We start from the raw sequence: 115,343 nt of genomic DNA on the forward strand, positions 1-115,343 counted from the left end.
ATCTACTTCCTCCTGGCGTTCGCCGCGCTGTGGCCGATCCTGCTCAACACCGCCGCAGGCGTGCGTCAGCTCGACCCGCGCTGGTTGCAGTTGTCGCGCAGCTTGAGTGCCACGCGCTGGGAAACCCTGTGCAAGGTGATCATCCCTGGGGTGATCGGCCATGTGCTGACTGGCGTGCGCCTGGCGATCGGCATCCTGTGGATCGTCCTGGTGCCGTGCGAGATGCTCGGGGTCAGCGCGGGCCTTGGGTACTTCATCCTCGACACCCGTGACCGCCTGGCCTATTCCGAGCTGATGGCGATGGTGCTGCTGATCGGTGTGCTGGGCTTCATGCTCGATGCCCTGGCGCGCGGGCTGCATCGGCGCTGGGTGCATGCCTGAGGTTGTTGCTGGCGCCCGCGGGTTGGGCGCCGCACACCGGGCAGCGCCCCACCTGTGGGGGCGCTGACGGTCAGCGTGTGACGCGGGCCTTGCGCCGCCGCACTTCTTCTCGCACCGCCGGAATCACCCAGCGTCCATAGTCCACGGTGTCGTACAGCGGGTCGTAGCCACGGTTGAGGAAGGTGGTCACGCCCAGGTCGACATAGTCGAGCAGGGCCTGCGCCACCGTTTCCGGTGTGCCGACCAGCGCGGTGGTGTCGCCATAGGCACCGACCGCGGTCGCGGTCGGCATCCACAGAGCACGATCATGCCGGTCTGCACGTGCTGCAGCAGCGAGCAGGCGCTCGGAGCCGGTGCCCTTGATGCGCTTGCTCCAGGGGCTGTCGGCGGCGAACTGTGGGTTGGCCTTGATCTGCGCCAGGATCTGCTCCGCTCTCTGCCAGGCCAGCTCCTCGGTGGCGCCGAGGATCAGGCGTACCGACAGGCTTACCCGCGGCGCCGCCACCCCGGCGCTGCTGGCGGCCGCCTTGAGCTTGGCGATCTGCTCTGCCACGCCACTCAACGGCTCGCCCCACAAGGCGTAGAGGTCGGCGTGCTTGACCGCGATCTGGTAGGCGATGTCCGACGAGCCGCCGAACGAGATCGGGATGTGCGGCTGTTGCAGCGGCTTGACCGGCGAGAACGCGCCCTTGATGTTGAAGTAGCGCCCCTCGAAATCGAACGGCGCTTCGGCGGTCCAGGTGCGGCGGACGATTTCCAGGTATTCGTCGGTGCGCTGGTAGCGTTCGGTCTTGTCCAGCAGAGTGTCGCCTTCCTGGGGTTCGGCGGTGATCCCGGTAATCGCGTGCAGACGGATACGCCCGCCGCCGGTGGTGTGGTCGAGGGTGGCGAAGGCGCGCGCCGCCACGGTCGGGGCGGTGAGGGCCGGGCGGTGTGCGATCATGAAGCCCAGGCGCTCGGTGTGAGCGGCGGCGTAGGCGGCGATCTGCAAGCTGTCGGCGCTGCCGGGGCCGCTGGCGATCAGCACCCGGTCGAACCCGGCGTGCTCGTGGGCGCGGGCATGATGACGAATGAACGGCAGGTCGAAGTCGGGCGTGCGTACGCCGCGGGTCTCGGACCACTGGCGGGGAAAGATCATACCGACGAATTCGATGGACATGGCAAAGCCTCCCGGGTGTGGGGTTGAGGGTCAGAACTGGTAATCGACCTGTGCCAGCAGGGTTCGGCCCGGCATGGGTTGCAGGAAGGTGTTGGTGGAGCCGGCCAGGCCGCTGACGAAATTCAGCTCATCGGTGACGTTGAGCATGCGCAGCGTCACCCCCCACTGCGGCTGGCGGTAGTACACGGCCAGGTCGAGGTTGTATTCGTCGGGCACCTTCACCGTCTTGCTCAGGTTCAGGTACCAACTGCTGGTCCACCAGCCGGACAGCTCCACGCCAAAGCCTGAGTCGAAGCGATAGTCCACATAGGCCCCGGCGTTGTACTCGGGGATCTGCACGGCATCGAACTTGCCCGAGGGGCGCTGGTTGAGGCTGTTGTTGTCGCCGAACACGGTGCCGTTGTCGGGAATGAATCCGGCAGAGGCGAAGCCGGCCTGGCTGGTGAACTCGTTGTAGGCGCTGATGCGGCTGAGATTGAGGCCACCGCGCAAGTGTTCGTCCTGGTAGCGCAGCGTCGCTTCCAGGCCTTTGACGATCAGCCGGGCGATGTTGTTGTTGCTGTCCGGCGCCTGGTCGCGGGCCTGGCGATAGGCCGCCAGGGTCAGGAACAACTGGTCGGGCACGGCTTCGACCTTCAGCCCAAGCTCGTGCAATACGCTCAGGCTCTGGAACGCCAGGGGGTTGAGCTGGTTGGCGCCGGTGCCGCTGCCCCAGCCCAGGCCGTTGGTGAAGAAACCGGTGTTGACCGCCAGCGAGCGGTCGAAGGTGTAGTACAGGGTGCTGTTGTCGGTGGGCTTGACGTAGGGGCTGACCTGGACCGAGAACAACCGGTAGTTGTTTGCGTCCTTGCGCTGGCTGGCGCCATTGACCACGAAGGGGTTCTCGATGCGTGCGTCGATCCAGCTGCGGCTGGCGCCGATGTTCAGGCCTGCACGTTCGCCCAGGCGCAAGTTGTGCTGGCTGAACAGGGTCTTGGTGGTCCAGGTGCTGTCGGCGGTGTAGGGTGCGATGGATTCGGCGTACAGGCCATGCCCGGCTGGATACATGGCCGGCAGGTTGAGCCAGCCGTAGAGGTCGGAGAACTGCGCCACACCGGGCTGGCCGATCCAGGCCGCGTTGCCCCCGACGGGGTTGCGACCGGCGAGGCCGAGCAGGTCGCCGGGGTTTTTCAGGCGCGGGTCCTGGGTCAGGTCGTAGGCGTTGATGGTCGAGCCGAAGCTGTTGTTGGCGGCGATCGACTCGTTCGACTCGCGGCGATAGATCAGGCCGCTATTGCTGTCGTCGACCAGGGTCAGGCCGCCGAGCTGCCATTGCCCGCGGGCACGGAAATCGAAGCGGTTGTCGAAGATGTCGTCCTTGCCCTGGACCTGGAAGGCGCCTACCGCATCGGTGGTGTCGGTGGAGTGCTGGTAGAAGGTGCTGTTGGCCAGGGTGATCGACGGTGTCAGCTCCCCTTCGATGCGCAGTTGCGTGGTGAAGCGTCTTGAGCGGTTCTCATCCTGGGCGCGCTGGCCGGTCTGCGACGACAGCGAAGTCAGGCCGTTGCCTGCCAGCGACGGGTCGTAGACCCAGCCGCGCAGGCTGCCGGGGTTGGCCTGGGTGTTGGGCGAGGCGCCCTGGAAGCTGCCGTTGACCACCGAATACTGCCCTTGGGCATTGCGCTGGCGTTGTACCCAGCCCAGCACCTGGGCGTCGCTGGCACCGGAGGACAGCACCGGCGACCACAGCGTATTGCCGTTCTGGATGATCGGTGTGGCGCGGCCGGCGTAGTACTTGCCGTGGTCGACCAGGTCCTGGGTGGCGCGGTTCCAGCCGTGGGTGATGTTGTAGTCGTAGTAATCGTCGTAGGCGGCGTTCCAGTCCACACGCACATGGTCGTTGCGAAAGGCCAGGGCGCCGTAGAAGGCGTCGAAGTTGTTCTCGACGTTGTCGTAGAAGTCTTCCTGGCGCTGGCGGGTGATGCTGACCCGGTAGGCGAGGTTGTCGCTGATCGGGCCGGTGTTGTCGATGCTGAATTTGGTCGCATCGCGCGATTCGCCGTCGGGGATCCAACTGCCGATTTCACCGGAGAGCTTGGTGCGAAAACGTTCGAAGTCGGGCTTCTTGCTCAGGTAGTTGACGTAGCCGCCGCTGCCGCTGACCGAGCCGTAGGTGACCGACGTGGGGCCGGCCACGATGTCGGCGCCCTCATAGGCGTTGAAGTTGGCAGGGTGGCGTACGCCATAGGCGCGCTGGCCGTCCTGGAACACTTCACTGTTCTGGCCGCGCATCTGCGGGGCGATACCGGCGTTCTGGCCGCCGCCGCGGGTGATGCCGGGGGCGTACTTGACCAGGTCGTCGGCACTGCGGATCGGGTCGCGAGCCAGTTGCTCGGCGTTGACCTGGGTGACCGAACGTGGGGTGTCGAGCACCTTGGCTTCGAGGCCGCCGTAGATCGATGAGGGTGGGCGAGTGGGCAGGGCGTCGTCGTCGGGTTGTTCGGCCTGGACGGTAACGGTTTGCAGGACCGTGTCGTCGGCCAGCAACGGGGTGCTGGCCAGGGCCAGCAGGGCGAATGCAGGGTGCAGGGCTGCGCGGGGCATGGAGTGGGCCTCGTTCGGGTAAGGTGGAATGGAGGTGGGGCGCAGCCGCGCCTGCGGTTGTTTTTGGGGTTATGTGGGGGGTGTGCCGGCCCTATCGCGGGACAAGTCGGCGCGCCAAACCGCCGCTCTCACAGGTACCCCGTGGTCTGGGAGATCGGTGGGGTATCGGTGGGAGCGGCGGTTCGGCGCCCCGACTTGTCCCGCGATAGGGCCGGCCCAGACAGCGCGTGATCATGACTTGAGCCACAAACTTTCGAACCGCCAGGTACTGAACAGCGAGCGCTCCGGCTGCGCCCCGCCGACGCGGTTGCTGACGCTGTCGAGCAGGTCGGCGTAACCCCAGATCAGCATCCCGCCGCGCTGGTACTGGATCTCTTGCGCGCGGTGCACCAGCACTTTGCGCTTCTCCAGGTCCGGCTGGGCCATGGCGGCGAGAAACGCCTCGCTGAATTGCGCGTCGTGGAAGTGGGTCTTGTTGGCCACCGCGAACGGCGCATCGGTATGGATGGCGCTGGCCAGGAACGGCGCACCGATGCTGCCCCCGGTGCTCAAGGTCCAGTCGTCGCGCTGCGGCCCCTGGAACGTTGCCAGGTCAACCTGGCGCACCTTGAGGGTGACGCCGATGCGTTTGGCCTGCTCGGCCAATACCAGCGCCGAGGCGAGCCCCGGCCCGGGTGTCGTCACCAGCTCCACCTCGAGCTGTTCGTGGCCTGCCTCGCGCAGCAACTGCGCGGCCCGCTGCGGGTCGTGCGGCCGCGGGCCGAGGGCGTTGTTGAAGGTTGGGTCGAAGGGGGCGTACAGGTCATTCGCCACGCGACCCTGACCGTTCAGCGCACGGCGTACCAGTTCCTCACGGTCAGCCAGCAGGCGGAAGGCCTCGCGTACCCGTGGGTCGTCGAACGGCGCCTTGGCGGTGTTCATGTCGAACGACAGCCAGTTGCCACTCACCGACTTGAGCAGGGTCAGCCGCGGGTCGGCCTGCAGCACCTGCAGGTGCTCGGTGGACATGACGTTGGCCATGTCGATCTGCCCGGCGCGCAGGGCCGCCAGGCGCCCGGTCTGATCCTTGAAGTCGATGATCTCCAACTCGTCCGCGTAAGGCTTGTTCGGCTTGAAGTAGTTGTCGAAACGGGTGAACAGCGAGCGTTGCCCAGGGGTAAAACTCTTGAGCTTGAACGGCCCGGCGCCGACTGGATTGCTGACCGGATGGTAGTCCACCGGCACGATGCCGCCGAAATTGACCCAGGTCTCGGGCAGCGGCAGGTAGCTACGGCCTTCGCGAAAACGCAGGCGCACGGTGCGCTCGTCGAGCTTCTCCAGATGGTCACGATCGACCCAGTGCAGCAGCGCCGCATAGGGCGAGGCCAGTTGCGGATCGGTGAGGCGGCGGATGGAGAAGATCAGGTCGTCGGCATCGATGGTCTTGCCATGGTGGAACTCCAGGCCCTGCTTCAGGCGCAGGGTCCAGCCGCTGGCATCGGCGTTGGGCTCGGCGAACTCGGCCAGGGCCAGGCGCGGCTGCATCTGCTCGTCCCATTCCCACAGTTTGCTGTACAGCGCAAAGCCTCGCACGATGCCGCTGCCGATGGGCTTGTGGGCGTCGAGGTTGCCGCTCTGGTTGCCGTCGATGATACCCAGGCGCAGGCGCCCGCCGTGGCGTGGCGGGTCGGCGACTGCGGTGGCCGGGCTGTCGCTGGGGCCGCAACCGACCAACAGCCCGCCCGCCAGCACGCCGGTATGGCCGAGGAAGCTGCGCCGGCTCAGGGGGTAACCGTCCCTGGTCATGGGCTCAGGCTCCGTTGGCCGCGTGCAGTTGCACGGGCGTTTCAGGCAGGCGGGCGAGGGCGGCGCGCTCGCCACGGAAGTGCGGCAGGATGTGCTCGCCGATCCGATAGGCCTCTTCCAGGTGCGGGTAGCCGGCGAGGACGAACAGGTCGACGCCGATGGCGTTGTACTCGCGGATCCGCGCCACCACCTTCTCGTAGCTGCCGACCAGGGCGCAGCCGGGTGGGATGCCGATGTAGCCGAAGCCGGTCCAGACATTGGGATGGATGAAGAAGTCGTCGATGCCGGGGGTATCGCCCTTGTCGGTAAAGCCTTGCTCGTAGCTGAGCTTGCGTGCCGTGCGCAGGCCAGCGTGGGCGGCCCTGGCCTTGACCGCGCCCTTGGCGATGCCTTCGTCGAAGAAGCGCTGCGCCTCGGCGCGGGCCAGGGTCTCGGTCTCGCGGGCGATCACATCGATCGACAGGCCGAAGCGGATGTCGTTGCGTCCGTACTTCAATGCGCGGGCGCGGATGTCGGCGATCAGCGCGGCGATTTCGTCCGGGTGCTCGGCGCGCATCAGGTAGAAGTCGGCATGCTTGGCGGCGAACTCACGCGCCGCGACCGACGAGCCGGCGGTGCAGATCAGCGGCAACTCGGCCTTCTTCAGCGGCCCGCGCAGGCCACCGCCGTCGGCGTGGTAGTACTTCCCGTCATAGTGGAATTGCTCGTTGTGCCAGTAACCCCTGACGACATCCATGAACTCGGTGGCGCGCGCATAACGGTCATCGTGGCTTTCGTAGTCGCCGACCTGGCGCTGGATCGCGTCCGAGCCGCCGTTGATGATGTTCCAGACCAGGCGGTTGCCGGTGGCTCGCTGGTAGGTCGCCGCCTGCTGCACCGCGACCCAGGGCGTGTAGTGATAGGGCTGGAAGGCTGTGACGAACTTCAGTGTCCGGGTCTCGCGGGCCAGCAGCGAGCACACCGTCCAGGGCTCCTCGCCGCTGGGGGCGTTGACCATCAGCGCGCCGCCGAAGCCGTTGATCTCGGCGGCGCGGGCCACCTGGCCGAGGTAGTCGATATAGGTGAAGTGATCACCCACGGCGAACCCCGATACCGCGCCGGTGCTCGGCCCGCCCGGGTGCCAGTCGCCGCGGTTGCGGCTGTCGCCGGGAAGAAACTGCGTTTCGCCATGCAGTGGCAGGCGGGTAAAGAACTCGATGCTCATGCCGGGCCTCCTTTACTGGACTGTGGGTTTGCAGATCGGGGTGATGGCTTCGCCGTTGATGACTTTGTGGGCGAAGGGGATCGAATCCTTGAGCGAGGCGTTGACGGTCTCGCTGTGGCCCAGGCCTTTGTACAGGTGGCCTTCGACGATGGAGCCGGCATCGCAGGCGTCCTGCATCAGCTTGGCCTGGCTGGCGGCGGTGGGAGTCTGGTCCTCGGCGCCGGTGCCGATGAAGATCGGCTGCGCCAGCTTCAGCGTCGGGTAGGAGACCTGCGCCAGCCATGGCTTGAGCTTGTCGCCCTGGTAGTCCTTCTTGGAGTTGGCGGTGGTAAGGCCGGTACCGACCACGTCGCTGACCAACGATGACAGGCAGCTGCTGCGGGCCTGCTCGAACAGTGGCAGCGCCTTGTCGGTGTAGTGATCGCGAGGGTCGATGCTCGGGTCGTACTGCTGCGCGGCGAGCAGGGTGTAGAAGCCATAGGCCAGGGATGGGTCGACCTTGTTGTTGTCCTGTTCACCGACGTTCTTCGAGCCGACGGTGTAGATCACTCCGGTGCCGATGCTGCCCCTGACGCCCAGCTCCGGCGCGTAGGTGGCGGCATAGGCGCCTGCGGCGAAGGCCCCGGCGCCGCCCTGGGACTGGCCGACGATCAGCACCTTGTCGGCCAGGCCCGGCACGCCGTGCACCACGGCACGCGCGGCGTCGAGGATGCCGAAGGCGGCGGTGCGGTTGTTCAGCAGTGGGTGGCCACCGGGCACGCCCAACCCTTGGTAGTCGGTGGCGACGATGGCGAAGCCCTCCTTGAGCCAGCGGTCGAGGTATTGCACGTCACGGTAGGAGCGCCCGGCCCAGGACGGCGCGCAGATGTCGGCAACGCCGACCGTGCCGTGGCCCCAGCTCAGCACCGGCCAACCGCCGGCGGGTGCCTTGCCTTTGGGGATGAACAGCGCCCCGGAAACCACGACCGGGGTCTTGCCGTCGCGTCCGTCCAGCGAGCTGTAGAGAATCCGCTGGGCGCTGGCGGCGCTGGGCAGGCTGAGCGTCTGCTCCAGCGGCTCGCTGCGCAGCAGCTTGCCGGGGGCGGCGGGGATCGCTTCGCTCCAGCTGTAGAACGCCGAGACACGGCCGTCGCCTTGCTGCGGGTCGGGCTTGGGGGCGTAGGTCGGGGCGGCCAGGGCGCTGATCGAAAAGGCCAGGGCGCTAAGGCTGAAAACGAGGGTGGCAGGCAGTTTCATGGACGGGTCTCTTTTCGGAAATTCAGGGTTGTTTGCTCAATTGCGTGGCGACCGCAGGCCAGTAGCCGGTGAGCTGCAGGTCTTGCAGGGCCTGGCGGGTGAAGTGGGTGGCGAGGTCGTGGCGAATGTCGTAGGGCGTGCGGATCAGCCGGTTCTCCAGGGCGTAGCGGGCCAGGGCCTGGTAATGGGCTTCGAGCTGGGCGTCGGTCTTCGGTGCCCAGCGGTCTTTCCAGGCCACCGGGTCGTCCTGGTCATCGCGGCGCAGCACGCTTTCGGCAATGCCGGCGCGAGAGGAGAGCTTGTAGTAGGCGTCGCGGTTCTCTGCCTGGGAGATCCACCAGGCGGCCTTGACCCAGGCAGTGGCGACCAGTTGGGTGAGGTCGGGGTGCTGCTCGACGAACAGGTCGGTGCCGAACAGGTCGGAGACCAGGCGCCAGTCGTTGGCGCCTTGCTTGGTCGACCAGAGAATGCGCGCCACGCCTTTGTCTTCCAGGGCATAGGCTTCGTTGAGCAGCACGGCGGCATCGACCTTGCCGGCGGACACCGCGGCGGCGCCAACCTGCGGGTTGAGGTTGGCGATCTTGAAGTCGGCCAGGCTCAGGCCCTGGCTGTGCAGGAAATTGCTGAAGGCGAACTCCCACGGACGGCCACGGTGCAGGGCCAGGCGCTTGCCCTTGAGGTCCTGGATGCTGCGCACTGGCGAGTCGGTGGGCACGACGAGGTAGATGTTGTTGCCGCTGCCACCAGGCACGACCAGCTTGCCCGGCACGCCACCGGCACCGGCGATCACGGTCGGCAGGTCACCGCGCACGGCGAAGTCCAGGCTGTTGTTGCTGAAGCCCTCGTTGATCTGCGGGCCGGCGCCGGCGTGGGGCAGGGCGACCCATTCGAGCTTGACGCCGCGCTCGGCCAGTTGTTGTGCCAGCCAGCCCTCTTCGATGACCCGGCCAGGGATGCCGCCGAATACCGGCGCGCCGCCCTGGGTGAAGGCGACGATGGCGATGCGCACGGCGGGCGGGGCTTCGGCGGCGATGGTGGAGAAGCTCAGTAGCAGGCCGGTGAGCAGGGCCAGGGCGTGACGCCAGGGGTTGTTCATATGCGGCTCCAGGAGGTGGTGGTGCGGTCGGGGCTGCGGTGCAGCCCATCGCGGGGCAAGCCCGCTCCCACAGGTACCGCGCGGTTCTCAGGACCTGCGCTGAACCTGTGGGAGCGGGCTTGCCCCGCGATGGCCGCACAGCGGCCCCAACCACCAACAGGGTGTTACCTCCCCTTGAGCGAAATGCATGCCAGCACCGGCCCGGATCCGCTCCAGCCCCGGTGGCACTAAGCCTTCAGCCCTGCGACCCAGAGCCCTCGCGATGGCCTGGCTGCTGATCCCTGCGCAGGCTATTGCTGGCCCGTTGCTGCTCCAGCAGCAATCGAGGTGTTGATTTTTTCAATATGTCAATTTCGAATATATAAATATTTATTAATAATTTTTGGGTCTAAATTTATTCGTGCACTATGAGGGCGCGCTTCAACTGCCAGGAATGCATCATGTCGCTGATCACTCACCCCAATGCCCGAGAGCTGACCAAGTCGGTACGTGCCACCGTGCTCGTCTTCAAGGACCCACGCTCGCAGGAGCTGCTCAGCCGCATCGAGCGCCTGGCCCCGAGCGAGGCCAACACCCTGATCATCGGCGAGACCGGCACCGGCAAGGAGCTGGTTGCCCGCCACATCCATCACCTGAGCCGCCGTGGCCGCGAGCCGTTCGTAGCGGTCAACTGCGGCGCTTTTGCAGAAACCCTGGTGGAGAGCGAACTGTTCGGCCACGAAAAGGGTGCCTTCACCGGCGCAACCTCGAACAAGGCCGGCTGGTTCGAGGCCGCCAATGGCGGCACGCTGTTTCTCGATGAAATCGGTGACCTGCCGTTGAACATGCAGGTCAAGCTGCTGCGCGTACTGCAGGAGCGCGAGGTTGTGCGCCTGGGCTCACGCACGCCGATCCCGATCAACGTGCGGCTGGTGGCGGCGACCAACGTCAACCTGGCCGACGCGGTGGTGGCCGGGCATTTTCGCGAGGACCTGTTCTACCGTCTGCACGTGGCGACCATCCGCCTGCCGCCACTGCGCGAGCGTCCTGGGGATATCCTGCCGCTGGCCGAATTCTTCATCGAAGAGCACTGCCGACGCCTGGGCTATGACCGCGCGTCACTGAGTCTCGAGGCTGAGCGCAAGCTGCTGGCGCATAGCTGGCCTGGCAACATCCGCGAGCTGGAAAACGCCATCCATCATGCGTTGCTGGTGTGCAGGCAGCAGGTGGTGGCACCGCAGGACCTGCACCTGGTGGACATGCGCCCGCAGGCGGTGTTGCCGGGAGAAGTGGCCGTGACGGCGGGATTGCCAGCAGCGGCAGCGGCGCCGGTGAGCCTGGAAAGCGCACTGCTTGCACTGTTCGAGCAGAACGTGCCGAACCTGTACGAGCATATCGAGGAGACGGTGTTTCGCGCGGCCTACCGCTACTGCCATGGCAACCAGTTGCAGACTGGGCGTTTGCTCAATATCAGCCGCAACATCGTGCGGGCGCGGTTGGAGAAAATCGGTGAGCTGGGGAAAGCCGGGTAGCCGAGGCTTGCTCGGCATGGGCCGCGGGGTGCCTGAGCACCCCACGCAGCCCGCTTAGCCTTCGTAGCCCAGATTCGGCGCCAGCCAGCGCTCGCTCACGCTGACATCCTGGCCTTTGCGGGCGCTGTAGCTGTCGATCTGGTCCTTCTCCACCTTGCCGACGGCAAAGTACTGCGCTTGCGGATGGGCGAAGTACCAGCCGCTGACCGCCGCCGCCGGGAACATCGCGAAGTGCTCGGTGAGGAACACGCCGCTGGGGCCGGTTTCGCCGATGGCCGTGCCATCGAGCAGGCGGAACAGGGTCTCTTTCTCGGTGTGATCCGGGCACGCCGGATAGCCCGGGGCAGGGCGGATGCCGCTGTACTGCTCCTTGATCAGCGCATCGTTGTCCAGTTGCTCGTCCTTGGCATAACCCCAGTAGTCCTTGCGCACGCGCTCGTGCAGCCATTCGGCGCAGGCCTCGGCCAGGCGGTCGGCCAGCGCCTTGACCATGATCGAGCTGTAGTCGTCGCCCTTGTCCTGGTAGGCCTTGGCCACTTCCTCGGCACCGATGCCTGCGGTGGTGATGAACCCGCCCACATAGTCGCTGATGCCACTGTCCTTCGGTGCGACGAAGTCGGCCAGTGACCAGTTCGGCTTGCCGTCGGGCTTGATGGTCTGCTGGCGCAGGTGGTGCAGGGTGGCCAGCGGCTTGCCGTCGTCGCCATAGACTTCGATGTCGTCATGCGCGACCTGGTTGGCCGGCCAGAAACCGAACACCGCGCGGGCGCTGATGAGTTTTTCACTGATCAGCTTCTCGAGCATGTCGCAGGCATCCTGGTACAGCGCGGTAGCCGCTTCGCCGACCACCTCGTCGGTGAGGATGCGCGGGAACTTGCCCGCCAGGTCCCAGGAGATGAAGAACGGCGTCCAGTCGATGTACTTGGCCAGTTCGCGCAGGTCGATGTCCTCCAGCACCTTGACGCCGGTGAAGGAGGGCACTGCTGCCTGGTAGTTGGCCCAGTCGTACTGCGGCTTGGCGGCGATCGCCTGCGCGTAGCTCAGGCGCTCGGTGCGGGCGCTGCGGTTGGCGGTGCGCTCGCGCACTTCCACGTACTCCTGGCGGGTCTTCTCGACGAAGCCAGGCTTGAGCTCCTTGGACAGCAATTGCGTGGCCACGCCCACGGCGCGCGAGGCGTCGGTGACGTAGATCACCGCGTCGTTGGCGTACTTGGGTTCGATCTTCACCGCCGTGTGCGCCTTGGAGGTGGTGGCGCCGCCGATCATCAAGGGCAGGTGGAAATCCTGGCGCTGCATCTCGCGGGCGACGTGGACCATCTCGTCCAGCGACGGGGTGATCAGGCCGGACAGGCCGATGATGTCGCAATTCTGCTCGCGGGCGGTCTGCAGGATCTTTTCGGCGGGGACCATCACGCCCATGTCGACGATGTCGTAGCCGTTGCAGCCCAGCACCACGCCGACGATGTTCTTGCCGATGTCGTGCACGTCGCCCTTGACCGTGGCCATGAGGATCTTGCCCTTGGCTTCGGGCTTGTCGCCTTTTTCGGCCTCGATGAACGGGATCAGGTGGGCCACCGCCTGCTTCATCACCCGCGCGGACTTGACCACCTGGGGCAGGAACATCTTGCCCGCGCCGAACAGGTCGCCGACCACGTTCATGCCGCTCATCAGCGGGCCTTCGATGACTTCGATGGGGCGCGCCGCTTGCTGGCGGCACTCCTCGGTGTCTTCGACGATGTAGGCGGTGATGCCCTTGACCAGCGCGTGTTCCAGGCGCTTGTCCACGGGCATCGAGCGCCACTCTTCGTTTTCCACTTCCTTGGCCGCGCCGCCACCCTTGTAGTCGTCGGCGATGGCCAGCAGGGCGTCGGTGCCTTCGGGGGTGCGGTTGAGCACCACGTCCTCGACCTTCTCGCGCAGTGCCGGCGGGATCTCGTCGTAGATCTCCAGCTGGCCGGCGTTGACGATACCCATGGTCAGGCCGTTCTGGATGGCGTGGTAGAGGAACACCGAGTGGATCGCCTCGCGCACCGGGTTGTTGCCACGGAACGAGAACGACACGTTGGACACGCCGCCGCTGGACAGCGCGTAGGGCAGGTGGTCACGGATGTAGGCGCACGCCTCGATGAAGTCGACGGCGTAGTTGTTGTGCTCCTCGATGCCGGTGGCGACGGCGAAGATGTTCGGGTCGAAGATGATGTCTTCGGGCGGGAAGCCCACTTCGTTGACCAGGATGTCGTAGCTGCGCTGGCAGATCTCGCGCTTGCGCGCGGCGGTGTCGGCCTGGCCGACCTCGTCGAAGGCCATCACCACCACGGCGGCGCCGTAGCGCTTGCACAGCCGGGCGTGATGCTTGAACTGCTCGACGCCTTCCTTCATGGAGATCGAGTTGACGATGCCCTTGCCCTGGATGCACTTCAGGCCCGCTTCGATTACCTCCCACTTGGAGGAGTCGATCATGATCGGTACGCGCGAGATGTCCGGCTCGCCGGCGATGAGGTTGAGGAAGCGGACCATGGCGGCCTGGGAGTCGAGCATCCCTTCGTCCATGTTGATGTCGATCACCTGGGCGCCGGCCTCGACCTGCTGCAGGGCGACCTCCAGGGCTTCGGTGTAGTTTTCCTCGCGGATCAGCCGGGCGAACTTGGCGGAACCTGTGATGTTGGTGCGCTCGCCGACGTTGACGAACAGCGACTGGCGATCGATGGTGAACGGTTCCAGGCCCGACAGACGGCAAGCCTTGGGGATGTCCGGAATGGCCCGTGGCTTGTACTTGGCCACGGCCTCGGCGATGGCCTTGATATGCGGCGGGGTAGTACCGCAGCAACCGCCGATGATGTTGAGGAAACCGCTGGCAGCGAACTCCTCGACCACGGCGGCCATTTCCGCCGGGGTTTCGTCGTATTCGCCGAAGGCGTTGGGCAGGCCGGCGTTGGGGTGCGCGGACACGTGGGTGCCGGCCTTGGTCGACAGTTCTTCCAGGTACGGACGCAGGTCCTTGGCGCCCAGGGCGCAGTTCAGGCCGACCGAGATCGGGTTGGCATGGCGCACCGAGTTCCAGAAGGCTTCGGTGGTCTGGCCCGACAGGGTGCGGCCGGAGGCGTCGGTGATGGTGCCGGAGATCATGATCGGCAGTTCGATGCCGTCATCCTCGAACACCTGCTGCACGGCGAAGATCGCCGCCTTGGCGTTGAGGGTGTCGAAGATGGTCTCGATCAGGATCAGGTCGGCGCCGCCTTCGATCAGGCCGCGGGTGGCCTCGATGTAGTTTTCCACCAGCTCGTCGAAGGTGACGTTGCGGTAGCCGGGGTCGTTGACGTCCGGGGAAATGGAGCAGGTGCGGCTGGTCGGGCCGAGCACGCCGGCGACGAAGCGCGGGCGGTCGGGGGTTTCGAGCGTCTTGGCGTCGGCCACCTGGCGGGCGATGCGCGCGCCCTCGACGTTGAGCTCGTACACCAGCGCTTCCATGCCGTAGTCGGCCTGGGAAATCTGCGTGGCGTTGAAGGTGTTGGTCTCGAGAATATCGGCGCCGGCGTCCAGGTAGGCCTTCTCGATGGCGGCGATGACATCGGGCTGGGTGAGCAGCAGCAGGTCGTTGTTGCCTTTAACATCGCTTGGCCAATCGGCGAAGCGCGTGCCACGATAGTCGTCTTCCTCGAGGCGGTAGCTCTGGATCATAGTACCCATGCCGCCGTCGAGAATCAGGATGCGCTCCTTGAGGGCATGCTGGAGTGCTTGGAGACGAGCGCTGCGGTCGGACATGAGAACTACCTGGTCGGACAAATAACGGAAGTGCGGAATAATAACAAAGCTGCACGGATTTTAGGCGCATCGCCCGGTCTCATGAATTTGATTCATGTTGGTGGTGCCAAGGCTCAGTCCCAGGGACAGAAAGGCAAATCGTGACAGCTATCAAGAACCAGGACATTCGGCACATGGTGCATCGTTTTATCGTTGCCATCTTCGCCCTGCTCGTCAGCGGCGCAGCTTTGGCGCAGGCCCCTCAATCGAGCTCGGCCATCTCTTATACCCGTGACATCCAGCCGATCTTCACCCAGAAGTGCGTGGCCTGCCACGCCTGCAACGACGCCGCCTGCCAGCTCAACCTGGGCAGCGCAGAAGGTGCCGAGCGCGGCGCCTCCAAGGTGCCGGTGTACCAGGGCGAGCGCAGCCAGGCGGTCGCCACCACGCGATTGTTCTATGACGCGCAGAATGAAGAGGGCTGGCGCAAGAAAGGCTTCTACTCGGTGCTCGACAACCAGGGCAGCCAGGCCGCGCTGATGGCGCGCATGCTCGAACTGGGCCACAAGACGCCGCTCACGCCTAACGCCAAGCTGCCCGAGGAGATCGTCCTGGGCCTGAACCGCAACAACATGTGCCCGCTGCCGCACGAGTTCGACGCCTATGCCGGTGCGCACCCGAAAGAGGGCATGCCGCTGGCGGTTACCGGGCTGACCGACCAGGAATATTCGACCCTGCAGCGTTGGCTGGCGGCCGGTGCACCGGTCGAGTACCAACCGATCCAGCCAAGCCCCAGCGAAGCGAAGCAGATCGCCGATTGGGAGGCGTTGCTCAACCGTCCGGGCTCCACCGAGGCGCTGGTCGGGCGCTGGCTGTACGAGCATTTGTTCCTGGCGCACATCTATTTCGTCGGCGGCGAGCAGGGGCACTTCTTCCAGTGGGTCCGTTCGCGCACGCCCAGTGGCCAGCCGGTCGACGTGATCGCCACGCGCCGCCCCAACGACCCGCCGGGCAATGATTTCTACTACCGGTTGATCCCGGTGCAGGGCGTGATCGTGCACAAGACGCACATCACCTACCCGATGGGGCCGCAGAAGCTCAAGCGGGTCAAGCAGCTGTTCTACAGCGGCGACTGGCGCGCCACCTCGCTGCCGGGCTATGGCCCGCAGCGCCGGGCCAACCCGTTCGAGACCTTCGAGGCGATCCCGGCGGTGGCGCGCTACCAGTTCATGCTCGACAACGCCGAGTACTTCGTGCGCACCTTCATCCGTGGCCCGGTGTGCCGCGGGCAGATCGCCACTGACGTGATCCGCGACAACTTCTGGGCGCTGTTCCAGGAGCCGGCCCATGACCGCTACGTCACCGATGCCGCCTACCGCGGCCAGGCCACGCCGTTGCTGGCCATGCCGGGGCAGATCGACGATGTCGGCAGCGTACTGAGCCTGTGGCGTGCCTACCGCGACAAGCGCAACGACTACGAGACCCTGCGCCGCGAGGCCTACGCCGAAATGCCAGCGCCGAGCTGGTCGACGCTGTGGGCAGGCAACGACAACGCCTTGCTCAGCATCTTCCGTCACTTCGACAGCGCCTCGGTGAGCAAGGGGCTGATCGGTGACGTGCCGTTGACCATCTGGCTGTTCGACTACCCACTGCTGGAGCGCACCTACTACCAACTGGCGGTCAACTTCGACGTGTACGGCAACGTCTCGCACCAGTTGCAGACGCGCCTGTACTTCGACCTGATCCGCAACGGCGCCGAGGTCAACTTCCTGCGCCTGATGCCGGCCAATAAACGCGGCGCGATCCTCAGCGACTGGTACCAGAACAGCGGCAAGGTGAAGATGTGGCTCGACTACACCGACATCGACACCGATACCCCAAGCGCCCTGCAACTGAACGAGCACAATGCCACGCGCGACTTCGGCCTCAAGCTGCTGCAACGCACCGGCAGCCTGAACGCAGCGCCCGATCCGATCAACCGTTGCACCGGTGCCTACTGCTCGCGACCACAGATGAACGAAGCGTTTCGTGATGTGGAGCAGAGCCTGAGCCGCCTGGTGTCGCGCCCGGCGGCAGGGCTCAAGGTGATCGGCCAACTGCCCGAGGCGACCATGCTGCGCATCGAAGGGCAGGGCGGTCAGCGTCAGGTCTACAGCCTGTTGCGCAACCGCGCGCACAGCAACGTCGCCTTCCTGCTGGGCGAGGCCTATCGCTACCAGCCGGGGCTGGACACCCTGACCCTGTATCCGGGCGTGCTCAGCAGCTACCCGAACTTCATCTTCAACATTCCGGCCAGTGACGTACCGGAGTTCGTCGAGGACATGGAGGCTGCGCGTGACGACCAGGGCAAGTTCGAGCGTATCGTCGAGCGTTGGGGCGTGCGCCGCAGCCACCCGCAGTTCTGGCGGTACTTCCACGACCTGAACACCTACATCAAGGAGACCGAGCCGGTGGAGGCGGGTGTGCTGGACATGAACCGCTACGAGAACCTCTGATCGATTGCCGGGAAAGGCGTCCGACCTTTCCTGGCTTTCTGCGGTCGGACCTGTGGGTGGCCCCGGCGATGCGTTGCAGCCCATCGCGGGACAAGCCTGCTCCCACAGGCGGGAGCAGGCGGGTTCCGTGATTCGCGCGAGCAGTGCTCGCCTGTGGGCCTGAATGCACCAAGAACCGCAGGACAACCCATGCTGTATTCGCTTCAAGCGCTTCGGGCGTTCGCCGCCTGGGTGGTGGTCTGCCACCACTTCATGCAGATCTTCTTCGATTTCAATGCCAAAGGCCCCGTCGGCCGCCTGCTCGCCGAGCGCGGTGCAGTGGGGGTCGACATCTTCTTCGTCATCAGCGGCCTGGTGATCTACCTCTCGACCCGCGACAAGGAGATCGCCCCGCGCGAATTCCTGCTCAACCGCGCCTTGCGTATCGTCCCGGCGTACTGGTTCTACACCTTGCTCATGGCGTTGCTGTTGCTGGTGGCCAGCCGCTGGATGCCGCATCAGGTGTTCGAGTGGCAGCACCTGGTGCTGTCGCTGTTGTTCGTGCCAGCGGAAAACCCGGGTGGCTATGGGCTGTACCCCACCCTCAACGTGGGTTGGACGCTGAACTTCGAGATGTTCTTCTACCTGCTGTTCGGCCTGGCGTTCCTGGTACGCCAGCGTCATCACCTGGTACTGGTTACTGCGGCCCTGCTGCTGGTCAGTGAGGTGCTGGGGCGCCTGGGTGTGCTCAGCCGCTTCTACAACAACGACATCATCTATGAGTTCCTGCTGGGCATCGGCCTGGGTGTGCTGTACCGGCGCGGGCTGATCCGCGAGGGGCTGTGGCTGCCGCTGGCGGTGCTGGCGGCGGCGGGGTTTGCGCTGTACCAGCTCGACGCCTCGCAGCGCCTGCTGCACTGGGGCCTGCCGAGTGCGATGGTGGTGCTGGCCTTCATCGCGCTGGAGCCGTACTTTCGCGGCAATCGGGTGCTCAAGGCGCTGGGGGACTGTTCGTACTCGGTGTATCTCACCCACGTGCTGGTGCTGTGGGGCGGCTGGTTCATCAGCCAGCGGTTGCGGCTCAATCCGTACCTGGTGTTCGCCTTCTGCGTACCGTCAATCGGACTAATGTCTTGGTTCAGCTACCAGTGGCTGGAGCGTGGCCTGTATCGGCGCCTCAAGGCCTGGTTCGGGGCGCGGGGGATACGCCAGGCGCAGCCGGCACTATCCCGAGTCAATTACTAGGACTTTGTTCGAGGCCTGGCTTGGCGTACACTGGGCGGCAAGTCTGTGAGGAACTTCCATGAGCGCTATAACCATTACCGACGCCGCCCATGATTATCTGGCCGATCTGCTCTCGAAGCAGAACACGCCCGGGATCGGCATCCGCGTTTTCATCACCCAGCCGGGCACCCAGTACGCCGAGACCTGTATCGCCTACTGCAAGCCGGGCGAAGAAAAGCCTGACGACACCGCCGTGGGTCTGAAGAGCTTTACTGCCTACATCGACGCCGTCAGCGAGCCGTTTCTCGAAGACGCACTGGTCGACTACGCCACCGACCGCATGGGCGGGCAACTGACCATCAAAGCGCCGAACGCCAAGGTGCCGATGGTCAACGAAGACAGCCCGATCAACGAGCGCATCAACTACTACCTGCAGACCGAGATCAACCCGGGTCTTGCCAGCCACGGCGGCCAGGTGAGCCTGGTCGATGTGGTCGACGATGGCATCGCCGTGCTGCAGTTCGGTGGCGGTTGCCAGGGTTGCGGTCAGGCGGACGTCACCCTCAAGGACGGCATCGAGCGTACGCTGCTCGAGCGCATCCCGGAGCTCAAGGGTGTGCGTGACGTGACCGACCACACGCAAAAAGAGAACGCCTACTACTGATAGGCCCTATCGCGGGGCAAGCCCGCGCCTGCAGGTGCGGCGTCGTACCTGCAGGAGCGGGCTTGCCCCGCGATTGCATTCGTCGCCCGCCAAAAATGCCTTGGCCTAGCAACAAAGTGTTACTGTTTCAAGCCCTGCGACAACAGGCCGCAGCCCGTAAATCAAGGGCTGCGGGCCGATCTTCCGGGTGTCGGGTAGCTGGTCTCGGGGTGTCATGCCAGAATGCCCCGGTTTTTCGACCGGCCCTGCTCGAGGGCCGGCACCTTCCCTGTAAAGGATGGTTCCATGACTGATCTACTGACCCGGCGCGCGGTCGTCGCCGGGATGGGCGTACTGGGGCTTGGCCTGCTGGCGGGTTGCAACCCGGCCCGGGGCCTGGACTTCAAGTACGGCAAGAACATGAGCAACGAGATCCTTGGACGCAAGTTCAAGCTCAAGGATCCGCAGGGTAACGAGCGTACCCTGTCGAGCTTCTACGGCTCGATGCCGATGATCTTCTTCGGTTTCACCCAGTGCCCGGCGGTCTGCCCGACCACGCTGGCACGCGCCGCGCAGATCCGCAAACTGCTCAAGGGCCGTGACCGCGACCTGTTCCAGGTGGTGTTCATCACCCTGGACCCGGAGCGTGATACCCCTGAAGTGCTCGACGCCTACGTCAAGGCCTTCGATCCATCGTTCGTCGCCCTGACCGGCACCCCGGAAGAAATCGACGAGGTGGCCAGGGAGTTCAAGGTGTTCTACGAAAAGGTCCCTGCCGGCGACACCTATACCATTTCCCACTCGTCCACCAGCTACGTCTACGACACGCGTGGCACCCTGCGCCTGAGTCTGGGCCATTCCCTGAATGCCCAGGAATGCGCCGAAGACCTGCGCACCTTGATGGAGATCTGCTGAATGTCGATGCAACCGATCAAGCGCGGCCTGGCCGCTCTCGCCCTGCTGGGCCTGGCCCTGCCGGCCCTGGCCGACACCACCGTAAGCGACGCCTGGGTGCGCGCCAGCGTGCCGCACCAGCAGTCCACCGGCGCCTTCATGACCCTGACCGCCAGCACCGACAGCAAGCTGGTGAACGTGGCTTCGCCGGTGGCCAAGACCGTGCAGGTGCACGAGATGACCATGAATGGCGATGTGATGGGCATGCGTGAAGTGAAGAGCGTGGAGCTGCCGGCCGGCAAGCCGGTGACCCTCGATCCCAACGGTTTGCACGTGATGTTGATGGGCCTGAACGAGCAGGTGAAGGAAGGGCAGCAGGTGCCACTGACCTTGACCATCGAAGATGCCAAGGGCCAGAAGCAGACACTCGAGGTGCAGGCGCCGGTCAAGCCGCTGACTGCCGAGATGGATGCCGGGCACGACCATATGCACATGAAGCACTGAGTACCGACAAGGGCCGCGCAAGCGGCCCTTGTTCTTTCTGCTTGCTGTCGTTCAGCTACGGAATCGCGGCAGCGGCCGGTCGATGGTCAGCGAAGTCAGGGTTTTGCGAACCTGGGCTTCGTCGGCCTCCAGGGCCTTGAGGCTCGCGCGAATCTTGCCGGCCGAGGGCACATCGCCCTGCCGGTCGATCCAGTCGGCGATTTCCTTGCAGGCGCTGCTCAGGCAGGCCTGGCGCTGGTTCATCAGCGTGATGAGGGTGGTGAGCTCTCGTTCTGACATGGCAGGATCCTCCGTTCAGCCTTCTCAGTGTAGCAGCGGCTGGCGGTCTTGCCGGGCGACGGGTCAGTGGTTCAGGCAGGCGAGGCGGTAGACGCCTGGCGTCACGCCGAAGGCCTGCTTGAACTGCCGGCTGAGGTGGCTCTGGTCGGCGAAGCCCAGTGCAAAGGCCACTTCCGAAGCCGGGAGGCCACGGCGCAGGAACTCCCGGGCGCGGGCCAGGCGACGCTGCTTGAGCCAGGCATGGGGCGGCAGCCCGGTGGCCTGGCGAAACACCCGAGCAAAGTGGAAGGGTGACAGGTTGACCGCCGCGGCCAGTGCCTCCAGCGAAGGTGGGTCGGCCAGTTGGCTCTCCAGCAGTTCGCGGGCCCGTGCCACGGCCAGCGGTTCGTGGCCGGGGGCAGCAGGTTCGCTGCAGTGGCCATGACGTTGTACCAGCGCCAGGACCGCCTCGCGCCAGGCGGTTTGCTGCTCCAGCGCGCTCGCGCCGGCTTCCGACAGGCGATGCACACGGCTGAAGGCCGCCGCCAGGATCGGGTCCTGCACCACGCTCTGCCTGAAGTGCGGCAGGCCGTGGCGGCCCAGTTCCAACTCGTCCAGCACCCCGGTGACGCGTTCGTGTTCCGGATAGAACGCACGGTAGCGCCAGCCCGCCTCGTGGGCCTTGGCGCCGGTGTGCAATTCGTCGGGGTTGATCAATACCACGCTGCCGACCGGCGCCAGGTGATCACTGCCACGGTGCCAGAAACACTGGGCGCCGGACTCGATCACGGTGAACACATAGCCTTCGTGCACATGCGGCGCAAAGCGCTGCTGTACGTAGCGGGCGTGCAGCATCTCGACATCGCCGAGGGCGGGTGCCTGCCACAGGTGGATCTGTTCGCGCAGGGGCGTGCTCATGTCAGCCAGCTGCGCAGGACAAAGAAGATCAGCATGCTCGCCAGCATGCTCAGCAATACGCTGCGGGTCAACAGCACCAGGGCGATGGCCACCAGCGAGCCGAGCAGGTACGGATTGAGCGGATCGAGGTTCAGCTGATGCTCGGGCAGGAAGATGATCGGCCCGCAGATTGCCGTGAGCAGTCCCGGCACGGCGAAACCGAGGAACTGGCGCACGTTGGAGCCCAGGCGCAGGGGCAGGCGCGGCTCGAGAAAGACGTAGCGATTGAGGAACACCACCACACCCATGGCGACGATCAGCAGCCAGATCATGCGCGGCTCCCGGCGAATTTCTGACAGACAAAACCCGCGGCCATGCCCAGCAGCCCGGCGGCCACCAGCGCCGTTTCCCAGTGCCAATGGCTGAACAGCACCGAGCAGAACAGCGACACCGCCACGCACACCAGGGTCGGCACGCTGCGTACCAGCGGGGTGATCAACGCGACGAAGGTGGCGACGATCGAGAAGTCCAGGCCGAGCTGGTCCAGGTGCGGGATGTTCTGGCCGAGGATGATGCCGGCCAGTGTGAACAGGTTCCAGGCCACATAGAAGGTCAGGCCCACGCCCAATGCGTACCAACGGTTGAACTGTTGCTGGTCGTGGTGGCTGGTCAGGGCGAAAAGCTCGTCGGTGAGCAGAAAGCCCAGCCCCAGTCGCCAGCGGGTCGGCAGGCCGGACACCACAGGGCGCATCGACAGCCCATAGAGTAGGTGCTGCGACGTCAGCAGCAGGGTGGTCAGCAGGATCGACAGCAGCCCGGCGCCGCTCTTGAGCATGCCGATCGCCACCAGTTGCGCAGCTCCAGCAAAAACGATCGCAGACAGCCCCTGACCTTGCCAGGCGCTGAGGTTGGCTTCGATGGCCATGGAGCCGGCCAGCAGCCCCCAGGGCGCAACGGCGAGCGATAACGGCAGGATGGCGACGGTGCCTTGGGTGAAAGCATGGCGGGCGAGGGGCGGACTGCTGGACATGGCGGCTACGGACAGGGGCAGGGATGTCCAGCATGCCAGAGGAAAAAGCTGCCTGGCTTGAACGATCTTGCTGGTTTGCGGGTGCGATGCGCTTCACGACATTTTTTTCACATCCCCTTGCTAGGATCGCCGCCACAAGAAGGAGCGATCGATGATTCAAGTGTTGCGCAAGCGTGGTGTCAGGCTGACCTTGACGGCGACGGCAGGCGTGGTGGCCTGCGCCCTGGGCTTCTTCGCCTGGCAGACGTTCTATCCGGTGCAGGCCTCCGATGGCTGGCACGTGCAGGTGCTGCACCGTGACGTGGCCAAGGCCGCCTCGCTGCTGCCGCTGGCCGATGGCAGCCTGTTGGTCAGCCGCGAGCTGGACGATGGGCTGGGCAGTATTCTCAAGATCACCCCACAGGGCGAGCGTGTGGTGGTGGTCGATGGCCTGTCCAAGCCTGACGGCATGGTCGCGGTCGAGGGCGGCTGGGTGTTCAGCCAGGAGGGCGGACTGGCCCCGGTCAGCGTGTCTCGCGATGGCCAGATCACCGCCTTGTTCAACGGAGAAAGCGTGCAGGGCCTATGGAACGACGGCGATCACCTCTACGCCATCGAGGATCGCAAGGGCGATGGCCGCCTGATGCGCTACGACTGGCAGAGCGGCCAGGTGGAAGTGCTGCGCTCGGCGCTGACTGAAACCGAAGGCCTGACCCGCTGCAGCGGTGGCCAGTTGCTCTATACCGAAAAGGCTGCCGGCAAGATCCGCGCGCTGAACGAAGGGGGTGAAGACCCGGTGGTGGCCGAGGGGCTGCGCAATCCCACCTTCCTGTTCTGCGACCAGCGCGGGCTGTGGATCAGCGAAGACTCCACGCATCGCGCGCGCCTGCTGCGCATCGATGCCGATGGCAAGCGGCATACCGTGTTGTCCTTCCTCAAGGCGCCGCAGTCGATCGTGCCCGATGGCAAGGGTGGCTACCTGCTCGCCGAAGGCGGCCGCGATCGCGTCCTGCACCTGTCGCCGCCCGAGCAGGAACTGGATGCGCATGTGGCCAGCCTCGACGCGCAATAGCCTTGGCCCGTTGGGCGGGCAATGCGTTGCGGCAAGCCCTCCCAGGGCCGGCAAGCGTTTCACTTGGGTTGCGCGATCAGCAGCAGCGACTGCGGCACCGGGCTTTGGGGGTGTTGCGGCTCCTGCAGCGTGCACAGGTTGAGGCCTGCCATGTCCAGTGCGGCAAGCCAGCTGGACAGCGTGCGGAAATACCAGGGCATGGGTTCCCAGTTGCCCTCGAAGCCTGCAAAGGACTCGACCCGCCAGCCATCCTGATAGTTGCCCGCTGCAGCACTCCACGGGTGCAGGGTCTGGATCAACAGTGCGCCGTCGTGTGCCAGCCTTGGCGCCAAGGCGCCGAGCAGCGGGATGATGTCCTGATGCAGCAGGGCGAAGTTGGCACAGATCAGCGAATAGTCCCGACCGATCTCCACCTCGGCGCCAATCAGTTGCGCGTAGCTGGCCAGGTGCACCTGCGCCGAGCCAGCAGCCTTGGCCGACTCGACCAAGGTCCTGTCGCCGTCGACACCCACCGCCTCGATTCCCCGGCTCTCCAGGGCGCGCAGCAGCCAGCCCTCGCCACAGCCGAGGTCGAGCACACGCTCCGGCTGGCGGCCGAGGATCGCCAGCAAGATCGCCTGGTCGGTGACCTGGCGGCGCGAGGCGATGCTGCCGCTGCGCACGGCCTCGATCCAGGCCTTGGCATTGTGCTGCCAGCTGTCCAGCAACTGGGTGGTGGGAGTGGGCATTGGTTGGCCTGCGTAGCGTGGGCGGTGAACACCATTCTAGTGCAACGCTGCCGCGATACTTGTGCATTGACCCATGCCGCCGCCACACTGGCCTCCCTTAACAAGGAGCAGCGCATGGCACTTTCGACGACGGACTTCACCACCCGGTTGCTGATAGACGCTGGCGTCGGCCCTGGCATGCGGGTGCTGGATGTCGGCTGTGGAACGGGCGATGTGAGCGTGCTGCTCGCCGAGTTGGTCGGGCGTGACGGGGCGGTGGTCGGGGTCGACCAGTCCTTCGCCGCGCTTGAGCTGGCGCGCCAGCGTTCGCCTGTTTCAGGCCATGCCCCGGTCGAGTTCGTCGCCTGTGACCTGCATCGCTTGCCTGAAGCCCTGGGGCTGTTCGATGCCATCGTCGGTCGGCGAGTGCTGATGTACCAGCCAGACGCCGTCCTGGCCGTGCGCAGGTTGTCCAGGCTGTTGCTGCCTGGTGGCGTGCTGGTGTTCCAGGAACACGACAGCACCCTGACCCCGGCAAGCCTGGCGCCTTTTCCGCTGCATCGCCGTGCCCAGCAGTGGCTGCAGCGCATGCTCGCCCACGAAGGGGCGGACCTGCATATCGGCTTCAACCTGCATCGCATCCTCACCGAAGCCGGACTGCAGGTGCAGAGCCTGCGCGCCGAATGCCTGTTGCAGACCCCGGACAGTCCCTACGGGCTGGCAGCGATCATACGCGCGTGCCTGCCACGAATCCTTGAGCACGGCATCGCCACGGCGCGTCAGGTGGGGATCGAAACGCTACAGGCACGGCTGGATGCCGAGCGCATGCAGTCGCAGGGGATCTATATCGGCGACATGGCCTTCGGGGTCTGGGCGAACAAGCGTTGATGCAATAGGAGAGGGGCTTGCCAATCGCTAATGATTCTCGTTAATGTAATGTTATTACGTTATCAAATGCCCTATCGGAGAATCACCATGCAAGTCTTGTCATCCCTCAAGCACGCCAAGCTGCGCCACCGCGACTGCCAGGTGGTCAAGCGCCGCGGCCGCCTGTATGTCATCTGCAAGTCGAATCCGCGCTTCAAGGCGCGCCAGGGTGGCGTGAAGAAGAAGCGCGGTTGAGCGGCAAGTCTGCTTTCAAGGATGTGAGCAAGACGGTTGCTCCCATCCGCGAATGTGCGGCGGTATACTCGCCGCCCGTTCGACTGTTAATCCGAGTATTTCAATGGGTTTTTCCGCTACCGTCACACCTGAGCCGCGTCGCCTTGGCGCGCCGCTGATTGCCCTGGCCCTGCTGCTGGCAGGCGCCTGGTTCCTCAACCTCAATGCCGGTTTCAAGCAGGTGCTGTTGCTGTTGGTTGGCGCGGCGCTGGGCCTGACCCTCTACCATGCCGCTTTTGGCTTTACCTCGGCCTGGCGGGTGTTCATCAATGAACGCCGTGGCGCAGGTTTGCGCGCGCAGATGGTCATGTTGGCGCTGGCGGTCCTGCTGTTCTTCCCGGCGCTGTCGGCGGGCAGTTTGTTCGGCAACCCGGTCACCGGTCTTGTGGCCCCAGCCGGGGTATCGGTGGTGTTCGGCGCGTTCATCTTCGGCATCGGCATGCAACTGGGCGGTGGTTGTGCCTCGGGCACGCTGTTCACTGTCGGTGGCGGCAATGCGCGGATGCTGGTGACGCTGCTGTTCTTCATCATCGGCTCGGTCACCGCGACCCACCATGCCGACTGGTGGTTCGCCTTGCCCTCGTTCCCGGCCACCTCGATCGTCCAGGCCTGGGGCATGGGGCCTGCGCTGGTGGCCAGCCTCGCACTGTTCGGGGTGATCGCCTGGGTCACCGTGGTGCTGGAGAAGCGTCGCCATGGCGCACTGGAAGTTCCCGTGGGCAGCGAGCACCAAGGCCTGCGTCGTTTCCTGCGCGGGCCGTGGCCGCTGGTGTGGGGCGCAATCGCGCTGGCACTGCTCAATTACGCCACCCTGGCGCTGGCCGGACGCCCTTGGGGCATCACCTCGGCCTTCGCCTTGTGGGGCGCCAAGACCTTGAGCGGGTTGGGCGTGGATGTGGGCAGCTGGGTGTTCTGGCAGGCGCCGGCCAACGCCAAGGCCTTGGCTGCACCGCTGTGGCAGGACATCACCACGGTAATGGACCTGGGGATCGTACTGGGCGCCTTGCTCGCCGCCGGCCTGGCTGGACGCTTCGCGCCGAGCCTGAAGATCCCGACGCGTTCGCTGGTCACCGCGGTGATCGGTGGCCTGCTGCTGGGGTACGGTTCGCGCCTGGCCTATGGCTGCAACATCGGCGCCTATTTCAGCGGCATCGCCTCGGGCAGCGTGCATGGCTGGTTGTGGTTGGTGGCGGCTTATGCCGGCAACCTGATCGGTGTGCGACTGCGGCCGCTGTTCTTCGCTGGCGAGCGACGCGCAGCGACCTTGACCGGTTGCTGAGGCGCCTTTAGGGCACTGCAGCGTAAGCGATAGGTGCCTGCCAAATGTTGAGAAACTACATGAGGTTTTTCTATAAATGACCTCATGTATGTTTCTTATCTTATTGATATACATAATTTATTTCTTTGATAGTTCCGATCTTGCCGCGGTTCTGAACCTTACAAGCTGATCCTCTGTTTTCGTTTTGATGACAATTCGATAATGATTCTCATACGAGATTCGTTTTCATGTGAATGCCGGTCAACCGGTATCCAGGACCTTCATCGAATCGAACAAGGAGAAAGGCAGCGATGTTCGCGCCCATCAGCCGTAGCATGACCCTCACCCTGGGTCTGTGCGCCACCGTCATCAGCCCGGCAGGGTTGGCCGAAGAGCGCGAAAAGCGTTCCGAGGAAGGCGTACTGGAGCTCGGCTCCACCGAAATCCTCGCCCAGGGCCTGGGCAGCACCACCGAGCACACCGGCTCCTACACCACCGGCAGCATGAGCGCCGCCACGCGCCTGAACCTGTCGATCAAGGAAACCCCACAATCGGTTTCGGTGCTGACCCGCCAGCAGCTGGACGACTTCCAGCTCGACACCCTGTCCGAAGCGCTGAGCCATGTCACTGGCGTGACCGTCCAGCGCAACGACTCCGAGCGACCGACGTACTATGCGCGCGGCTACTCGATCAACAACTTCCAGATCGATGGAATGCTCAACACTTTCTCGGGGCTCAAGTCCGACTCCGACACCATCATCTATGACCGTATCGAAGTGGTGCGTGGCGCTACCGGCCTGACCACCGGCGCGGGTGATCCCTCCGGCACCATCGCCATGGTGCGCAAGCGCCCGACCCATGAGCTGGCGGTGAAGACCGGCATCAGTGCCGGCAGTTTCGACAACTACTACAGCTACCTGGATGTTGGCGGCCCGTTGGGCTGGGACGGGCGCCTGCGTGGGCGCACGGTGCTGGCCTATCGCGACAACAAGTCGTACATGGACCACTACCAGACCCAACGTGAGGTGGCCTACGGCATTCTCGAGGCCGACCTTACCGACAGCACGGTGCTGGCGGTCGGCTACGACTACCAGAACAAGCATGTCCAGGGCTCCAGCTGGGGCACCGTGCCCTACTGGAACGCAGATGGCAGCAAGGCCAACCTGCCGCGCTCGACCAACCTGGCGGCGCCCTGGTCGTCCTGGCCGCTGAAGGACCAGACGGTGTTCGCCACCCTCGATCAGCAACTGGGCAATGACTGGCTGCTCAAGGCGGCCTACACCCACCGCCAGAGCGACAGCGACGGCAAGGTCTACTACGGCGGCAATGGCTTCCCCGAGGCCGACCGCAGTGGCATGAAAGCCTGGAGCAGTCATTTCTCCGGAGAGGAGCAGATGGATGCCGTGGACTTCAACCTTGCCGGCCCCTACCAGCTGCTGGGCCGTACCCATGACTTCATGATCGGCTACGGGGTCTCCGAGCGACGCGACAGCTCGCCGTACTACACCGGCCGCAACGATCCGCAGGGCTACGCGATCATCCCCGACTGGAAATACATGGGCGGGATTCCCAAGTTCTACGATCGCAAGACTGGCCTGGATGAATCGCGCTCGCGCATCGAGCAGAAGGCCGGCTACATCGCTACCCGGCTCAACCCCACCGATCGCCTGCACCTGGTCCTCGGCAGCCGCTACGGTAGTTGGAAGACCACCAGCAAGTCCTGGACATACGATGACAACCTGGCGGTTACCGACATCTCCCGCAGCGAGCAGACCCAGAACGACCAGTGGACGCCCTATGCCGGTGTGCTTTACGACCTCAACGAGCAGTTCACCGTCTATGTCAGCTACACCGACATCTTCAACCCGCAGACCAACAAGGACATCAGCGACAAGTACCTGGACCCGGTCGTGGGCAAGGTCTACGAGTTGGGTCTGAAGGGCAGCCTGTTCGAGGATCGGGCCAACCTCAGCGCCGCGGTGTACCGCAGCAAGCAGGACAACGTTGCGGAGGTCGACGACTCGGTGCCGCCAGGCCCCAACGGTGAGCAGTACTACAAGTCCGGTGGCAAGGGGGCGGTGGTCGAGGGCTTCGAGGCCGAGTTGGCAGGCGAGGTGATGGCGGACTGGCAGATGAGCCTGGGCTACAGCTACACCCACGCGCTGCGTGGCGACAAGACGCGCAAGGACACGGCCCGACCGATGAATCTGGTGCGTTTCTCGAGCACCTACAAGGTGCTGCCAAAACTGACCGTGGGCGGCACCCTCGACTGGCAAAGCCACACCTTCGGTGTCGGCAACCGCCCGGTGGGGCGCAATGCATCGGGTGGCATCATCACCGTCAGGGACCGCATGAGCCAGCGGGCGTTCTCGGTGGTCGGACTGATGGCCCGCTACCAGGTCGACGAACACCTGTCGGCCTCGGTGAACGTGAAGAACCTCTTCGACGAGCACTACTACAACAACCTGGGGTTCTACAACGGCGTCTATAACGGCGAACCGCGCACCCTGATGGTCAGCCTGGACTGGTCGTTGTAGCGTCTTGCGCCTGGCCTGCGATGCGCACGCGAGCGCTCGCAGGCCAGGCTCAGCGCCCCAGCGGCAACGCCACCGCGATCATCGCGAACAGCGCGCCGCAGCAGCGGTTGAAACCCTTGCCGCCCTTGGCCAACCACGGCCTGATGCGACCGGCCAGGCGTGCCAGCAGGTATTCGACCAGGCATTCCACGCAGGCGAACGTCGCCGCCATCACGATGAACTGCAGGGCCAGGCCGCGTTGCGGGTCGATGAACTGCGGCAAAAAGGCGCCATAGAACAGCAGCACTTTCGGGTTGGACAGCGCCGACAGCAAACCCTGGCGGAACAAGCCGATATTTCCCAGCCGGGCCTGGCCCTGGGCCAGGTCCAGGTGCAAGGGTGGGGCACGCCAGAGCTGGATGCCGAGCCACAGCAGATAGGCGCCGCCGACCCACTTGAGCACTTGCAGCACGGAACCCGACGTTTGCAGCAGTGCGCTCAGCCCGAACATCGCCAGTGCGATCAGGGCGCTGAAACCACACATGCCGCCGAGGATGGTGAACAGCGTTCGCCGCGCGCCGTAGCGGGCGCCATGAGTGAGGGCCAGCAAACTGTTCGGCCCCGGGGTCAGTGACAGGCCGATGCTTGCCAGCAGGTAAATGAACCAGGTGTCGAGTGCCATGAGAACGCCTTGTAGGAGAAGGGGCAGCGGGCCTGCTGCGCGGAAGCGGCCCTGTGAGTGCGGAGTATAGGGCCGCTTGTCTTTATGCATGGATATGAACTGACAGTTCAACTGTTGGCTTGCCAACACCCTGCGCACACTTTGCCCGCCATCGATCACCGCGTATTTGGCAAATCCCAGCAAAATCAGGGGGTTGAAACCCGGCACAACTCCTGCAAATGCCCCTGCATGCCCAGTCATCCGCAGGAGCGCCCTTGAACCGACTCAACTTCCCCTTGATCCCGCTCTGTGCCGTGCTGGCGCTGGTCGGCTGCGAGCGTGCCGAGCAGGTCACGACCCATAGCGACCAGCCGGTGCGCGGCGGAACCCTGGTCTATGCCACCGACCGCGAGCCCACCTGCCTGGACCCGCATGTGGCGGGTGACATGCCGCAAGTGTTCGTGGCCCAGCAGTACCTGGATTCGCTGGTGTCGATGGACAGCGACGGCCGTATCGGCCCTTGGCTGGCCGAGCGCTGGGAGGCGTCCGCCGATGGCCTGAGCTACACCTTCCACCTGCGCCACGACGTGCATTTCACCGACGGCACGCCGTTCAATGCCCAGGCGGTCAAGGCCAATCTCGACCACATGGCCGACCCCAAGACCCAGTCCAGCACCGCAGGCGGCTATATCCGCCAGTATCGCGGCACCGACATCGTCGACGAATACACCGCCGTGGTGCACCTGGCCACGCCTTACGCGGCCTTCCTCGAAGTGCTCGCCCAAGGCTTTCTCGGTATCCAGTCGCCCACCGCGCTCAAGCGCAGCCGTGACGAGAACTGCGAAAGCCCGGTGGGCAGCGGGCCGTTCAAGGTGCTGCGCTGGGACCGGCAGAACCAGGTCGAGCTGGTGCGCAATGCCGATTACAACTGGGCGCCGCCGACCGCCAGGCACCAGGGCCCGGCCTATCTCGAGCGCGTCGTGTGGAAGTTCATCCAGGAACCTTCGGTGCGTTTCGCCTCGCTGCAGGCCGGTGAGGTGGACGTCATCGAGAGCGTACCGCCCGAGTCGCACGAGGCGGCGCGGCGCAACCCGGATGTCGAGCTGATCATCGCCCAGCGCCCCGGCAACCCCACCAACGGCACCTTCAACCTGCGCCGGGCGCCCTTCGACGACATTCGTGTGCGCGAAGCCTTCGTGCGCAGCGCCGATATCGAAGGTGCGCTCAAGAGTGTGTACTTCGGCGAGTTTCCGCGAGCCGGCGGCCCGCTCAGCGTGGCCACGCCGTTCTACAGCGGCGAGTTCGAGCGCAGCCAGGACTACGATCCGCAGCGCGCCGCCCGATTGCTCGATGACGCAGGCTGGACCGGGCGTGATGCGCAGGGTTACCGCACACGCAATGGCAAGCGCCTGAGCGCGGTGGTGCTGATCGGCGCGCGTACACCGCCTTCGGAGCTGACCCTCTGGGAGCAGGTGCAGGCCACCACCCGTCAGGCCGGCCTGGAGCTGGTGATCGACCAGATGAGCGACGCCCAGGTCACCGCCCGTCAGGCCGCCTGGGACTACGACATCCGCACCGGCTACTGGAATACCAACACCCCGGATGTGCTGCGCATCATCTTTGGCTCGGCATTCGTCCAGCCGGCAGGCGTCGGCGGCTATCACCAGAACTCCTCGGGCTTCGCCGATCCGGGCTTCGACGCGCTGCTCGACGACGCCCTCGCCACCCAGGACCCGGAGCGCCGTCGGGCGCTGTACTTCAAGGCTCAGCAACAGGCCGCCAGCCAGTACCTGCAATTGACCACTTACCCGCAGAGCACCCGGCTGGGCCTCTACAAGACGGCCCACGGCGTGCGCCTGGAGCCCTCGCTGGCGGTGACCTATCTCTATGACGCATGGGTGAGCAAATGAGTGAAGCGACGACCCTGACCGATCCCCGTCGCGAGCGCCTGCGTGCGCTCGGACGCCGCGCCGCCATTCGCCTGGGCGGCGGCCTGCTGGTGCTGTGGGCGGTGGCGACCCTGACGTTCTTCGCCCTGCGTCTGATGCCGGGTGACCCGGTGTTGGCGATTCTCGGTGGCACCACCGGCAACCCGACGCCGGAGGCCATCGAGGCAACCCGGCGCGAGTACGGCCTGGATAAACCGTTGCCGGTGCAATACGCGCTGTATCTCGGGCGTCTGGTGCAGGGCGACCTGGGCCAGTCCTATTCCCAGCACCAGCCTGTGACCCGCGTGCTGGCGGAACAGGCCGGGGCAACCCTCGAGCTGACGTTCGCCGCACTGGTGCTGGCCTGGTTGCTGGTGCTGCTGTTGACGGTGGTCACGGCTGGCCGGGGCCGGCTCATCGGCGGACTCGCCTCGCTGGCCGAAACCCTCAGCGCCGCCTTGCCGCACTTCTGGCTGGGGGTGGTGCTGCTGGCAGTATTCGCCTTCGGCTTGCGCTGGTTCCCGCCGGCGGGCAGCGACAGTCTCGCAAGCCTCGTGCTGCCGGCATTCTCCCTCGCCATTCCGCTGGCAGGGTTCATCGCCCAGGTGACCCGTGAATCACTCGAGCTGACCCTCGATCAGCCCTTCATCCTCAGCGCCCGCAGCCGTGGCCTGAGCGACCTGGCGGTGCGCTTCCGGCATGCCCTGCGCCACGCCCTGCTGCCGGGCGTGTCGCTGTCGGGCTGGGCCATCGGTGCGCTGATCAGCGGGGCGGTGGTATGCGAGGTGATCTTCTCGCGCAAGGGCGTGGGCCGTCAGTTGTACCAGGCGGTGCAACTGCAGGATTTGCCGCTGGTGATCGGCATCACCCTGGTGGTGGCTGCTGCCTACGTGCTGGCCAACGTTCTCGTGGACCTGCTCTATCAATGGATCGACCCACGCCAACAGGAGACGAGCGCATGAGCGACCTGATTCTTGAACACAGCCAGACGCCAGTGCGTCGACAAGTGAGTTTGTCCTGGCCGCCGCTGGGGGCGAGCCTGGCGATCCTGTTCCTGTTGGCGCTGTTGCTGGCAGCGCTGGCGCCGGGGCTGTTCACTCGCATCGACCCGTTGGCGATCGTGCCTCGTGAGGCGTTCCAGGCACCGAGCTGGACGCACTGGCTGGGCACCGACCAGTCGGGGCGCGACATCTTCGCGCGTATCGTCCACGGTGCGCGTCAGAGCCTGCTGATCGGCGTGGCGGCCACCTTGCTGTCGATGGCCATCGCCGTCAGCCTCGGGCTGCTCGGCGGGTTGGGCGGGGCGCGGGTGGACCGTGGCGTGGGCTGGCTGCTGGAGGTGCTGTTCGCCTTTCCCAGCCTGGTGCTGGCGCTGCTGTTCGTGGCGGTGTTCGGCAGCGGTGTCGGCCCACTGATCATCGCCACCGGTCTGGGTGGGGCACCTGGCTACGCGCGGATGGTCCGCGGCCAGGTGCTGGCGGTGCGCAATTCGGGCTATATCGAAGCGGCGCGGGCGCTGGGGCACCCGACCGCACGCATTGTCCTGCGTCAGTTATTGCCCAATGCCATGCGCCCGTTGGTGGTGACCCTGACCATGGGCGTCGGTCAAGCCATTGTCTGGGCATCTGCCCTGAGTTTCCTGGGGCTTGGTGCCCGACCGCCTGCGCCTGAGTGGGGCACCATGCTGTCGATGGGCCGCGATTTCATCGCCAGCGCCTGGTGGCTGACCTTTTTCCCCGGCCTGTTCATCGTGCTCACCACGTTGGCGACCACCGCGGCCGGCCGCTACCTTCAACACCGCCTGGAGGGCCGCCTGCCATGAGCGACAAGACCTTGATCGTCGAGGGCCTGAACGTGACGTTCGAAGGCCGCAGCGTGGTGCGTGAACTGTCTTTCACCCTGGCGCCGGGTCGCTGTGTGGCCCTGGTGGGGGAGTCTGGCTCGGGCAAGAGCGTCAGCGCCCGCAGCCTGGTGGGGTTGGTGGGTGCGCGTGGCGAGGTGACCGCGCGCACCTTGGGCTTTGGCGGTCGCGACCTGCTGGCCCTGAGCGAGCGTCAGTGGCGTGCGGTGCGTGGCAAGGATATCGGCTTCGTGCTGCAGGATGCGCTGGTGTCGCTCGACCCGCTGCGGCCTGTGGGCAAGGAAATCCTCGAGGTGTTGCAGACCCATGGCTATGGAGATCGGGCGCAGCGCGCTGCGCGCGTGCTGACGCTGCTCGAACGGGTCGGGGTGCCGGATGTGGCGTTGCGTGCGCGGCAGCGGCCAGGCCAGCTTTCTGGAGGGCTGCGCCAGCGGGCGCTGATCGCCAGTGCGCTGGCACTGGATCCGGCGCTGGTGATCGCCGATGAACCCACCACTGCGCTCGATGCCACGGTCCAGGCGCAGATTCTCGAAGTGTTCCAGCAGATCAAGGCGCGGGGTGCATCGTTGCTGATCATCAGTCATGACCTGGCGGTGGTCGCGCAACTGGCCGATGAGGTGGTGGTGCTGCGCCATGGCGAGGTGGTGGAGCAGGGGCCGATACAGCAGGTGCTGCGCCAGCCACGGCATCCTTATACCCAGGCGCTGTTGGCCGCGGTGCCGGCGGAGCATCCGCGTGGCAGCCGCCTGTCGCCGGAGCGTTCGGGCGAGCGAGTAGCGCGTAGCGTGGTGCCTGGCGAGGTGCTGCTGCAGGCCCACGGCCTGGGTAAGCGCTATACCGGACCTGACGGCGTGGTGCGCCAGGTGGTGCAGGGCGTGGACTTCACCCTGCGCACCGGGCAGACCCTGGGCATCGTCGGCGAGTCCGGCTCGGGCAAGACCACGGTTGCGCGCATTGCCCTCGGACTACTGCAACCGGACCAGGGCGAGGTGCTGTATCGCGGCCAGCCATGGAACCGCCCGGGCAATACCGTCAGCGAAGCCAGCCGCCGCCCGCTGCGCCAGCAGATCAGTGTGATCTACCAGGATCCGCTGGGTTCGTTCGACCCGCGCTGGACCGTGGCACAGATCCTCGATGACGCCTTGCAGGTGGCGGGCTTCGCGGCTGCGGCGCGCCCGGCGCGCATTCATGCGCTGCTCGAGCAGGTGCGCCTGCCGGCCAACCTGGCCAGCCGCCGCCCGTTGCAGCTCTCTGGCGGCCAGCGCCAGCGTGTGGCGATCGCCCGCGCCATCGCCAGCGAGCCGAAGCTGATCATCTGCGACGAGCCGGTGTCGGCGCTGGACGTGTCGGTACAGGCCCAGGTACTCGACCTGCTGGCCGACCTGCAGGACACCTTGGGCCTGGCCTATCTGTTCATCTCCCACGACCTGGGCGTGATTCGCCATGTCAGCGATGACGTGCTGGTGATGCGCCATGGCCAGGTGGTCGAGCACGCGCCGGTCGAGCAGTTGTTCGAGCAGCCTGCCCACGAATACACCCGCCGTCTGCTCGGCTCGGTGCCGCGCCTGCCGGGCAGCGGCGCCGAGCTGGTGGTGCCGCCACTGGACCTGGAACACGAAGCTTTCGACCTGTTCGATGAATCACGCCTCTGGAAAATCGCCATTTAAGGATTGCCCCATGACCACCTTCCAACGTTTCCCTTTCCAGGCTCCCGCTGCCAGCGTCGAGGCCTTGAAGGCACGCATCGATGCGCTGCTGCCACAGATTGCCGCCGGTGCGGCCGGACGCGAGCGCGAACGCCAACTGCCGTTCGAGGCCATCGCCCAACTGGCTGCGGCCGGGCTCTACACCGTGCGCATTCCGACCCGTTATGGTGGGCCCGGTGGCACGGTGAGCGATGTTATCGAGCTGCTGCTGAAGATCGCCTCGGTCGATTCCAACGTTGCCCAGGCCCTGCGCCCGGGTTTCGCCTTTGTCGAGGGCCTGCTGGTGTCGAGCGCAGAGGATGCCGAACAGGAGCGCGAGCGCTGGTTCGCGCGCTACCTGCAAGGCGCGGTGATCGGCAATGCCGGCTGGGAACTGGGCGGCGCCAATGGTGCCATCGCCGCGAGGCTGGTTCGCGAAGGGGATCACTATCGCGCCAATGGCAGCAAGTTCTACAGCACCGGGGCGCTGTTCGCCGACTATGTCAGCGCGGTGGCGCTGGATGAGGACGAGCAACCGGTGTCGTTCATTCTCCCGCGTGATCGCGACGGCCTGGAGCTGGTCGATGATTTCGATGCCATGGGCCAGCGCCTGACCGCCAGCGGTACCACGCACCTGCGCAATGTGCGGGTGGAGGAGAGCGAACTGCGCACGCGTACCGTGGAGGAGGGCAGGCGCACGCTGGTGACGCCGTTCCTGCAGCTGTTCCTGGGCACCGTGCTGGCCGGGATCGCCCGCAATGCGCTGGACGATGCCACCCGCTTCGCTCGCGAGCATGCCCGGCCGATCAAGCACAGCACGGCCAGTCGTTCGGTGGACGACCCGTATGTGGAACTGAGCGTGGGCGATATCGCAGCGCGCGCCTACGGCGCCGAGGCGCTGGTGCTGAAGGCGGCCGCCACGATCGACCGGGCCTGGGCGGCGCAGTTGGACGAGGCAGCGGTGGAGCAGGCTGCCCTCGAGGTGGCGCAGGCCCAGTACCTGGTCGCAGAGCTTGCACTCAAAGCGGCCGAGACGCTGTTCGACGTCGGCGGCGCCTCGACCACCGGGCGCGCGCACAATCTCGACCGCCATTGGCGCAATGCCCGGACCGTGGCCAACCACAATCCACGGCAGTGGAAGGCGGCGGTGGTCGGGGCCTGGCAGCTCAAAGGCACCCGCCCACCGGTGTCGGGGTTGTTCTGAGGAGGCGCTATGCAAACCTGCACTCACAGCTTGCACATTCAATGATGTTCCTTGCGCGCCACTGCAGGTATGCTCGGGGAAGCCTTTCCGAACTGTCCTGATCCAAGGAGCTGCACGCTGTGTTCAAACATGTCGATGCCTATGCCGGCGACCCGATTCTCTCGTTGATGGAAGCCTTCAAGGTCGATCCCCGTGCCGACAAGGTCAACCTGAGTATCGGCCTGTACTACGACGAAGCCGGTGTGGTGCCGCAGCTGCCATCGGTAGGCCAGGTCGAGGAACGCCTGGCCGGCCAGCCGCATGAAGCCTCGCTCTACCTGCCCATGGAGGGCCTGGCCAGCTACCGCCAGGCGATCCAGGCACTGCTGTTCGGTGCCGACCACCCGGCCGTGACCGGCGGACGTGTCGCCACTGTGCAGACCGTGGGTGGCTCGGGTGCGTTGAAAGTCGGTGCCGACTTCCTCAAGCGCTACTTCCCGCAGTCCGAGGTGTGGGTCAGCAATCCGACCTGGGACAACCATCGCGCGATCTTCGAAGGCGCGGGCTTCAAGGTGCACACCTACCCGTACTTCGACCAGGCCACCCGCGGCCTGGACTTCGATGGCATGCTGGCAAGCCTGCAAACCTTGGCCAAGCACAGCATCGTCCTGCTGCACCCGTGCTGCCACAACCCCACCGGCGTCGACCTGAGCCAGAGCCAGTGGCAGCAAGTGGTCGAGGTGGTCAAGGCGCGTGAGCTGATCCCGTTCCTCGACATCGCCTACCAAGGCTTCGGCGAAGGCCTGGCCGAAGACGCCTACGCCATCCGTGAAATGGCCCGTGCCGGTGTGCCGTGCCTGGTCAGCAACTCGTTCTCCAAGATCTTCTCGCTGTACGGCGAGCGGGTAGGGGGGCTGTCGGTGGTCAGCGATGACGCGCAAACCGCCCAGAGCGTACTGGGTCAGCTCAAGGCTACCGTGCGCCGCAACTACTCCAGCCCACCCAGCCATGGTGCACTGCTGGTCGCTGGGGTGCTCGGCGATGCCGGCCTGAACGCCCAGTGGCAGGCGGAAGTCGAGACCATGCGCAAGCGTATCCTCGACATGCGCCAAGGGCTGGTCGATGCACTGGCCAAGCAGTTGCCAGGCCAGGACTTCCAGTTCTTCCTGCGCCAGCGCGGCATGTTCAGCTACACAGGCTTCAGTGCCGAGCAGGCACGTCGCCTGCGTGACGAGTTCGGTGTGTACATCATCGACAGCGGCCGGGTGTGCATGGCGGGCCTGCGTCCGGACAACCTGCAGCGTGTCGCCGAGGCATTCGCGGCGGTGCAACAGGGCTGATCCCATGGGCCAGGCATGCCTGGCCCTGCAACTCCAGCTCCCACAATAGATCCGCTTCCTTGTCCCAAAACAGGTGCCGTCCCTCGGACGGGGCTTCGCAATCGCACCTATTCAGTGCACAATCGCGCCCCTCTTTTTCGGTTGAGGTGGCGTGAGGCTTCTATTTCGCCACTCTCAGCCTGTTGCAGTCTTGCGAGTGGAGTTGCACCCGGAATGAATGAGCAGGCCCAAAGCGTCGAACAACGCTTCGAATCAACCCAACAAGCCACCCTCGGTAGCTGGTCGCGTCAAGACACCACCTGGATGCTGGGCCTGTTCGGCACGGCCATCGGCGCAGGTACGCTGTTCCTGCCGATCAACGCCGGCCTCGGCGGTTTCTGGCCGCTGCTGATCCTGGCCGTGCTGGCCTTCCCCATGACCTACTACGCACACCGTGCGCTGACCCGCTTCGTGCTGTCCGGCAGCAAGGGCGGCGATATCACCGAGGTGGTCGAGGAGCATTTCGGCATCACTGCCGGTGCACTGATCACCGTGCTGTATTTCTTTGCCATCTTCCCGATCCTGCTGATCTACAGCGTGGCGCTGACCAACACGGTCGCAAGCTTCATGGAGCATCAATTGCACATGACGCCACCGCCCCGGGCGATCCTCTCGTTCGTGCTGATCCTCGGCCTGCTGGCCATCGTGCGCTGCGGTGAGCAGGCCACGGTCAAGGTCATGAGCCTGCTGGTGTATCCCTTCATCTTCGCCCTGGCGCTGCTGGCCCTGTACCTGGTGCCGCACTGGAATGGTGGCATTCTCGATACGGCTGGCCAGTTGCCGTCTGGCTCGGCGTTCGTGCACACCCTGTGGCTGGCGATCCCGGTAATGGTGTTCTCGTTCAACCACTCGCCGATCATCTCGGCCTTCGCGGTCGACCAGAAGCGTCGCTATGGCGATCATGCCGATGAGCGCAGCGGGCAGATCCTGGCCCGTGCCCACCTGCTGATGGTGGTGATGGTGCTGTTCTTCGTGTTCAGCTGCGTACTGACCCTGAGCAGCGCGCAACTGGCCGAGGCCAAGGCGCAGAACCTGTCGATCCTGTCGTACCTGGCCAACCACTTCAGCAATCCGGCCATCGCCTTTGCTGCGCCGCTGATCGCTTTCGTCGCCATCGCCAAGTCGTTCCTGGGCCACTACATCGGTGCCAGCGAAGGCCTCAAGGGCATCATCGTCAAGACCGGCCTGCGCCCGGGCGCCAAGACCCTGGACCGCGTGGTCGCGGCACTGATGCTGGTGGTGTGCTGGATCGTCGCCACGCTCAATCCGAGCATTCTGGGCATGATCGAGTCGCTGGGCGGGCCGATCCTCGCGGTGCTGCTGTTCCTGATGCCGATTTACGCCATCCGCCGTGTGCCGTCGATGCGCAAGTACAGCGGTGCGATGTCCAACCTCTTCGTCGTGGCGATCGGCCTGGTGGCCTTGAGCTCGGTGGTCTACGGCCTGCTGAACTGAGGCCGTTGCACAGCGCAGGCGGGCGCGCGGCAATCCGCGCCTGCCTGTTGCTCGAAGCTTGCAGCCTGGCGCTAAAAGCGATTAACTCGGAATCCTTTTCAAACCCCGTATAAGGATTTCTGCCATGGCTCAAGTGACTCTCAAAGGCAACCCGGTTCAGGTCAAGGGCGAGCTGCCCAAGGTCGGTGCCCAGGCGCCTGCCTTTTCCCTGGTCGGCGAAGGCCTGGCCGACAAGTCGCTGAAGGACTATGCCGGCAAGCGCAAGGTGCTGAACATCTTCCCGAGCGTCGACACCCCGACCTGCGCCACCTCGGTACGCAAGTTCAATGCCCAGGCCAATGACCTGGCCAACACCGTGGTGCTGTGCATCTCGGCCGACCTGCCGTTCGCCCAGGCACGCTTCTGCGGCGCCGAAGGCCTGGAGAATGTAAAGAACCTGTCGACCCTGCGTGGTCGTGAGTTCATCGAGAACTACGGCGTTGCCATCGCCGACGGCCCGCTGGCCGGCCTGACCGCCCGCGCCGTGGTGGTGCTGGACGAAAACGACACGGTGCTGCACGCCGAGCTGGTCGGGGAAATCGCCGACGAGCCGAACTACGAGGCGGCTCTGGCTGTTCTGAAGTAAACGCTGGCCAGAGGGTCCCCGCGCGGCCCTGGCGGTTTACACACTGTTACGCCGGCCCGGAAGCCATTCCGGGCCGTTTTCATTTAAAGTTCATCGTTTTAGCAACGTCAGCCAATGGTAAATGCCTGGTAAAGGCCCTTTGCTAAAACGATGCCAGTGCTTATCGTTCAACCTCCCCAGTCGCCACTCTCTGAACAAGGTTCGTTCAACCCATGCAAGCTTCTGCCTCCCGTTCTCCCCGTCGCTGGCTGTTCGGCCTGCTGATCCTGCTGCTGGTGGCCTTGCTGGCCTGGTGGCTGTGGCCTGCCGCTGCCCCGACGCACAAGGAGCAGGGCGTGCGCATGGGCAAAGGCGGGCGCCCGGGCTTTGGTGCCTCCAGCGACCCGGTGCCGGTGCGCGTCGAGCCGGTGCGGGTCGGCGACTTCCCGCTCTACTACAAGGCGCTGGGCACGGTGACGGCGACCAACACGGTCAATGTTCGCAGCCGGGTGGCGGGTGAGCTGGTCAAGATCCACTTCAAGGAAGGGCAGCAGGTCAAGGCTGGCGACCTGCTGGCGGAAATCGACCCGCGCTCGTACCGTATCGCCCTGCAGCAGGCAGAGGGCACCCTGGCGCAGAACCAGGCGCAGTTGAAGAACGCTCAGGTCGACCTGGCCCGCTATAAAGGCCTGTATGCCGAAGACAGCATCGCCAAGCAGACCCTGGACACCGCCGAGGCCCAGGTGGGGCAGTTCCAGGGGCTGGTCAAGACCAACCAGGCGGCAGTCAATGACGCGCGCCTGAACCTCGAATTCACCCAGATCCGTGCACCGATCAGCGGTCGCCTGGGGCTGCGACAGCTCGACCTGGGTAACCTGGTGGCAGCCAATGACACCACGGCGCTGGTGGTGATCACCCAGACCGAGCCGATCAACGTCGCCTTCACCCTCCCGGAAACCGAGTTGTCCACAGTGCTCGAGCGCTACCGCAGCGGTGCGCGCCTGCCGGTCGAAGCCTGGGACCGTGGCGACAGCAAGCTGCAGGCCACCGGCGTGCTCGGCAGCCTCGACAACCAGATCGACACCACCACCGGCACCCTGAAGTTCAAGGGTTTCTTCGAGAACAAGGACCTCGCCCTGTTCCCCAACCAGTTCGTCAACGTGCGCCTGCTGGCCGACACCCTCAAGCAGGTGGTGCTGGCCCCGGCGGCGGCGATCCAGTTCGGCAACGACGGCACCTTCGCCTATGTGGTCAACGCCGAGAACAAGGTCAATGTGCGCAAGCTCAAGGTCGGCGCCAGCGACGGCGAGAACAGTGTGATCCTGGAGGGCCTGAAGGCTGGCGAGCGTCTGGTGCTCGAAGGCACCGACCGCCTGCGCGAGGGCACCCAGGTCGAGGTGGTCGAAGACAGCTCGCAAGTCCCGACCACCCCTGGCCAACACCTGCAAGGCCAGGAAGCCAAAGGTTCGGCCCAGACCGGTGAGTCGAGCAAGGCGGGCGCATGAACATCTCGCGGCTGTTCATCCTGCGCCCGGTCGCCACCACGCTGAGCATGCTGGCCATCGTCCTGGCCGGCCTGATCGCCTACAAGATGCTGCCGGTGGCGGCCTTGCCCCAGGTCGATTACCCGACCATCCGTGTCATGACCCTCTACCCGGGCGCCAGCCCTCAGGTGATGACCAGCGCGGTCACTGCGCCGCTGGAGCGCCAGTTCGGCCAGATGCCGGGCCTCAGCCAGATGGCCTCGACCAGTTCGGGCGGTGCTTCGGTGCTGACCCTGCGCTTCAACCTGGACATGAACATGGATGTCGCCGAGCAACAGGTCCAGGCTGCGATCAACGCCGCCAGCAACCTGCTGCCCAGCGACCTGCCGGCGCCGCCGGTGTACAACAAGGTCAACCCCGCCGATACCCCGGTGCTGACCCTGGCCATCAGCTCCGGCACCCTGCCACTGCCAAAGCTCAATGACCTGGTCGACACCCGCGTGGCGCAGAAGATCGCCCAGATCAGCGGTGTCGGCATGGTCAGCATCGCTGGCGGCCAGCGCCAGGCGGTGCGGATCAAGGTCAATGTCGATGCCCTGGCCGCCAACGGTCTGAACCTGGACGACGTGCGCACCTTGATCGGCGCCTCCAATGTCAACCAGCCCAAGGGCAACTTCGATGGCCCGACCCGGGTGTCGATGCTCGATGCCAACGACCAGCTGCGTTCGCCCGACGAATACGCCAACCTGATCCTCAAGTACAACAACGGCGCACCGCTGCGCCTGAAGGACGTCGCCGAGATCGTCGACGGTGCCGAGAACGAGCGCCTGGCCGCCTGGGCCAACGAAAACCACGCGGTGCTGCTGAACATCCAGCGCCAGCCCGGCGCCAACGTCATCGAAGTGGTCGACCGCATCAAGCAGATGCTGCCGTCGATCACCGACAACCTGCCGGCCGGCCTCGACGTCAGCGTGCTCACCGACCGTACCCAGACCATCCGCGCTGCGGTGCGCGATGTGCAGCACGAGCTGCTGTTCGCCATCGCCCTGGTGGTGATGGTGACCTTCGTCTTCCTGCGTCGGGTCAGCGCCACCATCATTCCGTCGATCGCCGTACCGCTGTCGCTGATCGGCACCTTCGGTGTGATGTACCTGGCCGGCTTTTCGATCAACAACCTGACCTTGATGGCCCTGACCATCGCCACGGGTTTCGTGGTGGACGACGCCATCGTCATGCTGGAGAACATTTCCCGGCACATCGAAGAAGGCGAAACGCCGATGCAGGCGGCGCTCAAAGGCGCCCGGCAGATCGGCTTCACCCTGATTTCGTTGACCTTCTCGCTGATCGCCGTGCTGATCCCGCTGCTGTTCATGGCCGATGTCGTCGGCCGGCTGTTCCGCGAGTTCGCCATCACCCTGGCGGTGGCTATCCTGATTTCGCTGGTGGTGTCGCTCACCCTCACGCCGATGATGTGCGCGCGTTTGCTCAAGCGTGAACCCAAGGAAGAGGAGCAGAGCCGCTTCTACCGCGCCAGCGGTGCCTGGATCGACTGGCTGATCGAACGCTACAGCCACGCCCTGACCTGGGTGCTCAAGCACCAGCCGCTGACCTTGCTGGTGGCGGTGGGCTCGCTGGCGCTGACGGTGTTCCTCTACATCATCGTGCCCAAGGGCTTCTTCCCGGTGCAGGACACCGGGGTGATCCAGGGCATTTCCGAAGCCCCGCAGTCCATTTCGTTCAGCGCCATGAGCGAGCGCCAGCAGGCGCTGAGCAAGGTGATCCTGCAGGACCCGGCGGTACAGAGCCTGTCTTCGTACATTGGGGTGGACGGTGACAACGCCACGCTCAACAGTGGACGTTTGCTGATCAACCTCAAGCCCCATGCCGAACGTGATGTCACGGCCAGCCAGGTGATCAGCCGCCTGCAGCCGCAGCTCGACCGGCTGGTGGGTATTCGCCTGTTCATGCAGCCGGTACAGGACCTGAGCATCGAGGACCGGGTCAGCCGCACCCAGTACCAGTTCAGCCTGTCCTCGCCTGACCCGGACATGCTCGCCGAGTGGAGCGGCAAGCTGGTCCATGCCCTGCAACAGCGCCCTGAGCTCACCGACGTTGCCAGCGACCTGCAGGACAAAGGCCTGCAGGTGTACCTGGTGATCGACCGCGACATGGCCAGCCGCCTGGGCATTACCGTCGCGCAGATCACCAACGCCCTGTACGACGCTTTCGGCCAGCGGCAGATCTCGACCATCTACACCCAGGCCAGCCAGTACCGCGTGGTGCTGCAGTCGCAGGCGGCGGCCAACATTGGTCCGCAGGCGCTGGAGTCCATCCACGTCAAGGCCACCGATGGCGGCCAGGTTCGCCTCTCGGCGCTGGCGCGCATCGAACAGCGCCAGGCACAGTTGGCCATTTCGCACATCGGCCAGGTCCCCGCCGTGATGATGTCCTTCAACCTCGGCCAGGGCGTGTCGTTGGGCGAAGCGGTGCAGGTGATCGAGCAGGTGCAGCAGGACATTGGTATGCCGCTGGGCGTGCAGACCCGCTTCCAGGGCGCCGCCGAAGCCTTCCAGGCCTCGCTGTCGAGCACCTTGCTGCTGATCCTCGCCGCCGTGGTGACCATGTACATCGTGCTCGGCGTGCTCTACGAGAGCTACATCCACCCGGTGACCATCCTCTCGACGCTGCCGTCGGCGGCAGTGGGCGCCTTGCTGGCGCTGCTGCTCAGCGGCAACGATCTGGGGATGATCGCCATCATCGGTATCATCCTGCTGATCGGTATCGTCAAGAAGAACGCGATCATGATGATCGACTTCGCTCTCGAGGCCGAGCGTCACCAGGGCATGACCCCGCGTGAGGCGATCTACCAGGCGGCGCTGCTGCGTTTCCGGCCGATCCTGATGACCACCCTGGCGGCGCTGTTCGGTGCCTTGCCGCTGATGCTCGCCACGGGCTCCGGCGCCGAACTGCGCCAGCCGCTGGGCCTGGTGATGGTGGGCGGGCTGCTGGTCAGCCAGGTGCTGACACTGTTCACCACGCCGGTCATCTACCTGTACTTCGACCGCCTGGCGCGCCGCTGGCGCCCGGCTGACGACACCGCGCAGGCCGAGGCATGAACCTTTCCGGTCCGTTCATTCGCAGGCCAGTAGCGACCATGCTGCTGAGCCTGGCGATCATGCTGCTGGGCGGTGTCAGCTTCGGATTGCTGCCAGTGTCGCCGCTGCCACAGATGGACTTCCCGGTGATCGTGGTGCAGGCCAGCCTGCCGGGTGCGAGCCCCGAGGTGATGGCCTCGACCGTGGCAACGCCGCTGGAGCGCAAGCTGGGCAGCATCGCCGGGGTCAGCACCCTGACCAGTAGCTCCAGCCAGGGCTCGACGCGGGTGATCATCGGCTTCGATCTGGGGCGCGACATCGACGGTGCCGCGCGCGAGGTGCAGGCTGCGATCAACGCTACCCGCAACCTGTTGCCCAGTGGTATGCGCAGCATGCCGACCTACAAGAAGGTCAACCCGTCGCAGGCGCCGATCATGGTGCTGTCGCTGACCTCGGACGTGTTGTCCAAAGGGCAGCTGTACGACCTGGCCGACACCATCCTCTCGCAGAGCCTGTCGCAGGTCACTGGGGTAGGGGAGGTGCAGATTGGCGGCAGCTCGCTGCCGGCAGTGCGCATCGAACTCGAGCCGCAACTGCTCAACCAGTACGGCCTGGCCCTGGACGATGTACGCACCGCAGTGGCCAACGCCAACCAGCGTCGGCCCATGGGCTTCGTCGAGGACGCCGAACGCAACTGGCAGGTACGCGCCAACGACCAGCTGGAAAAGGCCGATGACTACAAGCCGCTGGTGATCCGCCAGCAGAACGGTGCGATCCTGCGCCTGGCCGATGTGGCCAAGGTCAGCGACGGCGTCGAGAACCGCTACAACAGCGGCTTCTTCAACGACGATGCGGCGGTGCTGCTGGTGGTCAACCGCCAGACCAACGCCAACATCATCCAGACCGTGCAACAGATCAAGGACCAGCTTCCGGCCCTGCAGTCGCTGCTCCCGGCCAGCGTCAAGCTCAACATCGCCATGGACCGCTCGCCAGTGATCAAGGCCACGCTCAAGGAAGCCGAGCACACCCTGCTGATTGCCGTGGTGCTGGTGATCCTGGTGGTCTACCTGTTCCTCGGCAACCTGCGCGCCTCGCTGATCCCGAGCCTCGCTGTGCCGGTGTCGCTGGTGGGCACCTTTGCGGTGATGTACCTGTGCGGCTTCTCGCTGAACAACCTGTCGCTGATGGCGCTGATCCTGGCCACGGGCCTGGTGGTGGACGATGCCATCGTGGTACTGGAGAACATCTCCCGGCATATCGAGAATGGTGCCAAGCCCATGCGCGCGGCGTTCCTGGGCGCCAAGGAAGTGGGTTTCACCCTGCTGTCGATGAACGTCTCGCTGGTGGCCGTGTTCGTTTCCATCCTGTTCATGGGTGGCATCGTGCGCGGGTTGTTCCAGGAGTTCTCGATCACCCTGGCGGCGGCGATCCTGGTGTCGCTGCTGGTGTCCCTGACCCTCACGCCGATGCTCTGCTCGCGCTGGCTCAAGCCCCATGCGCCACAGGGCCAGACGCGCCTGCAGCGGTGGAGCGACCGGGTGCACCAGCGCATGGTCGAGGGGTACGACAAGAGTCTGGGCTGGGCCTTGCGCCATCGGCGCCTGACTCTGATCAGCCTGCTGGCGACCATCGTGCTCAACGTTGCCCTGTACGTGATCGTGCCCAAGACCCTGATGCCACAGCAGGACACTGGCCAGCTGCAAGGCTTCGTGCGCGGTGATGACGGCCTGTCGTTCACTGTGATGCAACCGAAAATGGAAACCTACCGCCGTGCGCTGCTCAAGGACCCTGCGGTACAGAGCGTTGCCGGCTTCATCGGTGGCAACAGCGGCACCAACAATGCCTTCGTGCTGGTGCGCCTCAAGCCCATCGGCGAGCGCAAGGAAAACGCCCAGAAGGTCATCGAGCGGCTGCGCAAGGAGCTGCCCAAGGTGCCGGGCGGACGCCTCTACCTGATGGCCGACCAGGACCTGCAGCTCGGTGGCGGTGGCCGTGACCAGAGCACCTCGCAATACCTCTACACCCTGCAGAGCGGCGATCTGGCGGCCCTGCGCGAGTGGTTCCCGAAAGTGGCTGCGGCCTTGCGCAAGCTGCCCGAGCTGACCGCCATCGATGCCCGTGACGGTGCCGGCACCCAGCAGGTGACGCTGGTGGTCGATCGCGACCAGGCCAAGCGCCTGGGCATCGACATGGACATGGTCACCGCGGTACTGAACAACGCCTACAGCCAGCGGCAGATCTCGACCATCTACGACAGCCTCAACCAGTACCAGGTGGTGATGGAGATCAACCCCAAGTACGCCTGGGACCCTAGTACGCTCGAGCAGGTTCAGGTGATTACCACCGATGGCGCGCGCGTGCCGCTGTCGACCATCGCCCGCTACGAGAACAGCCTGGCCAACGACCGTGTCAGCCACGAAGGGCAGTTCGCGTCCGAGGATATTTCCTTCGATGTCGCCGAGGGCTACAGCGTCGACCAGGCCCTGGCCGCGCTGGAGCGCGAGGTGGCCAAGCTGGGCCTTCCCGAGTCGGTGATCGCCAAGCTCGGCGGCGACGCCGATGCCTTCACCAAGAACGCCGAAGGCCAGCCGTTCATGATTCTCGGCGCCCTGGTGCTGGTGTACCTGGTGCTGGGCATTCTCTACGAAAGCTACATCCACCCGCTGACGATCCTCTCGACCCTGCCTTCGGCCGGCGTCGGTGCGCTGCTCACGCTGTACCTGACCGGCGGGGAGTTCAGCCTGATTTCGTTGCTGGGCCTGTTCCTGCTGATCGGGGTGGTGAAGAAGAACGCCATCCTGATGATCGACCTGGCCCTGCAACTGGAACGCAACGAAGGCCTGTCGCCGGAAGAGTCGATCCGCCGCGCCTGCCTGCTGCGCCTGCGGCCGATCCTGATGACGACCATCGCTGCCATCCTCGGTGCGCTGCCGCTGCTGCTCAGCCAGGCCGAAGGCGCGGAAATGCGTCAGCCGCTGGGCCTGACCATCATCGGTGGCCTGGTCTTCAGCCAGATCCTCACCCTCTACACCACGCCGGTGGTCTACCTGTACCTGGACCGCGCGCGCCACCGTTTCAACCGTTGGCGCGGCGTGCGCACCGACGCCGCCCTGGAAACCCCGCTATGAACTTTGCCCAGACCCCGCTGCACCGTGCCCTGCAACTGCTGACCCGTGGCCGTGGCTCGCGCCTGCTCGGTGCCGGCCTGTGCGTGGCGATGCTCAGCGCCTGTACCCTGAGCCCGGATTATCATCGCCCGGAGGTCAGCAGCCCGGCGCAGTTCAAGCAGGCCGAGGGCTGGACCCAGGCCAATCCGTCGGATGCCATCGCCCGCGGTGCCTGGTGGGAGCTGTACGGCGACAAGGGCTTGAACGCTTTGGTCGAGGAGCTCAACCGCAGCAACCAGACGGTTGCCCAGTACGAAGCGCAGTACCGTCAGGCCCAGGCCCTGGTACGCAGCAGCCGCGCCTCGCTGTTCCCGTCGCTGAACCTCACCACCAGCAAGAACCGTTCAGCCCAGGGCACCGGCAGCTCCAGCTCCAGCCTGTCGAACAACAGCAGCGGCATTCGCGACACCTACAACGCGCAGTTGGGTGTGAGCTGGGAGATCGACCTCTGGGGCAAGTTGCGCGAGACCATGAACGCCAATGAGTCCAGCGCCGAGGCCAGCCTGGCCGACATGGCGGCGATCCGTCTGAGCCAACAGTCGGAGCTGGTGCAGAACTACCTGCAACTGCGCGTCATCGACGAGCAGAAGCGCTTGCTCGAAGCCACCGTGGCCGCCTACGAGCGCTCGTTGCGAATGAACCAGAACCAGTACCGTGCAGGCGTCGCCGGCCCCGATGCCGTCGCTCAGGCGCGTACCCAGCTCAAGAGCACCCAGGCCGACCTGATCGACCTGGCCTGGCAGCGCGCCCAGTATGAAAACGCCATCGCCGTACTCATGGGCAAGGCGCCTGCCGAGTTCTCGCTGGCTGCCAGCAATGATATTCCGGCGCTGCCGCCAATCCCGGTAAGCGTGCCGTCGCAGTTGCTGGAGCGCCGCCCGGACATCGCCTCGGCCGAGCGCAAGGTGATGGCGGCCAACTCGAACATTGGTGTGTCGCGCGCAGCCTATTTCCCCGACCTGTCGTTGAGCATGAACGGCGGCTATTCGAGCAGCAGCTTCAACAACTGGATCGAGCTGCCGAACCGCTACTGGTCGGTCGGGCCACAACTGGCGCTGACTCTGTTCGATGCCGGCAAGCGCAGCGCCGAGGTGGACCGCACCGTGGCGGTCTACGACCAGACCGTGGCGCAGTACCGCCAGACCGTGCTCGATGGCTTCAAGGAGGTCGAGAACTACATGGTGCAACTGAAGGTGTATGCCGACGAAGCCGTGGTCCGCCAGGAGGCGCTGGATGCTGCCCGCGAGTCGTTGCGCCTGACCGAGAACCAGTACCGCGCCGGACTGATCGGCTACCTGGACGTGGTGAACGTGCAGACCACGGCGCTGAGTAACGAGCGCAGTGTGCTGAATCTGCTGCAGGGTCGCCTGGTGGCCAGTGTGCAGTTGATCGCGGCATTGGGTGGCGGCTGGGAAGCGGGGCCGGCGTTCGCCGAGGCTGACAAACAGTAAGGTTGCAGTGCCGGCGTGATCGCGGGGCAAGCCCGCGATAGCGTCGGCACCGTGCGTAACCGACCGCTGGATCTTCCACCCTGTAGCCCCCGCAAAATCCCGTGCCTTTGCTCCCTGTTCGCGTAAAATCCTCCGCCTTTTCCGGGCCCTTCCTCGCCCTCTGCCGGAACTTGAAATGCTGACAGGTAGCTACTCCTCTTCGCTGGTGTTGATCTCGCTGTGCGTGGCCATCCTGGCATCCTACACCGCACTCGACCTCGCAGGCCGCATCGCCACCGCCACGGGTCGCGCGGTGTATCTGTGGATGGGCGGCGGGGCACTGGCGATGGGAACCGGCATCTGGTCGATGCACTTTATCGGCATGCTGGCCTTCGAGTTACCCATCGAGCTGGGCTACGACCTGGGCTTGACCGCGTTGTCGCTGCTGATCGCCGTGTTGTCTGCAGGCTTTGCCTTGTGGTTGGTCAGCCAGCCGCGGTTGAGTTGCCCGCAGGTGGGCTTGGGTGCGCTGTTCATGGGTACCGGGATCGCCTGCATGCACTACACCGGCATGGCTGCCTTGCAGATGCTGCCCGGGATCGACTACGACCCGGCGCTGTTCGGTGCTTCGCTGGCCATCGCCGTGGGCGCCTCGGCGGCAGCCTTGTGGATTGCCTTCCGCCTGCGCAGGCAGACGCCGTACGTTCGGCAGATCCGCGGTGCCGCAGCGGTGCTGATGGGGGTTGCCATCGTCGGCATGCACTACACCGGCATGGCGGCGGCCAACTTCCCCGTGGGCAGTTACTGCGGTGCGCTGGTCGGTGGGTTGTCTGGTGACTGGCTGGACTATGCAGTGCTGATCACCACCCTGGCGGTGCTGGCGGTGGCCTTGCTGACGTCGGTGCTGGACGCGCGCCTCGAATCCCGCACCGCGGAACTTGCGCGCTCATTGACCCAGGCCAACCAGGAACTGACGCAACTGGCCCTGCACGACACCCTGACCGGGCTGCCGAACCGCACCTTGCTGGCCGACCGTATCGAGCAGGCCATGGCCAAGGTGGCAGAGCAAGGCGGTTGCTTTGCGCTGATGTTCATCGACCTGGACGGGTTCAAGCCGGTCAACGATGCCTTTGGCCATCATGTTGGCGATCAGTTGCTCAAGGCCGTGGCTGCGCGGTTGCGCGGGCATCTGCATAGCCAGGACACCCTGGCGCGGATTGGCGGTGACGAGTTTGTCCTGCTGGTCGAGTTGCAGGAGACCGACGATGCCGTGGGCGTGGCGGACAAGCAGGTCAATCTGGTGGCCAGGCCTTTCCGCGTGGCAGACCACGACCTGCAACTGTCGGCAAGCGTGGGTATCGTGCTCTATCCGGGTAATGGCCAGGACCAGCACGAACTGTTGCGCAACGCCGATGCGGCCATGTATCACGCCAAGAGTGCCGGGAAGAACGGCTATAGTTTTTTCGACACCTCGATGAACAGCAATGCCCGCCAGCAACTGCAATTGCTGCAGGACCTGCGCGCGGCGCTCGAGCATGGCCAGTTCCGCCTGTATTACCAACCCAAGTTCGACGCGCACCGATGCACGCCGATCGGCGCCGAGGCCTTGTTGCGTTGGGAGCACCCCCAGCAAGGGATGTTGCTACCGGACCGTTTCATCGGCCTGGCGGAGAAGACCGGCCTGATCATCCCCATCGGCGAATGGGTGCTGGGCGAGGCCTGTCGGCAGATGCGCCTGTGGCTGGATCAGGGCCATGAACATTGGCGCATCGCGGTGAACTTGTCGGCCATCCAGTTCTGCCATTCAGGGTTGGTCGACAGTGTCGCCCGGGCCCTGGCCGATAACCGCCTGCCGGCCAACCGCCTGACCCTGGAGATCACCGAGACCACCGCCATGCGCGATGCCGACGCCAGCCTGACGGTGTTGCAGCGCCTGTCCGACATTGGCGTCGATTTGTCCATCGACGACTTCGGCACGGGCTATTCCAGCTTGATGTACCTCAAGCGTCTGCCGGCGAACGAACTGAAGATCGACCGCGGTTTTGTCCGCGACCTGGAGCATGACAGCGACGATGCCGCGATCGTCTCGGCGATCGTTGCACTGGGGCAGGCGTTGGGCTTGCGGATCGTGGCCGAGGGCGTTGAAACCGACCGTCAGCAGGACTTCCTGACCCGCTTGGGCTGCGATTCGTTGCAGGGTTACTTGCTGGGGCAGCCGGTATCGGCCGAGCAGTTCATGCAAGGGTTGAAGCAGGGCGAGGAGGGCTAACCGGCGTCGCGCAGGGTAGGGAAGGGATTGAAGGCGTCCATCTCGGCTTCGACTGCCTCGATGATGCGCTCCACATCTGCCGCGGCCATGATCGCGGCGCAGGGAATACCGGCGATGGCCAGCACGGTTTCGCCGGTGGCCCGGTCGAACAACCGCGCGACCATGCTGCGGGGTGCATCCATGCTGGCTTCGAAGCCCAAGGGGTGGAAATGCCAGCGCATTACCTGGCAGGCGTTGGGGAACGTCATCTTGTTCATGCCAGCCTCCATTTCCGGGTGTTCGGGTGCCTGGTCGCTGAGTCCTGAGGGGTACGGCGAAACCTAAACATAGCAGCTACGGCGCCAGTGTCGCGCAGCGAAGATGACAAATCGGCGAATGCTTGACCCAGGTCACATCCATGCGGCTCTGGCAAATCCGCCGGGGCCGTGCGTGCAAACGTTTTCCTCGTGGCTTGGCGAGGAATGGTTGCTAGCTTGAGCGCCCTGCGCTTTCGGACCGGCGGTCAACTGAGCAGGCCGGCGGCGATGTTGATGGTGAAGCCCAGGATCGCAGTGTTGAACACGAATCCGACCAGGGAGTGGGCCAGCACCACCCGGCGCATGCCGCGGCTGGCCACGCCGATGTCGGAGGTCTGGACCGCGACACTGAGGGTGAACGCGAAATAGTGGAAGTCCCAATAGTCGGGGTTGCGCTCGCCATCGGCGAAGCGCAGAGGGGGTTCCTTGCGGCTGTCGGTGTAGAACAGCCGCGCATAGTGCAGGCTGAAGATACAACCGATCAACAACCAGGATCCGGCCACGGTCAGGCCGGTATACAGGTAGTGCAGGGCCTGCGCGCTACCGTGCAGGCCGCGGCTGGAGGCCAGTTGCAGGGTCACGGCGACCAGGCTGGCAATGGCAGCGATGCACACGGTAAACAGCACCAGGCCTGCGTTCTCGTCCTCGATGTTGGCCACCTTGCGCACGGTCTGCGATGTGGCGCGCCAGGTCAGCCACAGCACCAGCGCCAGGTACAGCCAGACGCCGAGGTTCCAACCGGCGAGAAAACGTTGGGTCCAGTCGTCTGCGGGGATCAGCCAGCCGCCGAGCAGGCCGACGAGCGTGGCAAGGGTCAGGCGTGGGTGGGTGTGGGTCAGGCGGTAGAAAGCCATGGGCGCTCGGCGGTGGTGAGTTGCCTTCCACTTTAGCCTGCACCTGGTGATGTTGTATCGCCACGTGTTCGATCCGAACTCGATCATCAGGTAGCATCCGCGTTCGCCATCAATAAAAGCCTTGCGTATCAAGGTGATGATTCGCTTCACGCAACAGGATCCACGTTTTGACCGATTCCCTGCACAATCCCTTGCTGCAGTACCTGGCACGCCTGGCGCCCTCCAGCCAGTTGACCATGCGCTACATCCTCCAGGATGCCGCCGACCGGCTGGGGTTCGCCGACTGTGACATCGCCGCGGGGCCCTGGCACCTGATCGAACCTGGCCACGTCATTGCCCTGGTGGCGGCCTTGCGTGCCGATGGTTTTGCACCCAACACGTCCTCGCTGTACGTCAATGCCGTGCGCGGGGTGATGAACGAGGCCTGGCGCCAGGGCCTGATCGACCACGAGCATCTGCTCAGGATTCGCGAGGTCAAGCCTGCGAGTGGCACGCGCCTGCCGCCGGGGCGCAACCTGCGTCGCAGCCTGATCCGTGAGCTGATGGAGGTGTGCGCTGCCGATCCGCGGCCGCAAGGTGTGCGCGATGCGGCGATCATCGCCTTGCTGTACGGCACCGGCATGCGCAAGTCCGAGTCGGTGGACATCGACTTGTGCGATGTCGATTTCCACGAGCGCAGCCTGCAGGTGCTGGGCAAGGGCAATCGGCAACTGGTCAAGTACGCCCCGGCCTGGGCCTTCGACAAGCTGCAGGCCTGGCTCGACCTGCGCCGCGCGCAACTGCCGGAGGGCACGGGGGACGATCCCTTCCTCTTCAACCGGATCCGCCGGGGCAGCCATATCACCCGTGCGCGCATCACCAAGCATGCGATCTACTACATTGCCCGCCAGCGCGGCGCGCAGGTAGGGGCGAAGATCATGCCCCACGATTTTCGCCGGGCGTTCATTACCCGGGTGATCGAAGAGCACGATCTGTCGATTGCCCAGAAACTCGCCCACCACGTGAATATCCAGACCACGGCAGGTTATGACCGGCGTGACGACAACGAGCGGCGGCGGGCGGTGGACCGGTTCGACTATTGAGGTCAGCGTTTCGCCCCGGCCCGCGTCTGTGAGTACCACTGCCAGCAGGAGCTCCCCGAGGGGGCAAGGTCAGTGCGGGATGACGGAGGGCACTTCGTCGCCACCCAGCGAAAAGCGATACCCGGTGTCGATCTCGGGGGCGGGCCGCTGGCAGTGGGTGCGGCTGAGCAGGAACTCGAACGCCGGCTCGTACAGCCCGTCACGCACCACTGCGCCGGCAAGGACCTCGACCTGGTACCAGCCGTTGTCGAGTTCGATCATCGGACGGCCTGGCACCTGATAGCGGGCCATGAAGTCGCCAAGGGTCTTGTTGGTGAAGTGCTGCAGCATGCGCCAGGTGAACAGCATCAACGCACGGTTCTCCACGTGCAGCACGTAGCCTGCGCGGCGGTGTGCCACGCGATTGCCGGCTTCGAGCAAGGCCGGGGTTCGTTCGTCGAGGCTGAAGATGATGCGGTAGGGCAGGTTATCGATGCCCGCCAGAGGCAGTACCACGCCTTCGAGCACGGCGCGGTCGCCGCTGTCGGTGCTGGTGAATTCGCGGGCAAGGTCGTCGGGTAGCGCGTTTTCATCCTTGAAGCGCGCCAGGCGCTGGATGTCGCCGACGAGGAAATAGTCGATCAGGTCGTTCAGGACTTCGCTGAATTCGTAGCGCATCGGCTTTTCCTTGTTCTATGTGCGCTGGCGGGTAAACAGAATGTAGCGGATGCCGTGGGGGCTGTCGCCTCTACCGCATCGCGCTGTGATCAATGGCGTTGGGCGATCTGGATCAGGTTGCCGCAGGTATCGTCGAACACCGCCACGGTGACAGGCCCCATTGGCGTAGGCGGCTGGGTGAACAGGACGCCGCCCGCGTGCAGGCGCGTGTATTCGGCCTGGATGTCACGCACTGCGAAGGAGGTGGCCGGGATGCCGTCGGCCTTGAGTGCGGCCTTGTAGGTTTTGGCAGCCGGATGGGCGTCGGGCTCGAGCAGCAGCTCGACACCATTGGGGTCGTTGGGGGAGGTGAGGGTGAGCCAGCGGTACCGGCCCATGGCGATGTCTTCTTTGGGCTGGAAGCCCAGAACGTGATGATAGAAAGCCAGGGCCTTGGCCTGGTCGTCGACGAGGATGCTGGTGACTACGATCTTCATAGGCTGCACCGTTCCTGAGGGACGTACCTTGAAGTAAAGACGCTGTACGGCATTTGACCAGTCTGATGGCATCAGGCGCCGACGCCGCTGCGCACCCCATGCATCCACCTCACTGCGGCGACCCGAACATTGCCGTCCAGTAGATCCCCGCATCGCTCTTGGGGTCCACGGCGTAGGCGGCGCCCAGTTCGCGGTAATCGGGGTTCATCAGCGTTGCGCAGTGGCCAGGGCTGGCCAGCCAGCCATCGACCACCTTGCGTGGCGTGTCGCGGCCGGCAGCGATGTTTTCGCCGATCTGCTGGTAGAGATACCCGGCAAGCTCGGCCCGGTCACCCGGCGTGCGACCCTCTCGGTCGATATGATCGAAGAAGTTCTGGTTGGCCATCGCCCGCGTGTGGTTGGCGGCGGCACCGGCCAGCGTGGCATTCCAGCTCAGGGCCGGTGCTGCGGCGAAGGGCTGCCCGCCGCATTGGCGCGGGATCTTGCGCGCGGCATTGACCTCTTGCAGCAGTTTCTGACCCTCTGCCTGCCAATCACCCAGACGCCCGCTGAGCAGCGGGCGCGCCAGCACGATGCGCCAGTCGCGGCCTTCCTGGCTGACACCGATATCCACGAACTGCGGGTCGAGCACCACCTGGCAGAAGCTTTCTTCGATGGCGTGCATCGCCGCCTTGGCATCCCGTGGCCCGGACAGGCTGATGGCCTGGACGTTGACCATGGGGTAGGCGGCACGGGTCATGGCCTGCTGCAGGTCGCGGGTGCCTTCCGGCGACAGCGCCAGGCGGGTGTCGCTGTTGAGCGGCGGCAGCTCCAGCGAGCCTGCGGCGCCGCAGCGCTGGGCCTGGCTGCGGTAGGCATTGATCGACTCGATCAGTTGCGCTTCGTCGCCGCTGATCGCCTGGGCACTGGTGGAAATGACCAGGCCGAGTGACAGGGCACCAAGGCAGGCAACAGATGACAGGACGCGCATCAAGAATCTCCCTATGACTGGCAGCGACCTCGTGTTGGCGCTGCCCATCCTACACAAGCCGTAGGCTTTTGGTCTCGTCTTGTGAGTTGCAGTAAACCACCGGCAACCGATTGTTGCGGCAAAAGAGGCAGTAGACCGGCGAAGGGCGAAAAAGTGCGATTGGTTGGAAATAATTCGCAATATCCATTATAAACACGACTCACTCGCAATCATGCATGCCAGGAAGGCGCTCCATTCACCTCATCGGGAGCCTTTCATGGCACGTTCCTGTCCTTTTCGTCCGACCCTGCTCGCCCTCTGCTGTTCCCTTGGCGTTGCCGCCCATGCTGCTGACGCGCCGCTGGAGCTCGACGCCACCGCCATCAACGCCGATGCCGTCAAGGCGCCTCGCACCCAGTTGCCCGAGGCCTTCGCAGGTGGGCAGGTGGCCCGTGGCGGGCAGATGGGCGTGCTGGGCAACCAGGACATGATGGACGTGCCGTTCACCATGACCAGCTACACCTCGCAGTTGATCGAGGATCAACAGGCCGAGGACATCGGTGATGTGCTGCTCAATGACCCATCGGTGCGCCAGTCGTTCGGCTTTGGCAACCAGTCCCAGGTCTTCGTGATCCGCGGCCTGCCGTTGAGCGGCGACGATGTGTCGTTCAATGGCTTGTATGGCGTGCTGCCGAGGCAGATGATCTCCACCGACGCGGTAGAGCGGGTCGAGCTGTTCAAGGGCCCCAACGCGTTCCTCAACGGTGCCAGCCCTACCGGCACCGGCCTTGGCGGCAATGTCAACCTGCAACCCAAGCGCGCCGGCGACACGCCGATCCGGCGCTACACCCAGGACATCAGCAGCGATGGCCGGGTGGGTGAGCACCTGGACATCGGTCAGCGTTTCGGTGAGGACAACCGTTTCGGCGCGCGCCTGAACCTGTCCCAGCGTGAAGGCGAAACCGCCGTGGACGACCAGGACCAACGCAGCAAGCTGTTTGTCGCCGGGCTGGACTACCGTGGTGACCAACTGCGCCTGTCGGCCGACATCGGTTACCAGAAGCAGCGCGTCAATCACCTGCGCAACTCGGTGCGCCTGGGTTCGGCGGTGACCAGCATCCCGCGCGCCCCGAGCGCCGATCACAACTACGGTCAGGATTGGTCGTGGACCGAAACCGAAGACACCTTCGGCGTGCTGCGCGGCGACTACGACTTCAACGAGAACTGGAGCGGGTACATCAGTGGCGGCGTCAAGCACACCCGTGAGAACGGCTTCTACGGCACGCCGGTCCTCACCAACGCTGCCACGGGCGCCGCGACCATTGGCGGTTCGCAGATCCCGCACAACGAAGACAACACCAGCCTGATGGCCGGTATCAACGGCCGCTTCCAGACCGGCCCGGTGAGCCACCAGCTGAATCTCGGTGCGGCGAGCATCTGGACCCAGCAGGAAAACGCCTATGTGTTCTACAGCTCGCAGAACACCAACATCTTCAACACCAGCCCACTGCCCAAACCGACCACGCCTACGTCGGTCGGCGGCATGCTCGATGACCCGGGCGTGACCGGCAAGACCCGCAACCGCAGCCTGGCGCTGTCCGATACCGTGGGGCTGTTCGACGACACGCTGCTGCTCACCGCAGGCGTGCGCCGCCAGCAACTGCGCGTCGAAGGCTATGCCTACCGCGGCACGGGGGTGGACGCCGGACGCACTGCGTTCTACGACGAAGCGGTCACCACGCCGGTGTATGGCATCGTCTACAAGCTCAACCCGTCGGTCTCGTTGTACGCCAACAGCATCCAGGGCCTGGCCCAGGGCGCCACGGCGTCGGGGCAGGTGGTCAACCTCGGTGAGGTGTTCCCGCCGGCCAAGACCAAGCAGATCGAGGCGGGCATCAAGTTCGACCGCCAGACCTACGGTGCCAACCTGGCGGTGTTCCGTATCGAGCGGCCCACCGATGGCTACGTGCAGGGCAATCTTTATGTGCAGGACGGCGAGCAGGTCAACAAGGGCGTCGAACTCAGCGTGTTTGGCGAGCCGGTGCCGGGCCTGCGCCTGATGGCCGGTGGTACGCGCATGGACACGGAGCTGAAGAACACCCAGAACGGCACCAACGATGGCAATCACGCGGTGGGTGTCCCGACTTTCCAGCTCAATGCCAGCGTCGACTGGGACGTGCCAGGGCTCGACGGCGTGGCGCTCAATGCACGCATGCTGCGCACCGGCGGGCAGTACGCCAACCCGGCCAACACCCTGAGCCTGCCGACCTGGAACCGTTTCGACGTGGGTGCGCGCTATCGCTTCAAGGTGCAGGAAAAAGACATCACCTTGCGCATGAACGTCGAAAACCTGACCGACAAGAACTATTGGGCCTCGGCCAACGGCGGTTACCTGACCCAGGGCGACCCGCGGCTGGTCAAGTTCTCCGGGACCATCGATTTCTGATGGCCCGTCGTCGCGCTATCGCGCCAGTGCCTGGTTGGGCTTGTAGAAGATGAAGTGCGTGGTCTGCGCTGTGCGCCGATAGGCCTTGGCCCAGTCTGGCCGCACAGTGCGATCATGGAAGTACAGCGCTCCGGCGGTGCTGTCTCGCAACTGCTGGTTCAACGCCTTGCGCGCGATTTCCTTGGCGACCCCGTAGCGCTCCTTTTCCTCGACCTGGTCAGGGCGCCCGTCGCACCACCAGGAGAACTGGCAGCTCTTGCTCTCGACGCCTTGCTTGACCACGCCGCAGATGGTGTCGGGGAAGCCGTCCTTGCCCAGGCGGTTGAGCACGACGCTGGCGACCGCCTTCATGTCTGTCTCGTCGGCGCCTTTGGCTTCCCAGTAGAGGGTGCGGGCAAGGCAGGTGATGCTGTCGTCCAGCGGCGCTTGCCCGGCCGGGTCCACGGCCTGCACCTCGGTGGGGGTGATCTTCTCCGGCGCCTTGGGTGGCGGGGCGTCGTTTACCACTTTCTGTTCGAGCGCCTGGGCCTTGTCTTCGGCGACTGCAGCCTTGGCGCTGTCGGCGGCATGCAACGGGCCTGCGGGCAGGGCCAGGAACAGGCTGATGACCATCCACGAGTGGCGCATGATCGGGCTTCCGCGTCAGTGAGCTGACTCCATTCTAGCCAAGCGGCTTCAACTTAGCGTGAGGCTGAGCATCAATGGCAGGGTGGCCGCTGCAGCGACGGTCTGCAACGCGATGATGGTCGCCATCAGCGGCGCGTTGCCCCCCATCTGCCGGGCCATGACGTAGGACGACGACGCGGTGGGCAGTGCCTGGAACAGCACGGCCACCACGGCGGCCTGGCCGCTGAGACCCAGCACGCGACACAGGCCGAAGGTGGTCAGTGGCATGACCAGGAACTTGAACGCCGAGGCGGCCACCAGGGGCTTGACCTGCTGGCCCATTCGCGCGCCGCCCAAGGCCGCTCCGACGCACAGCAACCCAAGGGGCAGGGCGGCCTGGCCAAGGGCCTTGACTGTCGGTTCCACGCCCGCCGGCAGGCCAAGGCCGGTGACACGCAGCAGCAGGCCAGCCGCACAGCCCACGATCAACGGGTTGGCGAAAATCGCCCGCAGCACGGTGAGGGGAGAGCTGTGGCGAGCGCTGAATCGGGCGAACACCAGTACGCAAAGCAGATTGACCAGCGGCACGATTGCCGCGTTGGCCACGGCCGCCAGGGCGATGCCGGCGCTGCCGTAGATGCCTGCCGCCAGGGTCGCGCCGATGTAGTTGTTGAAGCGTATGCCGCCCTGGAACACCGAGGTGAAATCAGCGCCATCGTGGCCTGCTGCGCCCTGGTAGAGCACCAGCAGCAGCGCGCCGGCCAGGGTTGAGAGCATCAGCACGCCGACCATGCCGAACACCGGTACACCCTCCAGGTTGGCGGTGGCCAGGCCATGCAGGAACAGCGAGGGCAGCAGCACGTAGTAGCTCAGGCGCTCGGCGCCGGGCCAGAAAGCCTCCGCGAGGAAACCGCGCACCCGCAACAGGGTGCCGAGGGCGATCAGCAGGATGATGGGCACCAGGGTGGTGAGGAGCAGGGGCAGCATGGTCGCGGTTCCGTGGTCGGGGACCGGCACAGGTTAGCGGGGTGAGTCAGCAGAAAAAACCGTTGTTTTCTGCATTCACTGTTGAGGAAAACTGCATGGTTGTAGATGGTTGTGTGATCAACTGCCCAAGGCGGTCTTGAGCACGGCGCTCAGGTGTCGGCGCTGACTCTTTTCATGTTCCAGCAACACCACGTGGCGACTCAATTGCGGCTCGCCAAAGGGCAGCACGGTGGCGGGCGGCAGCCGTTGCAGGTCATCGTCGCTCATCGGGATGATCGCCACCCCGAGCCCCATTGCCGCCATGCGTGCCAGGGCTTCCTGGCTGTCCAGCTCCATCTGCTCGCTGACCTGCAAATGCTGGCGGCGCAGTTCCTGTTCGATCTGCCGGCCCGCCCAGGCGCGTTTGTCGAAGCGCAGGAACGGTTGGCTGGCGAGCAGTTGCGCCAGGCTTTGCCCGGCCAGATCGGGGCTGGCCACGGCCCAGAAACGGTCCGAGAACAGCGGGCTGAACTGCAGGCTCTGCGGGTAGGGGCTGACCGGTTCGGTGGTGATGGCGGCGTCCAGTTCGCCGTCTTCGATCCGCCGGGCCAGCTCGGCGGACATGCCCGAGACCACGCTGATGTGCAGTTGCGGATGGTGCGCCTTGATCCACACCAGCGCCTTTGGCAGGCGTCGGGCGAGCACGGTATGGATCGCACCGATACGCAGCCGACCACGCAGGCTCGGGCCGCTGGCCAGGGTGTCGGCCAGCTCGTCGTAGGCAGTGAGAATGCTTTCGGCCCGCGCCACGGCCAATTGCCCGGCTTCGGTGAGTGTCACCTGGCGGCGGCTGCGGTCGAACAGCGGCACTTGCAGTTCGTCCTCGAGCGTCTTGATGTGCAGGCTGACCGCCGAAGGGGTCAGGCTCAGCAGGTCGGCGGCGCGGGCGAAGGTGCCGTGGCGGGCGATGGTGACCAGGGTACGCAGGGCTTTGAGGGACACGCGACGGTTCTCCTGCACAGGAATGCCCGGCACGGTACGCGCATCGCGCCTCTGGGGGCAAGCGCCAGGCGGGTCAGTAGACCCAGACCTCGACCCGGCGATTGCGCAGGCGTCCCTGTTCCAGGTCGTTGTCGGCCACCGGCAGTTCATCACCCATGCCGGTGACATCCCGGATCTCCACGCCATTGCGCGCCAGTTCGCGGCGCACGGCCATGGCGCGCAGGCGCGAGAGCAGGGCGGCGCGGCCGGGTGTTTCCTTGGGGTCGCCAAACCCCACCAGTACCGTTTTGTCATGCAGCTTGCCGACCTGACGCAGGTAGTCGCTGACCCGCTGTACATCGCGCAGGGCCTTGTTGTCGAGGCTGGCGCTGCCTTCCTGGAAGCGGAAGTTGACGCTCAGGCGCTGGGCCTCTGCAGCCAGGGCACGGTATTGCGCGGGCATCTGGGCCTGTACCGCGACCGGCACTGCCTTGACCTGCTGCGAGACGAAACCCTGGGCGGCGACAATGGCCTGGCCGGCTGCGCTCTGGGTGAATTCGGCCAAGGCCCTGGCCTGAGCGCTCGGGTGAGTCGGCAGATAGAAGAACAGCCGCCGCGACAGCGGATAGTCTTCGCTGGCCACGGCTGCACGGGTTGGCAACAGGGCTGGAGCATCACCTTCGGCGATGGCCAGCAGCTTGGCGCCATGCACGGTGGTCAGGCTGCTGAAGCCGATGGCAGCGGGATCGGCCTTGACCCGTTCGGCCAAGGCGTCGCCGGATTCGAAGCGTTCGGCCCGTGGCGAGAGCTCCAGTGCCTGCGGTTGCAGAACCAGGGCGCGAAAGGTTTCGAAGGTGCCGGAGCGGTCGTCACGGGCGTACAGGTGAATGGGACCGCCCGCTACGCCGAGTTGCTCCCAGCGTTGGATCTGGCCAGAGAAGACCTGTGCCAATTGTGCGGTACTCAACTGCTGCAGGCGGTTGTCGGGGTGCACCATGACCGCAACGCCGTCCAGGCCGATCACCTGCTCGCTGGCCGCGCTGCGCAGGTCGCCCAGACGTTGCAGTTGCTGGGCTTCCTGGTCGGAGATAGGGCGCGAGGCGGCGGCAAGGTCGGCTTCGCCGCTGTCCAGGGCACTGAAGCCGGTGCTGGAACCATGCGCGGCGATATTGATCAGCAATGGCTGGCCCTGGGGGGCGCGGGCACGGATGTCAGTCTCGTTGGGCCGTTTCCCACGCTCGCTGCGGATGTCTTGTGCACCTTGGCTTTGCAGCAGCCCGCGCACCAGCGCAGGGCCCAGTGCTGCGCCAATGGTGTTGGAGCCCTGGATACGCAGTGTGGCGGGCTCCGCCTGAGCCAGCAGGGGTAGCAGGCAGAGCAGAACAGCGAGAGGGCGGGGCATGCCGGGATCCTTGAGGCACAGGTATGTCCGGCAGATTACGACAGGGGTGTGAATGAAAAATGACGATCAGGCGCAGGCGATCGTTCAGAAGGTTGGCGGCGTGATCACCCAGATGACCACCGTGTCCACCTCGCCAGGGTTGCCATAGCGGTGTGGCTCCTGGCTGGGAAAACTAAAGCTGTCGCCTTCTTCGAGCAGGAAGTGGCGCTCGCCTACCCACAGCTCGAAACGCCCTGACAACACATAGCCGGCTTCTTCGCCTTCATGGCTATAGCTTTCCTGGCTGTAGGCGCCTGGCGGGAAGCGCGAATGCAGCATCTCCAGCTGGCGGTTGGGTTGCGGGGTGAGCAACTGGTCGACCACGCCATCTTCGTAATGCACGCTCAGGCGGCTTTGCCTGCGCACCACGAAGCCTTGGTCCTCGGGCGCGGTGCTGGCTTCGCTGGCGAAGAACCACTGGATGGTCACGCCCAGGCTGCGGGCGATGTTGAACAGCGCCGGGATCGACGGGTATGAAAGGTTGCGTTCCAGCTGGCTGATGTAGCCGGCGGTCAGCTCGCTCAGACGGGCCAGCTCCGCCAGGGTCATGCCGCGGCGCTTGCGCAGGCCGCGGATGCGGGAACCGAGGAACTGCGGGGCGGCAGTGCCGCCTTCGGCGAGTTGCGGGACGAGGGGGCGCTGGCTCATCGAGGGTCGGTCCATCGGCAAAACCGGGAGTATGACCAGCCTCAGAGCGACCAGGCAACCGCCAGGCCGTCATGGATCGCCTCTTCAGCGGTTCGCGGGGCCAGGCAGTCGCCGATGCGCCGTACTTCGACCAACCCGGCCAGCTCCTGGGCCAGGGTGTCGACAGGCTGGTGACCCAGGCACAGCACCAGGGTGTCGATCTGTTCGAAGATCATGGGCTCGCCACTGGCGGTGTGTTGCAGGTACACGGTGTTGTCGTCGGTGCCGTAGAGGCGGGCGTAGGGGGTGATGGGGATCCCGAGGCGGTGCAGTTCCCCGGCCATCTGGTCACGTACGTAGAGTGGCAGGCTCTCGCCGCAGTGAGTGCCGTTGACCGCCAGTTGCACGTGATGGCCTTCACGCACCAGGCGTTCGGCGATGCCCGGGGCGATCCAGTCGCAGCGCCAGTCCAGCACCAGCACCGAGCGCCCCAGGGCGTGCTCGTTGCGCAGCACCTGCCAGGCATCCACCACCTGCAACTCGCCGCTGCGCTCGAATGCAGGCCAGTAGGGCTCGGCGCTGGTGGCAGCAATCACCAGGTCTGGCCGTTCGCGCTCGACCAGCGCGCGGTCTACGCGGGTATTGCGTACCACCTGCACGCCGGCCAGTGCCAGTTCGCGCTGCAGGTTGGTGCTGGCGCCGCCGAACTCGCTGCGCCGCGGCAGCAGTTGCGCCAGCAGCACCTGGCCGCCGAGCTGCGGGCCCGCTTCATACAGCGTCACCTCATGGCCTCGGGCGGCGGCGACGATGGCCGCCTTCATGCCCGCCGGACCACCGCCGGCTACCAGGATGCGCTTGCGCAGGGGTGCGGGTGTGACGCTGCCGTACTGCAGTTCGCGACCGGTTTCCGGGTGCTGGATGCAGGAGATCGGCAGGCCACGGTGGAAATGGCCGATGCAGGCCTGGTTGCAGGCGATGCAGGCGCGCACGTCCTCGACACGGCCTTGTTCGGTCTTGGCCGGCATCTGCGGGTCGCAGATCAGCGCGCGGGTCATGCCGCACACATCGGCCAGGCCGCGGGCGAGCATTTGTTCGGCTTCCTGTGGCTGGTTGATACGGCCAGTGACGAACAGCGGGATGTCCAGGCGCGCCTTGAAACTGCCGGCTTCGCGGGCCAGGTAGGCCGGCTCGATGGCCATCGGCGGGACGATATGCACCGCGCCACCCAGGGTGGCCGAGGTGCCGGCGACGATGTGCAGGTAATCGACCTGGTTCTGCACCGCGATGGCGGCCGCCAGTGATTCGTCTTCGCTCAGCCCTTCGCTGTCGCGTTCGTCGGCGCTGATGCGCAGGCCGACGATGAACTGTTCGTCAGTGGCTGCACGCACTGCCGCCAGCACTTCGCGCAGAAAACGCAGGCGGGCTTCGAGGTTGCCGTTGTAGCCATCGGTGCGGCGGTTGACGCGTGGGTTGAGAAACTGCGCGGGCAGGTAACCATGGCTGGCCACCACCTCGACGCCATCCAGCCCGGCCTGGTGCAGGCGCCGGGCTGCGCTGGCGTAGCCCTGGACGATTTCGTCGATCATCGGCTGCTCCAGGGCGCGCGGCATCACGCGAAAGCGCTCGTTCGGCACCGCCGAGGCCGAGTAGGCCACCGCCAGCAAGCCATCGGCCGATTCCATGATCTCCCGGCCGGGATGGAACAACTGCGACAACACCACGGTGCCGTGTGCATGACAGGCCTGGGCGATGCGCCGGTAGCCGTCGATGCAGGCATCGTGGGTGGCCATCAGCACGTGGGAGGTGTAGCGCGCACTGTCGTGCACCCCGGCGACCTGCAGCACGATCAGGCCGGCGCCGCCCTCGGCGCGGGCGCGTTGATAGGCGACGAGCTTGTCGTTGACCAGGTTGTCGGTGGGCAGACAGGTGTCATGGCCACTGGACATGATGCGGTTCTTCAGGCGTTTGCCACGGATCTGCAAGGGTTCGAACAGGTGAGCGAAGGCAGTCGACATGCGTACGGGCTCCAACGTGCGTTCTTGTTTTTTTCATGGAAGTGTACCTTCAGTAAAAAATCAACTTGTTTTTTTACTTTGGCAGGACTAGCTTCGGTTCATCCCCTCGTACCGGGGTAAGCTCGTCCCACAAGAACAACCCTGGATGACACCATGCACCCCAGCGAACGTACCCTGCGTGAGGAACTGGCCGCCTGTTATCGGCTGATTGCCCATTTCCGCATGACGGACCTGATCTTCACGCACATCTCGGTGCGCATACCCGGCCCCGAGCATCACTTTCTGATCAATCCCTACGGCCTGCTGTTCGAGGAAATCACTGCGTCCAACCTGGTGAAGATCGACCTGCAAGGGCGCGCCGTGGAGGCGTCGCCGTACCCGGTCAACCCGGCGGGCTTCGTCATCCATAGCGCCATCCACGGCGCACGCGAGGATGCCCAGTGCGTGTTGCACACCCACACCCGCGCCGGGTGCGCGGTGGCGGCGCTCGAGTGCGGGCTGCTGCCGGTCAACCAGATCTCCATGGAGTTCTACGGCAAGGTCGCTTACCACGACTATGAAGGCGTCGCCCTGGACATGGACGAGCAGCAGCGCCTGGTCGCCGACCTCGGCGAAAAGCCGGTGATGATCCTGCGCAATCATGGGTTGCTGACGGTGGGGCGCACGGCGGGCGAGGCGTTTCTGCGCATGTTCTATCTGGAGAAGGCCTGCGAGATCCAGTTGGCGGCGCAGAGCGCCGGGAAGGTGGTGCTGCCATCGCCCGAGGTCTGCGCGCATACCGAGCAGCAGTTCAATGCTCCGGCACGGCCGCTCAAGCCCGGTGAGCTGGCGGACCCGGATGCCATGGGGCTGGCCTGGGGGGCGCTGTTGCGGTTGCTGGAGAAAGTGGCGCCGGATTATCGGGACTGACAGCAGGAGCGGCCTTGTGTCGCGAAAGGCCGCTCCTGCAAAAGACCGCGCTGGCGTCGGTCAACGTGCCTGGGGTTCGATCAGCTGCGCCGGCGCTTGCTTGGCCTTGCCCCGGGCAACCCAGTAATACAGCACGCTAGGCACCACCAACCCGATCAGCCACGACACATCGACGCCGCCCAGGTGCGCAACCATGGGCCCGGTGTACAGCTTGGTGTCGATGAAGGGCATCTGGATCAGCACTCCGATGCTGTAGACGATGATGCCAGGCCAGTTCCAGCGGCCATAGCGCCCGTCGGGATCGGCCAGGGCAGGGATGTCGTAGCGCTCGCGGGTGATGAAGTAGTAGTCCACCAGGTTGACCGCGCTCCAGGGCACGAAGAAGGTCAGCAGGAACAGGATGAACGACTTGAATGCACTCAGGAACGAATGCTGGCCGAGCAGGGCCACCAGCGTCGCTGCACCCACGATGCCGAGCACGAACAGCAAGCGCTGCAGGCGGCTGATCTGCAGGCTGCCGCGAAAACCGCTGATGATCGTGGCGATGCACATGAAGCTGCCGTAGCTGTTGAGGGTGGAGATGGTCACCTTGCCGAAGGCGATGGCGAAGTACAGCAGCGCTGCGGTGGTACCGGCGCCGCCCAGGCCGACGATATAGGCCACTTCACGCCCCGAGAACTGGCCGCCGGCAATGGCGGCGGCGAACACGCCGAGGATCATCGAAGCCTGGGCGCCGATCACCGAGCCCAGGCCGGCGGCGAGAAAGGTCTTCAGCGCGGAGGTGTTGCTGGGCAGGTAGCGTGAATAGTCGGCGACGTAGGGGCCGAAAGCGATCTGCCAGGAGGCGGCCAGCGATACCGCCAGCAGGAACGAGGCCCAGCTGAAGTGGCGGTTGTCGAGCAGTTGGCCGATATCGGCGAGCAGCAGGATACGGCTGAACAGATAGACGAACGCAATGATCCCCAGCACGCTGGCCACGCGGCCGATCCAATGGATCACGCGGTAGCCGGCGAGGGTGGCCAGCACGATCACACCGGCGAAGATCAGGATGCCGGCGCTGTCGCTGACGCTGAGCAACTGGCCGATGGCCTGGCCCGACAGTACCGTGCCGGTGGCGGTGAACCCCAGGTACATCAGGCACACCAGCACCATCGGGATGGCCGCGCCATAGACGCCGAACTGCACGCGGCTGGAGATCATCTGCGGCAGCCCCAACCGCGGCCCTTGGGCTGCGTGCAAGGCCATGACCGCTCCGCCGATCACCTGGCCCAGCAGCAGGCCGATCAATGACCAGAACACATCACCGCCAAGCACGACGGCGAGGGCGCCGGTCACGATGGCGGTGATCTGCAGATTGGCTCCCAGCCACAGGGTGAACTGGCTGTACACGCGTCCATGGCGTTCAGCTTCGGGAATGTAGTCGATCGAGCGCCGCTCGATCACGGGCTTGCTGGACATGTGGGGCTCCGCTTGTTTGTTGTTGTAGGGCGGCAAGGGCAACCAGAGGAATGACTTCTCTCTTATATCATCATGTATATACAAGACGGTCAATGCATAGAAATCGACTTCTGTAGGAGTGGCCTCGTGTCGCGAAAGGGCCGTGCAGCAGCCCCCGACATGCTGAATCTGCATCGAGCGTCAGTAGCGCAATGGAAGGCAGAACAGGTGGCGAAGAGGCCGAAACGAGCGAAGCGGGTCATTAACCCGCGAAAAAGACACCGCGCTGCCTGGCACGGGCTACGCCCGTGTGCGCGGGACAAGTCGCGGCGGCGAACCGCCGCTCTCACAGGGATTGGGTTAGACCTTTAGATTTTGAGCAAGACAGAATTTCCAACAGCGGCGTGCTGCGAAGAGGCCCCTCAGTGTGCGCCGGCAGCCTTGCTCAGGTCGCTCTCGGCCCACTCGGTGTACACGCAGGCATCGGCCACCGCCCAGCGTACCTTGACCGTATCGCCCGGCTGCATCGGCATGCCTGCCGCCGATAACGCCTTGACCGTCATTTCGGTACCGCCCGCCGTCACCACGTGACAGGTCTGGCTTTCGCCGAGGAACAAGACCTCGCCGACCTTGGCGCTCACTTCATTCCAGCCTGCCGGCAGCGGTTCACGGGTCGCCTGTTCGGCGCTCAGCGCCAGGGCCTTTTCCGGGCGAACCATGATCAGCGCATCCTGACCTGCGGCCAACCCCGAGGTCAGGCGAATGGCCAGCGACTGGCCCTCGAACGCCGCCGCGCCATGGCTGCTGGCGGTGATCCGGAGGAAGTTGGAGTTGCCCAGGAACGAGGCGACGAACGCGTTTGGCGGGTTCTGATAGAGGTCGTAACCGCTGCCCAGACCGACGATCTTGCCGTGGCTGAAGATGGCGATGCGCTGGGACAGGCGCATCGCTTCTTCCTGGTCGTGAGTGACGTAGACGATGGTGATACCCAGGCGCCGATGCAGCTGACGCAACTCGTCCTGCAGGTCTTCGCGCAGTTTCTTGTCCAGGGCACCGAGGGGCTCGTCCATCAGCAGGATGCGTGGCTCGTACACCAGCGCTCGGGCGATCGCCACGCGCTGTTGCTGGCCGCCGGAGAGCTGGGCCGGGCGCCGGTGTGCGAAGGTTTCCAACTGCACCAGCTTGAGCATGGCGTCGACGCGCTTGGCGATCTCGGCGCTGCCCAGCTTGCGGATGGCCAGTGGGAAGGCGATGTTGTCGCGCACGCTCAGGTGCGGGAACAGCGAGTAGCGTTGGAACACCATGCCGATGTCACGCTTGTGCGGCGGCACGTTCACCAGCGAGCGGCCTTCGACCAGGATCTCGCCGCTGCTGGGGGTCTCGAACCCGGCCAGCATCGACAGGGTGGTGGACTTGCCCGAGCCGCTGGAGCCGAGGAAGGTGAGGAATTCGCCGTCCTGGATGTCCAGGCTGATGTTGTCGACCGCGGCGAAGTCGCCGTAGTGCTTGTTCAGGTTGCGCAGGGAGACCAGGGTCTTGCCGTGCGCGGCTTCTTTGATGACTGCACTCATTATTGTTGTCTCCGGCACTCAGGCGTTGGTTTCGTTGCGGCGGCGCAGGGCGCTGGCGATGAACATGACCAGCAGCGACAGGCCGATCAGCAGTGTCGAGGCGACGGCGATCACCGGGCTCAGGTCCTGGCGCAGGGTGGTCCACATCTTCACTGGCAAGGTCTGCAGGTCGGGGCTGGCCATCATCACGCTGAGCACGACCTCATCCCACGACACCAGGAAGGCGAACAGGCCGCCGGCGATCATGCCCGGGCGGATGGCCGGGAAGGTGACCTTGACGATCGCCTGCAGCCGCGAGGCGCCGCAGATCACCGCGGCATCCTCGATCGACTGGTCGAACAGCTTCAGCGAGTTGATGATCGAGATGATGGTGAAGGGCAGGGCGACGATCACGTGGCTGACCACGAAGGCGAACAGCGTGCCGGTATAGCCCAGCTTCAGGAACAGCGCGTAGACCGCGACCGCGATGATCACCAGGGGCACGATCATTGGCATGGTGAACAGGCCGTAGAGCAGTTCGCGCCCGGGAAAGCGCCCGCGCACCAGGGCGAAGGCGGTCGGCAGGCCCAGGGCCACGGCGGCGAAGGTGGTCAGCATAGCCACCTTGAGGCTGGCCAGCGCGGCGTCCATCCACTCGGGGTTGGAGAAGAACTGGTCGTACCATTTGAAGGTCCAGCCGGGGGGCGGGAACACCAGCCACTGGGAGGAGCCGAACGACAGCAGGACGATGAACACCACCGGCAGCAGCAGGAAGGCAGCGATGATCCCGGTGGTCAGGTACAGGCCGGTGCGCAGCGGGCGACCCATGGCGTTGGGGGACAGGAGCATGAAGGATTACCTCGCATTGCCGACCGGGGATTCCGGCTGCAGCTTCAGGTACAGGTAGAAGAGCACCAGGGTGATCACCACCAGCAGTGCCGCGGCGGCGCTGGCCAGCCCCCAGTTCAGGAACGACTGCACCTGCTGGATGATGAACTCGGGCAGCATCATGTTCTGCGCACCGCCCAGCAATGCCGGGGTGACGTAGTAACCGAGCGACATCACGAATACCATCAGCGCACCTGAGAACAAGCCTGAACGGCACAACGGGATGAACACTTTCCAGAAATTGGTCCAGGGGCTTGCACCGCAGATCGAGCCTGCCTGCAGCACCATTGGGTCGATGGCCTGCATGGTCGCCTGCAGTGGCAGCACGATGAACGGGATCATGATGTAGCTCATGCCGATCACTACACCGGTGAGGTTGTGCACCATTTCCAGCGGCGCATCGATGATGCCCAGCGCCATCAGCAGCTTGTTGATCACTCCCGAGCCTTGCAGCAGCACCAGCCAGGAATAGGTGCGGGCCAGCAGGCTGGTCCACATGGACAGCAGCACGATGTTCAGCAGCCAACGCCCCCAGCCACGAGGCACCAAAGTGATCGCCCAGGCCAGCGGAAAGCCCAGCAATACGCTGATCACCGTCACCAGACCCGCCACCGAGAAGGTGTTGAACAGCACCCGCGCGTAGGCTGAGTTGGCGAACAGCTGCTCGTAGTTGCCCAGCCCAGGCACCGGCTCCAGCACGCCGCGCAGCAGCAGGCCGATCAATGGCGCAAAGAAAAACAGGCCGAGGAACAACAGGGCCGGCAGCAGGTTGCGACTGCCACGCCAGCGCTGGCTCAGTGGCGGGCGGCGCACGGCCGCTCGCGGGGCGCCGGTGCCGGGGTCGGCACCTTGGGCATTGTGCAGGGCGTTGATGGCGACTTTCATTTGACCAGCCACTCATTCCAGCGCGCAGCGATTGCCTGGCCGTTCTTGGCCCAGTAGGCGAAGTCGAGGGTGACCTGGTCCTGGGCGTAGGCGGTTGGCAGGTTGGGCGCGAGTTTCTTGTCGAGCTCGGCGACGCTGTCGAGGTTCACCGGGGCGTAGGCGGTAAGGTTGGCGAAGTCGGCCTGGCCCTTGGCGCTGCTGGCGTTGGCCAGGAACTTCATGGCCGCGTCCTTGTTCTTGGCACCCTTGGGAATGACCAGGAAGTCGGCCATGACCAGGTTCTGCTTCCAGCTCACGCCCACCGGGGCACCATCCTGCTGCAGGGCGTAGACGCGCCCGTTCCAGAACTGCCCGAGCGCGGCTTCACCGGAGGCCAGCAATTGCTGGGACTGGGCACCGCCGCCCCACCAGACGATGTCTTTCTTGATGGTGTCGAGTTTTTTGAAGGCGCGGTCCAGGTCCAGCGGGTAGAGCTTGTCGGCAGGTACGCCGTCGGCGAGCAGGGCCAGCTCCAGCACGCCGGGGCTCGGCCACTTGTACAGCGCACGCTTGCCGGGGTAGGTCTTGGTGTCGAACAGCGCGCTCCAGTCGATCGGCTTGTTGGCCCCAAGCTTGCCCTCGTTGTAGCCGAGCACGAAGGAGAAGAAGAACGAGCCGACGCCATGGTCGGAGACGAAGCGCGGGTCGATGCGATCACGCTGGATGGTGGAGAAGTCGAGGGGTTCGAGCAGGCCTTCGCTGGCGGCACGCAGGGCGAAGTCGGCTTCGACGTCGACCACATCCCATTGCACGTTGCCGCTTTCGACCATGGCCTTGAGCTTGCCGTAGTCGGTCGGGCCGTCCTGTACGACCTTGATGTTGCTGCCCTTGCTGAAAGGGTCGGCCCATGCCTGTTTCTGGGCGTCCTGGGTGGTGCCGCCCCAACTGACGAAGTTGAGGCTGTCGGCGGCCTGGGTGGCCTGGCAGGCCAGTGCCAGCAGGCTTGCGGACAGCACAGCGGTGACTCGTTTGCTCAACAGCATGGTTACGCCCTCGTTGCTTTTGTTATTCGAGGCGGGCTTTTGTCGCGCCCGCCAACTGTGTTCGGGAGCAGCTATCTCAGGTAATTCGTGGCCGTTGTGTGATTGTAGGTGCGGCCGGCAGATTCAAGGTCTACGGGATATCATATTATGGTATTCCAAACTTTTGGCAAGCGTTCGGTGTTACCAGTCATCCTGTCGGTGACGCAAGATTCAGTGAGCTTCGAATGGAATGCTCTGCACCACTTCCAGCTCATACCCCGCCAGCCCTGCGTACTTGAGCGGTGGGCCCAGGTGGCGCAGCTTGCCCACGCCCAGGTCCTGCAGGATCTGCGCGCCGGTACCCACCTCCGAGTACACCTTCGACTGCCCACGCTGGTAGGGGCGCTGTGGCTGGGTGAGTTGCGGCACGCGTTCGAGCAGGGCCTGAGAGGATTCATGGTTGGCGAGGATCACTACCACGCCGGCACCCTCTGCTGCGACCCGCTCCAGCGCCGCCCACAGTGTCCAGTTGGCAGGGCCTGCATATTCAGCGCCGACCAGGTCGCGCAGCGGATCGATGACATGCACGCGTACCAGCGTCGGCTGCTCGCGGCGAATGTCGCCCATCACCATGGCCATGTGCACGCCACCTTCGATACGGTCCTCGAAGGTCACCAGGCGAAACGTGCCGTGGACCGTTGGCAGCTCGCGCTCGCCGATGCGCTTGACCGTCTGTTCGGTGCTCAGCCGATAGTGAATGAGGTCGGCGATGGTGCCGATCTTGATGCCGTGGCGCTCGGCGAACAGCTCCAGGTCCGGGCGGCGGGCCATGGTGCCGTCGTCGTTGAGCACTTCGACGATCACCGAGGCCGGTGCGAAGCCTGCCAGGCGCGCCAGGTCGCAACCGGCTTCGGTGTGTCCGGCGCGGGTCAGCACGCCGCCTTCACGGGCGCGCAGGGGGAAGATGTGGCCAGGCTGGACCAGGTGCTCGGGGCGGGCGTCCGCGGCCATGGCGGCGGCCACGGTCCGCGCGCGGTCGGCGGCAGAGATGCCTGTGGTGACACCGCTGGCGGCCTCGATCGATACCGTGAACGCCGTGCTGAATACGCTGCCGTTGGTCGGTACCATCTGCTCAAGGCCCAGGCGTTGGCAGTGTTCGTCGGTCAGCGTCAGGCAGATCAGGCCGCGTGCTTCGCGGGCCATGAAATTGATCGCTTGCGCGTCACAGCGCTCGGCGGCGATCAGCAGGTCGCCTTCGTTCTCCCGGTCTTCGTCGTCCACCAGCAGCACCATCTTGCCCTGGCGGTAGTCTTCGAGAAGGTCTTCGATGCTGTTGAAAGCCATGCTGCACACTCACTGTGGTCAGGTGATTTTTGTGGTATACCATAATACACAAATAACCCTGTACAGGAGAGCGACGGATGAAGGCTTACTGGATCGCCCATGTGGACGTTACCGACCCGGAGCAGTACCAGCAGTACACCCAGCGTGCGCCGGCGGCGTTCGTGGCATTTGGCGGGCGCTTTCTGGCCCGGGGTGGCAAGAGCGAGGCGATGGAGGGAAGGGTGACGCCGCAGCGCAGCGTGGTGATCGAATTCGACTCGTACGAGCAGGCGCTGGCCTGCTACCGGTCTGATCTGTATCAGGAGGCGTGCCGACATCGGCAGGGAGTGGCCAAAGCCGAGGTGATCATCGTCGAAGGGTTCGAGCCGTAGAGTCGCCCGATTCAGCCTAGAAAGGGCAGCACAAAAACCAGCTAGCCCTGCACAAATGCAGGGCTAGCGCTATGCATCAATGTCCGGCAGCGAGCTTGGCACCCACCTGGCGACGACGGTAGGCGCTGTCACGGCTGGCCAGCCACCAGTACAGCGGCGTGGTCACCGCTAACCCGACCAGCCACGACAGGTCGGCACCATTGATGTGTTCCGATACCGGCCCTACGTACAGCGGCGTGTTCATGAACGGAATCTGCACCACGATCCCGACGGCGTAGGCAATCAGCGCCTGCGGGTTGTAACGACCGTAGATCCCACCGTCGACCTTGAAGATCGACTGGATGTCGTACTCGCCCTTGTGGATGGCATAGAAGTCGATCAGGTTGATCGCGGTCCACGGCACCAGCACGACCAGCAGCACCAAGACCATGTCGACGAAGTGCCCGATGAAGTCGGACGAGGCGAAGACTGCCACCACGCTGCACGCGGCCAGCACGATCAGCGAGAGCACGGCGCGGGTCTTGGCGGTCGGGATCCAGCGATACGCGAAGGTCTGCACCAGGGTGATGATCGACAGCACCGCACCATACAGGTTGAGCGCGTTGTGGCTGATCACGCTGAGCAGGAACAGCACCAGCATCAGCGGGCCGATGGCGCCGGTGGCCAGCTTCACGGCGTCCATGGTGTCCATCCCGGCGGGGATCGCCAGCACGGCGACTGCGCCGAAGATGAACGACAGGCTCGAACCCAGGGCTGAGCCCAGGTAGGTGGTCCAGAAGGTCGACGACACTTTCACGTCGGCTGGCAGGTAGCGCGAGTAGTCCGACACGTAAGGGGCGAAGGCGATCTGCCACAGCGCCGCCAGCGACACGGTGGCCAGCCAGCCGGAGATGTTGAAGCTGCCGCGGGTCAGGAAGTCATCGCTCTGCACGTGGGTGAAGATGTAGCCGAAGCCGACCACGATGCCGATGCCCAGCACCCAGGTGCCGATGCGGTTGAGCACGTGGATGAAGCGGTAGCCGATGATGCCGATGATCCCCGAGCCCAGGGCGCCGATGACGATGCCTACCGGCACCGGCACGCTTTCGACCACGCCGTGCAGCGATTTGCCAGCCAGCACGATATTGGAGGCGAAGAAGCCGATGTACATCACCCCCGCGATCACCACCACCAGCAGCGCGCCGAGGGTGCCGAACTGGGCGCGGCTCTGGATCATCTGTGGGATGCCCATCTGCGGGCCCTGGGCCGAGTGCAGGGCCATCAGCACACCGCCGACCAGATGGCCGACCAGGATGGCGACGATGCCCCAGATCAGGTTGAGGTGGAACAGCTGCACGCCCAGGGCGCCAGTGACGATGGGCAGCGGCGCGATGTTGCCGCCGAACCACAGGGTGAACAAGTCCTTTACCTTTCCATGGCGGTCTTCGGGGGGCACGTATCCGATCGTGTGTTTTTCTATGAGAGGTGCCGATGTGGCTGCGCTGGTCATGACGGACTCCAAGGCAAGGATGGGCACTTCACAGGTGCCCGGATGCGCGTCGGCAAAAGGCGACGCTTTCTTGTTGGAGGCGATCATGGGGCGTGGGCGCAGATGGATAAATTAGTAAATATGTGCTCATGAACGTTAAAAAAACTAAGTTCGCGAATGGGGCACGGTAGACCGTCGCAAAGGCTGTGCCACCAGGCTGCAGCGCGCATGGGACGGGGTAGGTGGGAGGCGGTTGCGGCGCCTTTGCACTAAAAGAGTGCTTTGCGCGCGCAGGTGGGGCGGGTCAGGAAAAATCGGCGAGGGCGTTCGGGGCGCTGGAACGCGCCCCGGAGGGGAGGAGAGTCAAGCCTGGGCGACCACCGTTCGCTGGCTGAGCGGCCGGAGCAGGGCGCTCAAGGCAAGCAACAACACAGCCCCGCCACCCATGACGGCCCAGGCCCAGTGCAACGAGCTGAACTCATCGCGAACCAGACCGGCCACTACCGGCATCGAGGCTGCAATCAGGTAGCCACCCCCTTGCACGAAGGCCAGCAGCGACCCGGCTTCGGCCGGTGAGCGTGCATGATCGAGGGTGACGATCAGCGACAGCGGGAACAAGGCACCGATGCCCAAACCCAGGCACAGGATGGCCAGGGCGGTCAGTTGCAGCGGCGCCGTCATCAGGCAGGCCAGCCCGCCGATCAGCAGCAGGATCACCAGCGCCAAGGGTTGGCGGCGATCCGGGAAACGGTGAATCAGCGCCGACACCAGCAAACCGGCGATGACCTCGGTAATGGTCAGCGCACCGAGCAGGTAGCCGGCACTTTTCGCTGTCCAGCCCAGCTCGATGTAGAACGGGGGTAGCCAGGCGAGCACCAAGGTGTATGCCCCGGTTCCAATCCCGAAGAACACCAGCAGCAACCAGGCCCGGCCGCTGCGCCAGGGCAGGCCGGCTGCCGTAGGATAGGCATGGACGTTGCCTGCGGCGAGCAGCCAGGCGATCAGCGCGATCATGGCCGGAATGGCGGCATAGCCTAGAGTGAGGTTCCAGCCCAGCTTGCCCGCGCTGGGAGCAGCAATGGCGGCGGCGATGGCTGCACCGCCCATGATCCCCGTAGTGAACAGCCCCATGAGCATCCCTGCGCTTTGCGGGTGGTTGCGCTTGATGAATGCAGGCATCAGCGACTGGATCACGGCAATGCCGACGCCGCCTACGGCAGCGCTGGCGATCAGTGCGCTAGATGACTCGACATAGGTACGTACCGCGCAGGCCGCAGCAATCAGGGTCATGCCGATGGCCACGCCCTTGACCTCGCCGAGCAGGCGCAGCAGCCAAGGACCGGCGAGGGCGAACAGGCCCATCATCATCACCGGCAGTGTGGTCAGCAAACCGCCCTGGAAGTTGCTCAGGCCCAGGTCGCGCTGTAGCAGATCGAGCAGCGGGCCGACCGAGGCCATGATCGGCCGCAGGTTGATGCCGACCAGAATCGCCAGCAGCACTACGCTGGCCTTGGAGGGTGTATCACCCATGTCGCTGTTGCTCCTGCAGGAAACCACTGAGTGCCCGGTTGAAGGCCGGGGCATGGGAAACGTTGAAGACATGGCCGTCGCCTGGAAGAGTGATGAGCTGGGCGTGAGCAATACGGCTGGCAATGGCCTCGGCCTCGCCAGGTGGACTGATGCGGTCGCCGTCGGTGCCAAGTACCAGGGTGGGCGCCTGGATGTGTGACAGTCGATCGTTCAGGTCGTAGGTTTTCATACCCTCGCACCAGTGGATCTGGCAGCGCGCCCGCTGCATGGCGGCCTGGGCATGCCAGGCCTGGTAAAGGCTCTGCCCCTGGCTGGAGGCGGCGAAGGAACTGCCGACCAGTTGTGGCCATGTTGTCTTGAAGCGCTTCAGGCAACCGTCCGGCTGGCGAAGGTTTTCGGCCCACTCATCGAGCTGTTGATGGCGCGCGGTGCTGCTCATGCTTGCGAAGGACGCGGCCACCACCAGTTTGTCCACGGCATCCGGGTAGGCGCAGGCCAGTTCCAGGGCAATCATGCCGCCCAGCGAAAGCCCGATGAGCTGAGTGCTGGCCAGTCCGAGGTGATCCAGCAGTGCAATCAGCTCCTGGGCTTGCAGATGAGGCGTGATGTGTTCCGGCGCATTGCTGGACGCGCCATGGCCGAGCAGGTCCGGTACGATGACGCGATGGCCCAGGCGCAGCAGGGCCCCGACCTGGTCTGTCCAGGCGCGGCCACTGTTGCCCAGCCCGTGCAGGAGCAGGGTGGGGGTGCCGGCCCCGGCGTCAAAGTAGTAATAGCGATTTCGGTTGTGTTCGAAGAACGCCATGTTCCCTCCCGATTCATACCTCGTGCATATCAAGATAACTTAACGTTAAGATACTTGGAAGGTGCCGGGGTGCGGCAGGGATGTGGCCCTTGGGGAGTTCAGGGTGAACGGACGGTTATGCCAATGAAAGATCATGTCGATTTCGTCGTCGCGCAATGGGCGCAGGCGATGCCCTCCGTGGATGCTTCGTCCATGGAGGTCTTCGGGCGCATGGCGCGCCTGCAGAAACACCTCGAGCGCCGACGTTGCGCGGTGCTCGAGCAGTACGGTTTCAAGGAGGGGGAGTTCGATGTCATGGCGACCTTGCGCCGCTCCGGTGCACCGTACCAGCTGACCCCGACCGAGTTGTACAACTCGTTGTTGATCACCTCCGGGGCGATGACCAATCGTCTGAGCCGCCTCAAGGAGGCGGGTATGGTCGAGCAGATCCACGACCCTGCCGACAAGCGCAGCTACAAGGTGGCGCTGACCGCAGCAGGGCTTGCGGCTATCGAGAAAGCGGTTTTCAGCCACACCGATCTGCAGAACCAGTTCCTCGCTCCGCTGCGGATCGAGGAACGCGAAGCTCTCGCGCGGATGCTCAAGTTGATGCTGGCCAAGCTTCCCGAAGACGTCGATCCCATTCCATGAACATGATGACCCAGGAGGGGCCTGCATGCTTCACAGCAATTATCTGAAGCAGCTGGACCTGCAAGACATCGTGGTGTTTCTCAACTTGCTGGAATATCGCAGTGCCAAGCGCACCGCCGAACTGATGAACGTCAGCCAGCCCACGGTGAGCTACTGCCTCAAACGCCTGCGCGGTTGTTTCGACGACACCCTGTTCGCCTCCTCGCAGGGTTTGTTGCAGCCAACCGCCAAGGCGGAAAAGATCGCACCCTACCTGCGCGTGGTGATCGAGTCGGTCAACCGCTGCGCCGAGGATGCCCCCTCCGGCGATGGCGTCGCTGCCCCGAGGATCTGGCGCCTGTGCGCGCCGGAATACTTCGAGCTGGCCTTTCTGCCCCAGGCACTGGCGACCTTGTCGAGCAATCACCCCAATACCTCCCTGCACCTCGATCGGTTAAGCCGCGACTTGCCGGTGGACCGGTTGATTTCCGGTGATATCGACCTGGCCATCGGCTTCGGTCCGAGTTACCACCAACTGCACCCCGAGCTGCAATGGCAACCGGTGCTCAGCGATGGTTTCGTCTGCCTGACCAGCCAGCGTGGGCTTGCGCTGGACGGGGCGATGAGCCTGGATGAGTTCTGTGCTTCGGCGCATGTCTTTCCTACGCCGTGGATCTCGGAGAAGAACATGGTCGATAGCTGGCTGGAGAAAATAGGCCGCACGCGCAATGTGCTGGTGCGGGCGAACGGCTACCAGGCCTGCGTCAACATCCTGGCCGCCGTTCCCTCGACCTTGGCCTTGCCGGCGCGCTTGCTGCCACACCTGCGTATCCCCGAGGGGGTGAGGGTGTGTCAGCCCCCGATGGGGTTTCCGGTGTTCACGGTGGATATGATCTGGTCGCGTGATCGAGGGCTGGGTACGGATGTCTCCAGTTTGCGCAGGTTGATCCAGGATGTGGCGGGGGACCTGCTCCGCGCAGGGTGACACAGGTTATTGACACGGATTGCAGGCGCTCAGGATGAGTGAACATTCAGTGGTTACAGGGCCTTTTGCGGCCTCTTCGCGTAAGGCCATGCCTATCGACAGCGCTTGCTCGGGTGCGATGTTTCGTGCCCCGACAAACGCTCCCCCCTGTGCGTTCCGTCGCACGGCCGCACTTTTAATTTTTCATCACGGCTTTAGGTTTCTTAAAACCAGCACCCACGACATTTCCCCTAACGTGTTTTCGTCAGGCGGCGGACGGCCTGCCTGTCTGTAATCCATTTCCCAAGGAAGATGTCAGATGTTGGCCCACACTCAAGCTAAAGCTTTACCTTTCTATCGTCATCCCACGCCGTGCTACGGCTTCGAATGTGTCTATGCCGTCGAACCGGGACTGCGCGTCTTCGACTCGATGGACACTGCGGCACTCTATGAAGACCTGGCCCATAGCGGCGCGGTGATCTACCGCGACTTCAGCGACTCGCTCGAAGACTTCAACGATTTCGTCAGCGCGCAGTCCTCCCGGGTCACCTTCGATCCCGCGCGCAAGGCCGCCACGGCCAATACCGCCGAGATCGAAGCAGGCGTTCACGAGATGGGGCTGCACCGGGAGAACGGCAATTTGCCGTTCAACCCGGACCTGCAGTGGTTCTACTGCCTGGAAGCGGCGTCGGTCGGCTCCGAGACCACGTTGTGCGATGGCGAGCGAGTGCTGTTCGACCTCTCCCCGAAAACCCGTAAGAGCTTCGAATCCCGTGCCATTCGCTATGCGCGTCGCATTCCCTGGCACAACGTGCGGCGCTTCCTGAGCATCGAGCTGCAATTGCCGATCGACAGCGTCACCGACGAGCACTTGCAGCAGGTCAACGACCAGGTGGCCGGCCAGACCTACCGTCGCATCGACCAGAACCTGATCGCCTCCGAATTGGTGATCAGCGCGGTGGAGACCAGCTGCTTCAGCGGTCGCAAGGCCTTCTGCAATTCGATGCTCGGCCCTAGCGTCAACTACGAGCCGCCACGCATCACCTGGGCCGACGGCGAGGAGATCGCCCTTGAAATCTGGGACGAGATCAAGGAAGTCACCGCCCGTAACACCTACAGCCACTTCTGGAAGAAGGGCGACATCGTGGTCATCGACAACACCCGCGTGATGCACGGTCGCCGTCGCCTCGACGATATCAGCCGACGCATCTTCGGCGCCCAGAGCTACCGCATCGGGGGTAACGGCCAATGATCAGCCAGAAAATGCAGCACTACCTGACCACCAGCACTGACCGCGTGGTGATCCGCGAAATGCACGGGCGCGACTACACCCTGCATGGCCTGCGCGATGACGTCGAACGCCTGGCCCAGGCACTGCAGGCTCGGGTCGGCAACTGCGAGCGCAAGGTGTTCGGTATCGCGATGCGCTCATGCTACGAGTGGGTGTACACCCTGCTGGCGATCCAGAAGGTCGGTGGTGTATTGCTGCCGGTGCCCATCGAGTTTTCCGACGATCAGATCGGCAGCCTGCTCGGCAAGGCCGCCGCCGTGTTCGTCAGCGATGAGCCGACCGCCCGGCGCCTGCACCGCATCCTGCCGGACAAGCCGAGCTTCATCCCCCGGCAATTGATGACCCAGTCCACTGACACGCCCTGGGCCCAGGACGACGAACTGATCCCCGCCGGTATCGTCTCGGTGATCCACACCTCGGGCACCACCTCCAAGCCCAAGGGCGTGATGATTCGCGACGCGGCCGTGGGGCTGCTGGTCGACAACGTGATGAAGTGCTTGCCGCAGCAGCCGCTGCACTACTTCTCGATCGTGCCGATGAGCCTGCTGATCGAGCAGGTGCTGGGTGTGTTCATTCCGATCCTGTCCGGTGGCACCCTGACCCTGATGCCCGAGGGCGTCACCGAGTACGGCGCGGCCAGTGGCAATGCCCGTCATTACCTGGAGTTGATCGCACCCAATCACCCCAACTTCCTCTACCTGCCGCCCAAGCTGCTGGAAGAGGCCAACCTGCTGCTTGAGCAGGGTGCGAGTGTCGAGGACCTGTTCGGCCCCGCCAATCCGCACATCATCACCGGCGGCGCGAAGATCCCGGCCACGGTGCTCCAGGCCCTGGATGCCCGCGGTGTGCAAGTGTTCGAGGCCTATGGGCTGAGCGAGAACTCCTCGATCATCTCGCTGAACTCGCCTGCAGAGCGGCGCATCGGCTCGGCCGGCAAGCTGCTCGACGGCATCGAGCCCAAGCTGGTCGACGGCGAGTTGCTGGTGAAGACGCCGACCCTCTGCGCGGGTTACTACAACGCCGACGACACGGCCTGCGACCTGTCCGACGGCTACCTGCACACCGGCGATATCGCCGAGTTCCGTGACGGTTTCCTGTACATCACCGGGCGCAAGAAGCACGTGATCATCCTCTCGACGGCGCGCAACATTTCGCCTGAGTGGGTGGAGAACGTCTACAAGGAGAGCCCGCTGGTCGACGACATGATCGTCATGGGCGAAGGGCGCGACGAGCCGTGCGCCATCATCCTCAGCACTGCGAGCCCTGCCAGCGTGCAGCACGAGATGGCGCGCCTTGAGCACCGCCTTGCGGACTTCGCACGGGTGCGACGCATCCAGGTCGTCGGCGACATCGCAGGGTTTCGTGACCAGTTCTACACGGTCACCGGACGACCGCGGCGCGCCGAGATCGAAGCGCGATTCATCGATCAACTGTACGCCTAGGACGGGACGTCGCCCATGTACATCGTGCGCAATTTCTACAAGGGTCGCCCCGGCTACCGCTGCCTGCAGGAGGCGGTACGGGGTCATTACCTCAAGCACTACGAGGCAACGCCCGTGCCGCAGCCTGACCTGTTCGTCTGCCTGACCGGCTCCACCGGCGGGGCGCCGGGCTACGCCTGTGCCGGCATCAGCTACGGCGACTCCGGCAAACTGTTCAGTGAGTACTACCTGGACCAAACGCTGGATGAACGCTACGCCATCGACCGCGCGCGTATCGCGGAGATCGGCGCTTTCGCCTCGTTCCAGAGCGGCAGCGGTGCTGGCAAGTACCTGCTCGACAACGTCATCCGCACCCTGGCCCTGCGCAACTTCGGCCTGGTGGTGCTGACCGCGACGCCGCAGGTCCGGCAACTGCTGGCAGCGATTGTCGACAACCTCGACGACCTGGGCCAGGCCGATTCACGCCGGGTCAAGGACCCCAGTGTCAACTGGGGGACCTACTACGACCAGGCACCGCGCGTACTGGTTTCGCGCCTGTCCTCGCCCAGTGCCTGGCTCAAGGCACCGACACCTTCCATCCCGCCACCGCAGTTCGCCCACCAGGCGTCTGTCTGACCCATGTGCGTGCCGGGCGCTTCGCGCCCCGCCACGCCGGAGATCCTATGCACGCCAACACGCGTTATGAAAACTTCATCGTCTTCCTGGCCCCTCTGGTCAACAGCCTGGGGGGCATCGCCATCGACCTGTATGCGCCGAGCCTGCCGTCCATCGGGCGCGAACTCGGGGTGGGGCCTGCGCTGATGCAGAACACCATCACCATCACGCTGCTGTTCTATGCCCTGGGGCAGTTGTTCTTCGGCGTGATGGCCGACGCGCGCGGGCGGCGACCTGCCGTACTGCTGGGCCTGGGTGTGTTCGTGGTCGGCAGCCTGCTGGCCACCGCCGCGACGTCCATCGAGATGCTCCTGCTGGCGCGTGCGCTGCAGGGCTTTGCCATTGGCGCCTGCCAGGTCGTTGCCCGTGCTGTGCTGGTCGACGTCGTCAAAGGCCCGCGCTTCTATGTCGCGATTATCTACCTCAGCCTGGCGTTCGGCATGGGGCCCGTCATCGCGCCCTATATCGGTGGGCTGATCGAGGTGCATTTCGGCTGGCGCTACAACTTCGTGCTGTATGCCGCCTATGCGGTCATGGTCCTGGCTTTCGTCGTTGCCGGGCTCAAGGAGTCGCTGCCCGCCAGTGCCCGCCGCGGCGCCTTGCAGACAGTGGTCGGCTATCGGTTCATTCTGGCCGACAGACGCTTCCGTGCTTCGGTGGTGGTACTCGGCGCGAGCTTTTCCGCATTCTTGCTGTGGAACGTGTTCGGGCCGCATATCGTCCAGGATGTGCTCGGCCATGACGCGCATTACTTCGGCACCACGGCGCTGGGGGTGGGGTGCTGCTACCTGGTCGGCACGCTGACCAACCGTGCGCTGGTGCGCATCGTCTCACCCGATACCCTGATGTGGAGTGGGTTGGCGCTGTTTCTGCTCGGGGTGCTGTGCATTGCGGCGGCTGCCGACACCTTGAGCCTGGTGAACATTCTTGCTGGCATCATGCTGATCGCCTTCGGCCAGGGCTTTATCTTCTCCAATGCCATGGCCCGCTCGATGGCACTGTTTCCCGACCGCGCCGGGGTGGCTGCGAGCCTGCAGGGCTGCTTGATGCTGGTGTTCGGTTCGATTGCCTCGGCGACGGTCAGCGGCTTCGGGTTGGAGTCGAACCTGCCGATCGCCGGGGTGTTCGCGGTACTGATGCTGGTATCTTTTTCCGGGATGCTGGGGGCACGGATGGCGCGCCAGGCGTCCTTGGCCTAGGGGCTTGCACGAGTCGTATAGCGCGCCCGATCAATCCAGTGGCTGGGCCCGCAGACGGTCCAGCTACTGGGCATAGGCAGCAAGCGCTGCCAGCCTCGCGCAACCGTCACCCCAGTGCTTCGTGCTCTTGCTTGTACAGTTGCAGGCCACGGGCCTGATAGTTGGCCAGAGCGGCGGGGTGGTCGAGGCTGCAGGTGTGCACCCAGACCCGCTGCGTGCCGGGCCACTCCCAGGCGCTGCGGATGGCCTGGCTGAGCAGCGGGCCGCCGAAGCCCTTGTCAAGAAACTGCGGGGCGAGGCCGAAGTAGCGGATCTCGGCGTTCTCGCCGTCGGGGCGGTGCAGTTCGTAGTAGCCGGCGATGGCGCCACGGTAGTAGGCCACCCAGGTGCGGTGGCAGTCCTGGCCGACAACCGCCAGCCACTGCTCGTCGCTCCAGCTGTTCAGGTCGTTCCAGCCCCAGGCCTTGCCCACCAGTTGGTAGAGGAAACGGTTGAGCTGCGGTTGGACGACTTCGCACTCGACGATCGTCAGGCCATCGGGGACAGGCTTGCTGCGCAGGGCGTGCGCAGAGGTCATTTCCAGGTAGTAGGTGGTCAGCGTGGTGGTCACCGGCGGGGCTCCAGGTCGGGGGCAAGCCCGCTAGCGTACCTGCCAGGACGTGAGGATCAAAGCCTGTCGGCCTTTACTCAAGCCGATGTAGGCGGGATATCGGCGGGTGTATCGATATCGCGCAGGATGCCGGGGTCGTCGAGATCCAGCACAAGACAGGCGTGAGGGTTGGCTTCGATGACCGGTCGCCCACCCTGGTCACCGTGCAGGCGGGTGAGGGCCGCCCAGAAATGGCGCCCGAAGATGACCGGATGGCCACGTCGGCCTTGGTAGCACGGCAGGAGGATACGCTCGGCAGCGAGGTGACCGAGCAGGTGTTCGAAGGTGCGTGGTGCGATCCACGGCATATCGCCAAGCAGCACGGCCACGGCCGGGGCATCGATGCTGGCCAGGGCCGTGATGCCGGCCGCGAGACTCGCTCCCATGCCATCAGCTGCCTGTGCGGCGCGTACGATGTGGACTTGCGCATTGATGCCCAGGGTTTGCGGATCATCGTCGCAGCGCACCACCACATACACCGGGTCGAAACAGGCTTGTACCTGTTTCAAGGTGCTGGCCAGTAGGCCCTGTCCGTCCGCGAGCACGGCCTTGCGCTTGTCGCTGCCAAAGCGCGTGCCGCGTCCGGCGGCGAGCACCAACGCGGCGCAGGGAGCTCTGGCTTGGGGTTCGGTCATGGTGGGTTGTCCGAGTGTGGCGGCATGGAAAGCTCGCAAGCATACCGCAGGGTCAGGTGGCAGGCAGTGTCTGTTCCCGCGCCTGCTTGGCCTTGGTGACGTTCACTGCACCAGGCAGTTCGACGCCGTTCTTGGCGGCGAGGATCTCGGCCATCACACTCACGGCAATTTCGGCTGGGGTCTTGCTGCCGATGTAGATGCCGATGGGGCCGTGCAGGCGCGCAAGGCTAGCATCGGACTCACCGAAGTGCTCGATCAGCCGCGCGCGACGCTGCTGGCTGTTGCGCCGCGAGCCGATGGCACCGATATAGAAAGCCGGGCCATGCAGCGCTTCGAGCAGGGCCAGGTCGTCGAGCTTGGGGTCGTGGCTGACCGCGACGATGCAGGTGCGCACGTCCGGGGCGAAGTCGCGCACGACATCGTCGGGCATGCCGACCAGGCACTCGACACCGGCCACGTTCCAGCCGTCGATGTACTCGGGCCGAGGGTCGCAGACCGAAACACGAAAACCATTGAACAGGGCCATGGTCGCCAGGTATTCGGCCAGGGCACCCGCGCCGATCAGCAGCAGTCGATAACCTGGACCCAGGGTGCTCGCCATGTGCTCGCCATCAACGCTGAACTGCTCCGGGGCCGCACTGGGGAGGAGGGTGGCCACGCCGCTGTGCAGGTCGAGCTGACGGCGCACCAGTTGGCCGCTGTCGAGCTGCTCAAGCAGTTGGGCCAGCGACTGCCACGATGGCGAAAACTCCAGAATCAGCTCTAGCGTGCCGCCACAGGGCAGCCCGAAGCGATGGGCCTCGTCGGCGGTAACGCCGTAGCGCACCCGCTGTGGGGTGCTGTCAGGCAGGCCGGGGCCACCGTAGGCGGTGGTGTAGCGGTGGATCAGGTCGTCTTCGATGCAGCCGCCGGAGACGCTGCCGACCACACGCCCGTCGCTGCGCAAGGCCATCATCGAGCCGACCGGGCGTGGTGACGAACCCCAGGTACGGGCGACGGTGGCCAGTAGCACGCGGTGGCCGGCTTGCAGCCAGTCCCGAGCGGTACGCAGGACCAGCAGGTCGATACTTTCCATGGGCGCTCCTTCAACGCATATGCAGCACGATCGGGCTGCTGCTGGCAGGGTCGGTATGTTCACGCAGCTTGGCCACCGCCTGTGCATCGACCGCACCACCGGTATTACCCCAGGTCGTACGGACGAAGCTCAGCACTTCGGCGATCTCCTGGTCCGACATCTGTTCACGCAGCGCGGGCATGCGGTAGGCATCCGGCACCCCGGCGGCGACGATACGCTGCGAGCCGTTGAGGGTGATATTGATTGCCGAGGCGTTTTCCTTGGCCAGCATCGAGGTCGCACCGGCCAGTGGCGGAATCCACTCGGCCTGGCCCTGACCGTCCAGGCCATGGCACGACGCACAGCGGGTCACGTAGCTGTGTGCGCCTGGGGCATCGAGGCGGGTAGCCGCCGACACGGCCTGATACTGCCAGGGGGCGCCGTCGCGCTGGGGGTCGCCCGGCAGCGACTTCAGGTAGCGGGCAATCGCGCCCAGGTCGTCGTCGCTCATGAACTGCGTGGAGTTGTTGAACGCCTCGGTCATCGAACCGTACACCACCGCATGCTTGTTGCGACCGGTCTTGAGGAACTGCACGATCTCGGGTTCGCTCCAGCGCCCAAGCCCGGAGTTGTGGTCCTGACGCAGGCTTGGCGCGTACCAGCCGTCGAGCAGGGCTCCGGCGAGAAACGCCTTGCCGGAGTCGTCCAGCGCCTTTTCGTTGAAGGCAAGGCCACGTGGAGTATGGCAACTGCCGCAGTGGCCCGGGCCCTGGACGATATAGGCGCCGCGGTTCCACAGGGGGTCTTCGGTGGGCTTTTCAGCGTAGGGCTTGTCGGCGGCGAACAGGCCGTTCCACAAGGCGATCGGCCAGCGCAGGTTCAGCGGCCAGGGAATATCGCTGGGGATATTGGCCTGGTCTGACGGCTGCACGCCCTTCATGAAGAAGGCATAGAGCGCCCTCATGTCGTCATCGCTGAGCTTGGCGTAGGACGGGTAGGGCATGGCCGGGTACAGCCGGCGCCCGCCCGGCGCGACGCCGTGGCGCACGGCGCGGTCGAAGTCGGCGAGGCTGTAGCTGCCGATACCGTTGTTGCGGTCCGGGGTGATGTTGGTGGCATGGATCGCGCCCAAGGGCGTTGCCATTTCCAGGCCGCCGGCGAACGGCGCCTTGCCGGGCAGGCTGTGGCACGCCACGCAGTCGCTCAGGCGCGCGACATATTCGCCGCGGGCGATCAGCGCTTGGTCGGGGCTTGGGGTTTCCTGCTCGAAGGGCGAGGTGACCTCGCGGGTGACATACCAGGCCAGCAGGCCTGCCGCAACAAGGCACGGCAGCGCGAGCCAGCGAGTGGTGGTTACCAGTCGGCTGTTTTTCATGAGGGCTTCCGTGTCAGGCAAAGGTATGGCGGCTCAGGGGCAGGCTGCGCGCGCGTTGGCCGGTCAGCCGCGCCACGGCGTTGGCCACCGCTGGTGCCACTGCCGGCAGCGGCGGCTCGCCGATGCCACCCATCTTCGCCCCGCTCTCGACGATGCGCACATGCACCCGGGCCATGCGCGATGGCGGCAGGATCGGGTACAGGTCGTAGTTGCGCGCACGCGGCATGCCGTTGACCCACACCGCTTCCTCCACCAGCGTCTGCGACAGGCCTAACGCCACGGCGCCGTTGACCTGATGCTCGACGATCGCCGGGTTGACGATGCTGCCCGGGTCGATCGCCTGCCAGATATCGTGCACCTTGACCTGGCCGTTCTCGATCGACACTTCGGCAATCACCGCTGCCTCCGAACCGAACGGCGAAGCCATGGCCACGCCGCGGGCACGCTTGGTGCCATCCTCGGCGGTAAATGGCCCGCGTTTCCAGCCACCGGACAATTCGCCGACCGCCTGCAGCAGGGTGGTCAGGCGTTGATTGTCGCGCAACAGGTGCAGGCGCAGCTCGAACGGGTCGTGCCCGCCTTTGTCGGCCAGTTCATCAAGGAACGACTCATAGAAGAAGTCGTTCAGCGAATTACCGACCGAACGCCAGTAGCCCAGCATGGCGGGGCCCTTGACATAGATTTGCGCGATGCGTTTGTTGGCAATGGCATAGGACTTGCCCGCCAAACCTTCCACGGCAGTGGGGTCGATCTTCTCGCCCTGTTTGCCGGCGATTGCCTCGGTCGGGCCCTCGGTGGCGCTGACCGCTTCGATGGCAACGGGCAGGCCCTTCTCGTCGAGCCCGGCGCGGAACTTGACCACTGCCACGGGCCGCAGCACGTCACGTACGAACTCGTCCTCGCGGGTCCAGATCAGCTTGACCGGGCGCCCGACCGCCTTGGCCAGGGCAATGGCCTGTGGGTAGGGGTTGGCCGAGTCGTACAGGAAGTGGCGCCCGAAGAAGCCGCCCAGGAGCGGCGAATGCAGGATGATCTGCTCCTTGGCAAGGCCGGTGCGCTTGGCGATATCGTCGCGGAACATGTCCGGGGCCTGGTTGGGCAGCCAGACTTCGAGCGATCCATCGGGATTGAAGCGCGCGAGCGCCGACGGTGGTTCGAGCTGGCCGTGGTTGAGGTACTGGTTGTGGTAGGTGGCTTCCACCTGGGTCTTGGCCCCCTTGAGCGCAGCCGCCACATCGCCTTCGTTCTCGTCATCGCGTGCCGGGCCGGTTTGCGCGGCGAGGTGATCGCGATAGGCATCGCTGGAGAAGTCGGCTGGCATCGTGCGCACCTTCGAATCGGCGCCCGGCTCCTGCCAGTCGACTTGTACCGCCTCCACGGCACGCTTGGCATGCCACCAGCGTTCGGCGACCACCGCCACGGCACCCGGCAGTACGTGCACCGAATGCACGCCCTTCATCGCCTTGACCTGCGCTTCGTTGCGCAGGCCGCCCACGGTCATGCCCAGCCGTGGCGCGTGCTGTACCGCCGCGTGGAGCATGTCGTCGACCTTGAGGTCGATACTGTACAGGGCCTTGCCGGTGGACTTGTCATAGGCATCGACACGGCGTACCGGCTTGCCGATCCATCGGAACTGGCTGGGATCGCGCAGCTTGATGCTGGCCGGATCCGGCACTGGCAGGTCCATGGCGCGCTCGGCCAGGTCGCCATAAGCGACCGAGCGGCCGGAGGCAGCATGCACCACCTTGCCCGGTTCGGTGCTCAGCTCACTGACCGGCACCTTCAGGGTGTCGGCACCGGCCTGCAGCAGCATCGCCCTGGCCAGCGCGCCAAGGCGGCGCATGGTCGGGTAGCTCATGCGCACCGACATGCTGCCGCCGGTGATGCGCAGGCCATTTTCCATCACCACGTAGGCTTCGCCGGGCGGTGCAGCATCGATCAGGAAGCTGGCCGGGTCCATATCCAGTTCTTCGCCGACGATCTGCGCCATGGCGGTGAATGTGCCCTGGCCACCTTCCATGAAGGGGCAGAGCAGGCGAACGGTGCCGTCAGGGCGGATTTCCAGGAATGCCGGCACCTGCGTGCCGCGTTCTGCGGCCGCCGCAGTGGCGGCCTGCACCCGGGCCGAGCCGAGCGGCAAGCCAAAGCCGATCACCAGCGCACCGATGGCGCTACCCGCGAGAAAGCGCCGGCGCGAAAGATTGACCGGCTGATCCAGTTTCAGGTCGCGCAGTTCGGACGGGATGTCGAGGGGCGAGTTCATCAGACGCTCTCCTTGGCGGCAGGCTGGCCGGCGAGCTCATGCACCGCGGCGTGGATCGCGTTGTAGGTGCCGCAGCGACACAGGTTGACCATTGCGGCACTGATCTGCTCGTCGCTCGGCGCCGGCGTGTGCTTGAGCAGCGCGGTAGCGGCCATCACCTGGCCAGACTGGCAGTAGCCGCACTGGGCGACCTGATGCTCGACCCAGGCCGCGACCACTCGCTTGCCCACCGGGTCTGCCTCGATTGCTTCGATAGTGGTCACTTCACGGCCAACCACACCGGCCACCGGCGTGACACAGGCACGCACCACGTTGCCGTCCACCAGCACCGAGCAGGCGCCACATTGGGCCAGGCCGCAGCCATATTTCGTGCCGGTCATGCCCAGGTCATCGCGGATCACCCACAGCAGTGGGGTATCGGCGTCGGCGTCGACCTGATAGGTCTTCTGGTTGATGCGTAGTTCCATGGCGTTCACCCGCTGATCATCGGTTGGTGTTTCGTCGTTATAGGCAGGGCGGTGCGTCGAGGCAGTGCCCTGGGAGGAACGCCGCGCGCGCGCAGGGCGGGTTTCCGATCTGAAAACTCTAGACCTTGGCGGACAGCTTTCCTATCCATCGGGCAGCATGTTCAGAGAATCAGGCAAGAAATCAAGTGGATTGCGCTAGTGGCAGGATCGGGCGGGGGCGTCGCAGCGGAGCTGTCACGCCCACGCTGTAGGGAAAATGCCGGCATCGATATTGGATGTCGGCATCCAGGCCAGTTGAACCAGGGGTTGTTGATGAACCGCCCGCGTTGGTTATCGGCGCGCGACGGCGTGCTGGACGCACTGTTCGTAGTAGGTCTGCTTGATGGCCTTTGGCGGCAGGCGTGAGCTGCTGTTGTAGGTTTGCTCGGTGATGCCGAACGCTGTCATGCGCATCCAGGGTTTGGCGAAGCGCCGCACTTGCAGCTTCTTGCGCGCTGCATAAAGCGTCACCCCGGAGAGCTTGGCGTGCTGCGCCTCTGAGGCGATCTGCGCGCCCTAGCCGCACACGCTGCGATCGTTCTGGCTCAGCGGCCTGGCCTGGGCGCCGAATGCGGTGGCCGCCAACACGCAGCTGGCCAGGGTTGCTAGAAATACCCGCATGTTGCTGTCCTAAGCGTCTGAAGGAAAAGGGAGTTTGCCTTCGCTTTCAGCGCCTGGGGGCCAGCAATTTGCCGTCAGGCGACGGGCAGCCTTGCGGCGCTGCTTATCCGCCGTTTCGCTCAGCGGCCGGTCACCAGCATCACCACCAGCACGCAGGCCAGCAGTGCCAGATAGGCCCGCGCATGCAGGGTATCGCTCAGGCGGCCCAGCAGCGGCGCAGCCAGGTGCATGCCGAGCCAGGCGCCTGCAGCCATTGCCAGTGCCGCACGCAGGTCGATATAGCCCAGCAGCCCGGCACCCAGGTTCGACTCCGGTGTCGGCACCAGGGCATAAACCAGGGTGGCGGCCAGCGCCATGGGCAATGACAGCGGGTTGGCCATGGCGGTGGCGGTGCCCATGCTGGCGCCGCGCCTGCGCATCAGCGGCACGGTCATCACGCTGCCGCCGACCCCCAGCAGCGCTGCCAGTGCGCCGATCGGCAGGCCGACCAAGGCAGCCGCAGCCTTGCCCAGCGGCACCGGACCTTGGTTGCCAACGCGCATGAAACCTGGACGCAGCCACGCATCGAGCAGGCTCAGCAGCAAGTAGCCGATAAACAGCCAACGCAGCCAGGTGCTGTCCAGGTACAGGGCGGCCCAGGCGCCAGCCATTGCCCCGAGGGCGATGGCCGGAGCCAGTGGGCGCACCAGGTCCCAGCGCAACGTGCCGGCGCGCTGGTGCCGCCAGGTGGCCAGGGCGCTGCTGAAGATCATCAGCATGGCCGAGGTGGCCACGGCGATCTGCATGGCGTGCAGCGCCACCGGGGAGCCCGCCGCATGGCGGGTGAGCAGCAACGCATAGAGCAAGGGCACGGCGAAGAAACCGCCGCCGAAGCCGAACAGCAGCGTGGTGACGCCAGCACACAGGCCGAAGACACCGAGCAAGGGGTACAGCATGATCGCCAGCCTTTGTCAGGGGAGTGGAGATGCAGGGTAGGGAGACGAGGGCTGGCCAGCATTCGAGCATTGGCCAATAATCCGTGCGTTTCAGCCACGGAGATCCCCATGCGCAATGTGCCGCTGTGCCAGGTCGATGCCACGCCACGCCCGGTGTTGGCGATCGCTACCGATTATCCGCCTGACACGCTATTGCCACGCCACGTGCACCGGCGTGCGCAGTTCCTTTATGGCATGAGCGGTTTGATGGAAGTACTGACTGACGATGGCGCCTGGGTCGTTCCACCCTACAGCGGTGTGTGGATTCCGTCGGGCAAGCCCCATCAGGTGCTGATGCGAGGGGTGAGCACGCGCAGCTTGTACATCGAAGCCGTTGCGGCGCCGAGGCTGGGACAGGCCTGCGAGGCGCTGCTGGTCACGCCGCTGCTGCATCAGTTGCTGCTCGCCAGTGCCGAACTGCCCGCGCTGTATGACCCTCAAGGGCGCGACGGCCAACTGGTCGGCCTGATCCTGCATGAGCTGCGCAGCGCCGAGCGTCTGCCGCTGTTCGCGCCGATGCCAGGGGAGCCGCGCCTGGCGCTCTTGTGCCAGGCGTTTCTCGCGGCGCCTTCGATCAGCACGACGGCGGAGGCCTGGGCGATGCACCTGAACTGGAGCCCGCGGACATTCAGCCGGCGCTTTCGCGAACAGACCGGGTTGTCGTTCGGACAATGGCGCCAGCAAGCCTGCCTGATGGCAGCCGTCACGCGATTGGCAGCCGGTGAGGCGGTCACCCGGGTTGCCCTCGACCTTGGGTATGACAGCCCCAGTGCGTTTTCCAGCATGTACCGCAGGGTCATGGGCGAGGCGCCCTCGGCGGTTCGGCACAGGGCTTTGGCGGCGAGATGAAAACCCTGGCGGATGTATGTGATCGTACAACTGCATGAGCTATGATGACGGCTGTCTTTTCACGATGAAACGTACAGGGCATGACAGAGCAGCAGCTACAGGCACGGACCCGACGCAAACCGCGCAGTCTGGCGCAGGAACTGGTCACGGTGCTGACCGAACGTATTCGCAGCGGCCAACTCAAGCGTGGCGACAAACTGCCGACCGAATCGCAGATCATGGTCGAGGAGGGCGTCAGCCGCACGGTGGTGCGCGAGGCGATCTCGCGGCTGCAGGCCGCCGGCCAGGTGGAGACCCGCCACGGCATCGGCACCTTCGTGCTCGACGCGCCGAGCACCGGCGGTTTCCGTATCGACCCGGCGACCATCGTCACCCTGCGCGAGGTGCTGGCGGTCCTGGAGTTGCGCATTGCCCTGGAGATCGAGTCGGCCGGGCTGGCCGCCCAGCGCCGCAGCGACGAACAACTGACCGGTATGCGTGCTGCGCTCGACGAAATCAACGAAGGCGCCGCGCATGCCTCCGATGCGGTCTCGGCGGATTTCCAGTTCCACCTGCGCATCGCCCAGGCCAGCGGCAATCATTATTTCGCTGACATCATCAATCACCTGGGTACCAGCATCATTCCCCGCACCCGGCTCAATTCGGCGCGCCTGGCCCATGATGACCAGGCCCATTACATGAGCCGCCTGAGCCATGAGCACGAGGCCATCTATGAAGCCATTGCCCGACGCGACAGCGAAGGGGCGAAAATGGCCATGCGCCTGCACCTGAGCAACAGCCGCGAGCGGCTGCGCCAAGCGCATGAGGCGGCAGAAGCACAGGGCGTCTGACAGGCTTCAACACGCTAACCCGCTCTCATCGGTGCGTTTGTGGGCGGGAAAAGGCTCACGACTGTTTCTTGAAGAGAAATAATCAATTGCCACCCGCAGTGATTCTAAGTGTCGGGCGAATGAGTAAGGATTGATACAGCCTCACTCAACCGTTCAGGTGCCACCATGAACCAGCCTCCGTCGGACCTCAAGCCCTCTCCCTGGCACGACGGCGAGCTTACGCTGCAACGCAGCGTCGGTGCGGTCGAGCGCATGGTGGGGATTGGCAAGGTGCAGATGTCGCGTGACTTCATGCCCGACCAGCACCGCGAGTTCTATGCCCAACTGCCTTTCGTGGTGCTCGGCAGCGTCGACCCGCACGGCGATCCCTGGGCAACGCTGCGCACCGGCCAGCCCGGCTTCATGCAATCCCCCGATCCGCGCCGGCTGCTGCTGGACCTGCCCCGTGAGCCAGCCGATCCTGCGGATGCCGGGCTGGAAGATGGTGACGGCGTCGGCATGCTCGGCATCGAGTTGCACACCCGCCGACGCAATCGCCTGAACGGCTTCGTGCGCCGGGCAGACGACAGCGGGTTTACCATCGAGCCGACCCAGTCCTATGGCAACTGCCCGCGCTATATCAATCTGCGCCGCTATGTCTTCGATGACAGCGCGCCCGGCGAGCCCAGCGAGTCGAGCGAGCTGAACGCAGCAGACCGCGCCATGGTGGCCGCCGCCGACTCCTTCTACGTTGCCTCGTACGTGGTGCGCGATGGCGTGCGCCAGGTGGACGTCTCGCACCGTGGCGGCAAGCCTGGCTTCGTCCACATCGACGTCGAAGGCACGCTGAGCGTGCCTGATTTCAATGGCAACCTGTTCTTCAATACTTTGGGCAACATGCTGCTCAACCCCCGTGCCGGGTTGGTGTTCGTCGACATGCGCAGCGGCGACCTGCTGCAGATGACCGGGCGCACCGAAGTGATCGTCGACGATCCACAGACACTCGCCTTCATCGGCGCCGAGCGCATGTGGCGGTTCTACCCCGAGCGGATCGTGCGCCGACCGGGAGGGCTGGCGCTGCGCTGGGTCGACATGGATGACGGCATCTCGCCCAATGTGTTGATGACCGGCAGTTGGGAGGACATGCAGGCGCGCCTGAAGGCCGCAGCGTTGCAGCAAAGCTGGCGTCCGTACCGGGTAACGCAGATCGTCGACGAGAGCGAGCACATCCGCTCGTTTCACCTGCTGCCCGACGATGGCTTGGGCTTGCCTGTGCGCCAGGCGGGGCAGCACCTGCCGATCCGGGTACGGTTGCCTGGGGAGCAGGCGCCGTTGGTGCGCACCTACACCCTGTCTGGCGCGCCGGCGGACGATGCACTGCGCATCAGCGTCAAGCGCGAGGGTGTGGTCTCTCGGCACCTGCATGAGCAGGTCAGGATCGGCGACCTGATCGAGGCGCGTGCGCCGGCCGGAGCCTTCACCCTCGATGCTACGGTGCGCCGTCCGGTAGTCTTGCTGGCCGCGGGCGTAGGGGTGACCCCCGTCTTGGCCATGGCCAGGCACCTGGTCAATGAGGGGCGGCGTACACGCTACGCCCGACCGGCCTGGGTGTTTCAATCGGCGTCGAACCAAGCGCAACTGGCCTTTGCCAGTGAATTTGCAGCGCTGGTGACTGCCTCCGAGGGCAAGCTCAGGCATGTGCGCCTGCTCAGCGACGCCAGCGGTGCGGTAGCAGGCGTGGATTATGAGCGCGAAGGGCGTCTGGGCGTCGACCTGTTGCGCGAGCTGCTGCCGTTCGACGACTACGACTTCTACCTGTGCGGGCCGCAGGGGTTCATGCAGCAGATGTACGATGGCCTGCGTGCACTGGATATCAACGATGCACGGATCCACGCCGAGGCCTTCGGCCCATCGAGCCTGCGCCGCACGCGCAGCGAACAGCAGGCAGCGCCGGCCTTGCCGGCGGTGGCCACTGAGTCGGTTGCGGTGATGTTCATGGACTCGGCGAAAGAGGCGCGCTGGAACCCGGGGGATGGCTCGCTGCTGGAACTGGCCGAGCAGCGTGGTCTCGAGCCGCCTTTTGGCTGCCGTGGCGGGTCGTGCGGAAGTTGTCGGACCCGTGTGCTCAAGGGGGCGGTCACCTATGCCGAGGCACCGGAGTTCGCCGTGGCGCAGGACGAGGCGTTGATCTGCTGCGCCAGGCCGGCTGACGGATCCGGGCCCTTGCACCTGGCGTTGTGATAGCAAGCTGTCTCTTCAATTGGACTGCCCCCAAGAAGTTGGACACAAATCCAACCCTTGGGGGCAGTCCACCCTGTGGGAGCGGGCTTGCCCGCGAACACGGGCGTAGCCCGTGCCAGGCAGCGCGCTATCTTTTTCGCGGGCAAGCCCGCTCCTACAAGCGCGTCAGAGCGCGCGGTCGCTCCACTGACCATTGACCAGGCGTCGCAGCCCCAGTGGGTTGCCGTCCTGCAGGGCCTTCGGCAGCAAGGCCTGCGGGTAGTTCTGGTAGCACACCGGACGCAGGAAGCGATCGATGGCCAGGGTGCCGACCGAAGTACCGCGGGCGTCGGAGGTGGCCGGGTAGGGGCCGCCGTGCACCATGGCATCGCTCACTTCCACACCGGTCGGGTAGCCGTTGACCAGAATCCGTCCGACTTTTTCTTCCAGCAGCGGCACCAGCCAGGCATAGGCCTCGAAGTCTTCAGGTTCGCCGATCAGGGTGGCCGTGAGCTGGCCGCGCAGGCCCAGCAGCGCGGCGCGCAATTGAGCATCGTCACTGACTTCGACGGCCACGGTGGTGGGGCCGAACACTTCTTCCTGCAGCAGCGGGTCGGCGTCCACCAGCAGGCGCGCGTCGGCCTTGAACAGCTGGGCGCGGGCCTGGCTGCCTACCTGCGCCTGGCCGGCCAGGTGCTCGATGCCGACGTGCGCTTGCAGGTGTTCCAGCCCGCTCACATAACTGCGCAGGCCCCCGGCATTGAGCAGGGTCTGCCCAGCCTGCTGCGCCAGGTGCTGGCCGAGGTCGGCGAGCAACTGGCTGAACGGCGCCGACTGCAGGCCGATCACCAGCCCTGGGTTGGTACAGAACTGACCGGCGCCCAGGCATACGGAGCCTGCCAGTTCACGGGCGATGGTCTCGCCGCGTTTGGCCAATGCGCCAGGCAGCACGATCACGGGGTTGATGCTCGACATCTCGGCGAATACCGGGATCGGCTGTGGACGTTCGGCGGCCATGCGGCACAGGGCGTCGCCGCCTTTGAGCGAGCCGGTGAAACCGACCGCCTGGATGGCCGGGTGCTTGACCAGCCACTCGCCCACGCCGCCGCCGAAGACCATATTGAACACGCCCTTGGGCATGCCGGTGCGTTCGGCCGCACGGACGATGGCGCAACCCACCAGGTCGGCGGTGGCCATGTGGCCGCTGTGCGCCTTGAACACCACCGGGCAGCCGGCGGCCAGCGCAGCTGCGGTGTCGCCGCCTGCGGTGGAAAAGGCCAGCGGGAAGTTGCTGGCACCGAACACCGCCACCGGGCCTACGCCGATGCGCATCTGGCGCAGGTCGACCCGTGGCAGGGGTTGACGGTCCGGCAGCGCGAGGTCGATACGGGCACCGAGGAAATCACCCCGGCGCAGCACTTGGGCGAACAGGCGCATTTGCCCGCTGGTACGGCCGCGCTCGCCCTGAATGCGTGCAGCGGGCAAGGCGGTTTCGCGGCAAACGATAGCGACGAAGCCGTCGTCAAGCTCATCCAGCTCGGCGGCAATGGCGTCGAGGAACTCGGCGCGACGGGCTGGCGGCAACTGGCGGAACTCGGCGAAGGCAGCGGCAGCGGCTTTGGCGGCTTGATCGACTTCGTCTTCGGTGGCTTGCATGAAGCTGTAGGGCAGGGCCTCGCCCGTGGTGGCGTCCAGGCTCTGCAGGCGCTGCTGGCCGGCGGCACTGCGCTGGCCGGCGATGAAGTTGTGGCCGAGGATCTCAGGCATGGGGTGCTCCTGTAGTCGCTGAAGGAATAATGTTGTCTGGGCAGGTTCACTTGCCCCCAGTGGGAACGCTGTCAGGTAATCGGTGCCGGGTTGAACAGGGTGATGTCGTTGTGCAGCTTGTGCCGCTCGGCCCAGGTCTGCTTGCGGCCGCTGGCAACGTCCAGGTAGTAGTGGAACAGCTCCCAGCCCAGCTCTTCGATGCTTGCTCGACCGCTGGCGATGCGCCCGGCATCGATGTCGATCAGGTCGGGCCAGCGCTGGGCCAGTTCGCTGCGGGTGCAGACCTTGACCACGGGGGCCATGGCCAGCCCGTAAGGTGTGCCGCGACCCGTGGTGAACACGTGCAGGTTCATGCCCGCTGCCAGTTGCAGGGTGCCGCAGACGAAGTCGCTGGCTGGCGTCGCGCAGAAGATCAGGCCTTTGCGTGCGACCCGCTCGCCCGGGCCGACCACGCCCTGGATCGCAGCGCTGCCGGACTTCACGATCGAGCCCAGGGACTTTTCGACGATGTTCGAGAGCCCGCCTTTCTTGTTGCCCGGCGTGGTGTTGGCGCTGCGGTCGGCTGCACCCTGTTGCAGGTAGCGGTCGTACCAGTCCATTTCGCGTACCAGCGCTTCGGCCACTTCCGGGGTTTCGGCGCGGGAGGTGAGCATGTAGATGGCGTCGCGGACCTCGGTGACCTCCGAGAACATCACCGTGGCACCGGCGCGCACCAGCAGGTCGGCGGCATAGCCCAGCGCTGGATTGGCGGTGATGCCGGAGAAAGCGTCGCTGCCGCCGCACTGCATGCCCAGGATCAGCTCACTGGCCGGCACCGTTTCGCGACGGCGCTGGTCGAGCTTCTTCAGGCGGGTTTCAGCCAGCTGCATGATCTGTTCGATCATCTCGACGAAACCCAGCGAAGCGTCCTGCAGGCGATACAGCCAGGGCTCGCTGAGGTCCACGGACGGGTCGTCTTCGTGCATCACCTGGCCGGCCTGCAGCTTTTCGCAACCCAGGCTGATGACCAGGGCTTCGCCGCCCAGGTTGGGGTTGCGCGCCAGGTTGCGCACGGTGCGGATGGGGATATAGGCGTCACGCGCGTTGATCGCCACGCCACAGCCGTAGCTGTGGGTGAGGGCGACCACGTCGTCGACGTTGGGATACTTGGGCAGCAGCTCTTCGCGGATGCGTTTGACCGCGTGGTCGAGCACGCCGGTCACGCATTGCACGGTGGTGGTGATGCCGAGGATGTTGCGGGTACCGACGGTGCCGTCGGCGTTGCGATAGCCTTCGAAGGTAAAGCCTTCAAGAGGTGGCAGGGCCGCGGGCACTGCGTCGCAGCGCGGCAGGCTGTCGAGTTCGGGGGCGGCGGGCATCGATAACTGGGTTTCCTGAACCCAACTGCCCTGACGCAGGTCTTGCAGGGCATAACCGATGATCTGTCCATAGCGGCGTACAGGCTCGCCCTGGTGGATATCCACGGTGGCGACCTTGTGGCTTTGCGGCACGCCCTCGACCAGGGTCAGGCCATCGGCGAAGCGCGCACCTTCGCCCAGGCCACCGTCATTGACCACCACCACGACATTGTCGTCATCGTGCAGGCGGACGTAGCGGGGCGACTCGGAATGTTCGATCAACTGCATGGTCAGGCCCTTCTTGTCATTTCTTTCAGGCTTTTATCCGGCTACCGACGCCCGTTGCGGGGCGTCGGCGTGTTTCAGGTCACTGGCGCGAGCCGGCCAGTTCGGCGTTCGGCGCCGCTTGCGGCCCGGCTTCTTCCTTGAGCTCGATGCGCTTGATCGGGCCGACGATCACCAGGTAGCTGAATACCGCTACCAGCGCATTGGCGCCCACGTACACCAGCGCCCATTTGAACGAGCCGGTGGCGCTGATGATGTAGCCGATGACGATCGGCGTGGTGATCGACGCGATGTTGCCGAAGGTGTTGAACAGGCCACCCGAGAGCCCCGCGATCTGTTTGGGCGAGGTGTCGGCGACCACGGCCCAGCCCAGGGCGCCGATGCCTTTGCCGAAGAAGGCCAGGGTCATGAAGCCGACCACCATCCACTCGGCGTCGACGTAGTTGCAGAAGACCATGGTGGTCGACAGCAACAGGCCGCAGACGATTGGCAGCTTGCGCGAGAAGGTCAGCGAGTTGCCGCGGCGCAGCAGCCAGTCCGACAGCACTCCGCCCAGCACCCCACCGATGAAGCCGCAGATGGCCGGCAAGGAGGCGATGAAGCCGGCCTTGAGGATGGTCATGCCGCGCTCCTGCACCAGGTACACCGGGAACCAGGTCAGGAAGAAGTAGGTGATGGCGTTGATGCAGTACTGGCCCAAGTACACGCCCAGCAGCATGCGACTGGTCAGCAGTTGCTTGATGTAGCCCCATTTCGGGCCGTCGTTGCTGCGTTTCTGGTCCATGTCCACCAGGCCGCCGTTTTGCTCGATGTGCTCGAGTTCGGCCTGGCTGATGCGTGGGTGCTGGCGAGGGTTGTAGATGGTCTTCATCCATACCATCGAGAACAGGATGCCAAGGGCGCCCATGACCACGAACACATGCTCCCAGCCGAAGGTGAACACGATCCAGCCCATCAGCGGTGCGAACAGCGCGGTGGCGAAGTACTGCGCCGAGTTGAAGATCGCCGAAGCCGTGCCGCGTTCGGCGGTGGGGAACCAGGCCGCAACGATCCGGGCGTTGCCCGGGAACGACGGGGCTTCGGCAAACCCGACCAGAAAGCGCAGGGTGAACAGGGTAACGACTGCCCAGGCCACCGGCAGGCCGCCGACGAAACCTTGCAGCAGAGTGAACAGCGACCAGGTGAAGATGCTGAATGCGTAGACGTTCTTCGAACCGAAGCGGTCGAGCAACCAGCCGCCGGGAATCTGCCCGGCCACGTAGGCCCAGCCGAAGGCGGAGAAGATGTAACCGAGGGTGACCGCGTCGATGCCCAGATCCTTCTGCAGGCTTGAACCGGCGATGGCGATGGTGGCGCGGTCGGCGTAGTTGATCGTGGTCACCAGGAACAGCATGAACAGGATCAGGTAGCGTACATGCGTCTTTTTCGTCGCTTGCATGCTGGTGTTCTCCCACTATTTATTGTTGTGCGGGGCATTCGGATTGTGGGCCGGAGCGCGGGTGGCACTCCGGCAGCGGCATTGGCAGGCCGCGGGGCTGCGCTTATTGCGGGCCCATCTTGTCCATCAGGGCGGCGAGCATTTCATACTCTTCGCCGGTGAGGTCGGTCAGCGGGGTGCGTACCGGGCCTGCATCGTAGCCAGCAAGCTTGGCGCCGGCCTTGACGATGCTCACGGCGTAACCGGCCTTGCGGTTGCGGATGTCCAGGTATGGCAGGAAGAAGTCATCGATCAACTTGCCGACCGTGGCGTGGTCGTCGCGGGCGATGGCGTTGTAGAAGTCCATTGCGGTCTTGGGGACGAAGTTGAACACGGCCGAGGAGTAGACCGGCACGCCCAGCGCCTTGTAAGCCGCAGCATACACCTCGGCGGTCGGCAGGCCACCCAGGTAGCTGAAGCGATCGCCCAGGCGGCGACGAATCGACACCATCAGCTCGATATCACCCAGGCCATCCTTGTAGCCGATCAGGTTCGGGCAGCGCTCAGCCAGTTTTTCGAGCTGCGTAGCGTTCAGGCGGCAGACGTTGCGGTTGTAGACCACCACACCGATCTTCACCGAATTGCACACGGCCTCAACGTGGGCGGCTACGCCGTCCTGGCTGGCTTCGGTGAGGTAGTGCGGCAGCAGCAGCAGACCTTTGGCACCCAGGCGCTCGGCTTCCTGGGCGTACTCGATGGCCTGGCGGGTAGCACCGCCCACGCCAGCCAGGATGGGTACGGAGGTGGCGCAGGTATCGACGGCGGTCTTGATCACCTGGCTGTATTCGCTGGCAGCGAGGGAGAAGAATTCACCGGTGCCACCGGCGGCGAACAGTGCGCTGGCACCATAGGGGGCCAGCCATTCCAGGCGCTTGATGTAGCCGGCGGGGTTGAAGTCGCCCTGGGCGTTGAAGTCGGTGACAGGGAACGACAGCAGGCCGTGGGAGAGGATGGATTTCAGTTCTTGTGGATTCATTGTTGTAGGCATCCTGTGGGCGCTTGGGTAAGAAGGTGTACCAAGGTGAGAGGTAAGTTATCGTACAACTTGTGCGATGACTAGCCCTGCCCGAGAAATTTTTGCAGCGATGCCTATCCGCTGGGCGCTGTCGCGGTGCGCGGCAGCTGCCGGCAGATCACCTGGAACCGCGCTTTTGTGGAAGCGGGCTCGTCCCGCGATAGCGCCGCAACAGCCAACCGAAACGGCTGATCGTGCACTGCGGCCGATCAGTCATCGTATGTCTTCAGGGAAAAAAGATCGCGGAGACAGGCACAAGCCCGCCGCCCGCTTCCACGGGAGGTGTTCTGGGACCAGCAGAGGGTGACCGGGGAAGCGGGGGCGACGTTGCGCCGCCCCGCGATCAAAGCTAACGAAGAGGGGTCAGGCCGCCTGGTGGCGCTTGCTGGCCTGGGACTTGCGGACCTGGGCGCGGCAGGCGTCGCCGAAGGCTTGGAACATCTTGATCGAATCCGGGTTCTTCGCCGCTTGCCACTCGGGGTGCCACTGCACCGCGAACAGGAAGGGCGAAATGCTCGGTGCATGAATGGCCTCGACCAGGCCATCTTCGGCGTGGGCGATCGGCTCGATGCCTTCACCCAGGTTGCGCAGGCCCTGACCGTGCAGCGAGTTCACGCGGATCTCGTCGGTGCCCAGGGTTTCGCGCAGCCAACTGCCGGGTTTGATCTTCACCCCGTGGGAGGCGGCGTACTGCACATCGACCGGGTCTTCAGGGTTTTCGCGATGGTCGTTGAAGCCTGGTTCGGCGTAGACCTTCTGGTAGATGTCACCACCCAGGGCCACGTTGATTTCCTGCATGCCGCGACAGATGCCGAAGATCGGCAGGCCGCGGGCGATGGCCAGTTGCACCAGGGGGATGTCGAACAGGTCGCGGTTCTTGTCCTGGGCCTTGCCGGGGGTTTCGTTCTCCTGGCCATAGAGAGCCGGATCGATATTGCTGCCGGCGCCGGTCAGGTAGATGCCGTCGGCCATGTCCAGGTACGCCTCGAGTGCGTCGGTGCCGCAGCAGGTCGGGACCAGGACCGGGATGCAGTCGGCGAAATCGACCAGGGGAGTGATGTATTTATGGGTCATGACCTGATAGTCGTGACCTTTGCGCTCTTGGCTGCCCATGGTCATCAGGACGACGGGCTTGCGCAGGGAGGGTTGCTTGTTGCCAATGTTGCTGTTGGACATATGTCACCTTGGGACAGGTTTTACCTGTCGTTGTTGTGCAGGTCCGCGGCCTTGGGCCCTTGATGCGTGACCTGTGGTCCCGAGCACTGCCGGCGCGGCTTGAAGGCTGCGGAACCGGTCGGGACATGCTTCATAGCTTGCCAGAGCCGTTTAATATGTCAAACGACTGGCGCGTCGGCTTTATGGGGCAATTGGCCTGTTTTCGGGGGCTCTAACTGCTGCAAGCCTGAGCCGACAAGGCTTTGGCAGGGGAGTAGGTCAATAATATTTAACGATGCAGTCGGGTCTTTGCAGCGCTGCAATAAACCTGGCGTTTGCGGCGCTGGCCGGATTTGACAGCACACCCTCGCCGAGGGAAGAGTGGCAGGCAGTGCCCTGGGCCATCGCCATTCCAAATCCAATAAAGGGAGCTTCAGATGTCCGCACCGTCCACAGGTCCTGTCGTACGTGTTCCTCTTGCGCAGTTGCAGGAGCGGTTGCAGCAGATCTTCCAGCGTCATGGATGCAGCGAGGCAGTGGCCGCAGTGCTGGCCGCCAACTGCGCCAGCGCCCAGCGCGATGGTGCCCACAGTCATGGCGTGTTCCGCATGCCGGGTTATGTCTCGACCCTGGCCAGCGGCTGGGTCGATGGCGCTGCGGTACCCGAGGTCAAGGATGTCGCCCCAGCCTTCGTGCGGGTCGATGCCAAGGGCGGTTTCGCCCAGCCAGCCCTGGCGGCGGCACGCACGCTGCTGGTGGAGAAGGCGCGCCAGGCGGGTATCGCCGTGCTGGCTATCCATAACTCCCACCATTTCGCGGCGCTCTGGCCAGATGTGGAACCCTTTGCCGAAGAGGGCCTGGTTGCATTGAGCGTGGTCAACAGCATGACCTGCGTGGTGCCCCACGGCGCGCGCAAACCGTTGTTCGGCACCAATCCCATCGCCTTCGCGGCGCCATGCCAGGGGCTTGACCCGATCGTCTTCGACATGGCCACCAGTGCCATGGCCCATGGCGATGTACAGATCGCTGCGCGCCAGGGTGAGCAATTGTCGCCAGGTGTCGGCGTCGATGCCGAAGGTGAGCCGACCACCGATCCCAAGGCGATTCTCGAAGGCGGCGCCTTGCTGCCGTTCGGTGGGCACAAGGGCTCGGCGCTGTCGATGATGGTCGAACTACTCGCGGCGGCGCTGACGGGCGGGCATTTTTCCTGGGAGTTCGACTGGTCGCAGCATCCAGGCGCCAAGACCCCCTGGACCGGGCAGTTGATCATCGTCATCGACCCGAGCAAGGCCGAAGGCGGGCGTTTTGCCGAGCGCAGTCGTGCATTGGTGGAGCAGATGCACGCGGCGGGGTTGTCGCGTTTGCCGGGGGAGCGGCGGTTCAGGGAGCGGGCGGTTTCGCAGCGCGAAGGCGTGGCGGTCAGCGAGCAGGAGTGGCAGGGGCTAGAACGTTTGCTGGCGTCGGATCGACCGTTGTAGCGGTACCCAGCCTTGCGAGCGTCGAACTGGCGCGCTCCCACAGGGGGCACGCCAGCTTTCAGACGCTTTGCTCTGGGCGTAGTGCCGCGCTAGAACTTCACATCCATCGCCACCTCGAAGGTGCGCGGCGCGCCCATGTAGTACTGCTGCCCATAAGCCTGCTTGGCATACACCTCATCGGTGAGGTTGCGTACGCGACCGGTGAGGGTGGTGTGTTGGTCCAGGCGATAGCGGGCGAAGGCGCCGAACAGGGTGTAGGCGGGAGCCTTCAGGCTGTTGGCGTTGTCGGCGTAGACCGAGTCGACGTAGCGGGCATCCACGCCGGCCGACCAGTCTTGCGTGAAGGCATAGCTCAGCCACAGGTTGGCGACGTTGGCCGGCACGTTGACCGGTGCATTGCCTTTGCGAGATACCGACACGCCGCCCACCGCTTCGTTGAATTCATCGTATCGGGCATCGACATAGGCGTAGTTGGCCTCGGCCAACAGCTTGGGCGTGACCTGCAGGCGCCCGGACAGCTCGATACCGCGCGAGGTCTGCTGGCCCGCCTGCACCGTCAGGTTGGGGTCGTTGGCGTCACGCACCGCGAAATCCTTGCGCACGATCTGGTAGACCGCCACGGTGGCGGCGCCGCGTCCGTCAAGGAAGTCGAACTTGCTGCCGGCTTCCCACTGCTCGCCCTTGGACAGGTCGAACAAGCCGACGTTGGAATAGGTCGCCGATGCCAGCGAACCGGCTGGTAGGTCGGCGGAGTTGCTGTACTGCAGATAGACACTGGCTGTCGGCGTCAGCTCGTAGGTCAGGCCGATGCGTCCGGACAGCGGCTCCCAGCGGCGCTCGAAGTAGGCCGGCGAGCTGGGGCTGACCGGGCCATAGTTGGTGACCTGCATGTCCAGGTAGTCGTAGCGCAGGGCCGTCAGCAGGGCCAGGCGGTCGGTCAGTTGCAGGCGGTTCTCGGCGAACAGTGCGCGATTGAGCACCTCGTTGCGTCGTTGTTTGGTCAGGCCGCGATTGACGCCTGGAATGTCGTAGAAGCTGCCGGGGGCGAAGTGATCCGGATCGACCACGTCGCTGTAGCTGCCCGAGGTCGGGTACAGGGTCTGGTGCATGCTCGACCAGTCCAGCCCCAGCGACCACTGGCTGCTCAGCCCGAACAGGCTGTTGTCGTGGCGCAGCTCGACGCGATCGCCGATCACGCTCTGCTGGTGGCGCTGCAGGTAGGGGCTGGAGCGCACCACGTTGCCGGCGCTGTTGTAACGGTAGCTTTCAAGATTGCGGTAATCACGCTGGGCATTGTAGTGGTAGAGGGTGTTCTGCACGCTGGTGCTGTCACTCACCTGGTAATCGAGGATCGAGCGCAGCCAGCGCACTCGCTGCTCGTAGCGTCCGTCGGCGACATTGTAGTTCTCGAAGCGGCGGCTCTTGTCGATCTTCATGGTGCTGCGCCCCGGCAGGATGGGCGAACCCCAGTAGGGGCTGTCCTCTTTGTCTTCCTGGTACTCCAGGGCCAGGGTGTGGGTGAGGTTGGGCGAGAGATCGCTGAGCAACGAGAAGGCCAGGCTGTCGGTCTTGCGCTGGTTACGGTCGATGTAGCCATTACCCTGGCTGTGGCTGAAGTCCAAGCGTGCGAAGTGACGGGCATCGGCGGGGTTCTCGGCCAGGGCCTGGTTGATGCCGAAGGCGACTTCCGAGTCGTCGTAGCTGCCGTAGCGGATACGTCCGTCGAGGGTCTGTGCATCGCGGCTGGCGAGCTTGGTGATGTAGTTGATCGAGCCACCCACGGCACCGGCGCCATGCAGGAACGACGACGGTCCGCCGATCAGCTCGACCCTATCCAGCACCCAGGCATCCACCGGACGGGTGGCGCTGCTGTAGCCCAGGTTGATGCCGTTGTAGAGCTGGGTCACCTGGTTCTGGGTGAAGCCACGGTAGGCGACGAAACCACCGTAGCCGGGGTTGGCCGAGGCGTTGACGCCGGTCATGGCGTTGATCACGTCTTGGCTGTCCTTGGCGTCACGCTGCTCGATCACCCGGCGGTCGGAGACGCTGACCGAAGCGGGTGTCTGCCGTGCGGTGAGGCCCAGGCGCGAGCCGGTACGGATCGGTTCGTCCAGTTGCACGCCGGAAGGCGCCTGCTGTTCGGCGTCGATGGTGGTGGCGTCGAGTTGCACGGGGGCGACGTCAGCCCAGGCACAGGTGCAGGTGGTGCCCATCAGGAGCACCAGAGAAGTGTTGCGGATCATGTTGTAGTGATTCCACGCAAAGGTCATGGCTGACCCGCGGGCACGGGCGTGCCCGCCTGGGGTCAGGCGAGGGGCGCTGCTGCGGGGAAATCGGAAGGGGATGCGCGGGGCGGGATGGCGGGGCGCAGGTAGCGCGGCGGCGGCTGCGCCCAACTGCGCACGATGATCGGCGAGGGGGGCCCGCTGTGTGCTGCAGGGAATGACCACAGGCTGCCGGTCAGCGGCACGGCCAGTGCAAAGGAGGAGCACACCGGGCAATCGAGCTGGGCCATGTGCTGGTCGCTGCTGCTGTCGCCCAGGTCGATGGCCGGACCCTTGCCGGTACTGTCGAGGGCGCAGAAACCACCGTCCAGGCCCGACAGACGCAGGCCGCTCATCTGGCCGTGGTGCAGGCCACAGAGCAACAGGCTGAACAGAACGCTGGCATAGAGCGTCCAGGCGGTCAGCGAACGTGTCCGACGGGTGGTTTTCATGGCCGCGAATCTACCATTCGGATGGCGGGGAGGGTGGCGGTCTTGGTGTGGTCGATTGTCGCAGCGCTGCCTGACGAATATTGCGGTGCTGTTTTCGTGGGTGAGCCCGCTGGATAAGCACTGCAGTCACTGACACAGCTCCTCTGACCATAAGCACCGAAACCGGGCTCAAGCCCGCTCCGTGGTTGTGCGCGGCGCCCTATCCCGGAGCGGCGACCGAAAAATTTCATCTTCGTTCATCTGCGGAGTTGGCCCGCAACCTGCTATATCAGTTCAGCAATTCAGACAAGCGGTCATTGCGTACCCCATCGTAGGTAAACGCGACAGATCAGCCAATATTTAGCCACACCACGGATTTCAGGGGCTGCAGGATGTCGTCCGCGCAACAATTCGAACAATCTGAAGGCGATAGCGGCTGGAGTGCTCACCTGCAATTGCGCTTCGTCAAGCGCGGGGACGTGACTCGCCTTGGTGCGCGCAAACATTACGGCCCTCTTTTGGTGCAGCGCCCGTTCTATCCTGAAGGCGCGCCGTGTCATGTCTACATCCTTCACCCGCCCGGTGGCATCGTCGCAGGTGACCGGCTCGAACTCGATATCCATCTGGAGCCTGGCAGCCACGCGCTGCTGACCATGCCTGGCGCGAGCAAGTTCTACCGCAGCATCGGTCCGACCGCGCAGCTGGCGCAACGCTTCCACCTGGCGGCTGACAGCACGCTGGAATGGCTGCCTCACGACAGCATCTTCTTCGACGGCGCCCGCGCCCGGCTCGACAGCCGTTTCACCCTTGAACCCGGCGCTCGCCTGCTGGCGTGGGAAACCTTGTGCCTGGGCCGTCCGGTGATGAACGAGCACTTCGATCATGGCGCCCTCGACAGCCGACTGCAGGTCGAGCTGCCCCACGAGCCGGGGCTCCACGAGCGCCTGCGCGTAGAGGGCGGGCATCTGGAAAAACTCGGCAGTTATCCGCTGGTCGCGACCTTCTGCGCCGCACCTGCCGATACGCACCTGCTCGAGCAGGTACGCCAGGTGCTCGACGACGTGGACACTCCGGCTGGCGCGACCCTGCTCGGGCCGTTGCTGGTGATTCGCCTGCTCGATAACGACAACCAACATGTGCAACGCACCCTGCAGCGCCTCTGGCATCTGTTGCGCCCGGCCGTCCTGGGCCTGGCGCCGAGCCCGCCGCGCATCTGGGCCACCTGAGAGAGCCTCCCATGGAGCTGACCCCGAGAGAGAAAGACAAACTGCTGCTGTTCACGGCCGCGCTGGTCGCCGAGCGCCGCCTGGCCCGTGGATTGAAGCTCAACTACCCGGAAGCTGTGGCACTGATCAGCGCCGCAGTGATGGAGGGCGCGCGTGACGGTCGCACGGTCGCCGAGCTGATGAGCCTGGGCCGCGAGGTGCTCAGCCGTGACCAGGTCATGGAGGGCGTGCCGGAACTGATCCCCGACGTCCAGGTGGAAGCGACCTTCCCCGATGGCACCAAGCTTGTGACGGTCCACGAGCCTATCGTCTGACGCTGCCCAGGAGGCATTCATGATTCCCGGAGAAATCCAGGTCGCCGCAGGCGACATCGAACTCAATGTCGGCCGTGAAACGGTCAGCGTCAGCGTTGCCAATCATGGCGACCGCCCGGTGCAGGTCGGCTCGCACTACCACTTCTACGAAGTCAACGATGCGCTGGTGTTCGAGCGCGAACCAGCCCGGGGTTTTCGCCTGGACATCCCCGCCGGCACCGCCGTGCGTTTCGAGCCTGGCCAGTCACGTACCGTGCAGTTGGTGGCCTACGCTGGCAAGCGTGAGGTGTATGGCTTCCAGGGCAAGGTGATGGGCGCGCTGGAGGGCAAGGCATGAGCCGTATTTCCCGTCGGGCCTACGCCGACATGTTCGGGCCCACCGTCGGCGACCGCGTGCGCCTGGCCGATACGGCGCTGTGGGTCGAAGTCGAGAAGGACTTCACGATCTATGGCGAGGAGGTCAAGTTCGGCGGTGGCAAGGTCATTCGCGATGGCATGGGGCAGGGCCAGATGCTGGCTGCCGAAGCTGTGGACCTGGTGCTGACCAATGCGCTGATCATCGATCACTGGGGGATCGTCAAGGCCGACATCGGCGTGCGCGGGGGGCGTATCGTCGCCATCGGCAAGGCGGGCAACCCGGACATTCAACCCGGCGTCACCATCCCGGTTGGCGCAGCAACGGAAGTGATCGCCGCCGAGGGCAAGATCGTCACCGCAGGCGGCATCGACACACACATCCACTTCATCTCCCCGCAGCAGGTGGATGAAGCCCTGACCAGCGGCGTCACTACCTTCATCGGTGGCGGCACCGGCCCTGCGACCGGTACCAACGCCACCACCTGTACGCCGGGGCCCTGGTACCTGGCGCGCATGCTCCAGGCTGCCGACAGCTTGCCGATCAACATCGGTTTTCTCGGCAAGGGCAACGTCTCCAAGCCTGAACCGCTGCGCGAGCAGATCGCCGCCGGTGCCATGGGCATGAAACTGCACGAGGACTGGGGTTCGACGCCGGCGGCCATCGATTGCTGCATGAGCGTGGCCGAAGAGATGGACATCCAGGTCGCGATCCACAGCGATACGCTCAACGAATCCGGCTGCATCGAGGACACCCTGGCAGCGATTGGCGATCGCACCATCCACACCTTCCATACCGAAGGGGCGGGCGGTGGTCATGCGCCGGACATCATTCGCGCGGCGGGGCAGGCCAACGTGCTGCCGTCCTCGACCAACCCGACGTTGCCCTACACCATCAACACCGTGGATGAGCACCTGGACATGCTCATGGTCTGCCACCACCTGGACCCGAGCATTGCCGAAGACGTGGCCTTTGCCGAGTCGCGTATCCGCCGTGAGACCATCGCCGCCGAGGACATCCTCCACGACATGGGCGCGTTCTCCATGACGTCGTCCGACTCCCAGGCCATGGGCCGGGTCGGCGAAGTGGTGCTGCGGACCTGGCAGGTGGCCCACCAGATGAAGGTGCGTCGTGGGCCCCTGGCGCCGGACGGCAGCTACAGCGACAACTTCCGGGTCAAGCGCTACATCGCCAAATACACCATCAATCCGGCGCTGAGCCATGGCATCGCGCACGAGGTCGGTTCGGTGGAGGTAGGCAAGCTGGCCGACCTGGTGGTCTGGTCGCCAGCGTTCTTCGGTGTCAAGCCATCGGCGGTGATCAAGGCCGGCCTGATCGTCACGGCGCCCATGGGCGATATCAACGGCTCGATCCCGACCCCGCAGCCGGTGCACTACCGCCCGATGTACGCAAGCTTCGGTGCAGCTCGCCACGCCACGCGCATGACTTTCCTGCCCCAGGCCGCCATGGACCGTGGGTTGGCCGAGGAGCTCGGGCTGCGCAGCCTGATCGGGGTCACCCGCGGCTGTCGCCGGGTGCGCAAGGCTGACATGGTGCATAACGGCCTGCAACCGTTGATCGAGGTCGATGCCCAGACTTACCAGGTGCGCGCCGATGGCGAGTTGCTGGTGTGCGAACCGGCCAGCGAACTGCCGCTGGCCCAGCGTTATTTCCTGTTCTGAAGGAGCAAGCATGATTGTCCTGACCCGCCGTGTCGCCGAGGCTGCCTCGGTCACCGGTACTGTCACCCTGGATGTGGACAGCCGAATCAAGAGCCGCCTGCGCGTGACCCTCGACGATGGCCGCGATGCCGGCCTGATGCTCGAGCGCGGCCATCTGCTGCGCGGTGGCGAACTGCTCGCCGATGCCGATGGCCAGCACCTGGTGCAGGTGCTGGCGGCACCGGAGCGTGTTTCCACGGTGCGCTGCGCCGATCCTTTGTTGCTGGCGCGTGCGGCCTATCACCTGGGCAATCGCCATGTGCCGTTGCAGATCGAGGCCGGCCTTTTGCGCTACCAGCATGATCATGTGCTGGACGAAATGGTGCGCGGCCTGGGCCTTGAGGTACTGATCGAGCAGGCGCCGTTCGAGCCGGAGGCGGGCGCCTACCAGAGCGCCCCTCACGGCCACGCCCACGATCATCCGTTCGTTCGCCTGTAATCCTTCCGAATTGCTTTGGAGCACACGATGAAAAAAGCCCTTGCCCTGGCGTTACTGATGATTGCCTTGCCAGCCTTCGCCCACCCCGGTCACGACAACAATCCGCTGCAAGATGGGCTGCTGCACCCGCTGACAGGCCTGGACCACCTGCTCATGCTGCTGGGTACCGGCGTATTGGCCGCGCTGACCCGACGCAACCTGAGCTTGCCCCTGGCCACGCTCTCGGCGATGTTCGGCGGCGCGGTGCTGGGGCATCTGTTCGGTGACCTGGTCGGTGTCGAAACGATGATCTCCATCTCGCTGGTGGTGGCCGCCTGCGCCATGCTGCTGCCTAACCGCCAGGTGCTGCTGGCCCTGGCCATGCCGGTGTTCGCCCTGTTCCATGGCTGGGCCCACGGCGTTGAAGCGACGCCCAGCGCGTTCTGGATGTTCAGCGCAGGCTTCGTCACCGTCAGTGCGCTGCTGCTGGTGGTCGGGTTCGGCGTAGGCTGCCTGCTGCGCCGCCACAGCAAGTTGCAGAAGCTGTTCGGTGGTGGCTTGCTGGCCGGCGCCGCGTTCGTGCTGGCCGGCTGATGAGCAGCGATCTGGCGCTGTTGCGTCTGCTGCAACTGGCAAGCCCGGGCCTGCCGGTGGGTGGTTTCACCTACTCGCAAGGTCTGGAGTGGGCCGTCGAGGCCGGTTGGGTGCGTGACACGGTCGGCTTTTGTGCCTGGCAGCGTGAGCAGTTGCACGACACCCTGGGCTGTCTTGACTGGCCGTTGCTGGCGCGCCTCTACCGCGCATGCCAGGACGATGATGCCGAGGCCTTCGCACGCTGGACCCAGTTTCTGCTGGCCAATCGCGAGACGGCCGAGCTGCGGCTTGAAGAGCGCCAGCGGGGCAGCGCCCTGGCGCGGCTGCTCGATGGCTGGCAACTGGCCCAGGCGCCGGCCTGGCGTGAGAGCATCGAGCTATCCCAGCTCGGTGGCATGGCCTGGCTGGGCGCGCACTGGTCGATCCCGCTGCGCGACTTGGCCCTCGGCCATGGCTTCGCCTGGCTGGAAGGCGCAGTCATGGCCGGGGTCAAGCTGGTGCCTTTCGGCCAGCAGGCGGCCCAGACCTTGCTGCGCGACTTGGGCGCCGAGCTGCCCGCCGTGCTCGACCAGGCCCTGATCCTTGGCGATGACGAGCTGGGCGGTGGCCTGCCGCTGCTGGCCATCGCCTCGTCAAGACACGAAACCCAATACACCCGTTTGTTCCGTTCCTGAGGACTGCCAACATGCAAAGCTATCAGCAACCCCTGCGCGTCGGTGTCGGCGGCCCGGTCGGCTCCGGCAAGACCGCGCTGCTCGAGGCCCTGTGCAAGGCCATGCGTGACCATTACCACATCGCCGTGGTGACCAACGATATCTACACCAAGGAGGACCAGCGCATCCTCACCGAGGCTGGGGCCCTGGAGCCTGAGCGTATCGTTGGCGTCGAGACCGGCGGCTGCCCGCACACCGCGATTCGCGAAGACGCCTCGATGAACCTGGCGGCGGTGGAAGCGCTGGCGCGCAAGTTCGGTAACCTGGAGGTGATCTTCGTCGAGAGTGGTGGCGATAACCTGAGCGCGACTTTCAGCCCGGAACTGGCCGACCTGACCATCTACGTGATCGACGTGGCCGAAGGCGAGAAGATCCCGCGCAAGGGCGGGCCGGGCATCACCAAGTCGGACTTCCTGGTGATCAACAAGACCGACCTTGCACCTTATGTCGGTGCTTCACTGGAAGTGATGGAGCGCGACACCAACCGCATGCGCCCCGAGCGACCCTGGACGTTCAGCAACCTGAAGAAGGGTGACGGGTTGCAGGCGGTAATCGATTTCATCGTCGATCGCGGGATGCTGGGGGTGAGGGGGTAAGCCTTCTCTGAGCTTGACTCAGTCCCTGTGGCGGCGACGGTTCGCCGCCCCCACAGATCCTTTGTTAGGCCGCGATCTTCGACGGATCGGTCTGCAGCAACCAGCGGCTGCGCTGCGATTGCAGCAGCCCCTCGAGCAGCGACACACCGCGATCGCGCTGGGCGATGCGGTCCTGCTCGAATGCATCCCTAAGCAGGTTCAGCACGTTGCGCGACTGGGTCACCGCCTTGGGCGTAGTCACGTCGCTTTTCAGGTGGCCATCGACATAGGTGAGGATCCGCTCTTTCTGGCTCGCCTGCTGGGTGGCGCTGGCTTCCACCAGTTGGCCTTTGTCATAGGCCAGGCGGGTGGTGCTGCTGGCCTGGTCATCGATCAGGTGGTAGCTGTAGTTTTGCGACTCGCGGTCGCTGCCCAGCATCAGGTTGGTCAGCGGATTGAGGCCGCGGTGGAACGAGGCGGTGAGTTTGCTCTGCTGGTTCTGCTCCACCGACCGGTCCTGCAGGCCACGGTTCTTGACCGTGGTGCTCTGCGAGGTGCTGAAGGTGAAACTGTCGGTTTCGTCCAGGCGCATCGGGTTGCTTCTGCGCGTGGTTTCGCTGATCGAGGCGCTGAAGTCGGCCAGGCCGCTGAGCAGGGCACGGTCCTTGTCGTTCAGGGCCGTCGGGCTTTGCACCGCAGGTTGGCGATTGTCGTCGATGCTGTTGAGCTGGGTGAACGCGTTCTTGAACAGGTTCATCAGGTTCTCGTCGCCACGGCCACGGCGCTGGGCGGCGTCGAACTGGGTCAGGTAGTTGTCGATCGCCGCCTTGCGCTGCGCCGACTTGCCCAGCAGCTCGGCGTCCTGTGTATCCAGGCTCAGTTGCACCTGGCCGGACGGGCCCTGCAGACTTAGGCTGCGCGCCTTGTCGTCGAGGCTCAGGGAGAAGGTCTGCTCGCCGCTCAGGGATTCGAACTTGCTGTTCATCTGCAACGAGCTGAACAGTTTCGGATCGAGCTTGACCAGGGCGCCGAGCTTGAGCTGGGGTGGCACCTCGTTGAGGCCGTCGATGGTGGACTGGAAGGAGTCGGCGAGGTTGCCCAGGCCCTTGAGTTCTTCGCTGCTGAGCGAGCCGCCTTCGACTTCCGCGCTCACCGCCAGGCCCTTTTCGCTACTGGCCAGCGACAAGCGAATGGTCGCGCCGGACGCGGTGGTCAGGCTGAAGGTGACGCCGCTGTCGGGATTCTCGCGCAGGCGCTGCTGCTGCAGCTTGAGCACGCCAGGGTCGATTGGAGAGTCGTCGCTGAAGGCGAACACCGACTGCGAGATGTTCTTGCCGCCGTTCTGTGCGAGCTGTTCGATCAAGGCCGCACCAATGCCTTTGAAGCGGCCCGCGCTGCTGGACGACTGGAAGGCGGTCTGCAGCGTGGTGGCGAGCTTGTCCTGGCTGTCCTTTTCCCAGACATAGCGGACCTGGCCTGGCAGCAGACCCTGGCGCGAGTAGGTCTCGGAATCGCTGATGGTGTTGCTCTGGCCGAGAATCACGCTGGTGCTCGGGACTGCCGAGACACTGGCGATGCCGGTCGGGTTGCTGGCGCTGGCCGGGGCCGGTTGCGGGGCAGTCAGGACCGGGGCCAGGCGCTGTGCAGCTGTTATCGGATTCATTAGCGTCCTGCCGAATAGAGATACGGGTACACCAGTGATATCGGCAGGCCAGCACTCAACATTAGAAAAAACGCGCAAACGAAACGGCCCGCCAGAAGGCGGGCCGTTCGTTACAGCAGGCGGCGATCAGCGGCGGCGGAACAGCGGCAGCGGCTCGTCGGTGGCACCCTGGTAGGTGACCGAGAAGTCCTTCAGGCTCTGCAACGCGTCTTCCGGGTCCTTGTCGGCACGGATGGCGAAGGCATCGAAGCCGCAGCGGGCCATGTAGAACAGTTGGTCGCGCAGTACATCGCCAATGGCGCGCAGCTCGCCCTTGTACTGGTAGCGATCACGCAGCAGGCGCGCATTGGAGTAGTTGCGCCCGTCGGTGAAGGCCGGGAAGTTCAGGGCGATGACCTGGAAGTGCTGGACGTCCTCGCCAATTTCCTCGGCTTCTTCGTCACTGTCCAGCCACACGCCCAGGCCGCCGTCGCGGGCCTTGAGGGCATGGGCATGGTCGCGCCACAGCTGCAGTGGAACGATGTAGTCGTCGCAGTTGGTCAGCTCGTCGAACGAGGTTTCCTTGGGCAGCAGGTGCCAGGTTTCGTCGATGAGCTGGTTGTTCTTAATGATTCGCTGCATAGACGCGTTCCTTGAATGGGTCGATGCCGATACGCTGGTAGGTGTCGATGAAGCGCTCGTCTTCGTTGCGCTGCTCGACGTACACGTTGATCAGCTTCTCGATCACGTCAGCCATGTCGTCCTGAGCGAAGGAGGGGCCGAGAATCTTGCCCAGGCTCGCATCGCGCGCGGCGTTGCCGCCCAGCGACACCTGGTAGAACTCCTCGCCTTTCTTGTCCACGCCGAGGATGCCGATGTGGCCCACGTGGTGGTGGCCGCAGGCGTTCATGCAGCCGGAGATGTTGAGGTCGAGCTCGCCGATGTCGAACAGATAGTCCAGGTCGTCGAAGCGGCGCTGGATGGATTCGGCGATCGGGATCGACTTGGCATTGGCCAGCGAGCAGAAGTCGCCGCCTGGGCAGCAGATGATGTCGGTCAGCAGGCCGATGTTGGGCGTGGCGAAACCGCCTTCACGCAGTTCCAGCCACAGCGCGTGCAGCTGGCGCTGCTCGACGTCGGCGAGGATGATGTTCTGCTCGTGCGAGGTGCGCAGGAAGCCGAAACTGTAGCGCTCGGCGAGGTCGGCCACGGCATCGAGCTGCTTGTCGGTCAGGTCGCCTGGAGCGACGCCGGTAGGTTTGAGCGAGAGGGTCACGGCCACATAGCCAGGCTTTTTGTGCGCACGGGTGTTGCGCGAACGCCAGCGGGCGAACCCTGGGTGCTCCTGGTCCAGGGCGCTGTAG

97 protein-coding genes and 1 pseudogene (2 of these 98 cut by a window edge) are annotated in these 115,343 nt (G+C 64.8%); 47 read left to right on the top strand and 51 right to left on the bottom strand.

Translation table 11 applies throughout. The annotated features are described in order from the left end of the window. Positions 1–381 carry the 3' portion of an ABC transporter permease gene (locus VA602_RS05705; RefSeq protein ID WP_054890847.1) on the top strand. It extends 375 nt beyond the left edge of the window, so the window shows 381 of its 756 coding nt (coding positions 376–756); its start codon lies off the left edge, out of view; its stop codon occupies positions 379–381. A 70-nt stretch (positions 382–451) separates the two neighbouring features. Here VA602_RS05705 and VA602_RS05710 read toward each other — a convergent pair whose 3' ends face one another. The 6 genes from VA602_RS05710 to VA602_RS05735 all read right to left on the bottom strand — a co-directional run bounded on the left by VA602_RS05710 (position 452) and on the right by VA602_RS05735 (position 9,444). Continuing rightward, the gene (locus VA602_RS05710) at positions 452–1,540 is read right to left on the bottom strand and encodes an LLM class flavin-dependent oxidoreductase (protein WP_323452730.1); all 1,089 of its coding nucleotides are present in this window, start codon (positions 1,538–1,540) and stop codon (positions 452–454) included. Between the two features lie 30 nt (positions 1,541–1,570). Next, positions 1,571–4,123 (bottom strand): TonB-dependent receptor plug domain-containing protein, encoded by a 2,553-nt coding sequence (locus VA602_RS05715; protein WP_323452731.1) that lies wholly within the window; start codon positions 4,121–4,123, stop codon positions 1,571–1,573. A 231-nt stretch (positions 4,124–4,354) separates the two neighbouring features. Next, the gene (locus tag VA602_RS05720; RefSeq protein WP_323452732.1) at positions 4,355–5,908 is read right to left on the bottom strand and encodes an ABC transporter substrate-binding protein; all 1,554 of its coding nucleotides are present in this window, start codon (positions 5,906–5,908) and stop codon (positions 4,355–4,357) included. 4 nt (positions 5,909–5,912) lie between these two features. Next, on the bottom strand, positions 5,913–7,112 hold the full coding sequence (locus tag VA602_RS05725; protein WP_323452733.1) for an LLM class flavin-dependent oxidoreductase: 1,200 nt from the start codon (positions 7,110–7,112) through the stop codon (positions 5,913–5,915). A 12-nt stretch (positions 7,113–7,124) separates the two neighbouring features. Next, complete coding sequence (locus VA602_RS05730) at positions 7,125–8,348, bottom strand: lipase family protein (RefSeq protein ID WP_323452734.1); 1,224 nt, start codon at positions 8,346–8,348, stop codon at positions 7,125–7,127. A 22-nt stretch (positions 8,349–8,370) separates the two neighbouring features. Further along, complete coding sequence (locus VA602_RS05735; protein WP_323452735.1) at positions 8,371–9,444, bottom strand: ABC transporter substrate-binding protein; 1,074 nt, start codon at positions 9,442–9,444, stop codon at positions 8,371–8,373. Between the two features lie 440 nt (positions 9,445–9,884). Between VA602_RS05735 and VA602_RS05740 the strand changes: the two genes are divergently transcribed. After that, positions 9,885–10,955 carry a sigma-54 interaction domain-containing protein gene (locus VA602_RS05740; protein ID WP_112898426.1) on the top strand — a complete coding sequence of 357 codons (1,071 nt, stop codon included), beginning with the start codon at positions 9,885–9,887 and terminating at the stop codon, positions 10,953–10,955. A gap of 54 nt (positions 10,956–11,009) precedes the next feature. On the opposite strand, the gene metH is transcribed toward VA602_RS05740, so the two are convergent. Further along, positions 11,010–14,717, bottom strand: coding sequence for a methionine synthase (gene metH / locus VA602_RS05745; RefSeq protein ID WP_323452736.1), 3,708 nt, complete (start codon positions 14,715–14,717; stop codon positions 11,010–11,012). A gap of 173 nt (positions 14,718–14,890) precedes the next feature. Between metH and VA602_RS05750 the strand changes: the two genes are divergently transcribed. The 5 genes from VA602_RS05750 (at position 14,891) to VA602_RS05770 (ending at position 20,435) form a co-directional block, all read left to right on the top strand. Next, positions 14,891–17,191 (top strand): fatty acid cis/trans isomerase, encoded by a 2,301-nt coding sequence (locus tag VA602_RS05750; RefSeq protein ID WP_063545102.1) that lies wholly within the window; start codon positions 14,891–14,893, stop codon positions 17,189–17,191. Between the two features lie 189 nt (positions 17,192–17,380). Next, positions 17,381–18,415 carry an acyltransferase family protein gene (locus tag VA602_RS05755; RefSeq protein WP_323452737.1) on the top strand — a complete coding sequence of 345 codons (1,035 nt, stop codon included), beginning with the start codon at positions 17,381–17,383 and terminating at the stop codon, positions 18,413–18,415. Positions 18,416–18,473: 58 nt separating this feature from the next. Next, positions 18,474–19,058 (top strand): Fe-S biogenesis protein NfuA, encoded by a 585-nt coding sequence (nfuA, locus tag VA602_RS05760; protein WP_063545100.1) that lies wholly within the window; start codon positions 18,474–18,476, stop codon positions 19,056–19,058. Between the two features lie 285 nt (positions 19,059–19,343). After that, the gene (locus VA602_RS05765; protein ID WP_054890835.1) at positions 19,344–19,952 is read left to right on the top strand and encodes an SCO family protein; all 609 of its coding nucleotides are present in this window, start codon (positions 19,344–19,346) and stop codon (positions 19,950–19,952) included. Then, positions 19,953–20,435, top strand: a complete 483-nt coding sequence (locus VA602_RS05770) for a copper chaperone PCu(A)C (RefSeq protein ID WP_125929751.1) — start codon at positions 19,953–19,955, stop codon at positions 20,433–20,435. A 51-nt stretch (positions 20,436–20,486) separates the two neighbouring features. Here the strand turns inward: VA602_RS05770 and VA602_RS05775 are convergent, their stop codons facing one another. From VA602_RS05775 to VA602_RS05790, 4 genes are all read right to left on the bottom strand, one after another. Continuing rightward, positions 20,487–20,714 carry a hypothetical protein gene (locus VA602_RS05775; RefSeq protein ID WP_054890833.1) on the bottom strand — a complete coding sequence of 76 codons (228 nt, stop codon included), beginning with the start codon at positions 20,712–20,714 and terminating at the stop codon, positions 20,487–20,489. 63 nt (positions 20,715–20,777) lie between these two features. Further along, the gene (locus VA602_RS05780) at positions 20,778–21,611 is read right to left on the bottom strand and encodes an AraC family transcriptional regulator (protein WP_323452738.1); all 834 of its coding nucleotides are present in this window, start codon (positions 21,609–21,611) and stop codon (positions 20,778–20,780) included. After that, on the bottom strand, positions 21,608–21,922 hold the full coding sequence (locus VA602_RS05785) for an AzlD domain-containing protein (RefSeq protein ID WP_323452739.1): 315 nt from the start codon (positions 21,920–21,922) through the stop codon (positions 21,608–21,610). Before VA602_RS05785 ends, VA602_RS05780 begins: the two co-directional genes overlap by 4 nt. After that, on the bottom strand, positions 21,919–22,620 hold the full coding sequence (locus VA602_RS05790) for an AzlC family ABC transporter permease (RefSeq protein ID WP_065862730.1): 702 nt from the start codon (positions 22,618–22,620) through the stop codon (positions 21,919–21,921). Before VA602_RS05790 ends, VA602_RS05785 begins: the two co-directional genes overlap by 4 nt. A gap of 151 nt (positions 22,621–22,771) precedes the next feature. Between VA602_RS05790 and VA602_RS05795 the strand changes: the two genes are divergently transcribed. Beyond that, positions 22,772–23,671: a hypothetical protein gene (locus tag VA602_RS05795; RefSeq protein WP_323452740.1), complete on the top strand. Its 900-nt coding sequence runs from the start codon at positions 22,772–22,774 to the stop codon at positions 23,669–23,671. A 59-nt stretch (positions 23,672–23,730) separates the two neighbouring features. On the opposite strand, the gene VA602_RS05800 is transcribed toward VA602_RS05795, so the two are convergent. Further along, the gene (locus VA602_RS05800; protein WP_323452741.1) at positions 23,731–24,399 is read right to left on the bottom strand and encodes a class I SAM-dependent methyltransferase; all 669 of its coding nucleotides are present in this window, start codon (positions 24,397–24,399) and stop codon (positions 23,731–23,733) included. A gap of 114 nt (positions 24,400–24,513) precedes the next feature. Between VA602_RS05800 and VA602_RS05805 the strand changes: the two genes are divergently transcribed. The 4 genes from VA602_RS05805 (at position 24,514) to VA602_RS05820 (ending at position 29,334) form a co-directional block, all read left to right on the top strand. After that, a complete protein-coding gene (locus VA602_RS05805; RefSeq protein ID WP_323452742.1) occupies positions 24,514–25,266 on the top strand; it encodes a methyltransferase domain-containing protein in 753 nt (250 codons plus the stop codon). 87 nt (positions 25,267–25,353) lie between these two features. Continuing rightward, positions 25,354–25,500, top strand: a complete 147-nt coding sequence (gene ykgO, locus VA602_RS05810) for a type B 50S ribosomal protein L36 (RefSeq protein ID WP_054890826.1) — start codon at positions 25,354–25,356, stop codon at positions 25,498–25,500. Positions 25,501–25,603: 103 nt separating this feature from the next. Next, positions 25,604–26,818, top strand: a complete 1,215-nt coding sequence (locus VA602_RS05815) for a YeeE/YedE family protein (RefSeq protein ID WP_323452743.1) — start codon at positions 25,604–25,606, stop codon at positions 26,816–26,818. Between the two features lie 290 nt (positions 26,819–27,108). Then, positions 27,109–29,334 carry a TonB-dependent siderophore receptor gene (locus tag VA602_RS05820; RefSeq protein ID WP_153773796.1) on the top strand — a complete coding sequence of 742 codons (2,226 nt, stop codon included), beginning with the start codon at positions 27,109–27,111 and terminating at the stop codon, positions 29,332–29,334. 49 nt (positions 29,335–29,383) lie between these two features. Here the strand turns inward: VA602_RS05820 and VA602_RS05825 are convergent, their stop codons facing one another. Beyond that, positions 29,384–29,995, bottom strand: a complete 612-nt coding sequence (locus VA602_RS05825; protein WP_323452744.1) for a LysE family translocator — start codon at positions 29,993–29,995, stop codon at positions 29,384–29,386. A 218-nt stretch (positions 29,996–30,213) separates the two neighbouring features. Between VA602_RS05825 and VA602_RS05830 the strand changes: the two genes are divergently transcribed. The 13 genes from VA602_RS05830 to VA602_RS05890 all read left to right on the top strand — a co-directional run bounded on the left by VA602_RS05830 (position 30,214) and on the right by VA602_RS05890 (position 51,514). After that, the gene (locus VA602_RS05830) at positions 30,214–31,884 is read left to right on the top strand and encodes an ABC transporter substrate-binding protein (RefSeq protein WP_323452745.1); all 1,671 of its coding nucleotides are present in this window, start codon (positions 30,214–30,216) and stop codon (positions 31,882–31,884) included. Continuing rightward, entirely contained in the window at positions 31,881–32,864 is a 984-nt protein-coding gene (locus VA602_RS05835) for an ABC transporter permease (RefSeq protein ID WP_200603273.1), read from the top strand. The genes VA602_RS05830 and VA602_RS05835 overlap by 4 nt, the downstream gene beginning before the upstream one ends. After that, positions 32,861–33,724 (top strand): ABC transporter permease, encoded by an 864-nt coding sequence (locus VA602_RS05840; RefSeq protein WP_323452746.1) that lies wholly within the window; start codon positions 32,861–32,863, stop codon positions 33,722–33,724. The genes VA602_RS05835 and VA602_RS05840 overlap by 4 nt, the downstream gene beginning before the upstream one ends. After that, the gene (locus VA602_RS05845) at positions 33,721–35,430 is read left to right on the top strand and encodes an ABC transporter ATP-binding protein (protein ID WP_323452747.1); all 1,710 of its coding nucleotides are present in this window, start codon (positions 33,721–33,723) and stop codon (positions 35,428–35,430) included. The genes VA602_RS05840 and VA602_RS05845 overlap by 4 nt, the downstream gene beginning before the upstream one ends. Before the next feature lie 10 nt (positions 35,431–35,440). Next, entirely contained in the window at positions 35,441–36,652 is a 1,212-nt protein-coding gene (locus VA602_RS05850) for an acyl-CoA dehydrogenase family protein (RefSeq protein WP_323452748.1), read from the top strand. A 119-nt stretch (positions 36,653–36,771) separates the two neighbouring features. Further along, positions 36,772–37,971 carry an amino acid aminotransferase gene (locus VA602_RS05855; RefSeq protein WP_065862743.1) on the top strand — a complete coding sequence of 400 codons (1,200 nt, stop codon included), beginning with the start codon at positions 36,772–36,774 and terminating at the stop codon, positions 37,969–37,971. 213 nt (positions 37,972–38,184) lie between these two features. Then, positions 38,185–39,465 carry a serine/threonine transporter gene (locus VA602_RS05860; RefSeq protein ID WP_323452749.1) on the top strand — a complete coding sequence of 427 codons (1,281 nt, stop codon included), beginning with the start codon at positions 38,185–38,187 and terminating at the stop codon, positions 39,463–39,465. Positions 39,466–39,589: 124 nt separating this feature from the next. Next, positions 39,590–40,090, top strand: a complete 501-nt coding sequence (gene tpx / locus VA602_RS05865) for a thiol peroxidase (RefSeq protein WP_323452750.1) — start codon at positions 39,590–39,592, stop codon at positions 40,088–40,090. 212 nt (positions 40,091–40,302) lie between these two features. Then, positions 40,303–41,574, top strand: coding sequence for an MdtA/MuxA family multidrug efflux RND transporter periplasmic adaptor subunit (locus tag VA602_RS05870; RefSeq protein WP_153773793.1), 1,272 nt, complete (start codon positions 40,303–40,305; stop codon positions 41,572–41,574). Next, positions 41,571–44,669 (top strand): MdtB/MuxB family multidrug efflux RND transporter permease subunit, encoded by a 3,099-nt coding sequence (locus VA602_RS05875; protein ID WP_323452751.1) that lies wholly within the window; start codon positions 41,571–41,573, stop codon positions 44,667–44,669. The genes VA602_RS05870 and VA602_RS05875 overlap by 4 nt, the downstream gene beginning before the upstream one ends. Continuing rightward, positions 44,666–47,776, top strand: a complete 3,111-nt coding sequence (locus VA602_RS05880; RefSeq protein ID WP_323452752.1) for a multidrug efflux RND transporter permease subunit — start codon at positions 44,666–44,668, stop codon at positions 47,774–47,776. Before VA602_RS05875 ends, VA602_RS05880 begins: the two co-directional genes overlap by 4 nt. Next, positions 47,773–49,266: an efflux transporter outer membrane subunit gene (locus VA602_RS05885; RefSeq protein ID WP_197891101.1), complete on the top strand. Its 1,494-nt coding sequence runs from the start codon at positions 47,773–47,775 to the stop codon at positions 49,264–49,266. Before VA602_RS05880 ends, VA602_RS05885 begins: the two co-directional genes overlap by 4 nt. A 175-nt stretch (positions 49,267–49,441) precedes the next feature. Then, positions 49,442–51,514 carry a putative bifunctional diguanylate cyclase/phosphodiesterase gene (locus VA602_RS05890; RefSeq protein ID WP_323452753.1) on the top strand — a complete coding sequence of 691 codons (2,073 nt, stop codon included), beginning with the start codon at positions 49,442–49,444 and terminating at the stop codon, positions 51,512–51,514. Here the strand turns inward: VA602_RS05890 and VA602_RS05895 are convergent. Next, the gene (locus VA602_RS05895; RefSeq protein WP_323452754.1) at positions 51,511–51,771 is read right to left on the bottom strand and encodes a DUF1652 domain-containing protein; all 261 of its coding nucleotides are present in this window, start codon (positions 51,769–51,771) and stop codon (positions 51,511–51,513) included. The genes VA602_RS05890 and VA602_RS05895 overlap by 4 nt on opposite strands. A gap of 245 nt (positions 51,772–52,016) precedes the next feature. Continuing rightward, entirely contained in the window at positions 52,017–52,664 is a 648-nt protein-coding gene (locus VA602_RS05900) for a DUF1345 domain-containing protein (RefSeq protein ID WP_063545079.1), read from the bottom strand. A gap of 167 nt (positions 52,665–52,831) precedes the next feature. Between VA602_RS05900 and VA602_RS05905 the strand changes: the two genes are divergently transcribed. Further along, positions 52,832–53,746, top strand: a complete 915-nt coding sequence (locus VA602_RS05905) for a site-specific integrase (protein WP_323452755.1) — start codon at positions 52,832–52,834, stop codon at positions 53,744–53,746. A gap of 69 nt (positions 53,747–53,815) precedes the next feature. On the opposite strand, the gene VA602_RS05910 is transcribed toward VA602_RS05905, so the two are convergent. From VA602_RS05910 to VA602_RS05920, 3 genes are all read right to left on the bottom strand, one after another. Beyond that, entirely contained in the window at positions 53,816–54,403 is a 588-nt protein-coding gene (locus VA602_RS05910) for a hypothetical protein (RefSeq protein ID WP_323452756.1), read from the bottom strand. 89 nt (positions 54,404–54,492) lie between these two features. Beyond that, positions 54,493–54,879 (bottom strand): VOC family protein, encoded by a 387-nt coding sequence (locus VA602_RS05915; protein ID WP_063545077.1) that lies wholly within the window; start codon positions 54,877–54,879, stop codon positions 54,493–54,495. Positions 54,880–54,988: 109 nt separating this feature from the next. Next, a complete protein-coding gene (locus VA602_RS05920; RefSeq protein WP_054890805.1) occupies positions 54,989–55,849 on the bottom strand; it encodes a CAP domain-containing protein in 861 nt (286 codons plus the stop codon). Between the two features lie 256 nt (positions 55,850–56,105). Here VA602_RS05920 and VA602_RS05925 point away from each other — a divergent pair, with 256 nt between their 5' ends. Then, the gene (locus tag VA602_RS05925) at positions 56,106–58,274 is read left to right on the top strand and encodes a TonB-dependent receptor (protein ID WP_323452757.1); all 2,169 of its coding nucleotides are present in this window, start codon (positions 56,106–56,108) and stop codon (positions 58,272–58,274) included. A 15-nt stretch (positions 58,275–58,289) separates the two neighbouring features. Here VA602_RS05925 and VA602_RS05930 read toward each other — a convergent pair whose 3' ends face one another. From VA602_RS05930 to VA602_RS05955, 6 genes are all read right to left on the bottom strand, one after another. After that, entirely contained in the window at positions 58,290–58,901 is a 612-nt protein-coding gene (locus VA602_RS05930) for a cell wall hydrolase (RefSeq protein ID WP_153773786.1), read from the bottom strand. 48 nt (positions 58,902–58,949) lie between these two features. After that, complete coding sequence (locus VA602_RS05935) at positions 58,950–59,867, bottom strand: AEC family transporter (protein ID WP_323452758.1); 918 nt, start codon at positions 59,865–59,867, stop codon at positions 58,950–58,952. Positions 59,868–59,984: 117 nt separating this feature from the next. After that, positions 59,985–60,848 carry a LysR family transcriptional regulator gene (locus VA602_RS05940; RefSeq protein ID WP_153773784.1) on the bottom strand — a complete coding sequence of 288 codons (864 nt, stop codon included), beginning with the start codon at positions 60,846–60,848 and terminating at the stop codon, positions 59,985–59,987. 73 nt (positions 60,849–60,921) lie between these two features. Beyond that, on the bottom strand, positions 60,922–62,229 hold the full coding sequence (locus VA602_RS05945; RefSeq protein WP_323452759.1) for a substrate-binding domain-containing protein: 1,308 nt from the start codon (positions 62,227–62,229) through the stop codon (positions 60,922–60,924). Between the two features lie 84 nt (positions 62,230–62,313). After that, positions 62,314–62,916: a cupin domain-containing protein gene (locus VA602_RS05950; RefSeq protein WP_063545072.1), complete on the bottom strand. Its 603-nt coding sequence runs from the start codon at positions 62,914–62,916 to the stop codon at positions 62,314–62,316. A gap of 41 nt (positions 62,917–62,957) precedes the next feature. Then, positions 62,958–64,910 carry an oxidoreductase gene (locus tag VA602_RS05955; protein WP_323452760.1) on the bottom strand — a complete coding sequence of 651 codons (1,953 nt, stop codon included), beginning with the start codon at positions 64,908–64,910 and terminating at the stop codon, positions 62,958–62,960. Positions 64,911–65,051: 141 nt separating this feature from the next. Between VA602_RS05955 and VA602_RS05960 the strand changes: the two genes are divergently transcribed. Continuing rightward, the gene (locus VA602_RS05960; protein ID WP_323452787.1) at positions 65,052–65,819 is read left to right on the top strand and encodes a class II aldolase/adducin family protein; all 768 of its coding nucleotides are present in this window, start codon (positions 65,052–65,054) and stop codon (positions 65,817–65,819) included. A 60-nt stretch (positions 65,820–65,879) separates the two neighbouring features. Here the strand turns inward: VA602_RS05960 and VA602_RS05965 are convergent, their stop codons facing one another. The 6 genes from VA602_RS05965 to ribBA form a co-directional block, all read right to left on the bottom strand. Then, a complete protein-coding gene (locus VA602_RS05965; protein ID WP_125929775.1) occupies positions 65,880–67,277 on the bottom strand; it encodes a purine-cytosine permease family protein in 1,398 nt (465 codons plus the stop codon). A gap of 401 nt (positions 67,278–67,678) precedes the next feature. Then, positions 67,679–68,827: an ABC transporter ATP-binding protein gene (locus tag VA602_RS05970; RefSeq protein WP_153773781.1), complete on the bottom strand. Its 1,149-nt coding sequence runs from the start codon at positions 68,825–68,827 to the stop codon at positions 67,679–67,681. An 18-nt stretch (positions 68,828–68,845) separates the two neighbouring features. Continuing rightward, on the bottom strand, positions 68,846–69,655 hold the full coding sequence (locus VA602_RS05975) for an ABC transporter permease (RefSeq protein WP_323452761.1): 810 nt from the start codon (positions 69,653–69,655) through the stop codon (positions 68,846–68,848). A gap of 6 nt (positions 69,656–69,661) precedes the next feature. Further along, on the bottom strand, positions 69,662–70,579 hold the full coding sequence (locus VA602_RS05980) for an ABC transporter permease (protein ID WP_054890793.1): 918 nt from the start codon (positions 70,577–70,579) through the stop codon (positions 69,662–69,664). Beyond that, complete coding sequence (locus VA602_RS05985) at positions 70,576–71,601, bottom strand: ABC transporter substrate-binding protein (RefSeq protein WP_323452762.1); 1,026 nt, start codon at positions 71,599–71,601, stop codon at positions 70,576–70,578. Before VA602_RS05985 ends, VA602_RS05980 begins: the two co-directional genes overlap by 4 nt. A 210-nt stretch (positions 71,602–71,811) precedes the next feature. Then, on the bottom strand, positions 71,812–72,924 hold the full coding sequence (ribBA, locus tag VA602_RS05990) for a bifunctional 3,4-dihydroxy-2-butanone-4-phosphate synthase/GTP cyclohydrolase II (protein WP_151924552.1): 1,113 nt from the start codon (positions 72,922–72,924) through the stop codon (positions 71,812–71,814). Positions 72,925–73,001: 77 nt separating this feature from the next. Here ribBA and VA602_RS05995 point away from each other — a divergent pair, with 77 nt between their 5' ends. Further along, entirely contained in the window at positions 73,002–73,295 is a 294-nt protein-coding gene (locus VA602_RS05995) for a DUF1330 domain-containing protein (protein ID WP_063545065.1), read from the top strand. A 76-nt stretch (positions 73,296–73,371) separates the two neighbouring features. Here the strand turns inward: VA602_RS05995 and VA602_RS06000 are convergent, their stop codons facing one another. From VA602_RS06000 to VA602_RS06010, 3 genes are all read right to left on the bottom strand, one after another. After that, positions 73,372–74,784: a purine-cytosine permease family protein gene (locus tag VA602_RS06000; protein WP_054890789.1), complete on the bottom strand. Its 1,413-nt coding sequence runs from the start codon at positions 74,782–74,784 to the stop codon at positions 73,372–73,374. Positions 74,785–75,126: 342 nt separating this feature from the next. Beyond that, complete coding sequence (locus VA602_RS06005) at positions 75,127–76,293, bottom strand: MFS transporter (RefSeq protein ID WP_197891113.1); 1,167 nt, start codon at positions 76,291–76,293, stop codon at positions 75,127–75,129. Continuing rightward, on the bottom strand, positions 76,286–77,098 hold the full coding sequence (locus VA602_RS06010; RefSeq protein WP_054890787.1) for an alpha/beta fold hydrolase: 813 nt from the start codon (positions 77,096–77,098) through the stop codon (positions 76,286–76,288). Before VA602_RS06010 ends, VA602_RS06005 begins: the two co-directional genes overlap by 8 nt. Positions 77,099–77,221: 123 nt before the next feature. Between VA602_RS06010 and VA602_RS06015 the strand changes: the two genes are divergently transcribed. The 6 genes from VA602_RS06015 to VA602_RS06040 all read left to right on the top strand — a co-directional run bounded on the left by VA602_RS06015 (position 77,222) and on the right by VA602_RS06040 (position 83,257). Next, positions 77,222–77,728 carry a MarR family winged helix-turn-helix transcriptional regulator gene (locus VA602_RS06015; protein ID WP_323452763.1) on the top strand — a complete coding sequence of 169 codons (507 nt, stop codon included), beginning with the start codon at positions 77,222–77,224 and terminating at the stop codon, positions 77,726–77,728. 25 nt (positions 77,729–77,753) lie between these two features. Beyond that, a complete protein-coding gene (locus VA602_RS06020) occupies positions 77,754–78,692 on the top strand; it encodes a LysR family transcriptional regulator (RefSeq protein WP_054890785.1) in 939 nt (312 codons plus the stop codon). 298 nt (positions 78,693–78,990) lie between these two features. Beyond that, positions 78,991–79,923, top strand: a complete 933-nt coding sequence (locus VA602_RS06025) for a TauD/TfdA family dioxygenase (protein WP_323452764.1) — start codon at positions 78,991–78,993, stop codon at positions 79,921–79,923. Continuing rightward, positions 79,920–81,404 (top strand): AMP-binding protein, encoded by a 1,485-nt coding sequence (locus VA602_RS06030; RefSeq protein ID WP_323452765.1) that lies wholly within the window; start codon positions 79,920–79,922, stop codon positions 81,402–81,404. The genes VA602_RS06025 and VA602_RS06030 overlap by 4 nt, the downstream gene beginning before the upstream one ends. Before the next feature lie 15 nt (positions 81,405–81,419). Continuing rightward, positions 81,420–82,019 carry a thermostable hemolysin gene (locus VA602_RS06035; protein ID WP_153773776.1) on the top strand — a complete coding sequence of 200 codons (600 nt, stop codon included), beginning with the start codon at positions 81,420–81,422 and terminating at the stop codon, positions 82,017–82,019. Positions 82,020–82,066: 47 nt separating this feature from the next. Beyond that, the gene (locus tag VA602_RS06040; RefSeq protein ID WP_323452766.1) at positions 82,067–83,257 is read left to right on the top strand and encodes a multidrug effflux MFS transporter; all 1,191 of its coding nucleotides are present in this window, start codon (positions 82,067–82,069) and stop codon (positions 83,255–83,257) included. A gap of 106 nt (positions 83,258–83,363) precedes the next feature. Here VA602_RS06040 and VA602_RS06045 read toward each other — a convergent pair whose 3' ends face one another. From VA602_RS06045 to VA602_RS06080, 8 genes and pseudogenes are all read right to left on the bottom strand, one after another. Continuing rightward, entirely contained in the window at positions 83,364–83,867 is a 504-nt protein-coding gene (locus tag VA602_RS06045) for a GNAT family N-acetyltransferase (RefSeq protein ID WP_141687472.1), read from the bottom strand. A gap of 77 nt (positions 83,868–83,944) precedes the next feature. Next, the gene (locus VA602_RS06050; protein WP_323452767.1) at positions 83,945–84,541 is read right to left on the bottom strand and encodes a nucleotidyltransferase family protein; all 597 of its coding nucleotides are present in this window, start codon (positions 84,539–84,541) and stop codon (positions 83,945–83,947) included. A 52-nt stretch (positions 84,542–84,593) separates the two neighbouring features. Beyond that, complete coding sequence (locus VA602_RS06055) at positions 84,594–85,616, bottom strand: XdhC family protein (RefSeq protein WP_323452768.1); 1,023 nt, start codon at positions 85,614–85,616, stop codon at positions 84,594–84,596. A gap of 10 nt (positions 85,617–85,626) precedes the next feature. Then, complete coding sequence (locus VA602_RS06060; RefSeq protein WP_323452769.1) at positions 85,627–86,970, bottom strand: c-type cytochrome; 1,344 nt, start codon at positions 86,968–86,970, stop codon at positions 85,627–85,629. A 13-nt stretch (positions 86,971–86,983) separates the two neighbouring features. Further along, positions 86,984–89,233, bottom strand: coding sequence for a xanthine dehydrogenase family protein molybdopterin-binding subunit (locus VA602_RS06065; RefSeq protein ID WP_323452770.1), 2,250 nt, complete (start codon positions 89,231–89,233; stop codon positions 86,984–86,986). Beyond that, a complete protein-coding gene (locus tag VA602_RS06070; RefSeq protein WP_063546745.1) occupies positions 89,233–89,700 on the bottom strand; it encodes a (2Fe-2S)-binding protein in 468 nt (155 codons plus the stop codon). Before VA602_RS06070 ends, VA602_RS06065 begins: the two co-directional genes overlap by 1 nt. Positions 89,701–90,030: 330 nt before the next feature. Then, positions 90,031–90,360, bottom strand: a pseudogene (locus tag VA602_RS06075) (hypothetical protein). A 119-nt stretch (positions 90,361–90,479) separates the two neighbouring features. Continuing rightward, on the bottom strand, positions 90,480–91,295 hold the full coding sequence (locus VA602_RS06080; protein ID WP_323452771.1) for a sulfite exporter TauE/SafE family protein: 816 nt from the start codon (positions 91,293–91,295) through the stop codon (positions 90,480–90,482). Positions 91,296–91,403: 108 nt separating this feature from the next. On the opposite strand from VA602_RS06080, the gene VA602_RS06085 reads away from it, so the two are divergent. The 3 genes from VA602_RS06085 to VA602_RS06095 all read left to right on the top strand — a co-directional run bounded on the left by VA602_RS06085 (position 91,404) and on the right by VA602_RS06095 (position 95,233). Next, on the top strand, positions 91,404–92,183 hold the full coding sequence (locus tag VA602_RS06085) for an AraC family transcriptional regulator (protein WP_323452772.1): 780 nt from the start codon (positions 91,404–91,406) through the stop codon (positions 92,181–92,183). An 80-nt stretch (positions 92,184–92,263) separates the two neighbouring features. Then, positions 92,264–93,013, top strand: a complete 750-nt coding sequence (locus VA602_RS06090; protein WP_054890774.1) for a FadR/GntR family transcriptional regulator — start codon at positions 92,264–92,266, stop codon at positions 93,011–93,013. A 165-nt stretch (positions 93,014–93,178) separates the two neighbouring features. After that, positions 93,179–95,233 carry a 2Fe-2S iron-sulfur cluster-binding protein gene (locus VA602_RS06095; RefSeq protein ID WP_323452773.1) on the top strand — a complete coding sequence of 685 codons (2,055 nt, stop codon included), beginning with the start codon at positions 93,179–93,181 and terminating at the stop codon, positions 95,231–95,233. Between the two features lie 165 nt (positions 95,234–95,398). Here the strand turns inward: VA602_RS06095 and VA602_RS06100 are convergent, their stop codons facing one another. The 5 genes from VA602_RS06100 to VA602_RS06120 all read right to left on the bottom strand — a co-directional run bounded on the left by VA602_RS06100 (position 95,399) and on the right by VA602_RS06120 (position 102,269). Beyond that, positions 95,399–96,979 carry an aldehyde dehydrogenase (NADP(+)) gene (locus VA602_RS06100; protein ID WP_323452774.1) on the bottom strand — a complete coding sequence of 527 codons (1,581 nt, stop codon included), beginning with the start codon at positions 96,977–96,979 and terminating at the stop codon, positions 95,399–95,401. A 71-nt stretch (positions 96,980–97,050) separates the two neighbouring features. Next, a complete protein-coding gene (garD, locus tag VA602_RS06105) occupies positions 97,051–98,604 on the bottom strand; it encodes a galactarate dehydratase (RefSeq protein ID WP_323452775.1) in 1,554 nt (517 codons plus the stop codon). Positions 98,605–98,683: 79 nt separating this feature from the next. Then, complete coding sequence (locus VA602_RS06110) at positions 98,684–100,039, bottom strand: MFS transporter (protein ID WP_054890770.1); 1,356 nt, start codon at positions 100,037–100,039, stop codon at positions 98,684–98,686. 103 nt (positions 100,040–100,142) lie between these two features. Beyond that, a complete protein-coding gene (gene kdgD / locus VA602_RS06115; RefSeq protein WP_323452776.1) occupies positions 100,143–101,054 on the bottom strand; it encodes a 5-dehydro-4-deoxyglucarate dehydratase in 912 nt (303 codons plus the stop codon). Positions 101,055–101,456: 402 nt separating this feature from the next. Beyond that, entirely contained in the window at positions 101,457–102,269 is an 813-nt protein-coding gene (locus VA602_RS06120) for a gamma-glutamyl-gamma-aminobutyrate hydrolase family protein (protein ID WP_063545051.1), read from the bottom strand. Positions 102,270–102,685: 416 nt separating this feature from the next. Between VA602_RS06120 and VA602_RS06125 the strand changes: the two genes are divergently transcribed. Continuing rightward, entirely contained in the window at positions 102,686–103,726 is a 1,041-nt protein-coding gene (locus tag VA602_RS06125; RefSeq protein WP_323452777.1) for an Ldh family oxidoreductase, read from the top strand. A gap of 89 nt (positions 103,727–103,815) precedes the next feature. On the opposite strand, the gene VA602_RS06130 is transcribed toward VA602_RS06125, so the two are convergent. Both VA602_RS06130 and VA602_RS06135 read right to left on the bottom strand, forming a co-directional pair. Continuing rightward, positions 103,816–105,969 carry a TonB-dependent receptor gene (locus tag VA602_RS06130; protein WP_323452778.1) on the bottom strand — a complete coding sequence of 718 codons (2,154 nt, stop codon included), beginning with the start codon at positions 105,967–105,969 and terminating at the stop codon, positions 103,816–103,818. A 62-nt stretch (positions 105,970–106,031) separates the two neighbouring features. Continuing rightward, positions 106,032–106,442, bottom strand: coding sequence for a DUF2946 domain-containing protein (locus VA602_RS06135; protein WP_323452779.1), 411 nt, complete (start codon positions 106,440–106,442; stop codon positions 106,032–106,034). Positions 106,443–106,813: 371 nt separating this feature from the next. On the opposite strand from VA602_RS06135, the gene VA602_RS06140 reads away from it, so the two are divergent. From VA602_RS06140 to ureG, 8 genes are read left to right on the top strand one after another with little or no spacing between them, the layout of a single operon-like run. After that, positions 106,814–107,647 carry an urease accessory protein UreD gene (locus tag VA602_RS06140; RefSeq protein ID WP_323452780.1) on the top strand — a complete coding sequence of 278 codons (834 nt, stop codon included), beginning with the start codon at positions 106,814–106,816 and terminating at the stop codon, positions 107,645–107,647. An 11-nt stretch (positions 107,648–107,658) separates the two neighbouring features. Further along, the gene (locus VA602_RS06145) at positions 107,659–107,961 is read left to right on the top strand and encodes an urease subunit gamma (protein WP_054890764.1); all 303 of its coding nucleotides are present in this window, start codon (positions 107,659–107,661) and stop codon (positions 107,959–107,961) included. Positions 107,962–107,980: 19 nt separating this feature from the next. Beyond that, positions 107,981–108,298: an urease subunit beta gene (locus VA602_RS06150; protein ID WP_054890763.1), complete on the top strand. Its 318-nt coding sequence runs from the start codon at positions 107,981–107,983 to the stop codon at positions 108,296–108,298. After that, positions 108,295–109,998, top strand: a complete 1,704-nt coding sequence (ureC, locus tag VA602_RS06155; RefSeq protein WP_323452781.1) for an urease subunit alpha — start codon at positions 108,295–108,297, stop codon at positions 109,996–109,998. Before VA602_RS06150 ends, ureC begins: the two co-directional genes overlap by 4 nt. A 10-nt stretch (positions 109,999–110,008) precedes the next feature. Then, the gene (gene ureE, locus VA602_RS06160) at positions 110,009–110,476 is read left to right on the top strand and encodes an urease accessory protein UreE (RefSeq protein WP_112898380.1); all 468 of its coding nucleotides are present in this window, start codon (positions 110,009–110,011) and stop codon (positions 110,474–110,476) included. 27 nt (positions 110,477–110,503) lie between these two features. Continuing rightward, positions 110,504–111,049 carry a HupE/UreJ family protein gene (locus VA602_RS06165; protein WP_063545045.1) on the top strand — a complete coding sequence of 182 codons (546 nt, stop codon included), beginning with the start codon at positions 110,504–110,506 and terminating at the stop codon, positions 111,047–111,049. Then, a complete protein-coding gene (locus VA602_RS06170) occupies positions 111,049–111,723 on the top strand; it encodes an urease accessory protein UreF (RefSeq protein ID WP_323452782.1) in 675 nt (224 codons plus the stop codon). Before VA602_RS06165 ends, VA602_RS06170 begins: the two co-directional genes overlap by 1 nt. An 11-nt stretch (positions 111,724–111,734) precedes the next feature. Beyond that, positions 111,735–112,358 (top strand): urease accessory protein UreG, encoded by a 624-nt coding sequence (gene ureG, locus VA602_RS06175; protein ID WP_054890758.1) that lies wholly within the window; start codon positions 111,735–111,737, stop codon positions 112,356–112,358. Positions 112,359–112,422: 64 nt separating this feature from the next. Here ureG and VA602_RS06180 read toward each other — a convergent pair whose 3' ends face one another. From VA602_RS06180 to VA602_RS06190, 3 genes are all read right to left on the bottom strand, one after another. Further along, entirely contained in the window at positions 112,423–114,000 is a 1,578-nt protein-coding gene (locus VA602_RS06180) for a hypothetical protein (RefSeq protein ID WP_323452783.1), read from the bottom strand. Between the two features lie 126 nt (positions 114,001–114,126). After that, a complete protein-coding gene (locus tag VA602_RS06185) occupies positions 114,127–114,621 on the bottom strand; it encodes a DUF934 domain-containing protein (RefSeq protein ID WP_054890756.1) in 495 nt (164 codons plus the stop codon). Beyond that, positions 114,605–115,343 carry the final stretch of a nitrite/sulfite reductase gene (locus tag VA602_RS06190; protein ID WP_054890755.1) on the bottom strand. The gene runs 914 nt beyond the window's last position, so the window shows 739 of its 1,653 coding nt (coding positions 915–1,653); the start codon falls outside the window, past its right edge; it ends in the stop codon at positions 114,605–114,607. The genes VA602_RS06185 and VA602_RS06190 overlap by 17 nt, the downstream gene beginning before the upstream one ends.

The sequence above is a fragment of the Pseudomonas machongensis genome, from assembly GCF_034961125.1.
GTDB classification, from domain to species: Bacteria; Pseudomonadota; Gammaproteobacteria; order Pseudomonadales; family Pseudomonadaceae; genus Aquipseudomonas; species Aquipseudomonas machongensis.

Bases quoted from the DNA above. Each gene is read 5' to 3' on its own strand.
- VA602_RS05710 (WP_323452730.1), bottom strand. From the start codon at position 1,540: ATGTCCATCGAATTCGTCGGTATGATCTTTCCCCGCCAGTGGTCCGAG.
- VA602_RS05715 (WP_323452731.1), bottom strand. From the start codon at position 4,123: ATGCCCCGCGCAGCCCTGCACCCTGCATTCGCCCTGCTGGCCCTGGCC.
- VA602_RS05720 (WP_323452732.1), bottom strand. From the start codon at position 5,908: ATGACCAGGGACGGTTACCCCCTGAGCCGGCGCAGCTTCCTCGGCCAT.
- VA602_RS05725 (WP_323452733.1), bottom strand. From the start codon at position 7,112: ATGAGCATCGAGTTCTTTACCCGCCTGCCACTGCATGGCGAAACGCAG.
- VA602_RS05730 (WP_323452734.1), bottom strand. From the start codon at position 8,348: ATGAAACTGCCTGCCACCCTCGTTTTCAGCCTTAGCGCCCTGGCCTTT.
- VA602_RS05735 (WP_323452735.1), bottom strand. From the start codon at position 9,444: ATGAACAACCCCTGGCGTCACGCCCTGGCCCTGCTCACCGGCCTGCTA.
- VA602_RS05740 (WP_112898426.1), top strand. From the start codon at position 9,885: ATGTCGCTGATCACTCACCCCAATGCCCGAGAGCTGACCAAGTCGGTA.
- metH (WP_323452736.1), bottom strand. From the start codon at position 14,717: ATGTCCGACCGCAGCGCTCGTCTCCAAGCACTCCAGCATGCCCTCAAG.
- VA602_RS05750 (WP_063545102.1), top strand. From the start codon at position 14,891: ATGGTGCATCGTTTTATCGTTGCCATCTTCGCCCTGCTCGTCAGCGGC.
- VA602_RS05755 (WP_323452737.1), top strand. From the start codon at position 17,381: ATGCTGTATTCGCTTCAAGCGCTTCGGGCGTTCGCCGCCTGGGTGGTG.
- nfuA (WP_063545100.1), top strand. From the start codon at position 18,474: ATGAGCGCTATAACCATTACCGACGCCGCCCATGATTATCTGGCCGAT.
- VA602_RS05765 (WP_054890835.1), top strand. From the start codon at position 19,344: ATGACTGATCTACTGACCCGGCGCGCGGTCGTCGCCGGGATGGGCGTA.
- VA602_RS05770 (WP_125929751.1), top strand. From the start codon at position 19,953: ATGTCGATGCAACCGATCAAGCGCGGCCTGGCCGCTCTCGCCCTGCTG.
- VA602_RS05775 (WP_054890833.1), bottom strand. From the start codon at position 20,714: ATGTCAGAACGAGAGCTCACCACCCTCATCACGCTGATGAACCAGCGC.
- VA602_RS05780 (WP_323452738.1), bottom strand. From the start codon at position 21,611: ATGAGCACGCCCCTGCGCGAACAGATCCACCTGTGGCAGGCACCCGCC.
- VA602_RS05785 (WP_323452739.1), bottom strand. From the start codon at position 21,922: ATGATCTGGCTGCTGATCGTCGCCATGGGTGTGGTGGTGTTCCTCAAT.
- VA602_RS05790 (WP_065862730.1), bottom strand. From the start codon at position 22,620: ATGTCCAGCAGTCCGCCCCTCGCCCGCCATGCTTTCACCCAAGGCACC.
- VA602_RS05795 (WP_323452740.1), top strand. From the start codon at position 22,772: ATGATTCAAGTGTTGCGCAAGCGTGGTGTCAGGCTGACCTTGACGGCG.
- VA602_RS05800 (WP_323452741.1), bottom strand. From the start codon at position 24,399: ATGCCCACTCCCACCACCCAGTTGCTGGACAGCTGGCAGCACAATGCC.
- VA602_RS05805 (WP_323452742.1), top strand. From the start codon at position 24,514: ATGGCACTTTCGACGACGGACTTCACCACCCGGTTGCTGATAGACGCT.
- ykgO (WP_054890826.1), top strand. From the start codon at position 25,354: ATGCAAGTCTTGTCATCCCTCAAGCACGCCAAGCTGCGCCACCGCGAC.
- VA602_RS05815 (WP_323452743.1), top strand. From the start codon at position 25,604: ATGGGTTTTTCCGCTACCGTCACACCTGAGCCGCGTCGCCTTGGCGCG.
- VA602_RS05820 (WP_153773796.1), top strand. From the start codon at position 27,109: ATGTTCGCGCCCATCAGCCGTAGCATGACCCTCACCCTGGGTCTGTGC.
- VA602_RS05825 (WP_323452744.1), bottom strand. From the start codon at position 29,995: ATGGCACTCGACACCTGGTTCATTTACCTGCTGGCAAGCATCGGCCTG.
- VA602_RS05830 (WP_323452745.1), top strand. From the start codon at position 30,214: ATGCCCCTGCATGCCCAGTCATCCGCAGGAGCGCCCTTGAACCGACTC.
- VA602_RS05835 (WP_200603273.1), top strand. From the start codon at position 31,881: ATGAGTGAAGCGACGACCCTGACCGATCCCCGTCGCGAGCGCCTGCGT.
- VA602_RS05840 (WP_323452746.1), top strand. From the start codon at position 32,861: ATGAGCGACCTGATTCTTGAACACAGCCAGACGCCAGTGCGTCGACAA.
- VA602_RS05845 (WP_323452747.1), top strand. From the start codon at position 33,721: ATGAGCGACAAGACCTTGATCGTCGAGGGCCTGAACGTGACGTTCGAA.
- VA602_RS05850 (WP_323452748.1), top strand. From the start codon at position 35,441: ATGACCACCTTCCAACGTTTCCCTTTCCAGGCTCCCGCTGCCAGCGTC.
- VA602_RS05860 (WP_323452749.1), top strand. From the start codon at position 38,185: ATGAATGAGCAGGCCCAAAGCGTCGAACAACGCTTCGAATCAACCCAA.
- tpx (WP_323452750.1), top strand. From the start codon at position 39,590: ATGGCTCAAGTGACTCTCAAAGGCAACCCGGTTCAGGTCAAGGGCGAG.
- VA602_RS05870 (WP_153773793.1), top strand. From the start codon at position 40,303: ATGCAAGCTTCTGCCTCCCGTTCTCCCCGTCGCTGGCTGTTCGGCCTG.
- VA602_RS05875 (WP_323452751.1), top strand. From the start codon at position 41,571: ATGAACATCTCGCGGCTGTTCATCCTGCGCCCGGTCGCCACCACGCTG.
- VA602_RS05880 (WP_323452752.1), top strand. From the start codon at position 44,666: ATGAACCTTTCCGGTCCGTTCATTCGCAGGCCAGTAGCGACCATGCTG.
- VA602_RS05885 (WP_197891101.1), top strand. From the start codon at position 47,773: ATGAACTTTGCCCAGACCCCGCTGCACCGTGCCCTGCAACTGCTGACC.
- VA602_RS05890 (WP_323452753.1), top strand. From the start codon at position 49,442: ATGCTGACAGGTAGCTACTCCTCTTCGCTGGTGTTGATCTCGCTGTGC.
- VA602_RS05895 (WP_323452754.1), bottom strand. From the start codon at position 51,771: ATGAACAAGATGACGTTCCCCAACGCCTGCCAGGTAATGCGCTGGCAT.
- VA602_RS05900 (WP_063545079.1), bottom strand. From the start codon at position 52,664: ATGGCTTTCTACCGCCTGACCCACACCCACCCACGCCTGACCCTTGCC.
- VA602_RS05910 (WP_323452756.1), bottom strand. From the start codon at position 54,403: ATGCGCTACGAATTCAGCGAAGTCCTGAACGACCTGATCGACTATTTC.
- VA602_RS05915 (WP_063545077.1), bottom strand. From the start codon at position 54,879: ATGAAGATCGTAGTCACCAGCATCCTCGTCGACGACCAGGCCAAGGCC.
- VA602_RS05920 (WP_054890805.1), bottom strand. From the start codon at position 55,849: ATGCGCGTCCTGTCATCTGTTGCCTGCCTTGGTGCCCTGTCACTCGGC.
- VA602_RS05925 (WP_323452757.1), top strand. From the start codon at position 56,106: ATGGCACGTTCCTGTCCTTTTCGTCCGACCCTGCTCGCCCTCTGCTGT.
- VA602_RS05930 (WP_153773786.1), bottom strand. From the start codon at position 58,901: ATGCGCCACTCGTGGATGGTCATCAGCCTGTTCCTGGCCCTGCCCGCA.
- VA602_RS05935 (WP_323452758.1), bottom strand. From the start codon at position 59,867: ATGCTGCCCCTGCTCCTCACCACCCTGGTGCCCATCATCCTGCTGATC.
- VA602_RS05945 (WP_323452759.1), bottom strand. From the start codon at position 62,229: ATGCCCCGCCCTCTCGCTGTTCTGCTCTGCCTGCTACCCCTGCTGGCT.
- VA602_RS05950 (WP_063545072.1), bottom strand. From the start codon at position 62,916: ATGAGCCAGCGCCCCCTCGTCCCGCAACTCGCCGAAGGCGGCACTGCC.
- VA602_RS05955 (WP_323452760.1), bottom strand. From the start codon at position 64,910: ATGTCGACTGCCTTCGCTCACCTGTTCGAACCCTTGCAGATCCGTGGC.
- VA602_RS05965 (WP_125929775.1), bottom strand. From the start codon at position 67,277: ATGTCCAGCAAGCCCGTGATCGAGCGGCGCTCGATCGACTACATTCCC.
- VA602_RS05970 (WP_153773781.1), bottom strand. From the start codon at position 68,827: ATGAGTGCAGTCATCAAAGAAGCCGCGCACGGCAAGACCCTGGTCTCC.
- VA602_RS05975 (WP_323452761.1), bottom strand. From the start codon at position 69,655: ATGCTCCTGTCCCCCAACGCCATGGGTCGCCCGCTGCGCACCGGCCTG.
- VA602_RS05980 (WP_054890793.1), bottom strand. From the start codon at position 70,579: ATGAAAGTCGCCATCAACGCCCTGCACAATGCCCAAGGTGCCGACCCC.
- VA602_RS05985 (WP_323452762.1), bottom strand. From the start codon at position 71,601: ATGCTGTTGAGCAAACGAGTCACCGCTGTGCTGTCCGCAAGCCTGCTG.
- ribBA (WP_151924552.1), bottom strand. From the start codon at position 72,924: ATGGCTTTCAACAGCATCGAAGACCTTCTCGAAGACTACCGCCAGGGC.
- VA602_RS05995 (WP_063545065.1), top strand. From the start codon at position 73,002: ATGAAGGCTTACTGGATCGCCCATGTGGACGTTACCGACCCGGAGCAG.
- VA602_RS06000 (WP_054890789.1), bottom strand. From the start codon at position 74,784: ATGACCAGCGCAGCCACATCGGCACCTCTCATAGAAAAACACACGATC.
- VA602_RS06005 (WP_197891113.1), bottom strand. From the start codon at position 76,293: ATGGGTGATACACCCTCCAAGGCCAGCGTAGTGCTGCTGGCGATTCTG.
- VA602_RS06010 (WP_054890787.1), bottom strand. From the start codon at position 77,098: ATGGCGTTCTTCGAACACAACCGAAATCGCTATTACTACTTTGACGCC.
- VA602_RS06015 (WP_323452763.1), top strand. From the start codon at position 77,222: ATGAAAGATCATGTCGATTTCGTCGTCGCGCAATGGGCGCAGGCGATG.
- VA602_RS06020 (WP_054890785.1), top strand. From the start codon at position 77,754: ATGCTTCACAGCAATTATCTGAAGCAGCTGGACCTGCAAGACATCGTG.
- VA602_RS06025 (WP_323452764.1), top strand. From the start codon at position 78,991: ATGTTGGCCCACACTCAAGCTAAAGCTTTACCTTTCTATCGTCATCCC.
- VA602_RS06030 (WP_323452765.1), top strand. From the start codon at position 79,920: ATGATCAGCCAGAAAATGCAGCACTACCTGACCACCAGCACTGACCGC.
- VA602_RS06035 (WP_153773776.1), top strand. From the start codon at position 81,420: ATGTACATCGTGCGCAATTTCTACAAGGGTCGCCCCGGCTACCGCTGC.
- VA602_RS06040 (WP_323452766.1), top strand. From the start codon at position 82,067: ATGCACGCCAACACGCGTTATGAAAACTTCATCGTCTTCCTGGCCCCT.
- VA602_RS06050 (WP_323452767.1), bottom strand. From the start codon at position 84,541: ATGACCGAACCCCAAGCCAGAGCTCCCTGCGCCGCGTTGGTGCTCGCC.
- VA602_RS06055 (WP_323452768.1), bottom strand. From the start codon at position 85,616: ATGGAAAGTATCGACCTGCTGGTCCTGCGTACCGCTCGGGACTGGCTG.
- VA602_RS06060 (WP_323452769.1), bottom strand. From the start codon at position 86,970: ATGAAAAACAGCCGACTGGTAACCACCACTCGCTGGCTCGCGCTGCCG.
- VA602_RS06065 (WP_323452770.1), bottom strand. From the start codon at position 89,233: ATGAACTCGCCCCTCGACATCCCGTCCGAACTGCGCGACCTGAAACTG.
- VA602_RS06070 (WP_063546745.1), bottom strand. From the start codon at position 89,700: ATGGAACTACGCATCAACCAGAAGACCTATCAGGTCGACGCCGACGCC.
- VA602_RS06080 (WP_323452771.1), bottom strand. From the start codon at position 91,295: ATGCTGTACCCCTTGCTCGGTGTCTTCGGCCTGTGTGCTGGCGTCACC.
- VA602_RS06085 (WP_323452772.1), top strand. From the start codon at position 91,404: ATGCGCAATGTGCCGCTGTGCCAGGTCGATGCCACGCCACGCCCGGTG.
- VA602_RS06090 (WP_054890774.1), top strand. From the start codon at position 92,264: ATGACAGAGCAGCAGCTACAGGCACGGACCCGACGCAAACCGCGCAGT.
- VA602_RS06095 (WP_323452773.1), top strand. From the start codon at position 93,179: ATGAACCAGCCTCCGTCGGACCTCAAGCCCTCTCCCTGGCACGACGGC.
- VA602_RS06100 (WP_323452774.1), bottom strand. From the start codon at position 96,979: ATGCCTGAGATCCTCGGCCACAACTTCATCGCCGGCCAGCGCAGTGCC.
- garD (WP_323452775.1), bottom strand. From the start codon at position 98,604: ATGCAGTTGATCGAACATTCCGAGTCGCCCCGCTACGTCCGCCTGCAC.
- VA602_RS06110 (WP_054890770.1), bottom strand. From the start codon at position 100,039: ATGCAAGCGACGAAAAAGACGCATGTACGCTACCTGATCCTGTTCATG.
- kdgD (WP_323452776.1), bottom strand. From the start codon at position 101,054: ATGAATCCACAAGAACTGAAATCCATCCTCTCCCACGGCCTGCTGTCG.
- VA602_RS06120 (WP_063545051.1), bottom strand. From the start codon at position 102,269: ATGTCCAACAGCAACATTGGCAACAAGCAACCCTCCCTGCGCAAGCCC.
- VA602_RS06125 (WP_323452777.1), top strand. From the start codon at position 102,686: ATGTCCGCACCGTCCACAGGTCCTGTCGTACGTGTTCCTCTTGCGCAG.
- VA602_RS06130 (WP_323452778.1), bottom strand. From the start codon at position 105,969: ATGATCCGCAACACTTCTCTGGTGCTCCTGATGGGCACCACCTGCACC.
- VA602_RS06135 (WP_323452779.1), bottom strand. From the start codon at position 106,442: ATGAAAACCACCCGTCGGACACGTTCGCTGACCGCCTGGACGCTCTAT.
- VA602_RS06140 (WP_323452780.1), top strand. From the start codon at position 106,814: ATGTCGTCCGCGCAACAATTCGAACAATCTGAAGGCGATAGCGGCTGG.
- VA602_RS06145 (WP_054890764.1), top strand. From the start codon at position 107,659: ATGGAGCTGACCCCGAGAGAGAAAGACAAACTGCTGCTGTTCACGGCC.
- VA602_RS06150 (WP_054890763.1), top strand. From the start codon at position 107,981: ATGATTCCCGGAGAAATCCAGGTCGCCGCAGGCGACATCGAACTCAAT.
- ureC (WP_323452781.1), top strand. From the start codon at position 108,295: ATGAGCCGTATTTCCCGTCGGGCCTACGCCGACATGTTCGGGCCCACC.
- ureE (WP_112898380.1), top strand. From the start codon at position 110,009: ATGATTGTCCTGACCCGCCGTGTCGCCGAGGCTGCCTCGGTCACCGGT.
- VA602_RS06165 (WP_063545045.1), top strand. From the start codon at position 110,504: ATGAAAAAAGCCCTTGCCCTGGCGTTACTGATGATTGCCTTGCCAGCC.
- VA602_RS06170 (WP_323452782.1), top strand. From the start codon at position 111,049: ATGAGCAGCGATCTGGCGCTGTTGCGTCTGCTGCAACTGGCAAGCCCG.
- ureG (WP_054890758.1), top strand. From the start codon at position 111,735: ATGCAAAGCTATCAGCAACCCCTGCGCGTCGGTGTCGGCGGCCCGGTC.
- VA602_RS06180 (WP_323452783.1), bottom strand. From the start codon at position 114,000: ATGAATCCGATAACAGCTGCACAGCGCCTGGCCCCGGTCCTGACTGCC.
- VA602_RS06185 (WP_054890756.1), bottom strand. From the start codon at position 114,621: ATGCAGCGAATCATTAAGAACAACCAGCTCATCGACGAAACCTGGCAC.